Genomic DNA, 112369 nt, shown 5'->3' with positions numbered 1-112369 from the left:
TCCGATGCTGGCAGGCCGACTATAACGACGCTCGACCGCACTCCCAGCTCGGATGGAAGACGCCATCCGAGTTCGCCACCACCTGCAATCCGCATCGGGATCTAGCGCTGCGCTATGCCGAGAGCTCCGCGCCAGCTCCCGCCGCTACCACCGCCCGGATGGGCACATCCAACCGCCCGAACGAACTCAGACCTGGATAAAACTTGGGGGCAAGGTCAGGTGGAAACAGCGCGCAAATCCTTGGACCACAGACCCAGTTGATCGCGAATCAATGCGACGAGCTCCGCAAGCGAGTTGAGGCGGAAACCTGCAGTGCGCATTAGCTGACGCCGGGCTGCGGCAGCGCATGAGGGCGATCGCCTATGAGCGCCGCCGCTTTGGCTATCGTCGCATGCACGTCCTGCTCAAGCGGGAGGGCTACCTGGTCAATCACAAGAAGCTGTTCCGGCTGTACCGGGAGGAACAGCTCACGGTGCGCCGCAGAGGTGGCCGCAAGCGGGCCCTCGGCACACGAGCGCCGATGATGATCGCTGGTCGCTCGACTTCGTGTCGGATCAGATGACCGAAGGCCGGCGCTTCCACATCTTGACCGTGGTCGACGACTGCACCCACCGTTTGAAGAACCGTTTTAGTCTTCGGGTCTCAAACGGTGACTTTCGCAAAGTTGTTGATTTGAATGACGCGCCCGGAACGATTCGAACGTCCAACCTTCAGATCCATAGACAGTCGACCTCAGCGACAGAAATTGACGGGTCGCGCATTCTGCACGGTCGGCAAACAATTTGCCTTTCTTGCTCTTCGCTAGCCAAATGTTCGATCTCGCCCCCAATAATCTGCATTGTTCGGAATTCTTCGATCAGTATGCAGAGGTCAGCTCCAAACCAAACGTGACGACGCGCATTCTGGTCATGAGTACCGCATTTCTTCTGATGGCGCAGTACGGTGGAAAAGCTATCGTTCCGATCGAAGACGTCTGCCGGGATTACTTTTCGCATCTGAGCTCCACAAAGCTTGTCCAAAAGATTGGCGCAGGAGAAATTCCGATTCCTCTGGTACGGATGGAAGCCAGCCAGAAATGCGCGAAAGGCGTGCATCTCGTGGATCTCGCCCAATACTTGGATGCCCGGGTTGAGGCTGCCCGTAAGGAATTGAACGCCATCATACGCTGAAGCGCCGATCGGGTCCGCTGGCATAGGACCTGCGTTGCGCCGTCAGCGCCTCCCCCCGCCTCACGCACCCGCACTCTCTGAGTGTCGGCTGCCAATTCAAAGCGACGCGGCGCACCTCTATGCGCTTCTCGTGCCAATCGAAATCGTCCCCTTGGAGCGCCCGGAGGCTGTGTGCGAGGCCAGTACAACAAACGGTACGACATGGCTGGAAAGACCCACATTAAACCTTTGACTTTCGAGGTTTTTCCTTAGTAGCGGGTCCAATCCATCATCGGGGCGACGGAGAAGCGCCAAGACGTTGATTTCACTGTTTTATTTGAGACATCAGCCATTTAGAAGCGTACCAAAGCCGCCCGATCACTGCGCATTTACACCGGTTTCCACCGATTTCGACCCGTTTTTCGTGCGCAGCACAACAATGTCGGATCGGAGAGGATCGATGGTTTACCGAATTCGACCGCAACGTTCCGCAAATCGCGGCTGCGTCTGATCATCGCTCCCTGACGAGCCTCATGCGATACAACCGTCTGCGCCGTACGGCTGCTCCCGCAGCTTCTGTCAAACCACCGTCACGTAACGCGAACACAAGGAAACGATCCCGACCTTGGCGGCCGGGCAGCCGAGCTTGATCCAGTGCTCGGAGCTGCGCCCGCACGGCGCGCTGCATCCGAAGACCGATCGCGGGAATTGCGGGTACCGAATCTTGACCGAAGCAGGCCATGCAGGCCCGTGCGACAATGATCTGATCGCGGAGAAGCAAGGCGTCGGGTCTCTCGGCGTCGGTCCCGTCGCCTGCCGGAGCACGGCTCGGCTGAGGGCGCTGAAGCTGCTGATTGCAACATCCGGGCTCGCCGGGCTGGGCTATGAGATCGTCTGGACGCGCCAGCTCGCCCTCGCCCTGGGCACGGAGATGATGGCCGTGCTCGGCGCCATCGCAGGATTTTTCGCCGGACTGGCGGTGGGCGCCTTCGTCCTCGATGGCCGGATCCGCCGCGCCGCCAATCCGCACCGGGTGTATGCCGTCCTCGAAGCGGTCATCGGCCTGTGGGGGCTGTGTGCGATCTGGCTGCTTCCCGCGTGCGCGCGCGCCCTCGCGCCGCTGCTCGGCACGGCGCCCTCCCCCGTCTTGTTATGGAGCGCGAGCTTCCTGCTGCCGACGCTGGTGCTGTTGCCGGCGACGGTTGCGATGGGCGGGACGCTGACCGCGCTGGAACGGATGATGTCCGCGGCGCGTGGCCCGCGGCCCGTCAGCGCCGGCGTCTACGGCGCGAACACGGCCGGCGCCGTCGCCGGCACGCTGCTGTCCACCTTCGTGCTGATCCCCGCGCTTGGATTGTCGACGACGCTGCTTTGCCTGGCAGCCGTCAATGCGGCCTGCGCGCTGGCGTCGCTTCGCCTCGGCCGAGCCGTGCAGGTCGACCCTCGGGCGCGCGATGATCGCGAGCCCGCTGTCGCCGACCTCCGCCTGACAGGAACGCTGTTCGTCACCGGCCTGCTCGGCATCGCGTTCGAAGTGCTGGTCGTGCGCCTAGCCGCGCAAATGATGCAGGACACGGTCTATAGCTTCGCCTGTCTGCTGGCCGCCTATCTGCTGGGCACCGCGATGGGCGGCATGATCTGGCAGCGCGTCGGGCCGAGGGTTGCGCTCGGCAGAACCGCCTTGATCGGCAGCACCGCGCTCGTCTGCCTCGGCACGGCGCTCGTGACGCCCTTGCTTGGCGACGTCGCTGACAGCGCGGCGAGCCTCGGTGTCGCCGGCGAGCTCGGACTCGCGCTGGCGCTGTTCCTGTTGCCCGCGATGGCGATGGGCGCCTTGTTCGGCCAGCTCATGCAGGATGTCCGCAACGTCAGGGGATCGGTCGGCTGGGCCGTCGGCATCAACAGCGTCGGCGCAGCCATTGCGCCGCTGGTCGCGGCACAGCTGCTGATTCCCGCTTTCGGCACTTGGAGAGCATTGGTCCTCGTTGCCGTCGGATATCTTCTGCTGCTGCAGCCCCAACGCGCTGCGCTGCGCTGGGCGGCGGCGCCCGCTCTACTTGCACTCGCGCTGTTGTGGCTTCCCGCCCCCCTGCTCATCAAGGTCCCGCCGGGCGGCAAGCTTCTGGTCGTGCGCGAGGGACCGATGGCGACCGCGAGCGTCGTCGACGACGCCTCGGGAGCCCGCTATCTTGAGGTGAACGGCCACTTCCGCATGGGCGGCACCAGTTCGGTGCGATCCGATTTCCGCCAGGCCATGCTGCCGCTGCTCTTGCATCCAGCGCCGCGCAGCGCCCTCTTCCTCGGTGTAGGCACCGGCGCGACCGTGCTCGGCGCGGCGCAGATGCCGGGCCTCGACGTGCGCGCAGTCGAGCTGTCCTCCGAGGTCGTCGCGCTGCTGCCCTGGTTCGACAACCCCGCGGCCGAGAAGGAAAGGCCGCCGATCTCCGTTGCCGATGCCCGGCGCTTCATCATCGCCGATGACGGACGCTACGACGTGATCGTGGCCGACCTGTTCCACCCGGCGCTCGATGGCAGCGGCGCGCTGTACACGGTCGAACATTTCGCGGCCGTCAAGCGGCGACTGGCGACCGAGGGCGTGTTCTGCCAGTGGCTGCCGCTCTATCAGCTCGATGCGCCGTCGCTGCGCGCGATCGTCAGAAGCTTTCTCGCAGTCTTCCCACAAGGGTCCGCCTGGCTGAACCATTACAGCGTGCGCACGCCGATGCTGGCTCTGATCGGATCAGGCGCCCCAAGCCCAATCGACCCCGGGTTCGTCGCCGCACGGTTCTCCGACCGGAAGTTTCACCCGATCATTCAACCGCTCGGCTTCGATCAGCCGATCGATCTTCTGGGCCAGTATGTCGCCGGCGCCAAAGCGCTCGCGAGCTTCGCCGGTCCGGGATCGCGCAACACCGATGATTTCCCGTTCGTCACGTTCGACGCGCGCGGCAATGTCCACGCTCTCTCGGCGGCCCCATGGCAATTGCTGCTGACGGTCCTCAGCCAGACAAAGACCGACACGGTCGAGTTGCTGGAAGATTCGAAACGCGGAATGTGGGAGGAACGGCTCGGTGCCTATTGGCGGGCCCGTAACCGATTCATCCAGGCCGGCGCCGCGCTGACCGGAGAGCCGCGCGGGCCGGCGCTCATTGCAGCCGCCGCACCCGGCCTCCTCGATTCCATTCGCGCCAGCGCCGAGTTCGAGCCGGCCTATGCGCCGCTGATGAGCATGGCAGAAGCGCTGCTTGCATCCGATCGCGCGGCTGCTGAACGCCTGCTTCGGGCGATCGACGCCGCCGCGCCGTCGCGACGCGACGCGCGCGACCTGCTGTCGCGCGAGTTCGAACGGTAGCGCGTCAGGACGAGAAGCTGACGCGGTAGCCCCAGCAGTCCAGATGATCAGGAATCGCGTTGAAGGCGATCGTGATGCGCTGATCGCCCTGATTGCGCGGCACCTCGTGATAGAGATAGCTGGGGAACAGCACGAGATCGCCCGGCTCCGCCTCGGGCAGCACGTATTTGCCGGCATTGAACGGGCCAACCGCGGCGCTGCGCGTGTGATGGCGGAACGAGAAATCGCTGCCACCGGGCGGCCGCACGAACACGGTGCGGCTGCCGGGATGCGACGGCGTCAGATAGAAGATGCCCGAGATGAAGCTGTTGGCGTGGGCGTGCAGGGTCTGGTTGCCGCCATTCTCCAGCATGTTCGTCCACATCTCCTTGACCGTCCAGCGCAGCTTCTCGCCGAACATCAGCTCGCCGAAATCGACCAGCTTGGGCACAGCGAGCTCGGCGATGGTCTGAAACAGATTGTTGGCGCGGGGATCGGCGACCTCGGTGTGGAACAGCTGTCCGGACCGCAGATTGTTCTCGATCTTCGAATTGCGGATGGCTGCCACCGCCGCGTCCTTGAGCTCGGCGCTCAAGAGCCCGGGCGAACGCAACAACGGTATCGGGAAAAGAGCTTCGATCTGGTCCATGTCTCAAGGCCTTGCACGCGCCGCAACAGGACCGACAAATTGCCGACTTGCATGACAGCCGGATGACGAGAGTGGAGACGCGGCGCGCGCCCGTCAGCGCGATGGCATTTCGTCGGCCCGAAGAATGTTGAGCCGCTCGCCGGGCTTCAGGCTGTGGGGCCGGTCGCGCACTTCCAGCACGGCCCGCTCGGCCTTCTCGACACAATCATCGAACTCGCCATTGCCGGCCTCGACCAGCGCCTGCTGAATGTCCCGCTCGGCGAAATAGCGCGAGACGTCGTCCGCCGGCAAGGTCGCCGCCTGCGCACGTGCCTCGGCCACCGCGGCGTCGCAGACCTCCTGCGTCGGCTCCTCGTCATGCGCCGATGCGACGACGGTCGTGAGGGCAAGAACGGCGAGAATCACGGCGGACAAGCGAGGCATCACGTCGGCGAACCCCAGGGCACAGGTTTCAAAGACGAAGCACCGGTTCGCAAACCGGCGCTCGGAGCGAGCAGGATCCGACGGGGCGGTATCGTCCCGCCGGATCGATGCCGATCAATCAGTCGCGGTTGAAGGCCCAGCGACCCCAGTGGCCCCAATGGCCCCAATGATCCCAGTCGTGCCAATGGTGATGGTCGTGAGCCAGCTTTCGCGCCAGCTCCTTGTTCTTCTCCACCAGCAGCTTGGGCGCATCGTACGGACGGACGAAGATCGGGTTCGCATAGAACCAGACGTTCGACCAGGCCTGCACGTCGTTGGTCACCTTCTTCACGCCGCCGACCGTGCCGAGGTGCGACGGACATGCCGGATCCGTGCAACTGACGGTGGCGTTGCTGGCATCGAGCAGCGGATTGCCGGCGCTGTCGGACACGTTCGGCGTGGCCGGCGGAATGTTGGTGCCGCGGGCGCGGATGTAGAAGGGAGTCTTGCCCGCGATGAAGGTGGTCCTGAAGCTGAGCCGGACCGAACCGTTGCGCAGCTTGCGGCTCTGCATCTTGGTCGCCTGGATCTGCTTCGCGATCTTGGCCGAGGGGTTGTAGACGATGGCCGCGCCCGCGACACCGCTAGCATTGGCCACAGCATAGCCCGGGGCGCCCGGCGCGATCGGGCCGGTGATGTCACCGGTGATCAGATCGACGTGGTCGAGCGACGGCTTGTTCAACGGCTGCTTGATGCCGACCGGCAGCAGCAGCGGATTGTTGAAGCTGTACGGACTGTTGTTCGACGCCGGAACGGTCATCTCCATCTCGAGCGTGACCTTCTCGCCGGGACGCACGACCAGCGTCTCGCCCATCGTCTTCCAGTCGTCGTCCCACTCCCCCTTCGCACGGAACTCCATGTCGGAGTCGATGATGTCGGCGTTGACCGAATAGGAGTTGCCCGAACGCATGCCGTCGATGATGGACTGCTGGGAGAAGCGCCGCTCGTTCGGCACGTACAGCCTGGTGTACTCGCCGGGGATGAAGTCCGCCGTCGTGCTGGGATCGCGCGCGCCATAGACGCCGCGGCTGTGCCAGTCCGAGCTTTGGAACAGGAAGAAGTTGCGGCCTTCGCCGAGCAGACCGTCCCACAGCCCGCCAACCTTGGCGGTGTAGACGCCCTGCATGCCGTAGGTGCCGCCGCCGACCGCGCCCGAACCATAGGAGCCTGAGCCGCCGTTCACGCCGCCCTCGGCCATGTGACCCGGGGCTTCGATGCCGAACGCGACCGTCGGGCCGGCATTGTTGAAGTCACGGAAGTGCTCGATGTTGTAGCCGGCCGAGCCGTTCGCGTTGAACGGTCCTTGCCGCTCGGTATGGGTCGGCACCGCGTATGATTGCAGCGGATGGTTCGCCTGCAGCCAGGCGATGCCGGCAACGGCCTTCTGGTGACCGGCCGTGCCGGAATTGTTGACATTGTCCTTCCCGGCCCAGACCGGGTTGTTGCTGGCATCGACCGGACCGATCGCGTCAGTGTCCCCGCGGTCGAAGCGATATTCGAACTCGGCCATCTTGTCCGCATTGCCGTAGCCCCGCGGGTTCTGGCCGGCGATCACCGCGACGTCGCCATGCTCGTGGCCGGGCAGGATCCACTCCAGGCCCTCGACCAGCACCTTGTTGTAGGTCGCGGTGCGATTTACGATGGTCGGATACTCGATCTCCTTGATCGACTGCCAGCGCCACATCTTGGCGCTGGTGCCGGTGCCGTTGGGCGTGCCCTTCAGACTGGTGATCGTAATGCCGTCGATGGTCTTGCCGAGCGTCTGGCTCCAATACGTCGTCGTATTGTCGCCCGGGATGTTGGCGCTCGCATCGCTGAAGCGGCAATCGCGGTTGCCCGAACCGCCGTGGTTGCCGAGCGTGAACCAGTCGAGATCGAAATTGTTGCCGCCAGCAGCCGCGGTGCCCTTGCCGACCGAGCGGTCGATCGCATAGCCGGCTGCAACCGAACCGTCGGTGCAGGTGTTGTGGTTGTGCATGTCGCCGGCGACATACGGATTGTTCTTGCTCGTTTCCCCCCAACGCTCCCCAGCGTCGGCGCTCTGTGACAGGGCCAGCGAGACCGAGGCCGCTGTCAGCAGGATTGTCTTGGTAGATGGAACCATTATCGTCGCCCCTAAAGAATTCGATCGATCTCCAAACCGAGATGACAACGCGACCGATGCGCCGTCGTCATTCGCGGCGCGACCAAACCAAAACTCGGAGACAGTTTGTTGAAGGATTTATTTTTGCCGGTGCCTTCCCCACGAACATCGCGGTCTGCAGTCGTTGCGAAATTTTTGTGACACTGACGTTTGCCCGGTGACAACGGCAAGTGTGCCGTTGCATATACGCGCCGCGCAGCGAGCGCGGTCCGAGTTGTAAAGAACGTATGTCAGCCCCTGCCATGTCGAATGCGGCGCAGACCTTCGAGAGCGCCTCTGCACGCTCCAATCAGCAAGATGGCAACAGCTCTTCCCCTGCGCGATCATCATCCGTGACCGCCCTGCGCGGGCTCAGCAGGGAGCCACTCCTGCACTTCCTTGTTCTCGGTGGCCTGATCTTTGCGGCCGATGCCATCATCCACCCGCCGGCGAAGGACGAGAAGGTCATCACCGTGACCAAGGCACTGCGCCAGTCCTTCGTCGACACGTTCGACGAGGACAAGCAGCGGACCCCGAGCGAGGCCGAGCTGCAGAAGATGGTCGAGGCCTGGGTCGCCAGCGAAATCCTCTATCGCGAAGGCAAGATGCTCGGCGTCGACCGCGGCGACGAGATGATCCGCGACCGAGTCGCGTTCAAGCTGCAATATCTGATCTTCGATCAGGTGCGCGTGCCGCAGCCGAGCGAGGAGCAGTTGCGCGCCTGGTTCGCCGACAATCATGCGCGGTTCGACGAGCCCGAGCGTGTCAGCTTCTTCATGACGCCACCCAGCGACGAAGCGACGACGCGGCGCTACCTGGACGACATTCGCGAGCAGCGCGAATCCGAGGAGCTGCGCGATCAGACGCGCGCGGTTCTCGACCGACCGGTGCCGAGCCTGGCCGCCGGCTTCGGCGACGGCTTCAGCGACGGCCTGCTCAAGGCGCCCCTCCAGGAATGGACCTTGCTGCAGTCGAAGGACGGGTGGCACGTGGTTCGTCTCGACGCCCGGACGCCGGGCGCTCCGGCGAAACTCGAGGACGTCAGCGCCGAGGCGGCCAAGATCTGGCACACCGAAGAGACGCGGAAACGGGCATGGGAGGCGGTGAGCCGGCTCAAGGCCAACTACACGATCAGGTACGAGCCGTGACCAGCGCGCGCGCCCTGCTCGCCATCGTGCTCGCGCTCGCGGCGCTGCTGCCTGGGCGGCCGGCGGCTGCGCATCAGGCGACGATCGCCGTGCTCGAGTTTCGCGAGATGCGCTCCGGCGTCTATATCGGGCGATGGACGACCTTGCCGAAGGATGGCGTCAACCGCATCGATCTCAAGATGCCCCCGCATTGCTACCTGCGCCTGCCGGAGCTGAATTGCGGCGACAAGGGCCTCGTCGGACAGATGACGATCGCCAATCTCGGCGAGGACATGTCGGCAGCCATCATCCGTGTGACGTCCCTGGCTGCAGAGACGCGCAGCTACACGATCTCGGCGGCCAATCCGGTCGTAACGGTGCTCGGCACCGACGCGCCGACGCTCGAGACCTGGCTCGAGCTTGCGAAGACCTATGTCAATCTCGGCATCGACCACATCCTGCTCGGCGCCGATCACCTGCTGTTCGTGCTCGGGCTGATCTGGATCGTCCAGGGCGGCTGGCGCCTGCTCAAGACGATCACGGCCTTCACGATCGGCCACAGCGCCTCGCTCGCCGCAACGGCGTTCGGATGGATCGGCGTTGCCGAGGGGCCGCTCAATGCGTGCATCGCGCTCAGCATCGTGTTCGTCGGCGTCGAGATCGTCAAACAGCAGCGCGGCGAGACCGGGCTGACCGCCCGCTATCCATGGGCCGTCGCCTTCAGCTTCGGTCTCGTGCACGGCATCGGCTTCGCCAGCGCGCTGGCCGGGCTCGGGCTCGAGCGGCGGATCCTGCCTGCGGCGCTGCTCTTCTTCAATGTCGGCGTCGAGATCGGACAGATCCTGTTCGTGCTGCTGGTGCTGGCGCTGATCTGGGCGCATCGCCGCCTCGGCGCGGCGCTGCCGCGATGGGGCGCCGAGCTGCCGGCCTATGCGATCGGCTCAGTGTCGATGTTCTGGTTCCTGGGCCGTCTGGTGCGGGTTCTGGCGGCCGCATGATGACGAATGGGACGTACATGATCGCGCGCAAACTCCTGCGCACCGTGTTGGGTGCGGCGCTGCTCTCGCTGCTGACAGCGAATCCGAGCCTTGCCCACGAGCAGACGGGCGTCGGCGGCGGGCTGGCCAGCGGCCTGCTGCATCCGTTGACCGGGCTGGATCATCTGGTCGCGATGGTTGCAGTCGGCATCTGGGGCGCGCAGCTCGACGGCGCTGCGATCTGGATCCTGCCGGTCGTCTTCCCGTTGGTGATGGCGTTCGGTGCCGTCCTGGGAATCCTCAAGATCGGGCTGCCCGTCCCGGAGCTCATCATCGCGCTCTCGGCGCTGGTCCTCGGGCTTGCGGTCGCGCTGCGCATCCGTGTCCCGTTCGCGGTTGCGGCCGTCATCGTTGCGATCTTCGCCATCTTTCATGGCCACGCGCATGGCGTCGAGCTTCCGACGGCGGCGAATCCGCTGGCCTATGGCTGCGGCTTCGTGGTCGCGACCGGGCTTCTCCACGCCTGCGGCATCACCATCGGCGCGCTCGCGCGCTGGCCGTGCGGAGAGCGGATCATCCAGGGCGTCGGGGCAGCCATCGCCGCGCTCGGCGGCTACTTCCTGGTCGCCAGCCTGGGAGTCGCGGCATGAGCACGTTCCGCAGGACGGCACTGCTCGCATCGGTGCTGCTGCTGACGCAGGCGCAGATCGCCGATGCCCACATCGTATCGGCCCGGCTCGGCGACTTCTACGCCGGCGCCCTGCATCCGCTGCTCACCCTGCAGGACGTCGTGGTCTGGGTCGCGCTCGGATTGCTGGCCGGCTCGCTCGGTACGGCGAGCGGACGCTGGTTGGTCGTGGTGTTTCCGCTCGGTCTGTGCACGGGGCTTGCGCTCGCCGCCGGATCGGGTGTCGCCCCGGCGTCGCCGCTCGTCGACGCCGCGACCATTCTCGTTCTCGGGCTGCTGCTGGCGGCGGCCCTGCGCATTCCCGTGACATTGCTGAGCGCGATCGCATTCGTGCTCGGCGTGATGCGCGGCGCCGCGAACGCCGGCGAGCTCGTGCCGCAGACCGACCGACTCCTCTACGCCGCCGGTCTCGCCAGTGCAGGCTACGTCGCCATCACCCTGGTGATGGCGCTGGCGGTCACCTTCAGGCGTCCTGAGACCGAGCCGGTGTCGAGCTGGCGCGGGATCGCGGTGCGCGCGGTTGGTGGCTGGGTCGCCGCGATCGGCCTGATGATGGCGGGACTATCGCTCGCAGCCTGAGCAGGCTTATGCTCGGGCGATCCGACAACGCTAGTCCCCACATCGCGTGACGAACGCCATCAACATTCTCTCCATCCTCGTGCTGCTCCTGACCTGCGCCGGCCTGATCTGGACGGATCTGCGCAGCGGCCTGCTGCCGGACTGGATGAATGCGCTGGTCGCCGCCAGCGGCCTTCTAAGAACCGCGGCGCTCGTCGATCTGCCCGAGGCGCTCTGGAATGTCGCCGGAGCCGTTGCCGTCGGTGTGGCGCTGCTGCTGCTGCGCCACCTCTACGCGGTGGCCCGTGGCCGCCAGGGACTGGGCCTCGGCGACGTCAAGTTTCTCATGGCAGCAACGTTCTGGGCCGGCCTGCCGAGTCTGCCGATCCTGCTGCTCATTGCCACGACGACAGCACTCGCCGCGGCGCTCGCGCTCTCCGTCACGGGCCGCCGGCTGACAGCTCAGACGGCGCTACCGTTCGGCCCGTTCCTCGTCCTCGGCCTGCTCGCCGTGCTCGCCCTGCAGGCCACCGGGAGCGAATTGCTCGTGACCTTTTGATTGCGGTGAGCCGGGGAACTCAGCGCGCCCGCCTCGCCATCCGCTCGCGTCCGCCCGGCGGCGCGGGCGGGGTCGTCGGTCCCGCCTGCACATCGCCGCTGCCGGCTGTGCCGAGCTGCGGCATCTGCAAGGTGACTGTCTCCGGTGCCTTCAGCAGCGAGGCCTCGCGCGGTCGCAGCGACTGCAGCACCCACCCCTCATGCGAGGCGCCGACCCGCAAGCGCAGCGATGCCTGCGACGAGGCATCGACGAAGATGCCGAAGCTCTCCTCATCCCCGATGACCGTGCCCACGAGTTGCAGGTTTGGTCGTTCCGGCTCTCTCGACGGCGGAGGCGGCGGCGCTTGCATCACCATGACGGGTGCGGCAACCGGCGGCGGCCGGCGCGAGGCCGAGAAGATCGGACGGTCGCGCGTCGCCGAGAGAGCGCTGATGGGAATGTCCCACAGCGGATTGGCGCTCGTGCCAGCCGGGACTTGCACGCTGGCAGCAGCGGCCGGCCGGTTGGAATCGAATGGCGCGGCCTGGACAGGCGAAGCAGGCTCGAGACCATCCGCCGTCTCGCCCCACGCCCGGCCGAGCGAAGCTATAAGAATGCACACGGTAGCAACGGTGACGAGACCTGAGCCGACGAACGATTGCATCACATTTTTCCTTGCCATTGGCCCGACACGGTGACCAGCACCGTCAGCCGCCCCACGCCGCCGGCGGCAGCCGCCAGCGGCTGCTGCACGTGCAGTTGATCGACGAAGAGAAACGGCAATCCGGCTTCGAGGTCATAGAGCAGCTGCTGCAGCGCCGGCTGTTCGAGCTCGCAGCTGGCGACGACGCTGATCAGGTTGGCGTTGGTGGTGGCGCGTGCCGCCGGCAGCTCGACCTGGGTCGACAGCACGCTGCCGCCGACCTTGCTGATCGCCTCCGTGAGGCGCTGCACCAGCGCCGCGCCCGCGATGGTGACCGTTCGTCCCTCGACGAACACCGATCCGCCCGGAGCCGTCGCGCTGCCCGCGGCCGAACTTCCGCCCGGCCGTTTGCGTCCGGAAAACTGCGCCAGCTGCGCGTTGGTGTCGTTGAGCTGGTCGCGCTTGGCGACGAGATCGACGACCGCTGCAGCACCAAGCCAGAGCAGCGCGACGATGGTCACCGCATAGAGGATCGCAGAAGCGGCCGGCGAGTTAACAAAGATTCGGCGCAGCGATGTCGACCAGTTCATGCCCGGTCTCCGAAATAGGCATTGATGCGCGCCTCGATATGGAAGCGCTCGCCCGCTTCCCCGGCGATGCGCGTCGTCGGCGCGTAGAAGGTGGCGCGGCTGAACTGCGGCGATTGCTCGATCAGCCCAATCAGCGCGGGCGCATCCTGGGTCAGGCCGGAGATCTGCAGCCGATCGTTCTCAATATGCATCTCGACGACATACGTCCCGTCGGGCAGGATCTTCGACAGCGTGTCGAGCACGATGACGCTGGCGGGGCTGGTCTGCTTGCGCTTGGCGAGCAGCCCGTCGGCAGCGGTGGCGCCCATCGCGGGCCGCAAGGCGGCACGCAGCCGCGCGACCTGCGCCTGCGCATCTTCGAGCTCGCCATCCACATATCCGCCGATCAATGTCGTCGTGATCAGCAGCATCGCGGTGGTCGCAGCCATCGACAGCCAGCCGAGCTTGAGCACACGCCCGAGATCGCGGCCGCCGGCGAGCGACGAGCGCAGCGACGTCTTGAAGATCTGGATGGGGGCGGCATCGGGTGAGCCTGAGCCGACGTCGGTCGTGATGACGAGCTTGGCGGCGCCAACCTGATCGGCCAAGGCGAGCAAGGGCTGGACCAGAGCCCGCGGCGTCGCCGCGAGCGTCAGTGCGATCCGGTCATTGGCAGTGCGCGGGGCGCTGTAACCGTAGAGGACCTGTTCGAGATTCCACGGCGTCAGCCTGCCGATCTGGGTCCGGATCATGCCGTCGAGAAACGGCTCGGCCTGCTTTGGATAGTCGAGGGGGCGGATCAGGACGCTCTCGGCGGCAAGATGAATCTCCAGCGCGGCGCCGCGCAGCGTTCGCAGCCACTCCGGCGAGAGCCCGACATGCGCTGCGCCCGCGGCCGGATTCACCCTTGCTGGCGCCAGCGTCGGTTTCGCCTTCGGCGGCGCCTGCACCGTCATGACGACGGTTTCTGGCTGATCGTAGCGGATCAGGATCCGCGGACGTCTGAGCTGCCGATCGGCCACGGCTTCGATCGCTGTCGCGACGCTCGCCGTCCACACCGTCAGTCCGCGCTCGATCGCTTCGGTCAGCTTCATGGCATTCTCCGCGCCTGAAGCGCTCCCCTCGGTTGCGGCCCGTCGTCCTGGCGCGCCAGCAGCCGATAAGGCTCCTCGCCTTCGCCGGGAACGATCACCGCCGTCGCCGCATGACGAAGCCCGCGCGCCGGACCGACGACGATGCGCAGCCGATAGGCCTTGCTCTTGCTCTTGCCCTTGGCCGCATCCTTCGCGGCGGGGCCCAGCGTCTTGGCGAGCGTATCGGCATCCTGTGACAGCGACGCCCGCACGTTGAGGAAATCCTTCAAAATCAGCGGTGTCATTCCCGGCAATGCGGCAACGACTTCCGGCGCCGCGATCGTCGGATCGATGCCGGGAGAGCCGTTGAAAACGGTCACCAACGGAAGCACCCGATCGACCAGCGATGCGGGAATGCCGAGGACTAGCGACAGCTCGCCGACATGCGCGAACGGCGCCAGGCGCGGGACACGCTTGAGACCGGCCGCCGCATAGCGCGCCTCCTCCGCCTGCACCTTGGCTGCATCGGATGGCTTGGAGCGCCAAGCAACCACCCGCTCGGCATGATCCTTGGCAGCGTCCCGGTCGACGCCCAACGTGACGAAGAGATTTTCGAGCATGTCCTCCGACGCGGTGTTGAGATCGATCCGCGCCGCTTCGTTGACGAACGAGACCGCAATGTCGTTGCCTGCAAGCGCCAGCCGAAAACCGCCCTGTCTCAGCCGCTCCTCGTCCTTGGACAGCAGCAGACGATAGGCCGAGAGTTCGATGGCCGCCGAGATCAGCGCATCGGCCTCGACCGCCTCGTCTTCGAGCCGCAGCAATCGCGCCGAGCTTCCCAATTGCTGCGAGACGACCACGACGAAGGCCGCCAGAGCCGCAAGCATCCACAGCGCCGCGATGAGGATGAAGCCATCCTGCACGCCGCGCCCGTCGGCAGAACCTCTGGTGACGGAAGGGGCCGGCATCAATCGATCGGCTCGCTCTTGTTTGGTTGCGGCGGCTCGGCCGCGGCCGGCTGGTTCGCGGTGCCGCCCGCTCCCGTATCGGCAAAGCCGCCGCCCGGCGCATCGACCTGAATACGGACAGCGCTGACGAGAACCGCGGCGCCGCCGCGGCTGTCGTCGTACACCGTCATGCGAACGGCGGACGGCAGCCTGGTCGCATCGCGCCACTCCGTCGTCCACGCCATCGTTCTATCAGCATAGGCGAACGACATGCGGAACGGCGCAGACAACAGCACCACGGGATCGCCGAACCGGAAATGCTCGGTCACTGGCTGGCCGACCGACACCAGATCGAACGCGGCACGCGATCGCCGCAGAGCGCGCTCGCCCCTTCTCCCTTCCTCACCGATGCGCACGACATCGAGACCATGTCCTGCATTGGGGCCGAGCTCGGCGCGTACGAACGTCGCCGAGACCTCGTCACCCACGAACAACGGCCCCTTCTGCGCGCGATTGGCCGAAACAAACTGCGCGGCGGCGAAATCATCGCCGACCCGCCGCAGCGCAGCGGCCACCATCTCCGCGCGCTGCACGCGATCCAGGCCACGCTTCCACGCCGGCAGCCATTGCGACGTCACTGCGGCCAGCGCCGACAAGACGATGCCGGCAATCGCGAGCGCGCCGAGCGCCTCGATCAGCGCGAAGCCCTGCTGTTGCGGCCGATCGGATCGGAGGATCATCAGCGCGCTCCTCGCGCGAGGCGGACCGTCTGCACATCGGCCATGGCGCCCGAGCCGGTCTTGACGCGCAAGGTCACCGCCTCCGGAATCCACCCGGTTTGTCCGGCCGGTTCATTCCAATCACCGCCGAGCGGCCTGACCTGCAGCACCACCGCGCCGGACCCGGAGCGCTGATCGGTGCTGCCCGGCTGCAGCCGGCCGCGATCGGCCAGCAATGTGGCCAGCGCCAGCCTCATGTCGGTGACGAGGGTGACATGCTGCTCGAGCTTGCGAACACTGGCCGCGTTGCGCGACACCACGGCACCGATGGCGATGATCGACACGCTGACGATGGCGAGGGCGACGAGCACCTCGATCAGCGTGAAGCCGGCTTCGCTGCGATCAGCGGTCTCAACCATTGGCGAGCGCGCGCGAGACAATGTCGATTCTCCCCGTCAGCCAATTGACCCTGATCTCCAGGCTCAATTCGGCGCGCGACAATGTGATCGCTCCTCCGCAGGACAGTCCGTCAGGAAAGAAGCTGATCGTCGCCAGCACCGGCCGATGCTGGCAGCTGCGCGGCAACGTTGCCAGAAACGCGACATCGTCGGGCAGCTTCAGCGCAGCCGCGCCGCTGCCGGAGCGGATCAGGCGGCGCGACGTGTCGATCTCGGTGTCGACGCGCGTGCCGATGCGCATCGACGAGGCACGATCCGACTTCAGGAGTGTCGCGGCCTGCAGCGCATAGGCCTGCAGCCGCGGCCGCGATGTCTGCCGCGGCAGGTAAGGCAGCGCGACGGACGCCAGCAGCGCGACGATCGCGAGCACACAGACCATCTCGAGCAGCGTAAAGCCGCGCTGGCCGTTGTCACTCACTGCGCGCGCTCGTCTGGGTCTGCGTTCCCAGGACGATGTCCGCCGCCGTCCCGCTGCCGCCCTCCTGGCCATCGGCACCGTAGGACAGGATGTCATACGGGCCGTGATCGCCCGGTGCGCGGTAGACGTAGGCCGTGTTCCACGGATCTTTCGGCACGGCCCCGCCCCTGAGATAAGGACCGTTCCAGGTACTCAGTCCGGCCGGCCGTTGCGCCAACGCACCGAGGCCTTCCGAGGTCGAGGGGTAGCGGCCGGCATCGAGATAGAACAGGTCGAGCGCCGCCGAAAAGCTCTGCAACTGGATCCGCGCTGCCTTGGTCTTGGATTCGCTGAGATAGTTCAGAACGCGCGGACCGATCAGCCCCATGATCAGCCCGATGATCGTGATCACGACCAGCATCTCGACCAGCGTGAAGCCGCGCTCGTGTTCGCGCCCGGCCCTCGTGGACGGCTCGATCTGCGTATCCGATCTCATGTCGTTCTCCTTGATGTCGGTCAGCCGACCAGTTGCGTCACCGAAAGCAGGGCCGTCATGATCGAGACGATCAGGCCACCGACGACCACGCTGATGAGCAGAATGGCGGCGGGACCGACGATGCCGACGACACGGTCGAGTCCCCGTTGCAGCTTGGCTTCGTAGAACTCGGCGATCCGGGTCGACAGCGTCGGCAACTGGCCGGTTTCCTCGCCGAGCCGCAGCATGCGCAGCGCCATCGGCGGCAGCGTGTTGTCGGCCGACAGCGCCTGGGACAGCTTGCCACCGTGACGGACGCGATCGGCCGCCGCCGACCATGGCGCGCGCGACGACGTCACCGCCATCACGTCAACGAGGATGCGCAGTGCAGCGCTCAGATTGACGCCGCAGCCGAGCAGCAGGCCGAGATTGCGACAGAACAGGCTGGTCCGATAGAACAGCAAGAGGCTGCCGATGCCGGGCGTCACCGCCAGCACACTGGTCAGGCCGGCGCGAACCGCGGGCTGACGCAACAGCCACCAGCCTGCCGCAAGCAGCGCCGCACAGCCGAGCGTGATCGCAGCTGCATTGGCGCGCAGCAGATCCGACATCGTCATGAAGAAGCCGAGCGCGGTATCGGCACGGCCACCGAAGTCGCGCAGCACGGCGGAGAAGTTCGGCAGCACGGCCACGAGAAAGAACAGCATTACGCCGATCGCCGCGAGGAACACGAAGGCGGGATACTGCATCGCGTCGGTCAATTTGCGGCGCGTCGCCTCCGAACGCTCGCGTTCGCCGGCCAGCGCGGTCAGCACATGATCGAGCGTTCCCGACGCCTCCCCGACGCGCATCAGCGCGACATACATCGGCGAGAACAGCTGCGGCTGGGCAGCCGCCGCGTCGGCGAAGCTTTCACCGGCCATGATCGCCGCGCGCAGCCGCGCCACCACGGGACGCAGGCGGCCGATGTCGGAATCGCCGGACAACAGATCGAGCGCGTCGTCGAGTCGCGCGCCGGCCTTCAGCAGCAGGGCCAGATCGCGCGTGAACGTGGTCACCTCGGCCGCGGACGGAGCGCCGAAGGAAAGTCCGGACGCACCGCCCGTCCGCTCCTTCGTCTCCTCGACGGTTTCGATCGGCAGCAGCTGCAGATAGGAGATGCGCCGCTCGACCTCGCCGCGCGACGGCGCGTCGAGAGATCCGACGACGATTTCACCGGACTGCGTCAGGGCGCGATAGCGGTAGCTCGGCACGATCCACCTCACCGCGCCACGAGGACACGAAGCAGCTCGGAGGCCGAGGTGACGCCGGCGCGGCACTTGGCGACGCCGTCGTCAAGCATCGTCGTCATGCCTTCCCGGATCGCCAGCCGATCGATCGCGAGACCGTCGGCACTATCAGCGATCAGCTCGCGCAGGCTGCTGGTCAGCTCGAGCAGCTCGAATACGCCGACCCGGCCGCGATAGCCGCTCTGACCGCATCGCTCGCATCCCGTCGGATGCCAGGTGATGTCGCCGGGCACGAGGCCGAGATGACCGAGGCGCGGGTCATCGCGACACGCCTCGCCATCGAGAGGCTTCGGCGTCTTGCAATGGTCGCAGAGCTGGCGCACCAGCCGCTGTGCGATGACCGCGCGCAGCGTCGATCGCAGCAGAAAGCCTTCCACGCCGAGGTCGAGCAGGCGCGGCACCGCAGCCGCCGCGGTTTCCGTGTGCAGCGTCGTCAGCACCAGATGGCCGGTCAGCGCGGCATGGATGGCGACATGTGCCGTCTCGCTGTCTCTGACCTCGCCGACCATGATGACGTCGGGATCCTGTCGCACGAAGGAGCGCAGCGCGCTCGCAAATGTCAGCCCGATCGCCGGCTTGATCTGCGACTGATTGATGCCGGGGATCTCATATTCCACCGGATCCTCGACAGTGAGGATCTTGCGCTCCGGCGTGTTGAGCATGGACAGGATCGTCGCCAGGGTCGTGGTCTTGCCGCTGCCGGTCGGCCCCGTGATCACGATCATGCCGTGCGGCAGCGTGATCAGGCGCCGGAGCGCGGTGTCGTCGCACGTGGAGAGGCCGAGACGGCTCGCCACCAGCTGCGAGCGATCCTTCGGCAGGATGCGCAGCACCGCCGATTCCCCGTGCTGGGTTGGCATGATCGCAACACGGACGTCGATCTCGGCTCGGCCGGCGCGAATGCGCGCGGCCCCGTCCTGCGGCAGACGCCGCTCGGCAATGTTGAGACCGGCGACGATCTTGATGCGCGAGATCACCGCCTGCGGCAGCACGCCCGCAGGCGCCGCGATCGGACGCAACAGGCCGTCGACCCGCAGCCTGACCACGAGACCGGTCGAGAACGGCTCGATGTGGATGTCGCTGGCGCGCATCTCGACGGCCTTCTCGATCAGGTCGTTGACCGCGCGGACGACCGGCGCGCCGCTCGCGAGATCGCGCAGACTTTCGATGTCGTCGTCGCGGAGCTCCTGCGCCGGCGAGATCTCGGCCTCGTCGGAATCACCAAGTCGTTGGTCGAGGACGACGGCGATATCCTCATGCGAGGCGACCTTGAAAAGAGTCTGCGGGCCGAGCACCAGCTCGGCGGCTCGGCGCACCGCCTGATCGGTCGGGTCGGCCATCGCGAACACGGCGGCGCCGTCAGAGTCTTTGTATGGATAGCCGAGCACTTCGCGCAGGAAGCGATCGGAGAACTCACTCACCGCGGGCAGTGCCGCCATCAGCTCGCGCAGCGCGACGCGCTCCAGTCCGGTGAAGCCGGCAACCTCCTCCGCGAAAACGTCGGCGGTCAGGCCGAACCTGTCCCAGAGCGCGATCTGCGTTTCGCCCGCAGCTCCGCCTTCGCCCGCCGCCAGGGGATGGCGCTCGCGAAGATAGGCATGGAATTGGGTCGACAGTGTACCGCTCATGGCGTGATCCGGGTGGCGCCCGTGCCGGCTCTACGTCTCGGCACGGCGCAACTGGCGACCGACGTTATCGATCGCGAACATGACGGCTGTACGAATGTGGACGGCGCGGACATTTCCGACACACATGTCGCGCAAAGGCGGGCGGCATCAGGCAAAGATACATAAGTGTCACATTGGACCGCTATGCAGGCTGCGCGGTCGAACGAGGCGCGATCCTGGTTCGGCCGATCAACACGAGTAGATCGGTAAGTCCATGTTTCGTATCGGCAATCGAAGCCAGTCCGCTGCGGTTGTCAGACATGCCTGGTTGCTGACCATCGCGGTGCTGCTCGCGTCCTGCAACATGGCAACGCTCAATTCCCAGGCCAGCGCGCCGGCCGATGTCGACGTCATCGACAAGGTGCGCTCGCTCGATATCCTGCCGCGCGACAATGGACCGGTCGCATCGATCCAGGGACGCCCCGAGGTCGAGCGCGCGAGCGCGCGGACCTATCAGGGGACCACGGTTCAGGAGGTCGCCGAGGTCAGGCCGCTTCCGGCGGCCGATGGCAAGGGCTATGACCTCGATTTCGAGAACACGCCGATCGCAGTGGTCGCGAAGGTCGTGATCGGCGACATCCTCGGCGCGGGCTACGCGATCGATCCCCGCGTGCAGGGCAGCGTCAGCCTGGTGTCGGCGCGGCCGGTGCCGAAATCCGACATCCTGTTCGTGCTGGAGAGCGCGCTGCGCCTGTCGGGCGTCGTGCTGGTCCGCGAAGGCGGCGGCTACAAGCTGACTCCGCTCGGCGACGCCATCGGCGCCGGACGCGTCGACGGCGAGGCCGGCCGCGCCGAGCCCGGCTACGGCGTCTCCGTCGTGCCGCTGCAATATGTCGGCGCGCAGACGATCCTCAAGCTGATGGACAGCTTCGCGACCCGGGCCGGCAGCGTGCGCGCCGACACCACCCGAAACCTGCTGCTGATCCAGGGCACAGGAGCCGAGCGACGCTCCGCGATCGAAACAGTGATGAGCTTCGACGTCGACTGGATGCGCGGCCAGTCGGTCGGCATCTTCCCGGTCAGCAATTCGGCGCCGGAGCCGTTGATGGCGGAGCTGGAGAAGATCATGGATTCCGGCGAGAACGGGCTGAGCCAGAGCCTGGTCAAGCTACAGGTCGTCAATCGCCTGAACGCGATCATGGTCGTAACGCGCAAGCCGGCGCTGCTGCAGAGCGCGGCAACATGGATCCGCCGGCTCGATCAGGCCGACTCCGGGCGCACCAGCGTCCACGTCTACCGGGTCCGCTACGGCGACGCGCGCCAGCTCGCCAAGGTGCTCACCGACATGTTCGGCGGCGCCGGCTCGTCCTCCACCGACGGCGCCGACGGCCAGACCGCGCCGGGGTCCGACGGCACGACGACGTCGGTCGCCGATCGGCTCTCCTTCAATACCAATGCAGCCGGCTCATCGAGTTCGAGCGCCAATCCGGCGAGCCGGTCCCAAGGCGGTGGTCTCTCGAACATGTCATCTTCGAGCACGTCGTCCTCCAGCAGTACGCCGTCCTCGACCGGGCTGGAGCCACGCAGCAGTGGTGCTGGCGGAGGCCAGGCCATCATGCCGAATGTCCGGATCACCCCGGACACGGTGAACAACTCGCTGCTCATCTATGCCGACCGCGAGAACTACCGCATCATCTCCAGCACGCTGCAGCAGCTCGACCAGCCGGTGCTGCAGGTCGGGATCGACGCCACGATTGCCGAAGTGACGCTCACCAACGAGCTGTCCTACGGCGTGCAGGCCTATCTTTCGAGCAAGGTGCTCGGCCTCGGGACCGACAAAGGATCGATCACCAATACGCAAGCCACGTCGGTGGCCACGGCCACGACATCCGCGGCGACGACGGCCTTGATCAACCGCGCTCTGCCCGGCTTCAACTTCCTGATCGGGCACGAAGCCTCGCCCAACATGATCCTCGACGCACTCCATACTGTCACCAGCGTCAAGGTGCTCTCCAATCCCTCGCTGGTCGTGATCAACAACCAGACCGCCACCCTGCAGGTCGGCGACGTCGTGCCGGTATCGACCGGCAGCGCGACCGTACTGTCGTCGAGCAACACGGTGGTCAACACCATCGACTATCGCAACACCGGCATCATCCTGCGCGTCGTGCCGCGGATCGCCGCCAACGGCAATGTGCGGCTCGAGGTCGAGCAGGAGATCAGCAACGTCGCGGCCCAGACGGCGGCGAGTCTCACGCCGACGGTGTCGCAGCGCAAGGTCAAGAGCGCCATCTCCGTCGCCAACGGCCAGACCGTGCTGCTGGCGGGCCTGATCAGCGAGCAGCAGACCGGCAATCGCAACGGCATTCCGGGCTTCGACGAGATTCCGGTTCTTGGCGACGCGTTCTCGCATCAGGGCAAGAAGGGCACGCGCACCGAGCTCATCATCTTCATCCGGCCGCAGATCATTCGCGACGGCAGCGATGCGCATCAGGTGGCAGAAGAACTCCGTTCCAAGCTCCGCGGATCAGTCGGAGCGAGCATCACGGATGATTTGCGTGTCCGCACCACCCGTTGACCCCAGCCAAGTGATCCGGCCGACGATGGGGCGCCTCGCCATCGCCTGCACCGCAGCCATCCTGCTGCTGGGAGCACTGGCCTCGCCCGTTCGCGCCGATTCGGTCAGCACCGCACGCATCGCCTATGCGCGCGGCGACTTCGTCCGCGCCGTGCGCGTGCTGACCCCGCCTGCCCTGCGCGGCGATCCACGCGCTCAGGCGATGCTCGGCTTCATGTATGAAAACGGCTTTGGAACCCCGCAGGCCTACGAGGTCGCCAGCGATCTCTATTGCCAGGCCGCCGCAGCCGGCAATCCGTTCGGCCAAGCGATGCTCGGCCTGATGTACGACAAGGGTCATGGCGTTCCACAGAACGTCGTGCTCGCCTACAAATGGCTGAACCTTGCTACCGGACATGCCAAGTCGATCCAGCGCAGCTACTTCCTGCGGCTTCGCAACGCCGTGGCCTCGAAGATGTCGGCCAGCCAGATCGCCCAAGGCCAGGCCCTCGCGCTGGACTGGGTCCCGGGCCAGCTCTGACCGGCATCGCCGATCGGCGATCTTCTTCAGAGTTCAGAGCGAGCCGGCTTCCTGCGGCGATGGGTGAAGGCCCGCCGGCATGTGATGCCGGGCCTGCACGATGCTGCGCCGTGCGTCTCCTGCATCTACGCAAACGCGCGTCTCGCGCGCATTTCACAAAACCGAAGCAAGACCGACACCACGTTGCAATTTGTTGCCGCGATAAATTGCCGCAGGCGAGCAGCCATTCGTAAGCGCGCGCCACCACCCCACTCCGTCCGGAGATGTCATGACCAGAACAGTCACGCGGTCCAAGGCGCTCGCCCTTGCGACCACCGCCGTCTTCACCGCGACCAGCATCGCACCAGCCTTCGCCGGCGCGGCGACCAGCACCCCGATCGAGCACGTCATCATCATCGTCGGTGAGAACCACACCTTCGACAACCTGTTCGGCACCTACAAGCCGAAGGCTGGTCAGGCCATCGACAATCTGCTCAGCAAGGGCATCGTCAACGAGGACGGCACGCCGGGCCGGCATTTCAAGAAGGCGGAACAGCGGATCGGTCGCGACGAGGCTCGCTACAGTGCCGAGACGGCGTCCACCGGCGCCTACGCAACGCTGCCGCAGCCATACACCACATATGGAATCGGCCTGCCGCAGAACGTCCTCGACACCCGCTTCCCGGCCAATCTTCCCAATGGTCCGTATCAGATTTCGAAATACGTCTCCTACGCCGCCTATACCGGCGATCCGGTGCACCGCTTCTTCCAGATGTGGCAGGACATCGACGGCGGCAAGCACGACAAGTTCGTGTGGGTCGAGCAGACCATCGGCACCGGCTCGAACGGACAGCCCTATCCGGCCGGCGGGTTCAACCCGATGGAAGGCGCCATCTCGATGGGCTTCTACAACATGAACCCGTTCACCGATGCCTCCGGCAAGGCCCAGCCCGGTGACGCGCCGTTCTTCAAGCAGCTCGCCGACGAATATGCGATCAGCGACAATTATCATCAGGCCATCATGGGCGGCACCGGCGCCAACTTCCAGGCCCTCGTGACCGGCCACGCCGCGTTCTTCACCAATCCCGAGACGCTGAACGGCGCCCCGGCTGTGCCCTATGCCAACCAGATCGAAAATCCGGATCCGGTTGCCGGCACCAACAACTACTACAAGCAGGACGGCTACAGCGGCGGCTCCTACGTCAACTGCGCCGACCCAAGCGCCCCGGGCGTGGCCGCCGTCAACGAGCAGCTTTTCAAGAACGGCGTTACCAGCAACAGCTGCGCGCCGAACCACTACTACCTCGTCAACAACTACAGCATGTACTGGAACCAGAGCAGCGCCAAGCCCAATGCGCTCGGCTCCGACAAATTCGTTCTGCCGCCGCAGAGTGCGCCGACCATCGCTGACGTGATGACCGCGAAGGGCGTGTCCTGGAAGTACTACAGCGCCGATCGCGGCGACGACGCCACCACCTTCGCCAAGAGCGTCGACGGCGTGCCGCTGCTGTTCCACTCCTATTGCGGCATCTGCGACCCGCTCACCGGCTTCAACAAGATCATGACGACTCCGACGGAGGAAGCCAAGCTGCAGAACTACGGCGCATTCGTTAAGGACGTGCAGAACAACACGCTGCCCGCAGTGTCGTTCGTGCGTCCGTTCGAGGCGCTCGCCGGGCATCCCGCCGATTCGACCACCGACCTCTACGAAAAATTCCTCGAGGCACTGATCAATCGCGTCAAGGCCAACCCCCAGCTCTGGGCCAAGACTGCGATCTTCATCACGACGGACGAGGGCGGTGGCTACTACGACTCCGGCTATGTCCAGCCGGTGGACTTCCTCGGCGACGGCACCCGCATTCCCTTTATCCTGGTCTCGCCGCTGGCCAAGAAGGGCCATGTCGATCACACTTACTACGACCACGTCTCCCTGCTGAAATTCATCGAGCGCAACTGGCGGCTGCCCACGGTCTCCGCCGTCAGCCGCGACCGTCTGCCCAACCCGATTCATGATCGGGACGACAACCGCTACGTGCCGAAGAACCGTCCGGCGATCGGCGACCTGATGAACCTGTTCGCCTTCGGCGATAACGATGGCGATCACGATCACGACGGCGGCTGGCATCATCACGACCACGGTGAGCACGGATACGGCGACGACCGCTGATCGACGGGAGTCTGCCGCTGTCAAGAACAGCCCGCCGCACACGTTGCGGCGGGCCTTCTGTGCATTGTCCGCGGCGGACGACATTGATGGTGCACCGAATTGCAACATCGTGACGCCGTCAGCGGATTGTCAGCCGATCGTCACGCCCCCGTTATCGACCCTCCGCATCGTCCCGCCGCCGCTTGAATGAAGCGGCGCGGTGCAACCGAGGTCTTGGGGGATCTTGCAGAATGTCACTTCGACCATCTTTCAAATCTGCCTTTCACGAACTGCTCACATTGTCTGTCACGATGTTGTTGCTCGCGTTCGCCGCTGCCGCGCCAAGCCTCGCGCACGATCACGGCTTCGACGACGATGACGACAGCTACGCCATCGGTCTGTGGGGCGACCTACCTTATTCCACGCTGCAGGCCACCGTCGGCGTCCCGAACCTGATCGCGGACATGAACGCCCACCGGCTGAAATTCACCGCGCATGACGGCGACCTGAAGCAGGGCTCCAATTCCGCCTGCGACGCCGGCCTCTACGCCCAGGCGCTCGCCTTCTTCGACAGCCTCGAGGCGCCGGCCATGTTCACGCCCGGCGACAACGACTGGGTCGATTGCGATCGCCCCTCGAATGGCGGCTTCAACTCGCGCGACCGGCTCGACTACGAGCGCAAGGTGTTCTTCTCGACGCCGTTCTCGCTCGGCCAACGCAAGCTGCGCCAGGAGGTGCAGACCGATCCACTGTGTCTCAGCGCCAACGGCACCAAGGTCGGCTGCGTCGAGAATCGCCGCTGGACCGTCGGCCGCGTGACCTATGCGACGCTGAACATCCAGGGCTCCTGCAACAATCTCTGCGACACCAATCCCGATCCGGACGAATACAACGCGCGCAACGCAGCCGTGATTCTCTGGATGCAGCAGACCTTCGCAGAGGCCAAGAAGCGCCATTCCGCTGCGGTGATGTTCATCACCCAGGGCAACCCGGGCTGGGACCAGGCCGATCCCACGCGCGCGCCGCTGCGCGATCCCAAGACGCTCGCCGAGACGGACGGGCAGCCGGACGGCTTCATCAGCTTCCTGACCGCGTTGCGCACTGAGGTCGAGACGTTCCGCAGGCCGGTCGCCTACGTCCATGGCGATTCGCACTACTTCCGGATCGACCAGCCGTTCCTCAACAGTGCCGGCCAGCGGCTGGAGAACTTCGTTCGTGTCGAAACGTTCGGCGACAATCAGGGCAACGGCAACAACGACGTGCGCTGGGTCAAGGTGACCGTCGATCCGCGCAGCCGCGACGTGTTTTCCTTCCAGCCCGTCACGGTGCCGGCGAACCGCACCGCCGTGCCGGCGCCGACCCGCAACTGAGCCTCATGATGATCGGGTCGTCCAGCTTGGCTGGGCGACCCTTGTCTTTCGCCGAGTTCTGAAGTCGGACTCAACCGAGCGACCGCAGCCAGGCCAGCCGGGCGATCGCCTGCGACGCCAGCCGCTGCATCAGATCGAGCCGGTCCGGTTCGGTCGCTCGCTCCGCATGCTCCAGATACGCGTCCGCGAGCGCCTCCGCCAGCACGGCTGCATCGGCTTGCGCGAGCCCAGCCGGCAGGCGCAACAGGTCCGCAACCTCCGATGCCATTTCCGAGGCTTCCTGTGCAAGCTCGCGCACGCGATCCGCCGGGCGGCCAGCGGCGCGCGCAGCCATCGCGTCGAGCAACTCGGCGAGTCGACGCTCCAGCCGGCCGGCGTCGATCGTGCCGGCGTCCGACGCCACCGACGCCGCGCGCCTGGCGTCGGTCTCAAGATGATAGGCACGGCGCCGCTCCTTGCGCAGCGTCGCGACATGACCGAGTTCCTCTCGCGCCATGGCCTCGGACGCCCTCTTGACCTCGCGATCGTCGGCAAATGCCGCGAGATAGGACCAGAACGCGAAAGCCCGCTCCTCGTTGCGTACCGCCATCGACAGCGCGCGGTACGGCGTCATTAACCGCGAGGCCTGGATTTCGCGCGTCGCGTCGGGCTCAAAGGTCTCCGGCGGCTGCCAGCGCACCAGCGACGCATCGGGGGCACGCCCCGTTCGTGCTTGCGACCATTGCGCGACACTGTCGACATGCTCGCGCTCGGCCGCGGCCAGCCTCGCGAAGACGGCGGCCAGATCGAGCCGGCCTTGACGCTGCATCTCTCCGGACAGCTCGTCGTAGCGATCGGCCGCCTCCTGCTCCATCGCATTGGCGAGCGCGAACAGCTCGTCGATCGAATGCAGGTTCCCGGCCGGTTCCGACTTGAGCGAGAGCGTGCGTGTCAACAACATATAATGGTCCGCCTGATTGTCCTGGCTTGTTTGATCCAGCGCAACGTCCGTCGGATTGCGACCCACTAGACAACCGGCACGATAAGGAGTCAATTTAGCCTGGCTCTATTTGCTCAGGGATTGTCAATGGCGACGATCCTTCCTTCCCCGAAACAGTCCTGACTGGAATACGGCCCCTTCGCGGGCCGGCCGTTCCGCTTGAGGTGATCATGGTTGCGAGTGATGTCGCCACCAATCGGTGGCGCATGCCTGCTATCCTGGTAGCAATCCTCATCGGGCTCTGCGCGATCGCGGCCCCGCGCGCAGCACATGCGGCCGGCGATCTCGCAACCTACCTCTCGAAGATCACGCCGGGTGAGCTGTTCCCGGATGCGGATCGTTTCGGCGTGCCGCAAGGCGAGCCGCCGATCATGCCGGTGTATCGCGGCGATCAGCTCAAGGGTTACGTCTATCTCAACTCCGATTTCGCCAATTCCGTCGGCTATTCGGGCAAGCCGATCCACATCCTCGTCGGCATCGATCCCAAGGGCGTCATCACCGGGCTGAAGCTGGTCGATCACAAGGAGCCGATCGTGCTGATCGGCATTCCCCAGCCACGCATCGTTGCCGCACTCAACGGCCTGCTCGGCAAGGACATGATGCCGATTGCGCAAGGCGCGGAACATGCGCCGCAGGCCGACATCGTCTCAGGTGCCACGGTCACCGTCCTGGTGATGCACGACAGCATCGTGCGCGCCGCCACGCGCCTGATCCGCAGCGGCCGCATCGGCGCCGGCTCGGCGGCGAGCGCCGCCACAGCGCAGCCGGGCGTGACCAAGACGGTCGATCCCGACCAGAGCGAGATCCGCGACTGGAGCAGCCTGCTCGGCGACGGCTCGGTGCGGCGCCTGCATCTCAGCATCGGCGACGTCAACGACGCGTTCGCCAAGTCGGGCAATGCGGCGGCCGCGCAAAATCCGGAGCCCGGCGATGCCGGCGACACCTTCATCGATCTGTATGTGGCCATGGCCAGCGTGCCCACCATCGGCCGCAGCCTGCTCGGCGACGAGGGCTATCAGCGACTCAGGCAGCGATTGCAGCCCGGACAGCAGGCGATCGTCGTCGCCGGCGACGGCGTCTACTCGTTCAAGGGCTCCGCTTATGTCCGAGGCGGCATCTTCGACCGTATCGAGGTGCTGCAGGAGGGCGGAAGCACACGGTTCCGCGACAAGAACCACATGCGACTCGGTGCACTGGCCGCCGCCGGCGCGCCCGCCCTGCGCGAGATCGGACTGTTCGTCACGCCGCCCGAATTCACGCTCGACCCGACCGAGCCATGGCAGCTCCAGCTCCTGGTGCAACGAAGCACAGGAAGCCACGACAAGGCGTTCCTGACATTCGATGTCGACTACACGGTGCCCGACGCCTACTTGAAGCAGCAGACGCGCCCCGCTGTGTCGGCAGCGAAGGGGACGACGGCACGTCCCGCCCCGACCACGGCGCAACCGGTCGCCGACGACACCGAGGAGCCGTTATGGATGCGCATCTGGCGCTCGCAGACGATCTCCATCGGCATCACCGCGCTGGCGCTGGCCGCGCTCACAGGGATCTTCTTCTTCCAGAACGTTCTGGTGCGCCGTCCCCGGCTCTACACCTGGGTCCGCCGCGCCTATCTGCTGTTCGTGCTGGTCTGGCTCGGCTGGTACGCCAACGCCCAGCTCTCGGTCGTCAACGTCGTCACCTTCGTCAACGCGCTGCTGACCGGCTTCCATTGGGAGTTCTTCCTCGCGGCGCCCTTGATCTTCATCCTGTGGGCGGCAACGGCGGCTGGACTGCTGTTCTGGGGCCGCGGGCCATTCTGCGGCTGGCTCTGTCCGTTCGGCGCGCTGCAGGAGCTGACCAACACAGTGGCAAAATGGCTCAAGGTGCCGCAGATCACGGTACCCTGGGGGCTGCATGAGCGGCTGTGGCCGATCAAATACATCATCTTCCTCGGCCTGTTCGGCCTGTCGCTCTATTCGGTCGCGCTCGCCGAGCAGGTCGCGGAGGTCGAGCCGTTCAAGACCGCGATCATCCTGAAATTCTCGCGCAGCTGGCCGTTCGTGCTGTATGCCGCGGCGCTGCTCGGCATCGGCCTGTTCATCGAACGCTTCTTCTGCCGCTATCTCTGCCCGCTGGGCGCCGCGCTCGCGATTCCCGGTCGCATCCGCACCTTCGAATGGCTGCGCCGCTGGAAGGAGTGCGGCTCGCCCTGCCAGCGCTGCGCCAAGGAATGTCCGGTGCAGTCGATCCATCCCGAGGGACACATCAACGTCAATGAGTGCATCTACTGCATGCATTGCCAGGAGCTTTACTACGACGACCAGCGCTGTCCGCACATGATCCAGGTCCGGCTCAAGCGCGAGAAGTTCGAGGCGATGTCATCGCCGTCGATGCGCGCCGCCAAATCCGGTCCGAAGACCGTGATCACCCATGCCGGCCGGCCGACGACGGCGCCGGCCCAATCCAACGATCTCACCCATCCATCATAAGGAGACGACGATGGCGCACGACGACGACCAGACGAAACTCAGCCGCCGGCAGATCGTCGGCACCGCCGCACTGGGCGCGGCCGGCGTGGCTGGCAGCATCGGCCTCGGCAAGAGCATCGAGACGACACCGGCCGCGGCGCAGGCGCGAGCTGGACAGAGCGGGGGCAAGGCCGAGGTCGCGCCGGGTCAGCTCGACGAATACTACGTCTTCTTCTCCAGCGGCCAGACCGGCGAGCTTCGCATCGTCGGCATGCCGTCGATGCGCGAGCTGATGCGTATCCCCGTCTTCAACCGGTGCAGCGCCACCGGCTGGGGCCAGACCAACGAGAGCCGCAAGATCATGACCGAGGGGCTGCTGCCCGAGACGCGCGAGCGGCTCAAGGACAGGCTTGGCATCTGGATGAACGGCGACTGCCACCACCCACACATGTCGTTCACCAACGGCACCTACGACGGACGCTACGTCTTCATCAACGACAAGGCCAACACCCGCCTGGCCCGCATTCGCACCGACGTCATGAAGTGCGACAAGATCATCGAGCTGCCGAACCAGTACACGATCCACGGCATGCGTCCGCAGAAATTCCCGCGCACCGGCTACCTGTTCTGCAACGGCGAATATGAGGTGCCACTGCCGAACGACGGCAAGGTGCTCGACGACAAGTCGAAATACTGGTCGATGTTCTCGGCCGTCGACGGCGACACCATGACGGTTGCCTGGCAGGTGATCGTCGACGGCAATCTCGACAACACCGATTGCGACTACCAGGGCAAATATGCCTTCGCGACCTGCTACAATTCCGAGAAGGGCGTGACACTCGCCGAGATGACCGCGAGCGAGCAGGACTGGGTGACGATCTTCAACATCAAGCGCATCGAGGAGGCCGTCAAGAAGGGCGACTTCAAGGAGATGAACGGCGTTCCCGTCATCGACGGTCGCAAGGGATCGCCCTACACCCGCTACGTTCCGGTCTCGAACAGCCCGCACGGCCTCAACACGGCGCCCGACGGCATCCATGTCGTCGCCAATGGCAAGCTGGCGCCGACGGTCACCGTGATCGACGTCCGCCTGATCGACAACCTGTTCGACGACAAGATCAAGCCGCGCGACGTCGTCGTGGCCGAGCCGGAGCTCGGCCTCGGGCCGCTGCACACCGCCTTCGACGGCCGGGGCAATGCCTACACCACGCTGTTCCTTGACAGCCAGGTCTGCAAATGGAGCCTCGATCTCGCCAAGCGCGCCTTCAAGGGCGAGAAGGTCAACCCGATCATCCAGAAGCTCGACGTCCACTATCAGCCGGGCCACAACCACGCCTCGATGGGCGAGACCAAGGAAGCCGACGGCAAATGGCTGCTGTCGCTGAACAAGTTCTCCAAGGATCGCTTCCTGAATGTCGGCCCGCTCAAGCCGGAGAACGACCAGCTGATCGACATCTCCGGCGACAAGATGGAGCTGGTGCATGACGGCCCGAGCTTCGCTGAGCCGCATGACGCCGTGATCGTGCACCGCTCCAAGCTCGAAGGCCGCGTGACCTCGATCTGGAAGCGCGACGACCCGTTCTTCGCCGACGCCCGCAAGCAGGCCGCAGCCGACGGCGTCACACTGGAGAGCGACGCCAAGGTGATCCGCGACGGCAACAAGGTGCGCGTCTATATGTGGTCCAGCGCGCCCGCCTACGCGCTCGAGAAGTTCGAGGTCAAGCAGGGCGACGAGGTGACCGTCTATGTCACCAACATCGACGACGTCGAGGACCTGGTGCACGGCTTCTGCATCGTCAACTACGGCGTCAACATGGAGATCGATCCGCAGCAGACCTCGTCGGTGACGTTCATCGCCGACAAGCCCGGCGTGTACTGGTATTTCTGCACATGGTTCTGCCACGCCATGCACATGGAAATGCGCGGACGCATGCTGGTCTCGCCGCGGAACGCGTGAGCGATGCGGCGCATGCGCCATATCAAGACTCTGGGGCTGGCGGCGCTCGTCGTCGCCGGCCTGCCCTTCTACGCCCGGGCGGCGTCTCTGCAGGTCGGAGCTGACAACACCGACCTGCAGGCCCTGCTCGACCGCGCCGCCGACGGCGACGAGATCGCGCTCGCCACCGGCACCTATCGCGGACCGCTACGGATCAGCCACCGCTTGACGCTGGCTGGTGCTCCGGGCGCCGTGATCAGCGGTGGCGGCGAGGGCAGCGTCATCACCGTGGCGGCGCCGGGCACCGTCATTCGCGGCCTCGCCATCGACGGATCCGGCCGCGCGCTGGAGCAGATGGATTCCGGCATCTTCGTCGAGCAGGCCGCGCACGACGCAGTGATCGAGAACAACCGCATCGAAGGCAATCTGTTCGGCGTCTATCTGCATGGATCAGCCAACGCCATGGTCCGTCACAACAGCATCATCGGCCTGCGCGCGACGCGCGGCGGCGTCACCGGCAACGGCGTCTCCGTCTGGAACGCGCCGGGCGCCAAGGTGATCGACAACCAATTCCGGTACGGCCGCGATGGCGTGTTCGCCATCACTAGCCGCAACAACGTCTTCAGCGGCAATCGCTTCAGCGACCTGCGCTTCGCGGTCCACTTCATGTACACCAACGACAGCGAGATCTCCGGCAACGTCTCGACCCGCAACATCATCGGCTATGCGATGATGTTCTCCAAGGCGCTCGTCGTGAGGGATAACATCTCGGATCACGACCGCGACCGCGGCTTGCTGTTCAACGCGGCCAATGGCTCGCAGATCTCCGGCAACAGCGTGATCGGTGGGCTGCAGCCGGCAGAGCGCTGGGCCACCGCCGAGAACCGCGGCACCGACGAAGGCGTGCCGCAGGCCGATGCGAGCACGGCCACGCCGACCGCCGGCGCCCGTCCCGGTCCCGAGAAATGCGTGTTCATCTACAACACCAACAACAACCATATCACCGACAACTGGTTCGAAGGATGCGAGATCGGCGTTCACTTCACCGCCGGCTCCGAGGGCAACGACATCAGGGGCAATGCCTTCGTCAACAATGCCAGCCAGATCAAGTATGTCGGCACCCGCCATCTCGACTGGTCGAAAAACGGCCGCGGCAATTATTGGAGCGACAACCCGGGCTTCGACCTCAACGGCGACGGCATTGCCGACACCGCCTATCGGCCGAATGATCTGATCGACCGCGTATTGTGGACCGCGCCGGCCGCCAAGGTCCTGATCAACAGCCCGGCCGTGCAGGTGATCCGCTGGGCGCAGGCGCAGTTTCCCGCGATCCTGCCCGGCGGAGTCGTCGACAGCCATCCCCTGATATCGCCGCCGGCGCGCCGCGCCGCTGCAGAAAGCAGGCCCCGATGACCGCGACAATCCATGTCGCCGACGTGATCAAGCACTACGGCAAGGTCGAAGCCGTGAGGGGCGTCTCGTTCGATCTCGCCGCCGGCGAGATGGTGGCGCTGATCGGCCACAACGGCGCCGGCAAGACGACGCTGATGAAGATGATGCTCGGGCTGATCCGCCCCACCCGCGGCACCATTGCCGTACTCGGTGAAAATCCAGCCGCCGGCGAGTTCTCCTCGCGGCGTCGGCTCGGCTATCTGCCGGAGAACGTCGCCTTCGATGCCGCCCTTACCGGCCGCGAGACCCAGACCTTCTACGCGCGGCTCAAGCGCGAGCCGGTCGGACAGGCCCTCGAGCAGCTCGACGTCGTCGGACTAGGCGATGCCGCAAAGCGCCGCGTCAACACCTACTCCAAGGGCATGCGCCAGCGCCTTGGGCTGGCACAGGCGCTGATCGGCCGCCCGCGCGTGCTGCTGCTCGACGAACCGACCAGCGGTCTCGATCCGGAGCTCCGCCAGACCTTCTACGAGGTGATCGAGCGGCTCGCCGCCGAGGGCACGACGGTGCTGCTGTCATCGCATGCGCTGACCGAGCTGGAGGAGCGGGCCGGCCGTGTCATCATCATGAACAAGGGACTCAAGGTCGCCGACGGCACGCTCGACGAACTGCGCCGCCTCGCGCGACTGCCGACCCGGATCCGGGTCAAGGTCGCTGACCTGCCGCCATCCGGCCGGCCCTCGTGGCTGCCGGAGGCGACTTCCTATCGCCGGGTGAACGGCCACATCGTCGAGATCGACGCAGCGCCGGACGAGAAGATCGAGCTGCTGCGTCTGGCGACGGCCGACGCCACCGCCGTCCAGGATCTCGAGCTCATTCCACCCAGTCTCGACGAGCTCTACGCGCATTTCCTGCGCCACGCGGAGCACCCGCATTGACCAGCGTGATCACCATCGCCGCGAAGGAAATCCAGCAGGCGATCCGCAATCGCTGGGTGCTGGCCTCGACCCTGCTGCTGGCCGGACTCGCGCTGTCGCTGACCTTCCTCGGCAGCGCGCCGACCGGTACCGTCGGCGCGCGAGCGCTCGATGTCGTCATCGTCAGCCTGTCGAGCCTGACCATCTTCCTGATCCCGCTGATCGCGCTTCTGATCTCGCACGATGCCATCGTCGGCGACATGGAGCGCGGCACCATGCTGCTGCTGCTCAGCTATCCCGTAGCGCGCTGGCAGGTGCTGCTCGGCAAGTTCCTCGGTCATCTCGCGGTGCTCGCCTTCGCTACCTGCCTCGGCTATGGCGCCGCCGCGGTGGCGCTGCTGATCGCCGGCAGCCACTTCGACAGCGACGGGCTCGCGGCCTTCGCGGCGATGATCGGCTCCTCCGTTCTGCTTGGCGCGGTGTTCGTCGCAATCGGCTATCTCGTCAGCGCCGTCGTGCGCGACCGCGGCACCGCAGCGGGTGTCAGCATCGGCCTGTGGCTCGTGCTCGTCCTGATCTACGACATGGCGTTGCTCGGCCTTCTGGTGATCGATCAGGGCCGCAACGTCTCCGGCGGCGTGCTCAGCGCGCTGCTGCTGCTCAATCCGACAGATGCCTACCGGCTTTTCAACCTGACCGGCTTCGCCAATGTCAGCCTGTTCTCCGGCATGGCCGGGCTCGCCGGCAGCAGCACGCTGTCGGTGCAGGCGCTGCTCGCGGCGCTGGTGCTGTGGACGTTGGTACCGCTCGCCGGCGCCGCGCTGGCCTTCTCACGGAGGGAGCTATGAAACGCCTCGCTTTCGCCTGCGCGCTCATCGCCGCCTTTGCTCTCGGCGCCTGCAACGACAAGCAGGCCGCCGCGCCGCCGCCGCCGATCAAGCTGACGGCGGAGGCGATCGGGCATTATTGCGGCATGAACCTGCTCGAGCATTCCGGTCCCAAGGGACAGATCTTCGCCGCCAGCCTGATCGAGCCGGTGTGGTTCTCCTCGGCCCGCGACGCCATCGCCTTCACGATGCTGCCCGACGAGCCCAAGGACATCCAGGCGATCTACGTCTCCGACATGGGCAAGGCCGCGAGCTGGGACAATCCAGGTGCCGACAATTGGGTCGAAGCCCGCAAGGCGGTGTTCGTGATCGGCAGCCGACTCAGAAGCGGCATGGGCAGCGACGAGGCGGTGCCGTTCTCGGATCGGAGCGCCGCCGAGCGCTTCGCGGCCGAGCACGGCGGACGCATCGTCGGCTTCACCGATGTGCCGCGCGACTATGTGCTGAGCTCCCCCGACGACAACGCCGGCACGAACGAGCCGGGCCACAAGGACACGACTGAGGTGCGACGATGACAAATCAGCTCTCGCGTCGGCGCTTCATCCGCATCAGCGCCGCACTGGCGGGCCTTGCGATCGCACCCTGCGGCAGGCAGGCGGCCGGCAGCACCGCTGGCCTCGTCGAATGGCGCGGCACGTTGCTCGGCGCCGTTGCCACGATCAAGCTTCATCACCATGACCGGCGCGAGGCCGAGCGGGTGATCACGGTCTCGATCAGCGAAGCACGGCGACTCGAGCGCCTGTTCAGCCTTTATCTTGAGGACTCGGCGCTGGTCACATTGAACCGCACCGGCGTGTCGGTCGCACCGGCGCCGGAGCTGGTCGACATCCTCACGCTCTCGCAGCGCTACGCCGCGTTGACCGACGGCCGCTTCGACCCGACCGTGCAGCCGCTGTGGACGCTCTATGCTGATCATTTTTCGCGCCCGCATGCCAATCCCGACGGGCCGCCGCAAGCGGCCGTGCAAGAGGCGCTGGCGCGGGTCGGCCATCAGCGGCTGAGCGTCAGCCGCGATCGCATCGTCATGCCGCGCGGCATGGCGCTCACCCTCAATGGCATCGCGCAGGGCTATGTCACGGACCGGATCGTCGAGCTCCTGCGCAGCGAGGGCGTGCAGCACAGCCTGGTCGACATGGGCGAAGCCCGCGCCATCGGCGCGCGGCCGGACGCTCAGCCCTGGGAGATCGCAATCGCCGATCCGGACATTCCCGACCGGACCGCTGCACTGCTTCCGATCATCGATCGCGCCGTATCGACATCGGGCGCCTATGGCTTCCGCTTCGATCCGCGAGGCTGCTTCAATCATCTGTTCGATCCGCACGACGGCGGCTGTGCGCAGCGCTATCGCAGCGTGACCACGGTCGCCGGCAATGCAACGGCGGCAGACGCGCTCTCGACCGCCTTCAGCCTGATGTCGGAGCCTGAGATTCGTGCCCTGCTGCCCCGCACCGAGGTCGAACGCGTCCACCTGATCGACGCGACCGGAGCGACAGTCGAGCTTGTCGCTTGAATTAGCGGCCGAATCAGTCGAGAGCGCGGCTAGAGGATAACGGTCGCCGGTCGAAGGCTGCACCGCTTGCTACTAGGACCTGATGCGCGCCGTGCGGCTGCCTCGTCAAAACCGTGCGGCCATCTCCACGAGCCGCCTGTGCGCCCGCTCACGCGCCACGCCGGTGTGCGCGGCCGGCCCGCTGGTCGGCCCGATCGCCACGAAGTGCAGATCGCGAAGCCCCATGAAGCGCAGCGCCTCGCGCAAATAGGGCGTCGCGAGGTCGGTGCGCCCCCGGCTGATGCCGCTGGTGAAGTCGCCGCCGCTGGCGAGGATCACCAGCGTCGGACGATCCTTCAGAAGTGGCAGGTAGCCGCGCGACGGATCGAAGCGAAAGGTGAGGCCCGGCTGATTGATGATGTCCAGCCAGTGCTTGAGCTTGTAGGGAATGCCGAAATTCCACATCGGCGTCGAGATCACGACGCGCTCGGCCAGATCGAGCCGCACCGCCATGCGCTCGGCCACCGCGAACGCCTCCCGCTGGCCATCGGTGAAGGCGCGTCCGCCCATGCGGGCATACTTCGCCTGCAAAATCTCGCCCTCGAACTCCGGCAGCTTCTCGCGCCACAGATTCATCTCGTCGACGTCCCAGCCCGGCCGCGCCTGCCTGAAGCGGTCGAGGAAGGCGTGCGCGCCGGCGCTGGATTCGGAGTCTGCTCGCGGCGAGGCGACGAGATGCAGCAGCTTGGGCATGTCTCACCCCAGCGCCCTGATCACTGCGTCGGCCCTGGTCACGACAGCAACGTTCTGCATGGCGAAGTTGATCGACGCATTGTGCCAGTCCGCGTTCATCGTCGAGCAGCAATCCTCCGGCACCACCATGAAGTAGCCTTTGTCGGCCCCTGTGCGCGTGGTGTGCTCGACCGACATGTTGGTCCAGGCCCCCGTATTGATGATGACGTCACGCCCGGTGGCCTTGAGAATGGTCTCGAGCCGCGTGCCCTCCCAGGCGCTCATCCGCATCTTCTCGACGACGAAGTCCCCGCTCCGCGGCTCCAGCCCAGCGACCGGCGCAGCCCCCCAGCTGCCACGCACCATCGCCTTGCTGTCGACCAGCCCCTCGAACAGCGGCGCATTCAAGGTCACGCCGGGCGCGCCGGGCTCGACGACGAACCAGACGTGGACGACGACGACACCGCGTGCGCGCGCGACCTCGGCAAGCCGGCGGACGTTGTCCACGACGCGCTGCTGCCTGGCGTGACCGGGAGCCCCGGAATCGGCAAACGCGCCGCCGTCCATGATGACGTCGTTCTGCAGATCCTGGATGATCATCGCGCAGCGGCGCGGATCGAGCTGCATGTCGCCCGACGCCAGCAGCGGCGCCGATGGCGCGCCTGCGGACGTCGCGCTGGATGGGGACGAGCCCGCCGCAGCCTCCCGCGTCTGGGCCCTCATATAGGGCTCGTGGCGCGGGCCGACCTTGGTCGCGATCGCATAGACCGAATGCGTCGCGGTGAGATAGAGCGTACGAAAATCGGCGCCGCCCCAGGCGAGATTGGCGACCAGTTCCGGGACGCGCACCTTGCCGAGCAACTCGCCGGTGCGCGCATAGACCCAGACGCCGCCCGGCGCGGTCACCCAGACATTGCCGCGCTGATCGCATTTCATGCCGTCGGGCACGCCGGGCTCCAGCTCGGAGCGGATGCCGCTGGCAAACCCGCGCCCGTTCGACAGCGCCCCGTCGCTACCGACGTCGAACACGCGGATCAACGCCTGCACGGTGTCGTTGACATAGAGCAGCGCCTCGTCCGGCGAGAAGCACAGCCCGTTCGGCTGATCGAACAGATGGCGGTCGACCAGCAGCCGCGGCGGACCGCCGCCCGGCGGCACCCGGTACACGCCCTGAAAGCCGAGCTGGCGCGGCCGCTCGACGCCGTAGACCGGCATGCGGCCATACCAGGGATCGGAGAAGTAGACCGCGCCGCTGGAGTGGACGCAGACGTCGTTCGGACTGTTGAGCTCTTGGTTGTCGACATGCGAGGCCAGGATCTCGCGGCGGCCATCGGGCCGCTCGCGCACCAGCGACGACGTCGCGTGCTCGCAGACGATCAAATTGAGGTCGGCATCATAGGTCATGCCGTTGCACTTGTTCGACGGCCGGCGCATCTCGACCACGCCGCGCTTCGCGTCCCAGCGGCGGCGGACGTCGGCCGGCATATCGGAGAACAGCAGGAAATGCTCGATCGGGTGCCAGATCGGCCCTTCCGTGAACTCGAAGCCGGTCGCGACCTGGGACACCGGTGCGTAGGGGTCGATCAGGCTCTCGAATTCAGGGTGCAAGGTCACATGGGTCATGGCCGATCCTCGCGCCGACTACGCCGGAAACCATTGCCGCTGCGGCAGCGACTGCACGATGGGACCCGGCACCTGGTCGTGCAACCGCCCTGTCACAACGCCGCCCTCGATCTTGGCCGGGCGATCATGCACCGGCAGCAGATAGCGGGAGCTCGACAGCAGCTTCTTGATCGCCGCCTTCTCGGCGCGCTTCGAGGTGCCGTGATTGCCGGTCGTGCGCGGCTCCGCGTCCTGGATCTCGTTGAACGGGGTCACGATCTGGTCGTTGAAGTCGTAGATCACGTCGCCGCAGATGGTGGCGATGCCGTCGGCGGTGTGGACGTGGATGTTCATCGAGCCTTCGGTGTGGGCATTGGCGGCGTCGCAATAGACCCCCGGCATCAGCTCGACAGGTCCGGTCAGCTCGAGATCGAGGAAGCGCAGCGCGCTCTTGGTGTGCAGCCGGTCGATCAGGTGCTTGATGTCCGGCGCCGGATATTGCGGGTGCATCAGCCCGGACACCGAATATTCGAGCTCGCGGCGGTTGAGCACGACCGTCGTGTTCATCGGGAACAGATCGTCCTTTCCCGCATGATCGATGTGCAGATGGGTGTGGCAGACATAACGGACGTCGCCCATGCGCACGCCATGCCGCGCCAGCTGGTTCTCGATCATGTTCTCATGGTACTGCAGCCCGCGCATGCCCAGCGTCTCCATGATCTGGTTGGAGCGGTAGCCGGTGTCGACCACGACCGGATACGGTCCGCCCAGGATCAGGAAGCCGAGCGTCAGCACCCGGCGGGTGCGGCCGCAGTCGCGGCCCAGCACGAGGAAGCTCGATTCGAGCTCGATATCACCATAGTCGAGAATCTTGATTTCCAGCGCCATGAGCGTTCCCGGTTGCTTTTGTTGTCGTTGCAGGCGGTATCATCCCAGCCGATAGACGCGGCGCGCCGTCTCTCCCATGACCTGCGCACGTGTACGCTTGTCGAGGCCGTGGATGGCAGCCTCATAGGCTGCCACCAGTGTGCGATAGTCGGTCCAGAGCTTCTCGATCGGAAAGTTCGAGCCGAACAGGCAGCGCTCGGGGCCGAAGATAGCGAAGGTCTCGCGTACGACATCGGCGACATCAGCGGGATCGTTGCGGCGGATGAAGGTGCCAAGGCCCGAGAGCTTGCTGACGACATTGCGGCAGGCCGCAAGCTTATGCATGCCGGCGCGCCATTGCTCGCGTCCCGCCGGCGACCGGTCCTCCAGCATGCCGGCGTGCTGGAGGACGAAGGTGACGGCCGGACAGCTCTCGGCCAGCGCCGCGGCGCCGGCCATTTGCCCGGCAAACACCTGCAGGTCGAACGACCAGCCGTAGTCGGCCAGCCGCGCCATGTTGGCGCGGACATTCCGTTGACTGCAGAGATCGGGCGATTCCGCGAACCGGTACAACGGATTCTCATGCCAGTGCAGCTGCATGCGAACGCCGCGCACCAGCGGATAACGCGCGAGCCGATCGAATTGCGGCCGCGCGTCATCAACGGCGAGATCGGCATAGGCGACGATGGCATGCGGATAGCCGTGCTGATCGGCGGTGCGCTGCACCCACGCGGCCTCCTCCTCGAAGCCGTCCTTGGTCCAGTTCGTCTGGACGTAGACCGATTGCGTCACGCCGCTGCCGGCGATGTCCCCGAGATATTCCTCGATCGGGTAGTCGCGCCGGATCGGCTCATAGGGCCCGAAGATCCGCGGCTGCATCGGGCCGACCAGCCAGGGCAGGTCGGCCTGGCGCCAGATGTGATGATGCGCATCGACATAGCCGGTCATGCCGCCCTCCTCTGCGCCAGCGACAACACATGCGCGACGATGGCCTCGTCCGAGCCGCCCGGCACCATGTCATCGACAAGTGGCGCAATGGCCTGCAGCGCTTCCGTCCGCGGCCTGAAGCCCGGCCCAGTCGCCAACGGCGTCAGCCAGCTCAGGCGCCAGGCGCGCAGCGACAGTTTCCACACGGCTTCGCGGAGCACTTGATGGTCACCCCGCTCCAGCCCGTCCGAGATCACCAGAACCGCCGCGCCCCGCGCATAGATCGAGAATCGCGGCACGGCGAGGAAGGCCTGCAGCGCCTCGCCGATGCGCGTGCCGCCGTCCCAGTCGCTGACGAGATGCGAAGCCGCCAGCAGCGCCTGCTCGCGCCGCTTCAGCCGCAACGGCCGCGTGACCCGCGTCAGCCGCGTGCCCAAGGTGAACACCTCGGCCTGCGGCACCGCCTGGACCAACACATGAGCGAGCCGCATGTTGTCCTCGGTCCGAGCCTTCATCGAGCCGGAGACGTCGATCAACAGCAGCAGCCGGCGCAGCCGCGGCCGGCGCCTCAAGCGCCGCAGCGACAGCACCTCGCCATCGCGCCGCACGCTTTCACGCAAGGTTCGGCGCAGGTCGACGAAACTGCCGCGCCGCGCGCGCATGCGCCGATGGCCTCGCCGCTTCGGTAGCTTCGCACGCGCCTGACGCGCCAGAAGCTGCAGCGGACCGCCTCCCGTGGTCGCACTCAACCGACGCGCAACCAACGCCTCCGCGCGCGTTGCCGCCAGACCGGACTCGTTCTGGTCCTGCGCAATGTCGGGATCGACGGCGCTGTCGCCCTCCTCCTGCAGCCGCACGACATCGTCCTGCCTGTCGCTCTCGCTGAAGGCCGTCGCCTCGGCGACACCAAAATGGACGTCGAACAGCAGCTTGTAGGTCGCGAGCCGCTCGGGAGGCGGCGCGAGGGTCGCCGTCCCGGCACGGCGGATATCCTCGATGCTGACAGGCCCCAGCAGTTCGATCGCAGCGAGGAAGGCGGTGGTCTGCTCCGGCGCAATTGCGAAGCCGTTTCGCCGCAACAGCGCAGCGAATGTCACGAAGATCTCAGTCGCCTGCGGCAGGCGCGCCTCGCTCATGTCATCGCCTCCGCGAGCAGGGCATCGAGCCGAGGCGCGATGAAGGACAGATCCTCCTCGTCCTTCAGCGCTACGCCGATCGAGCGCCGGAAGGCGTCGGGCCAGCGCGCGCCGGTCTGGTTCAGAAGCGTCGCGGCCTCGGCCCAGTCGACCGCCTCGGCAATGCCGGGCGCCTTGCTCAACGGCTCACGCCTGAGCTTCGCCACCGCCGCCACGACGGCGCGCGCGGTCGCCTCGGCCACGCTGGACGCGCGCATCATCACGATCCGTGCCTCGCGCTCTGCATCGGGATAGTCGATCCAATGATAGACACAGCGGCGGCGCAGCGCTTCATGCAGCTCACGGGTCCGGTTCGAGGTCAGCACCACGATCGGCCGCTCGGCGGCGCGGACCGTGCCGCGCTCGGGGATCGAGATCTGGAAGTCGGACAGGAATTCGAGCAGGAAGGCCTCGAACTCCTGGTCGGCGCGATCGATCTCGTCGATCAGCAGCACGGTGGCGTCGGGCGCGCGCAGGCAGGCCAGCATCGGCCGCTCGATCAGGAAACTCTCGCCATAGATGTCGATGCTGTCCTCGCCAGCCTGGCGGATCGCGAGCATCTGGCGCGGATAGTTCCATTCGTAGAGGGCAGCGGCCGCGTCGATGCCCTCATAGCATTGCAGCCGGATCAGCTTGCGGCCGAGCACCGCGGCAATCGCCTTCGCCGCCTCGGTCTTGCCGACGCCGGGCGCGCCCTCCAGGAGCAGCGGCTTGCCGAGCGCGAGCGCCAGATAGGCCGCGGTCGAAAGCCCGTCATCGGCGAGGTAATAGGCCGCACGCAGCGCCTTCTCAAGCGCCTGCGGCGAGTCGATGCCGACGATGTTGCTGCGAACCACCATGCGCCGTCACCGTCGCGTCTGCGGCCGCGCGCCGCCCTGGGCCTTGATCGCGCGCAGCACCTTTTCCGGCGTGATCGGCAGCTCGTCGATGCGCACGCCGACCGCATCGAAAATCGCGTTCGCGATCGCCGGCAGCACCGGATTGGCGCACATCTCGCCGGGGCCCTTGCCGCCGAACGGGCCATCCGGCGCCGGCCGCTCCAGCACGGCGATGTCATGCGGACAGATGTCGCCCGGGCCCGGCATCAGATATTCGACGAAGTCGCGCGGACCTTGTTTGGGATCGGGATAATACGGCTCGGTCGTCTCATAGAGCGCGTGGCTCATGCCCATCCAGGCGCCGCCGACCAGTTGCTGCTCGACCAGGCGCGGATTGAGCGCGCGCCCGAGCTCAAAGGCGCTGTCCATCCTGACGACGCCGACCTCGCCGGTCTCGTCGTCGACCTCGACCTCCGCAACCAGACAGGCATGCGCGTAGCAGGTCGCCGGCGACATCTCGCCGGTCTCGGGATCGACGTCGGACAGCGGCACCAGGAAGATGCCGCGCCCGGAGATCGTCTTGCCCTGGCGGAATTGGGCGGCGATGGCGACGTCCCTGACCGAGATCGAACGATGCGGCGCGCCCTTGACGTGGATGTTGCCGCGGCCGTCGGTTTCGAGATCGCTGGCGTTGACCTCGAGCTCCTCGGCCGCGGCCTCCATCATGACGCCGCGCGCCTCCTTGGCCGCCGCCATGACGGCATTGCCGACGCGATGGGTGCCGCGCGAGGCGAACGAGCCCATGCAGTGCGGCCCGGTGTCGGAATCGGCGGTGTCGACATACACGTCCTCGACCGGCACGCCGAGCGTCTCGGCGCAGATCTGCCGCGTGACCGACTTCATGCCCTGCCCGAGATCGATCGACGACAGCGCCACCGTGAACTTGCCACTGGGATTGGAATGCACCAGCGCCTGGCTCGGATCGCCGCCGAGATTCATGCCGATGGGATAGTTGATCGCCGCCATGCCGCGGCCGCGGTGCCTCGTCATGTCAGCGCCTCCTCGTGCCGAATACCGACGAGAACCGCGTCGCGCCGTGTGCGGGAGCCGGTGCCGGGCTCTGTGGGGGTGGTGACGGCGGCTCAGGAGGTGGAGAAACTGGAAGCCCTCGGTCGTAGCTCGTGCGCTGCTGCGCCGGCGCAGGCCGCGCGCTCACCGGCTCACGTGGCGTGGAGGGAACAGCCGCCCGCGCCCCGCCGCCATCCTTGCGCGATGACATGCGGCGGAACTCCTCGCGGATCGGCCATTTGGCCTTCTCGGCCGCGACCTGCACGCATTCGATCAGCGCCGTGTTCTTGGCCTCGCGGCGATGCGCCTTCATGTCGCCGTCGCGATAGGCGTTGAGGATGCGAAATTCCATCGGGTCCATGCCGATCAGATGCGCGAGCTTGTCCATCTGGCATTCGAGCGCGAAGTCCATGCCCGTGATGCCAAAGCCGCGCATCGCGGTGGCCGGCGTGCGGTTGGTGTAGACGCAGTAGATGTCGCCATGGACGTTCGGGATCGTGTAGGGACCGGGCAGGTGCGCGGCGCATTTGACCACCGCGTAGCTCGACAGCCGCGTGTAGGCGCCCGAGTCGAAATACGCGCGGATCTGGCGCGCGACGATGCGGCCGTCGCGCATCACGCCGTCCTTGACGTAGATGCGTTCGGCGCCGCGGGGCGGCCCGAACTGCATCTCCTCCTCTCGCCCGAGCACGTAGCGCACCGGGCGCCCCGTCAGCATCGCAGCGAGAATGGCGAGCGGCTCGGTCGGCGTGTCGACCTTGCCGCCGAAGCCGCCGCCGACGGTGCCGCCGATGAAGTGGAAGGTGTTGGACGGCAGGTCGAGAATCTTGGCGCAGGTGTCGAGCGAGAAGAACAGCGCCTGGGTCGAAGTGTAGACGACATAGCGGCCGTTGGTGTCGGGTGCTGCGATCGCGCCGTTGGTCTCGACCGGCGCATGCTCGATCGGCGACATCTGGTAGCGCTGTTCCAAGACATGATCGGCGCCGGCAAAGCCACGCTCGACGTCGCCAAAGCGCAGCTTCTGGTGGTCGTAGCGGTCGTGATAAGTGAACGTGTTCTTCGGATAGGTCTCGTTGACAACAGGCGCGCCTGGCTTCAGCGCCTCCTCGACGTCGAACACCGCTGGCAACGTCTCGTAGTCCACGCGCACCTTGGCGGCCGCCTCGTACGCCGCGCGCGGCGTATCCGCGACCACGGCAACGATCGGCTCCCCCTTGTAGCGTACCTTATCGACGGCCAGCGTCGGCTCATCGTCCTTGCCGAAATTGATCAGGCTGAGCAACGTGTTGAGGTTGCGCGGCACGTCGCTGCCGCGGATGACCCGCCGCACGCCCTCGCTCCGCTCAGCCTCGCTGATGTCGATGCGACGCAGCCGGGCATGCGGCTGCGCCGACCTCACGACCCTCAGATGCAGCATGCCCTGCAGCTTGTGATCGTCGAAATAGGTCGAGGTCCCCGTGACATGGCCCAGCATGTCCTGGCGCTGCGTGCCCTTGCCGACCTCGTTGAGATTGTCGTCGCGCTCGTCGGCGAAGATGTCCTTGCGCAGTTCCAGCATGGCGATCTCCCCTCAGGCGCTCGCGCGCAGCGACGCGGCTGCCGCCAGCACCGCATTGATGATCGGCTCGTAGCCGGTGCAGCGGCAGATGTTGCCGGAGATCGCCTCCACCACCTGCTCGCGGCTCGGCTGCGGGATCTTGTCCAGCAGCGCCTTGGCCGCCATCAGCATGCCCGGCGTGCAATAGCCGCATTGCGCGGCAAAACCCTCGGCGAAAGCGCGCTGCAGCGGATGCAGGGTCGGACCGCTCTTGATACCGTCGAGCGTCTCGACCGCGCGGCCCTCGACGGCTTCGGCGAGCGTCAGACACGACAGATGCGCGTCGCCGTCGATCAGCACGGTGCAGGCGCCGCAGCCGCCCTGACCGCAGCCGAATTTCGGCGTGACGTCGCCGATCATCTCGCGCAGCACGACCAGGAGATTGGTGCCGCCGTCGACGAACAGCGCGACGTCGCTACCATTGTGCCGGAACTGAAGTGGGGTCTTGGCCATGGTCTAGCTCTCCTGTCCCGACAGCAGCCGCCGCAGATGCACGCCGACCACTTCGCGGCGATACCACGCGCTCGCCAGCGAATTGTCCGTGGGTGCCGTTCCCTCGGCTGCCGCCGCAGCGGCGGCGCTGATCGCGCCGGCATCGAGCGGCCGGCCTTCGAGCGCGCGCTCAGCGGCCTTGGCGCGAACAGCGGTCGGCGCCATCGATCCCAGCGCGATCCGCGCGCCGGTCACGCGACCGCCGCTCTGTGGAAGATGCGCCGCGAGCGTGATCACCGATCCGCCCTTCGGCTTGATGCGCGCGATCTTGCGATAGCGGAACGCATCTGATGACGCCGGCCTGATGCAGGACACGGCGACCACCAGCGCAGCACCCTGGCGGTCGCGCGATTGCAGGAAATCCTCGATCGGCATATCCCGGACGCCAAAGCCGCCCTGCAGCGAGACCATGCCGTCGAGCGCCAGCAGCGCCACCGTGAAGTCGCCGAACGGCGCCGGCGCGAACAGATTGCCGCCGACGGTGCCCATGTTGCGAACCGCCGGGCCGCCGATCGAGCGCGCCGCCGGATGCAGGAAGGACAGCTCGCGCTCGGCCAGAACGCGGGCGAAGGTGACGCCGGCGCCGATCCGGATGCGCCCGCCCGTGGCGTCGATGCTCTGCAGCGCGCGATCGGTGGCGCGGATCACGGTGGCGATCGAGACGTCGCCTTCGTTGAGATCGCGCATGACCAGCGTGCCGCCGCCCAGATAGCGCGCGGCGCGGTCCGACGACAGCGCAGACGCAGCTTCGCTCGCGGCCTGAAACGTCTTCACCGTAACCGGCATCGATTCACCTCGTCCTCATGCCGCCTGCTTCAGATGCGATCGGATCGCTTCGAAGCCGGCTTGGTAGATGTCTTCCGCCACCATGCGAGTCAGCGCCTCGGCCTGTTCGGGCCGCGTCGTGAAACGGCTTTCCCAGTGCCAGAATGTGCGGTCGCCGTCGGTGACCGGCAGCAGCCGGACATGGGCGACGTAGTTGAACAGCTGTAGCGGCGTATCGAGCAGGCAATAGCTGAAGCTCTGTTCGAGATCGGACAGCGCCAGCAGCTGCTCACGCAGCTCTGAGCCATCCTTGAGACGGAAGCGCCTGACACAGCCGATCTTGTCAGACGTCTGCGAACGCTCGATCGCCGACGTCGCGACCGCCGGGTGCCAGCGGTCATGGCCGTTGAAGTCGCGCAGCACCTCCCACACGGCCTCCGTCGGCGCATCGATGATGGTGCTCTTGACGACGTGCGGCACGGCGTTAGCCTCCGAACGCGCGCTTGAGCGCATCGAAGCCGCCCTGAAACACGCCGCCGCCGATCGAGGCGACGAGATCGGCCTCGCGCTCCGGCGCGCAGTCGAACTCGGCGGTCCATTCCAGGAAGGTCTTATCGCCATCCGTGACGGGGGTCAGCCGCAAGGTGGCGACGTAGTTCGTCACCCCCATCGGCGATTCCAGAATCGAATAGGTGCAGAACATGTCGTAGTCGGACAGGCCGAGCAGCTTCTCGCGGATGCGGTCGCCGTTGCGTAAGCGGAAGTCCCTGACACAGCCGATCTTGTCGGCGGGCTCACCGCCCTCGATCCGGCTCTCCGCAATCGCCGGATGCCAGTTCGGCAAGCCGTTGAAGTCGCGGACGCGCGCCCACACCCGATCGTTGCGGGCGCTCACGACGGTGGAGACGTAGACCCTCGCCATGGTGCCTCACCCCTTTTTGCGCGGACCGCGATCCGACGGCGGCTCGGATGGGCCGCCGCCCTCACCCGCGCCACCTCCGGCATCCTTGCGCGCCGCGGTGTCCTTGCGGATCCCCTGCATGTCCCTGGCTTCGCGGATCAGGCCGGGCATCTTGGCGAGGCTGCCGCCCTCGACGCCGATGTCGGCGAGGATGGAGTCGATCAGCGGCGCCTGCACGCGATAGCGCAGCGCGGAGTCGATCACCTCGTCGGTCGCGCTGCGCCCGACATTGCCGCCTCCGCCATTGCCGTTCAGGCCGTCGACCTGGAGAATCCGGATGCCCTCGATCTTCTCCATCGGCTTGACGCTCTCGCGCACGATACCCTCGATCCGGTCGAGCAGCTTGCGCCTGAACAGCGAGTAGCGCGCCTGGTCGGTCAGCACATTCTCGGCCTCGTTGAGCAGCTTCTGCGCTTCCGCCTCGACAGCCGCGCGGACCCGCTCGGCCTCGGCGGCGATCCGGGTCTCCTCCGCCTGCTTTTCGGCAATCAGCACCTCCACGGTCTTGCGCCGGCGGGCGATCTCGCTCTCGCGCGCAGTGATCACCTTTTCCGTTGCCTCGGTGGCACGCGTGCGCGCCTCCTCGGCGGCGACCTTGGCCGCGGATTCCTCCAGCGACTTCTGATACAGCGCGATCGCCTTCTCCATCAGCGCCGTCTCGACGTCCTTCTCGCGGTTCACTTCGAGCTTGCGCAGCTCGCGCTCGCGGCCGATGCGGGCCTCGTCGAGACCGCGATCGGAGGCGATGCGGGCGCGTTCCACCTCCTCGCGGGCGGCGATCTCGGCCTCCTGCAGCGACTGCACACGCGCGACCTCGAGCTGCTCGATGGCGCGGCGGCGCTCCAGCCGGACAGCCTCCAGCGCCTGTTCGCGCGACACGTCCGCAGTCTCGACCTGCTTGCGCGCGACGATCTCGGCTTCCTTGACCTGCCGATCGGCATCGATGCGCTCAGCGCGCTTGGCGGCGAGCTCAATCACCCTGATCTCATCGGCGAGCTCGATCGCCTTCTTCTGATCGATGTTCAGCACCTCGCGCGTCCGCGACGAGGCGATGCGCTCAGCCTCCAGCGCCAGCTCGACCTCGATGCGGCGCCGCTCCACGGCCTCGCGCCGCTTCAAATCCGCGGCTTCGACGGCCTCGGTGCGCTGGATCTCCAGGCTCCGCGTCTCCTTCTCGGAGCGGATGCGCTTCTCGGCGACAGCCTGTTCCTGCGCGATACGGGCCGCCTCGATCGCTTCGCGCGAGGCGATGTCGGCCTCCTCGATGGTCCGGATGCGCGCGATCTCCAGCGCTCGGACGCGTTCCTCCTGCGCGATGCGGCTGGCCTCCGTCGCCTCGCGGGCGGCAATGCCGGCGATCTCGATCCCCTGGTTGCGCTCGATCTCCAGCTTGCGCGTGGCATGCTCCGCGGCGATGCGCTCTGCGGACAGCACCTGCTCACGCGCAATGCGCGCGGCTTCGACCGCCTTCTGCGCCTCGATCTCGGCCTCCTGGATGTTGCGCACCTGGGCGATCTCGGTGGCGCGCGTCCGCTCGTCGGAGCTGATGCGCTCCAGGTTCACGATCATGGTCTGCGCGATCCGCGCCTTCTCGGTCGCCTCGCGCGCCGCGATCTCCGCCTCCTCGATCGCGCGGGTGCGCTCGATCTCGCGGCGGCGTGTCTCCTCGTCGTTGGCGATGCGCGCATCCGAGACCACGCGATCCTGCTGGATCCGCGCCTTCTCCACGGCCTCGCGCGCCGCAATCTCGGCCTCCTCGATGGTACGCGTCCGCTCGATGTCGCGCTGGCGCACCTCCCGCTCGGATTCGATGCGCGCGGCATCGATCGCACGCTGGTTGGCGATCCGCGCCTTCTCGATGTCCTCGCGCGCCAGCAGCTCGCGCTCCTCGACCGCCCGCGTACGTTCGATCTCCCGCTGCCTTGTGTCGCGCTCGGCCGCGATTCGCGCCTCCGCAATCGTCAGCTCGTTGGCGATGCGGGACTTCTCGATCGCCTCCCGCGCCATGATCTGTGCCTGCTCGGCCTCGGTCTCGCGCAGCGCGCGCTCGCGCGCGACCTCCGTCCGCTGCAAGGCACGGCGCATCTCGATGTCGCGCTCCTGCTCCAGCCGTGCCGTCTCGCTCTCCCGCTCGATCTCCAGCGCCTCGCGCTCGGCTTCGAGATTGCGGGTGCGGATCTTGATCATCGAGTCCTGCTCGATGTCGTTGCGCAGCTTGCGCTTGCTCTCGATGTCCTCCATCAGCCGTGTCAAGCCCTCGGCGTCGAACCGGTTCGAGGGGTTGAAGAATTCGAGATCGGTCTGGTCGAGATCGGTGATCGCGACCGATTCCAGCTCGAGGCCGTTCTGGGCCAGCGCCTCGGCCGCCGCCGCTTTGACGCGCGAGACGTAGTCGCCGCGCTGCTCGTGCATCTGCTCCATGGTCATCTCCGCGGCGACCGCGCGCACGGCAGAGATGAACTTTCCGGACAGCAACGCGTGCAATTTTTCCGGCTCGAGGGTGCGGCGGCCAAGCGTCGCCGCCGCGATCGACACGGCCTCGCGGGTCGGCTGAACGCGAACGTAGAAATCGGCCTCGACGTCGACCCGCATCCGGTCGCGCGTGATGACGGCGTCCTGCCGCGCACGCGTGATGCCCATCGGCAGAACGTTCATGTTGACCGGCGTATAGTCGTGGATGAACGGCAGCACGAAGGCGCCCCCATTGATCACGACGCGCTCCCCCATGAAGCCGGTGCGGACGAAGGAGACCTCCTTCGAGGAGCGATGATACAGCCAGTTGACGATGTAGACGGCGACCACGATGACGACGATCGCGACGATCAGCCAAAGGATCAGCTCACCGATCAGAACCCCGGACATCTCATTCCTCCCTCGGTCTCCCGTCCGGCGAGCGCGGCGCCGTGCACCGTTGCTGCCGGATCTCGTGTTGTCGCCTCAGACGCGGCGTGGCCGCGAGCTGATCGCCTTGAAATGTCGCACCTGCTCCGTCAGCGCCCGCTCCACCGGCAGCCGCTCCATCGAGGAGGCGCCGTAGAAGCCGTGGCAGTTCTTGGTGTGCTTCATGATGAAGTCGGCGTCGGACGGCTCCGCGATCGGGCCGCCATGCGCCAGCACCAGGATCTCCGGGTTGACGCTGAGCGCAGCCGAGGCCCAGCTATCGATCAGGCCGGGGCAGTCATCGAGCTTGGGCGCGGTCTGCGCGCCGATCGAGCCGCCCGTGGTGAGACCGAGATGGCAGACGATGATGTCGGCGCCGGCGATCGCCATGCCCGCGGCCTGGGCCTCGTTGAACACGTAGGGCGTCGTCAGCAGGTCCTTGTCATGGGCGCGCCCGATCATGTCGATCTCCAGCGCGTAGGAAATGCCGGTTTCCTCCAGATTGGCGCGGAAGGTGCCGTCGATCAGGCCGACGGTCGGAAAGTTCTGCACGCCGGAGAAGCCGAGCGTCTTCAGCTCATCGAGGAAGACATCCATGTCACGGAACGGGTCGGTGCCGTTGACGCCCGCCAGCACTGGGGTGGACTTCACCACCGGCAGCACCTCGCTCGCCATCTCCACGACGATCGCATTGGCGTCGCCATAGGCCATCAGCCCGGCGAGCGAGCCGCGGCCGGCCATGCGATAGCGACCGGAATTGTAGATCACGATCAGGTCGATGCCGCCGGCCTCCTCGCATTTGGCCGACAGGCCGGTGCCGGCGCCGCCGCCGATGATCGGCACACCACGGCGCACCATGTCGCGAAACTTCTTCAGCAGCGGTGCGCGCTCATATCTCGCCATCCCCTCACCTCGCCTGTCTGCGCCGCGCCGGCGGCCGCCCGAGCATCGGCCTGATGGCGCCGACGATCGCCGCGACGAACTCGTTGTCGTTGATGTGATGCGGCACGCGGATCAGGCGCCGGCTCGAGGTCTGCCGCACGGTCTGTTCGAGGCTGCGGAACAGCGCCTCGTCCGCCTCGCGATCGGAGAACGGCTGGCCCGGCGCATCGAGCGCCGAGACGCCCTTCTCGGGCAGGAAGAACCGGACCGGCCCGTCCATGCGATTGAGCCGCTCGCCGATCCAGCGCCCCATCTGCGCGTTCTCCGCCGCCGTCGTCCGCATCAGCGTGACCTGCGGGTTGTGAACGTGAAACTTGCGGCCGCGATAGCGCTCGGGAATGGTCTCGGGCGCGCCGAAATTCACCATGTCGAGCGCGCCGACCGAGCCGACATAGGGCACGCGGCTGCGGATGATGGCGCCGAAGCGATCCTCGGTGGCCGGAAACACACCGCCCATCAGCAGGTCGCAGACCTCGGTCGTGGTGAGATCGATCACGCCGGCGAGCATGCCGGACTCGACCAGCTTCTCCATCGAGCGGCCGCCGACGCCGGTGGCGTGGAAGACCAGGCACTCGTAGTCGTCGCGCAGCTCGGCCGTGAGCTTCTGCACCGCCGGCGTGGTCACGCCGAACATGGTGATGCCGATGGCGGGACGTTGCGGTCGGGTGTGATCAGCGACAGCGGACTGCCGCTCGCGCGCCGTCACCATGCCGGCAAGCGCATGCGCACCATTGCTCAGCACCGCGCGCGAAATCGAATTGAGTCCTTGGACGTCGGTGACCGAGTACATCATCGCGATGTCGGCCGGCCCGACATAGGCGCCGACGTCACCGGATGCGACAGAGGAGATGATCAATTTCGGTACACCGACCGGCAGGTCGCGCATTCCCGGCGTGACCAGCGATGTGCCCCCAGACCCTCCGGCCGAGATGATGCCGGCTACATTGTCCTGCCGTCGCAGCCAACGTGCGAAAGCTTCTGCCATCGCGGTGACCGATGCGCCGCGATCGGGGCCGAACACGGCGGAGCCGCCGCGGGGATGATTGAGTGCGACCTCCTGGGCCGAGACGTCGCAGCTCGCGTGCCGTCCGCTGGTGGAGACATCGACAAGTCGGGTGCGCAGGCCGTGGCCCGCGACGATGTCGCGGATGAAGCGCAGCTCGTCACCCTTGGTGTCGAGCGTGCCGACCACGATCACCGCCGGCGGGCCCGCCGCGATCGACACGGCGCCCTCGCGACTCTGGCGAGTTGCCTCGTCGAGCCGGGTCACACTGGTGGACAGCGTGCGCGCCTTGGCCTCGATCTGCGCGATCGGCACCGGCTGCGACCAGCGCGTCGGCAGCACGGGATTAGAGACGTAAACCTTGACGGGCGCAGCTTTCGGCGTCGTTGGCACCGCCGCACCTGCGACGGGCACATCCTGAACCTCGCCCGTCCCGAGATCGGTCTCGTCGCCGGCATGCTGGCCGACGCCGAGCAGACGCTGCTGCAGCTCGCGATCGGCGGCGAGCCGGGCCGAGTCGATGATGCGGTTGATGCGGCCGTTGACCATGATGGCCACGCGCGGCGAGATCGCCGTGGCGACGCCGATGTTCTGTTCGATCACGAGGACCGCCATGCCGCCGTCCTGGCCGAGCCGGATCAGCATCTCCTCGACCTGGGCGACAATGACCGGCGCCAAGCCCTCTGTCGGCTCGTCCATGATCAGGAGCTGCGGATTGGTCAGCAGCGCGCGCGAGATCGCCAGCATCTGCTGCTCGCCGCCCGACAACTGGCCGCCGCCATTGTTGCGCCGCTCGGCCAGGCGCGGAAATGTCTCGTAGACGCGCTCGACGGTCCAGGCGCCGCGGCGCTGGCCGGCTGCGAGGCGCAGATGCTCGTCGACGCTGAGCGAGCGCCACAGACGCCGCCCCTGCGGCACATAGCCGACGCCGAGCCTTGCGATGCGCGCCGGATTGAGCCCGGTGATATCCTCACCACGCAGCCGCACCGATCCGCCGGACGGCCGCAGCAGGCCCATGATGGCCTTGCACAGCGTCGTCTTGCCCATGCCGTTGCGGCCGACCAGCGAGAACACGCCGCTGTCGAGCCGGAGGTCGACGCCCTGCAGCGCATGGGAGTGGCCGTAGTACACGTCGAGGCCGCGGACCTCGAGCGCAGGCGCGGAGCGGCGGATGTCATTCATGACCGCCTCCGAGATAGAGCTCCTGCACCTCCGGATCGGATTCGATCTCCTGCGGCGCGCCCTCCTTGAAGATGCGGCCGTTGTGCATCATCGTCACGCTCTCGACGACGCGCAGCGCCACGTCCATGTCGTGCTCGATGATGATGTAGCCGATATGCGGTGGCAGTGACGTCAGGATCTCGACCAGCTCGCGCCGCTCGGTCGGCGACAGGCCCGCCGCCGGCTCGTCGAACAGGATGAATCGCGGCGCTCCGGCCAGCGCCAGCGCGATCTCGAGCTGGCGCTGCTGCCCATGGGCCAGCTCCGACACCAATTGATCGCGCACTGACGTCAGATGCACCGCCTCGATCAGGCGTTCGGTCGCCTGCATCAGTGCATCGTTGACGCTGGGCCGCAGCATCGAAAGCCGCGCGCGCGAGACGCCGCGGCAGGCCAGGTAGACATTGTCGCGCACCGAGAGGCCGAGGAACAGCGCCGAGATCTGGTAGGTGCGGCGCAGCCCGCGGCGGATCCGCTCGTAGGGCGGAAAGGCGGTGATGTCCTCGCCGAAGAAGCGGATCGTGCCTGAGGTCGGCAGGAAGTCGCCGGTCACGCAATTGAACAGGGTGGTCTTGCCGGCGCCGTTCGAGCCCAGCACCGCGCGCCGCTCCCCAGGCCGCACCGTGATCGTGATGTCGGTCAGCGCGGCGAGCGCACCGAACATCCGCGTGACACCGCGCAATTCGAGGGCTGCAGTCGAGCCGAGCGCCGAGAGCCGGTCCGCGACCCTATCCATGGCCGTGACCTCCGGAACGCGACCGCGTCTGCGACGACTCGCTGCGACGGCGCCACCGATCATAGAGACCGATCACGCCATCGGACGACCAGAAGACGATGGCGAGGAAGCCGAGCCCGATCAGCAGCCGGAACCGGTTGCCGTCGAGCCCGACCTTGACCAGGAAGTCGAGCGCAAAGGTGCGCAGGATGACGAAGATGAAGGCGCCGACATACGGCCCGACCGGCCGGGTGATGCCGCCGACGACGGCGACGATGAGAATGTCGATGCAGCGCTCGACCGCGACCGATCCGGGCGAGATCTGCCGATAGTTCCAGACCTGCAGCACGCCACCCATGCCGGCGATCAGGGCCGCGAACGCATGGGCGGCGATGCGATGCGCATTGACGTTGAAGCCGAGCGTCGCCATGCGCCTGGGATTGTCGCGTACGCCCTGCAGCGCCAGGCCGAATGGCGCGCGCGACAGATAGAGCACGACGAAATAACACAGCGCGGCCACCGCCAGCGTCAGGTAATAGAACGCGATGTCCATGCGCCAATCGACGCCGAGGAAATGCGGCGTCGCAATCGTATTGATGCCGGTGTGGCCGTTGAAGATCGCCCAGTTCTGGTTGGTGAAGTAGTAGAACGCGGCGCCAATCGCGAGCGTGATCATGATGGTGTAGATGCCCTCGGTACGCACCGCGAGCGCGCCGCCAAGCGTGCCGAACAGCACCGCGAGCACCAGCGCCATGGGCGTCGCCAGCCACCACGGCCAGCCCAGGCTGATATTGGCGTTGCCGCTGACGCCGAACACGGCAACCATGTAGCCGGCAAAGCCCGCAATGGTCAGTTGCATCAGGCTGACCATGCCGCCATAGCCGGCGAGGAACATCAGGCTCAGCGCGATGGTGCCGAGGATCAGGGTGGTGCCGAAGATCTCGATCAGGAAGAAGCCGTTGGCGATCAGCGGCATGATCAGCAGCAGGGCCGCGACCGCCCAGGCCCAGGGCTGCTCGGTGGCCGACCACGCGGCCGGCTGCCGTGCGGCGCCGCCTACCAGCATGCTCTCCCGCGCGCGAGCCTCCTGGAAAAGCGACATCTCACCGCCTCGCCAGGAGGCCCTGGGGCCGCAGCGCCAGCACCAGCACCATGATCAGGAAGGTCACGACGATCGCATAGGTCGGGATGTAGACCGAGCCAAGCTGCTCGGCGAGCCCGATGATCAGCGCACCGAGCGCAGCTCCCGGGATCGATCCCATGCCGCCGACGATGACGACGACCAGCGAGGCCAGCAGAAAGCGCGTATCCTCGCCGGGCGAGATCGACTGGAAGGTTCCGCCAACCACGCCGGCAATGCCGGCCAGCCCCGCGCCCAGCGCGAACACCAGCACGAAGACGAGCTGAATCTGGACGCCGGTCGCCGCCAGGATCTCGCGATCATCGACGCCGGCGCGCACGATCATGCCAACACGGGTGCGGTTGAGCGCGAGCCACATCGCGACGCCGATCACTACCGAGCCGCAGAAGATCACCAGCCGCACGAGGGGATACTGCAGGAACACCGCCTCACCCGACGATTTCATCGCCGTCATCAGCGGGAGCTGCACCGGTCCGATCAGCCAGGCCGGCGTCTGGACCTGATAGAAGTCGCCGCCGAACGCCCACAGCATCAGATCGGCGAACACGATCGAGAGGCCGATCGTCACCATGGTCTGGCGCAGGTCCTGCCCCTCCATGCGGCGAAAGACGAGCAGTTGCAAGAGAACGCCGATGGCCGCGACGACGATGAAGGCGGCGGCGAAGGCGAGGATCCATGACCCGGTCGCGGCGGACACTCCGTAGCCCACATAGCCGCCGAGCAGATAGAGCGAGCCGTGCGCAAGATTGACGTTTCGCATCAGGCCGAAGATCAACGTGAACCCGCTCGCGACCAGGAAATACAGTCCGCCCAGCGTGATGCCGTTGAACACCGCACTCAGGAACACCTTCTTCCGACCGATCGCCTCCTCAAGCCCCGGCGGCCAGACGGCGAAGATCAGCCACGCCAGCAGCGCCAAGGCGAGGAGAATGATGAGGGACCAGATCGGGTGACGCTCGATGAAGAGGCTCATCGTCCCTCCCTCATGGTCAGAGGGACGGATCCGTCATCACAGCGGAAAGGCGCATTCAGCCGAAGATCGCCGGGTGTGCCGGCCATCGCTCGTCCTCCCTCGTCGGATCCTTTTCCGGATCACGTTCCGAAGAGTGTAGCGGCAGACAAGCATGCGCACTTGATCGACAGTCTCTTTTCGCGCGACGCGCAGCAGCACGTCAGGCGCGCAGCACTTTTGCAGCGCGGCGATAGTCGGTCGGCGCCATGCCGACATTTCCGGCGAAGAAGCGCGTGAAGCCGCTCTGGGAGGTGAATCCGAGATCGAAGCCGATGTCGGCGATCGGCGACTCCGTCGCCACCACCGCATCGAGCGCCCGCTCCATCAGCAGCGTATTCAAATAGAGGTTGGGCGTTACTCCGGTCTGGCTACGGAACAGCCGATAGAAATGAGGCCGCGACAGTCCGGATTCGCGGGCGATGTGATCGAGCTCGATCTCGGCGCACGGACTGTCCGACATCAGCTTGATGCACTTGCGAACTCGAAAATCCGTCACTTCCGCGCACGGCCGCTCGGGCATCTGATCCGAGACGCGCCAGCTCTCCTCGTAGCAACTGTCGATCAGCTGCCGCAACTCGCCGTCGAGGCAACCGAGCGATGGCACGCCACATACCAACGCTGCGGCGCGGCGAATGCAGCGGTCGAGGGCGGCGGTTCGCCGAAAGCAGGTACGACCAAACCGCAGGCCCTGCTCGCGCGCGGCCGACGGCGTGAACCACTCCGCATTGACGTAGAGCACGAAGAAGATGGCGCCGTTGCCGACATCGTTCGGCAGGAAGTTGTGCGGCTCCCACGGATTGACCGCGACGATCCAGTCCTCGCCGATCTGATAATGCTGATCGCAGACGTCGATATCGGCCGGCGTCCCGCCAACATGAAAGATCAGATGTCCCTCGCGGTGGGCATGCACATTGAATGGCCGATTGAGCTGATAAACCGTCGCGCGGCCGAAGCGAGCATGAAAGACGGCGAGCGCCCTACTCATCACTTCCTCACCGAAATGGTTCTTATTGTTCGTCAGCGTCGATCATTGTTTTGCAGAAAGCAAGAGACGCGACGACGCGGCCCGAGCCCGCTCGAGCCGCGTCGCTCTCTGCAGAAAGGTCAGTACTTCTTACATTCGGGCACGGTGCGGCTCGGCAGGCCGATCTTGGCGAAGGTGGCGGCGTCGTATCCCAGCGTCTGGTTGACGTCGGGAATCACCTTCACGACCTTGCTGAACAGCGCGCCCTTGCCATCGTCGACGACCTCGGTGACGAAGTTGGTGCCGATCGCCTGGCGGTTGGCGTCGAGCTTGATCTTGCCGTTGGGAGCATCGATCTCGATCTTCGCCAGCGCCGCCTTTAGCTTGGCCTGGTTGTTCGACAGATCGCCATTGACCTCGCGCAGCGCCAGGATCAACGCCATGGTCGAGCCATAGTAGTTGGTGGCAAGCAGCGACGGGCTCGGGAAGCGCTTCTCAGGCGGGAACGAGTCCTGATAGGCCTTCACGAACTTCTGCCAGCGCGGATCTTCCCAGGTATCGGCCTGCCCCGATGCCGCAATCGTACCGATCAGGGCGTTCTTGGCATTGCCCTTCGACGACAGGATGGTCTGGTCGATCATGATCGAGCCGCCCATCAGGTGCGCCTTGCCGCCGGCCTGTTGATACTGGTTGAGGAAGTTGACGGCATCGGCGCCGCCGAGACCGAGATAGATCGCATCGACATCATCGGGCAGCGCCGCGATCACCGACGCGAAATCCTTGGTGCCGAGCGGCACCCATTGCCGGCTGGAGATCTTGCCGCCCAGGCCGCAGAACTCCAGCGCCAGGCCGAACACCTGGGTATAGATGAAGGAATAGTCCTCGCCGACGGTCGCGATCTTGCGATAGCCCTTGGTCTCATAGGCATATTTGCCGAGGCCGACCTGCCACTGAGCACCATCCATGTTGAAACGGAAGAAGTTCGGCGCAGGATCGACATAGGTCGTCTCCTGCGCACCGGACGCGGCGTTGACGAAGGTCAGCTCGGGGTGCGTCTTGGCGAAGTTCTTGACGGCGATGCCCTCGTCGCCCGACAGCGGCGACAGCAGGATCTGCACCTTGTCCTGCTCGATCAGCTTGCGCACGGCACGGATGGCCGAGTCCGGCGTGGCATCGGTCGACGCGACGACGAACTCCAGCTCCTTGTCGCCGACCTTCTTGCCGAGCACGTTCAGCGCGGTGACATGTCCGCGCATCCCGTCCTCACCGAGCACGGTATAGGTGCCCTCCAGCGTCGCCGTGACGCCGACCTTGATCTTTTCCTGCGCGAATGCCGTGCCGGACAGCAAAAGCGCCGTGAACACGGCGATACCTACACTTCGCATGTGCATCGAACTCCTCCCTTGTCGTCCATTGCTGGGGCACACGAGCGTGTGCCGGCCACTGTTTTGTTGGCCATGTTGGCAGCGGACCTCCCCGACGCCTCGCGTGATCTCTGACGAGCGACGGTGAGCTCCCATCGACCGCGGAGGCTAGCGGATGAGCCGAGGCCGGGCGCAACCCGCCCGGCCTCGGCCTTGACGAAGAGTCTCATTTTCCATGATGCGACGCGATAAGCCTGTGATGCACTCCGCGTGCATCGCGGTCCCGTCAGGGCTTCGGCGGCGTGGCAGCGGCCTGGCCGCGCTGGCAGAGCACGGGCAACTCAACTGCCTCGGCCCGGCTCCCTTGGGATCGTCTTGGAGTTCAACCGACGCGATCGTACCGCCACCCGAGACCGCCGGATGCGCCGCTTCCGAAATTCCAATCCGCACATGGCAATATCGATGCTTTCGTTCGGATGCCGTAGACGGCGTCCGTGGAACGCGAGCCATTTCTCGACCTGGCGCACGACCACGCGGCCGAGTCCCAGTCGCCGCACCAACTCGTCGCGCGTATGCAGCGAGGCGATGTCGACGATGTAATCGAGCCGTTCCGACATGGTCCGGCCGACGAGCCGCGCGTATTCACTCGACACTAGCAAGGTTACGACCCGCTCAGGCAGATGCGGCTCACCCATTTCCAATCCTGCACTCCACCGTGCCCGCCGGCCGACACGAGATGTCGGTCATCCAGCAGTTGCAGGCACGGCGCCCCCCGATGACAACTCGACCGTGACACGCCAGGGACGGCCAGGTCGTCGCAAAGATGCCCTTTCGGCCTCATTCCACGACGTCGCGCGCGGCGCGCTCGTCGTGGCTCCGCATTCGGCTTTCCATCACGAGTACACGCGCTCGGCCCGGTCCTGCGAGGGCGCGGCGTCCTGTTCTCTCGCCGTTGTCGACACGAGCGACTTCGTGATCTCCTGAGCCCGCATCGGCAGCACCGAGAGCAGCGTATCGGAGAGGCCGTGCGAGGTTTCGGCGCAGCCCTGCACATAGACGTGTGGACGAAACGCGGGACTTGTCTGCAGACGATAGTCGCGATCAAGCGACGCCGACTCGATGTAGCGGCTGATCGGATCGAGACACCCCGGGATCGGAGATCGCTCGTAGCCGGTGGCGAGCACGACGGCATCGTATGCCGCTCGGCGGCGGACCTCCTCGTCCTTGTTATTGAACTCGAGCACCACCCCCTCGGGGGAGGTGTGAGCTGCGACGATCTCGCTGCGCGGATGAAGCGCCAGCTTCCGAGCTCCGGCAACGCGCTGCTGGTACGTCATCCGGTAGAGCTGATCGAGCAGGTCGGGGTCGACCACCGCATAATTGGTATTGCGGAAGCTGCGGACGATTGTCTCGCGCTGCCCGTCGGACCGCGAATGGAAATAATCGGTGTAGTCCGGGTTGAAGATCTCGTTTACGAACGGGCTGCTGTCGGCCGGCTTGAGGGCATGCCCGCGGAAGACCAGATCGATCTGGGCGCCCGGAATCCGCTCGCTGAGATCGAGGGTGACCTCAGCCGCACTTTGCCCGCCGCCGATGACCGCCACCCGCGGCGAGCGACCGTCCGATCCTGCCGCAAGCGACGAGCCGAGATAGCCGCTGGTGTGCACGACCCGCGGATCCATCGCGACCGCTCGAAATACGGACGGGATGTGCGGCACGCCGCCGACGGCGGCCACGAGGTGCCGCGTGACGCGTGACCGTTCTTTCCCGTCAACCATGCGTGTGAGCACCCGAAGCGCGGTGACGGACTGACCGGCGTGCACGGGCTCGACAGCCTCGACGGTCTCTCCATATGCGACCATGGCGCTGAACTGGCCAGCGACCCATCGGAGGTAGTCGTTGAACTCGATCCGGCTCGGATAGAACGTCTTGCAGTTGGTGAAGTCGAGCAGCCGGCCGGATTTGTGAAGGTAGTTGACGAAGGTGAACGGACTGGTCGGATCGCGAAGCGATACCAGGTCCTTGAGGAAGGAGATCTGCATGCTGCTGCCGGGCAGCAGCATCCCGCCATGCCACTTGAAGTCCTGCTGCCTTTCCACGAACAGGGACCGGCATTTCAAGCTTTGCTGCCTGGCGCAATCGTCGAGCGCAATCGCCAGTGCGAGGTTCGACGGGCCGAAGCCAACGCCGACGACATCATATTCAGGGGCAGGATGATACGACATGGGTGATGCTCCGTCCGCGCTAGGCTTCTATGGGTGCTTCCTTGGGCGCCGGCTGCCACAGCCGGTCGCCGAAGAAGCGCTCGCGCAGCAACATGACCAGGGTTGCCCGCTTGTGTGGGAAGTCGAAGTTCTTGATCCGCGCAAAGCCCGCCAGATCCAGGTTACGCAGCTGCTGGGAATGCGCCGCCGCTGGCTCGCCGACGATGCGCTCGGTGCGGCAATCGTCGAGGAACATGTAGTGCATGAGCGAGGGAAGCCAGGCCGTGATGAAGCGGCGGCCCCGGAAGCCGTCCTCGCCGACGATCACGTGCCAGCCGCGATCATAGTCCGCCGCCTCGTAGAACGGCGCGATGCGATTTTCCTTTGCCCAATAGAGCTCGAAATAGCCGAAAGGCTGATCACCGAAGGAGCCGATCAGCGGCACCATGTGCGGGTCCGACATGATCCGCGACAGATACTGCCGGTGCTTGTCGACGTCCCCCGCCTCGTTCCAGAACGTGTCCACCCGCGGGTCGTTGAGCCAGCGGTGCACCAGCGGGAGATCGTGAGCGATGTCGACGACGCGAAAACTGATGACGTCGGACAGCCAGGGAATGAAACGGGCGTAGACGGTGCCGACCGGCTTGGGAGGGCGCCGAGGATGACGCCTGCCATCGGTCATCGTGTAGGATAGTGGAAACGCCGGACATGCGGCGTCCGTCAGCCAGTTCTCGCGTCGCTGCATCACCATGTCCGGACGCAGCGTCAACCTGCCGTCAGTGACCACCGCAAGGCCGTCTCTCGCCAAGGCCGATGCTGCTGCCGAGTTATCGTCGAGCGCAAGGACGAGCCTCTCCAGCGACGGCGTCCAGCCGAAGACCGCTTCGGCCATTGCCGCTACTCCGCGCGAGACCCGGCGCCAATCATCGATCCCGTCGTGCACGATCAGACGCGTCGGTTCGCCATCCGGCCGAACCGACAGCAATGGCGCGCCGTCCGCGATCACCCGTAGCCCGTCATCGTCGCGAACGACCGACATTGTCGCGTCAGTTGCGACAGGGAATGTCCGGACACTGCCCGTAACGCTCGCAGTCGCGCTCATGCGAACTCCTTCCCTCTCATTGATCTGCACGGGCGCCATCTCTGTCCACTCCCGCTCAGGATGTAGATCGGTCGGCACGACGAAGACAACAAAGTCTGTAGCTCTGTTTTTAGATTAACTACAAAGATGCGGTTCACGGATTCGATGCTCCAAGCAACGGAGCGGGTTCCTGCAGAACGGTCGTGAGCGTGCGTTGGCTTTGTGCCGGCTCGCGGCGTTCAGCGGCGTCGCTGGCGTCAATCCGACCGTCGCGGAGGCGCACGATCCGATCGGCGCAGTGGAAGTAGCGATCGTCGTGTGAGATCACGATGATCGTCTTGCCGAGACGTTTGAGGTCGGCGAGCAGTTCGGTGTAGAAGATTTGACGGAACGCCGGATCCTGATCGGCCGCCCATTCGTCGAATACCAGCACGGGCCGTCCCTCGATCCAGGCATTGATCAAGGCGAGCCGCTTGCGCTGGCCTGTCGACAGGTCGGTGGTGGAGAATGCGCCGCCTTCGATGGAGACTTTGTGCGCGAGCTCGAGGCGGTCGAGATAGCGCTGTGCGATCTCAGATCGCTGATTGCTCTGCTGTGCAAGGGTGTCGAACAGGAAATAGTCCGAGAATACGGTGGTGAAGAGCTGCCGGTAGTCGTCGCGGGTCTCGCTGACGACAGGACTGCCGTCGCGCAGCAGCACGCCGCGGTCAGGCACATAGAGTCCGAGCAGCAGCTTGATCAGCGTCGTCTTACCGCTGCCGTTCTCGCCGACGATAAAGACGATCTCGCCGCGGCGTATGTGAAGGTCGATCGGTCCGATGGCAAAGGGCCGTTCGGATGAGGACGCCGGGAATGCGTAGGAGACTCCGCGCAACTCGATCGATTCGATCTGGTCGGCGGTTCGATCCTGCGGATCATCAAGCAGTTCCGCCTCTTCGGTGGTGAAACGGTCCGACAATTCGGCGATCCGACGCATCGCGACCTGGGCGCGGCCGAGCGACGGCAGCATGCCGATCAACTGGTCGATCGGTCCGCGCATGAACAGCAGCACCAGCACGAAGCCGCTGGATACCGAGGCAGGGCTGTCGGGCCACAGCAGCGGACGCAGCACGAGCGTGGTCCCGATCACCAGGAACAGGAGAACCGTCCCGAGCGCACGCGCCGTCACGAGCAGATTGATCGCCTTGATCTGCACGTCGCCGATCCGGTCGACGGTCTGCCCGATCAGATCGACATGGACGTGGCGCCGGCGCGGGCGATTCAGGCGCAACTCCTTGGCGCCTTCGGAGATCGCGCGGTAGTGCTTCTGCAGGTCGTCTTCGTATTGGCGCGCGAGATTGAAGCCCGTCATTCCACGCTTGCGAGCGAGATAGTGGACGAACGACCCGAGCGCGATCAAGGCTGCCGTGACCAGGAACAGCGGCCACGAGAGCACCGCCAGGTAGATCAGGCAGCCGGCGACGATGACGCCGGACACCAGGAAGGCCGGAAAGAAGAACGCGAAATCGCTGATGGCGTCGACATCCTTGGTCAGGACCGGGATGAGGCGGTGCGACCGATAGGATTCGAGCTGGTCGATCGGCGCCATCAGGATCTTGGCGGCCAGCGACTTGCGCAGCGAGGCGACGATCCGCTGTCCGACGACGTTGGCGCTGATGTCCGAGCCGACGGAGCCGACCACGATCAGGACACAGAGACCCGCGAACGAGGCGACCAGGCCGCCGACGTCGCCGGGCCCTGCGTAGAGGCCGCGGTTCACCACGGCGAGCAGACCCGCAACGCTGGCGCCGCCGAGGAGACCGAGCAGGATGGCTGCGACGAGCAGCAACCAATAAGGCCGCAGCAGGCTTCCGACGTTGGCAAGCCCTGGATTGGATGACGTCATCATCGGTCGCCAGCTCCCATTCCCATGCCGAAGACGGTAGCGAGCTTGTCGCCGATGTCGGCGCGGGCCCGCAGAGCGTCCGGCACGACGTTGCCCATGCGCAGGAACTCGTGGATCATGCCGGGATAGACCTTCAGATCCACGGCGACCCCGGCCGCGTGCAAGCGTTCAGCATAGGCCCGCCCCTCGTCGGCAAGCGGATCGAACTCGGCGAGCACGATCAGCGCAGGCGCGACGCGCGTGAGATCGGATGCCGCCAGCGGCGCAAATCGCCAGTCGTGGCGATCGGCGTCCTGGGGGAGATAGTGGTCGAAGAACCAGTCCACGGTCTCGCGCTCGAGCAGATAGCCCGAGCCGTATTTTTCGTAGGAATCCGAGATCTGCTGCGGGCTGAGGCCGGGATAAGCGAGGACCTGAAGGACAGGCTGCGGCAAGGCCCGATCGTCGCGCGCGGCGATCGCCAGGGCTGCAGCGAGCGTGCCGCCCGCACTGTCGCCACCGACCGCGACCCGCCGCGGATCGAGGCCAAGCGCAGGCCCCTCGCGCCCGATCCAGGCGAGCGCATCCACGCAGTCCTCGAACGCGGTCGGAAACCGATGCTCCGGCGCCAGCCGGTAGCCGATCGACAGCACCGCCGCGCCGCTATCATCGGCAAGACCCCGGCACAGCGGCTGGTGCGAGTCGAGGCTACCGACGACGAAGCCGCCGCCATGCATGTAGAGCAGCACCGCCACTGGATCGGCGATATCCGGCGGCCGCGGCGCGTAGAGCCGCGCGACGATCTCCGTCCCGTCGCGCATGGGCAGCGCAAGCTGTCTCTCGAATGCGAGCGGCGGCGGATCGATATCCAGCAACGGCGAGGAGGCGTCGAAATCGGCACGCGCCTGCGCCGGCGTGAGTTGCGGAAACGGAATGCGCGCGCCGGATTCCGTTCCCAGCTGAATCATCTCGAGCAGTGCCGCGATATCAGGATGAAGGCTCATGATCACCTCATTCAGCCGGTTCGGGCTGCAGATCCGGCGATGTCTGCGCCGCCCGGACGGGCTCCAGCCACGCGCCGAGCGCCGCCAGGAAGGATTCGTTGCTAAGGATCGAGAAGTGGTCGTCGCCGGCCACGCCACAATCCGCCGCGTGCGGCAGCCGCGCCGCGAGCCGATCGCGCTGTCGAAGCCGGCCGGACGTCCACCAGCAGCCGGGCGCTGCAACGAGATCGGCCGGCCATTCGGCCGCCCGAGCCAGTTGCGCGAGGTGGCGCCCGACCCTGAAGGCCGCGACGATGTCGTCGACGCCGAGAAGACCGTCGCGCGGCTGCAGCGGCGCCATGCCGATTGCATCGGCGATCAGGCGCCGGATCACCTCGTCCGTCACCGGCGCGTCGGCGGAGCGGATCGCCGACACCTGCGACGTGATCGCTGAAGACTGTACGTCCGGCGCCGTGACCGACAGCAGCGCCAGCACATCGTCGGTCCAATGCCGTCCGACCGACGGGTGCTCGCCACCATGCGGATGCGGAACGAAGCTGTCGATCAGCGCCAGGCGCTCGACCCGCTCACCGCGCCGTTCCAGTTCGGCGGCAACCAGGCATGCGACCAGCCCGCCGAGCGACCAGCCGATCAGATGATAGGGTCCTTGGCTTTGCGTGCGCACGATCTCATCGACATAGTCTACGGCCATCGCCGCCAGCGACCGGTCGATGAAGGATGGTTCGATCAGCGTCCGGCACTGCAGTCCGATCAGTTGCCTCTGTCCCTCCAGACGGCGCGCCAGCGGCGCATAGTCGAACACCGTGCCGAATCCGCCGTGAAGGCAGAACACCGGCGGCGTGCCATCGACCGGCGAACTCAGGGGCAGCAGCGCCGACGGCCGCATGGATGATGCTGCGGGCGTGCCGAGCAAGCCGCGAATGGTCGGCTTCTGCAGGAGATCCCGCAGCTTGATCTCGCCATCGAGGACCGGGGCACGGCGAAGGCGCGCGATCACCTTGAGGCTGAGAATCGAATTGCCGCCGAGTTCGAAGAAGTTGTCCGTGACGCCCACTTGCGCGACGCCGAGAACCTCCGCCCACAGCTTCGCCATCGCGACTTCGGCAGCGCTTTCCGGCGCGATGAACGCGGCCACGGCAGCGGTGTCCGGCGCGGGCAACGCCTTGCGATCGACCTTGCCGCTCGACAGCGTGGGCAGGCGCTCGAGCACGATGATGCGGGATGGAATCATGTAGGCCGGCAAAGTCCGGCGCAGCGCGGCAGTCAGCGTTGCAGACAGCCGCTCGGCCGCAGCAGCGGCGGCGTCGCCTGGCGCCCGTGGCGCCACATAGGCCACGAGCTGATTTCCTCCCGCACCCACCACGGCGAGCACGGCAGCCTGCGCGACTGCTGGGTCGCTCAGCAGAGCCGATTGGATTTCGCCAAGCTCGATCCGGAAGCCGCTGACCTTGACCTGATCGTCGCTGCGTCCGAGATATTCGATCGTGCCGCTCGCATCCCATCGCGCCAAGTCGCCGGTGCGGTAGAGACGTGCGCCATCCTCCGCTGAAAATGGATCTGGCACGAAGCGCTCCGCCGTCATGCCTGGCTTTGCGAGGTACCCGCGCGCGAGCCCGTACCCGCCGATGTAGAGCTCGCCGGCTACGCCCGCCGGAACGAGATTCAGGAAGGCATCGAGGATGTAGGCCGTGCGGCGGCCGACGGGACTGCCGATCGGTGCATAGGCCTTGTCGCACTCCGTGTTGCCGTCGACCTTCCAGACAAGCGGTGTCACGACGGTCTCGGTCGGACCATATCCGTTGATCAGGATCTGCGGCTTCAGCGTCCGTCTGACCTTGTCGAAGCCGGCCTTCGGCATGGCCTCGCCGCCGAACGAATACAGCCTCACCGGCGGCGGATCGCCGGTCTGCTCCACCCATTCGGCGACCTGCTGGAGATAGGCCGGCGGCAGGCCGATGTGCGTGATGCGCTGGGCATGAAGCGTCGCAACGGTCTGCTCGGGCGTCCATAGATCCGCATCGCGCATGACCAGCCTTGCGCCCTGCGACAGCACCGTGAGCCAGCGCTCATGTGCGCCGTCGAACGCCAGCGACAGGAAATGCAGCTCGCTTGCGTGCTCATCGAGCTCGTAGAGCGAAGCGGTCGCCCTGCAATGCATCGCGAGCGGGCCATGCGCAACCGCAACGCCCTTCGGCCGCCCGGTGGAGCCTGACGTGTAGATCACATAAGCGAGGTTCTCCGGATGCAGATGAGGATCCGGCGCATGATGCGGACCGGCTTCGAAATCAAACGAGGCGAGATCGATGGCCCGAACGCCGGCGATGGCGGCGACGTGACGCGAGCCGGACAGCAGGACCGTGATGCCGGCGTCACCCATCACAAAGTCAATGCGCTCCGGCGGCAGCTCGGGATCGAGCGGCACATAGGCTCCGCCGGCCTTCAGCACGGCGAGCAGCGCGGCCATCGTGGCGTCGTTGCGCTCGACGACGACGCCGACTCGCTGGTCCGGCCTGAGCCCGGCCTCGATGAGATGGTGCGCGAGCCGATTGGCGCGACGATCGAGCTCGCCGTAGGAGACGTTGCTGCCGCCGATCGTGAGAGCGACACGCTCAGGATTGCGCTGTGCATGACGGCTGATCATTTCGTGCACGAGCGGACGCGTCGCGGCAGACGCCGCCCGACCATTGCAGACACGTGCTCGCTGCACGTCCTGAGCAGCCGCCGCATCGATCGCGCCGAGCGGGGCATCCGGACTTCGCATCATGACCGCAAGCAGATGTTCGAACTGCGCCCTCACCTGCTCCGCCTGATCCGGCGTGAAGTGGCTCGGCATATAGGTGAATTCGACCTGCAGCGCATCCTCGACCAAGACGGACAGATCCATCGGATAGTTGGTGACGTCGACATTGCGCAGCTCGCCGAATTGAAGCGAGCCGTCACCCTGCAGCAGGCCACGCTCGACCGGATAGTTCTCGAACACGATGATGCTGTCGAACATGGTCTCGCCGGCACGCCCGGCCCAGCTCTGGATGTCGTAGAGCGGCGTCTGCTCGAAGTTGCGGATCGCGGCGTTACGGTCCTGCATGGCGCGCAGCCAGTCACCGATCAGGACATCTGGCGGGGGCGCCTCGATCATCGGCAACGTATTGATGAACAGGCCGATCATCTGCTCGGCGCCGTCGAGACCGGGCGGACGGCCAGCGACGGTGACGCCGAACGTGATGGTCTGCTGGCCGGTGTAGCGCTGCAGCAGCAGCGCCCAGACGCCCTGGATGAGCGTGTTCAGCGTGATGCGCTCGTGCCGTGCGAACGCCTTCAATGCCGCGGTCGCATCCTTGTCGAGCCGCGTGTAACAGCGGCGATGTCCGTGCGCATCGTGGCGCCGCGCGCCGAAGGCATCGGCCAGTTGCGTCGGCTGGTCGAAGGCCGTGAGTTGTCCTCGCCAGAAGCGCTCGGCCGCCTGCGCGTCCTGGGCCAGAAGCCAGGCAACATAGTCGCGATAGTGCGCCGAACGAGCCGTGAGCGCCCGCCCGGCATATCGCTGCAGGATTTCGGCGATGAAGCGGGCCGAGCTCCAGCCATCCATCAGGATGTGGTGGTAAGTCCAGATCAGGCGATGGCGATCGTGGTCGAGCTGCAACAGGCGGACACGCTGCAGCGGCGGTACCGCGAGATCGAACTCGGCGTCACGCTCTGCGGCCAGGGCCGCTGACAGCCGCGCCTCATCGACGGCCTGTCCGCGCCAGTCTTCCGTCGTGAACGGCACGCTCGCCTCGCGATGGACCGCCTGCAGCGGTGCGCCGGACAGCTCGCGCCAGAGGAAACCGGTGCGCAACATCGGATGACAAGCAGAGACCTCCTGCCACGCGCTGCGCAGCCGCTCGACGTCCAGCCCTCGGATCTCGACGCTGACCTGGTTGACATAGACACCGCTGCCGGCATCGCGCAGGCCGTGAAACAGCATGCCCTGCTGCATCGGCGAGAGCGGATAGACGTCCTCGATGCGGTCCCAGTCGACACCAAGCCGCGCGAGCTCCTCGCTCGACAGCCCCGACAATGCGCCGCGCGCGACGGTAACCTTGGGCTGGTCGTTCCGCGCCACCAGGCAGGCCGGCGCGAGCAGCTCGATCGTCTGCAGCCGGAACACATCTTTCGGCTCCAGCTCGAGACCGGCGCGGCGTGCGCGACTGACCATCTGCAGCGAGATGATCGAGTCGCCGCCGAGCTCGAAGAAGTTGTCGGTGACGCCGACATCCACCTGGTGCAGCAGCTCGGCCCAGATCGCAGCGAGTGCGGCCTCGGTCGGATTGCGTGGCGCGATGCGCTGCGCCTTAGCGGACCGCGTGTCAGGCAGCGGCAGCGCCTTGCGATCGATCTTGCCATTGGGAGTCAGCGGCAGTTGTGGCAGCACCATCACACGCGACGGCACCATGTAGTCCGGAAGCAAGGAGATGAGTTGCGCGCGCAGCTCAGCACCATCGAGCGCATCGTGGCTGCTGACGTAGCCGACCAGTTGCCGACTACTACCGAGTTCCTGCGCCACCACGACGCTGTCGCGCACGCCGGGTTGTGATCGCAACCGCGCCTCGATCTCGCCGAGCTCGATACGGTGGCCGCGGATCTTCACCTGGTGATCGGCGCGGCCGACATAATCGAGCAATCCATCGGCCCGCCACCGCGCCAGATCGCCGGTCCGGTACAGCCGCGCACCGGGATCGCCGAATGGGTCGGGAATGAAGCGCTCGGCGCTGAGCGCCGGACGGCTCCAATAGCCACGGGCCAGGCCCTCGCCACCGATGAAGAGTTCGCCTGTCACGCCGACGGGCGCGCGGTTGAGACCGCCGTCAAGCACATGGAGCGTTGTGCTGCCGATCGGGCCGCCCAGGACGGGTGCGGGATCGCGCGGATCGAGCCGATGGAGCGCCGACCACACCGTGGTTTCCGTCGGTCCAAACAGGTTCCAGACCTCGTCTCCGAGCGCGAGCAGCCGGAGCGCCAGGTCGGGAGCCAGCGCCTCGCCGCCGCTCAGCAACCGGCAGCCCCGAGGCAGCCATCCGTGCAAACCGTCGTCGTGATCGAGCAGCATGCGCCAGCTCGACGGCGTCGCCTGGATCATGGTCACGCCCTGCCGGGCCACGATCGCCTTCAAGACCGCCGGATCATGGGCCGAGGCGCGATCCGCCAGCACGATCCGAGCGCCACGCGTCAGCGGCAGCCAGAGCTCGAGCACCGCGATGTCGAACGACAGCGAGGTCAAACCGAGCACGCGGTCATCGCGCGCAATGCCGGGCTGCTCAGCCATCGTCGCCAGGAAATTCGTCACGGCGCCATGGCGCACCATCACGCCCTTGGGCAGGCCGGTCGAACCGGAGGTGTAGATGACGTAAGCGAGGCTTTCAGGATGGATGGCGACGTCGAGATTGCCTGCGTCGACCGTTTCTTCTCCAGCCACCTCGTCCAGCAGCCAAGCCTGGGCGTGGCCGCCTGCCAGCACCGGCGCGAGCCCGTCGTGGAGCGTCGCTTGCGTCAGCAACAGCTTCGCGCCGCTGTCGCTCAGCATGTGCGCGAGACGCTCGGCCGGATAGTCCGGATCGAGCGGCAAATAGGCTCCGCCTGTCTTGAGCACCGCGAGCAGCGCCACCATCATCGTGACACCGCGCTCGAGCGCCAGCCCCACCACCACGTCGGGACCTACGCCATGCTCCCTGAGCCTGTGGCCGAGCCGGTTCGCGCGCGCGTTCAGCGCGCCATAGCTGATCGTCTCCTCATTGTGCACGAGCGCGATCGCATCGGGCGCGCGCTCTGCTTGCGCCTCGAACTGAGCGATGACGCTCGGTGTCGTCACGGCCCCCGCCGAATCGTTGACCCGCGCCAGCAGCGCGAGGTCTGCGGAATCATCGGCCGCAATGCAGCCGACCGCCTGCTCGGCATCGCGAGTGATGGCCGCGAGCAGTTGTACGAACGCCATCTGCAGCCGACGGATCTCGACTTCGTCGAAATGTTGCTGCTGGAAATTGAACACCAACCGCAGCTCTCTTTCGAGACCGACGCTCACGAACAGCGGATAGTTGCTCGTTTCGAGGATCCTCGTCCGGCTGACGCTCAGGCGGCCATCCTTGGTCTTCAAGGCCTCGTCGACCGGATAGTTCTCGAACACGAGAATGCTGCCGAACAGCGGACGCCCTGCCCGGCCCGCGATCCGCTGGATGTCGGCCAGCGGCATCCAGCCGTGATCCCGCAAGGCGAGATTGCGATCCTGCAGGTCGCGCAACCACGCGCCGATCCGCTGCTGCGGATTCTCGGCGTCGACCACCGGCAAGGTGTTGATGAAGAGACCGACCATCTCCTCGGCGCCGGCGAGCCCGGCGGGTCGGTCCGACACCGTCACACCGAAGCAGACCGTGTCCTGGCCGGTGAATCGACGAAGCAATTGCGCCCATGCCGCCTGCATCACCGTGTTCAGCGTGACCCGCTCGCGGGTCGCGAAACGTTGCAGTCGCTCGCTGAGATCGACGTCCACCGCCATGGCGAGTGAGCCATGGCCCACGCGCGCGTCGACCGCAGGCTGCGCCAGCAGGCTCGGCTCGTCGAGCCCGGCCAACGCCGCTCGCCAGAACTCGGCCGCAGCACCATGGTCCTGCGCCTGCAGCCAGGCGATGTAGTCGCGGTAGCGCGGCGGCTGTCCCTGCAGCGCCGCCTGCTCCTCGTGCTGCATCACCTCGGCGATGAAGCGGGCCGAACTCCAGCCGTCCATCAGGATATGATGATGAGTCCAGATCAGCGAGTGCGCATCGTCGGCGATCCGGATCAGCCTCACGCGCTGCAGCGGCGGCCGCGAGAGATCAAAGCCGTCGACGCGCTCGCGGTCCGCAACCGTCGTGAGCGCAGCATCCAAGGCGGCCGGAGCAAGCCCAGCCGCGCGCTCCCGCCAGTCCTCCTCGACGAAGGAAACGTCGGCGTCACGATGCACGACCTGCTGCGGCGTTCCTGACAATTCACGCCACAAGAAGCCGGTGCGAAGCACGGCATGACGATGGCTGACAGCCTGCCATGCGGCCCGCAGCTTGCCGGCGTCGAGACCGCGGATCTCGGCCGCGACCTGATTGACGTAGACCCCGGTGCCGTCGTCGTGCAGCGCGTGGAACAACATGCCCTGTTGCATCGGCGACAATGGATAGATGTCCTCGACCTCGCGCCAATCCAGCGTCAGCGCGTCGAGCTCGGCCTGGCTCAGCTTCGACAGCGGCACATCGGATGGCGTCACGCCGTGGACGCCGCTCGTGCAGTGATCGACCAGCTCACGAAGCGCCGCCTCGAAACAGCCTGCGACGCGGGTCACGGTCTCGCGTCGATAGCGCTTCCTGCTGAAGACGAACGATAGCTCCAGACGACCGTCGAGCACCCTCGCATTGATGGCGATATGGTGGCGCAACGGGCTCGATGCCGCACGCGACGGGCCGGCGCTCTCGGGCGCGATCGAGAACAGCGCAGTCTCGTTCGTGCTGCGATCGACCTGACCGAGATAGTTGAACCCGATGCGCGGCTGCGCTCCCGTCGTCAGCGTCGCACGCTGGGCATCAGAACCCAGATAACGCAGGACGCCGTAGCCAAGTCCCCGGCTGGGGACTGACCGCAGCATCTCCTTGGTCGTCTTGATCAGCACGGCGGGTGGCTGCGATCCAGCCATCAGTTGTACCGGAAACGCAGTCGTGAACCAGCCGATGGTTCGCGACAGATCGAGCCCGCCGCCCAGATCCTCGCGGCCGTGGCCTTCGAGCTCGACCGTCATGATTTCGCGGCCCGACCACCGCCACACCGCGCGCGCGAGCGCCGACAGCAGCAGATCACTGACCTGGGTTCTGTACGCGCCGTGCGCCGTACCCAGCAGACGCGCGGTCAGCTCGGCGTCGATCACAAGCGGCACGTCGTCGGCGTCGGCGATCGTATCCCGATCCGCATGATCAGAATCGCATGGCACGTCGTCCGCCCGCCGGAGCCCTGACCAGTAGTCCAGCTCGGCAACCAGCGCATCCGAGGCCGCGTGTGCGCGTAGCGCTGCGCCCCATTGGGCGTAGGCGTGCGTCTTGGCCGGCAGTGTCGCCTCTTGCCCGCGCATGAGCTGCTCATAGACAGCCGCGAGATCCTCCAGCAGCACGCGCCACGACACGCCGTCGGTCACGAGGTGATGGATCACGATCAGGAGGCGCTGCTCGCCCTCCGGCAGATCCATGCCGACCATCCGCACCAGACGACCATGCGCGAGCGAGAGGCTCGCCTGGACCTCTGCGGCGAGCGCGGTGACCGCCTCGCCGTCGGCCAACTCGCACGACCGCAACAGGTCCGAGACAGCCGGCCCCGGCCCGTGCTCGGCGCGCCAGACACCGTCGATGCGTTCGAAGCGCAGTCGCAGTGCGTCGTGATGCGCGACGACGGCCACCGCTGCGCGTCGCAACACGTCCCAGTCGAGCCGCCGCCGCGGCCGCAGCAGCAAAGCCTGATTCCAGTGATCAGGGGCGTCCAGTTCCTGCTCGAAGAAGCGGAGCTGAATCGGCAGCAACGGAAGTGGCCCGGCGATGCGCCCCTGCTCTGCCGTCGTCTCCAGCCGGACGATCACCCGCGCGTCGCGCGCCAGGGCTTCCAGCGTCTGGTGCTTGAAGACGTCTCGCGGCTCGATCAGAAGGCCGGCCCGCCGCGCACGACTGACCATCTGCAGCGAGATGATGGAATCGCCACCGAGCTCGAAGAAATTGTCGGTCATCCCGACATCCGGCTGATGCAGCAGCTCGGCCCAGATGGTGGCCAACGCAGCCTCGGCCGGCGTCCGCGGCGCAATCCGCATCGCTGCAACGGGCGCCTCCGGCGCCGGCAGCGCGTTGCGATCGACCTTGCCATTCACCATCAGAGGCAGGCGGTCGAGGACCATGATCCGCGCCGGCACCATGTGGTCCGGCAGCGTTGCGGACAGGGCATTACGCAGCGTCGCAGCATCGAGCATGCCGTCGCCGCAGACATAGCCGACCAGCTGCCGACCCACGCCGAAATCCCTGGCGATCACGACGGCCGCGCTGACCGAGGGCTGCTGCAGGAGCCGCGCTTCGATCTCGCCGAGCTCGATGCGGAAGCCGCGAACCTTCACCTGGTGATCGGCCCGGCCGACATAGTCGATGGCGCCGTCGCTGCGCCAGCGCGCCAGATCGCCGCTTCGATAGAGCCGCGCGCCGGGAGGTCCGAAAGGATCGGGAATGAAGCGCTCGGCCGTCAGCGCCGCGCGCCCGAGATAGCCGCGCGCCAGCCCGTCGCCGCCGATATGGAGCTCGCCCGTCGTTCCCTCGGCGACGGGATTGAGATCGGCATCGACAATGCGCAGGATCGTGCCCGGGATCGGGAATCCGATCGGCACGCCCGACCCGCTCGGCCCGCGACAGTTCCAGAAGCTGGCATTGATGAGCGCTTCGGTCGGCCCATACCGATTGTCGAACCGGATCGCGGGGAACACCGAATAGACCTGGTCCTTCAGCTGGACCGGCAGGGCCTCGCCACCGGAGAACAGGCGCTTCAAGGTCACGCATCGCTGAACCTCTGGCTCAGCCACGAATTGCGCGAGCATCTGCGGCACGAAATGCAGCGTGGTCACGTCATGCGCAGTGACCGCATCGATCAGCCGCTTCGGCTCGCGATGTGCGCCCGGCGCTGCAATCGCAAGCCGCGCGCCGACGATCAGCGGCCACAGGATTTCCCACACCGCGACGTCGAAGCTGAACGGCGTCTTCTGCAACAGCGTTTCGCTGGGATCGAGCCCGTACTCCTTCTGCATCCATCCTAGCCGCGCCGCCAGGGCGCCGCGCGTGCAGGCCACGCCCTTGGGCACGCCGGTCGAGCCGGACGTGTAGATCACATAGGCGAGGCTCTCGGCATGAACCGGAATCCGAACATCGGAGCCATCAGTGGCGCGCAAACCGCCACCCTCACGGGCGCCGTCGACCACGATCAGCTCGGCGCCCGCCCCTGCCGTGATCTCGATCAGCCGATCGCGCAGTTGCGCCTGCGTCAGCACCAGCCGGGCACCACTGTCGCACAGCATCGCGGCGAGCCGCTTGGCGGGATAGTCCGGATCGAGCGGCAGGTAGCCGGCGCCGGCTTTCATAACGGCCAGCACAGCCACGACCAGGTCGGCGCTGCGCTCGAATGCCAAGCCGACGGGAGCATCCAGAGCAACGGTGGATTGCCTGATCTGTCGCGCCAGGCAGTTCGCCCGCGCGTTCAGTTCGGCGTAGCTGATCCCCTCCTGATCGGAGATCACGGCAATGGCCGCAGGCGACCGTGCGACCTGCTGCTCGATCTGCGTCACGACGTCGACGAAGTCGTCATTCACCGCCCGCGCGACAGGTCCCGAGCCCCAGCCGAGCACTCGATGCAAAGCGGCGGCGTCCAATCCATGCAGCTCTGCGACCGGTCGGCTGCTGTCGTCGGCAATGCGCGCGAGCAGACAGGCGAAAGCTGCCTGTATCCGCTCGATCTGCGCCTGGTCGAACTGGCTGCGATCGTAACGGAACCCAAGCCGGATGCCCCTGTCCGTCACGAACACCGCGACCGTGAGCGCATAGTTCGTGATCGAGATCTGCTCGGCGCGGCTGGCACGCGGCCCCTCGCCGGCCTGATCGCGCAGCGCCGCGTCGACCGGATAGTTCTCGAACACGAAGATGGAGTCGAACAGCGGCCGGCCGGCGCGGCCCGCAAGCCGCTGAATCTCGTGGAGCGGCATCCAGCCATGCTCGCGCAGGTCGACGTTGCGATCCTGCAAGCCGCGCAACCAATCACCGACCGACGTTTGAGGCGTTGCATCCTCGAACACGGGCACGGTGTTGATGAACAGGCCGACGGTCTCCTCCACGCCCGCGATCTCAGGCGGCCGGCCGGAGATCGTGGCGCCGAAGCAGACATCCTGGCCGGTCAAGCGCCGCAGCAGCTGTCCCCAGGCCGCTTGCAGGACCGTGTTCAGGGTCACCCGCTCGCGCCGCGCCACGACCTGCAGCCGCTCCGTCGTCGCCGCATCGATGACGAGATCGATCGAGCCATGGCCGTCGGCAGGCGCGGCCGGCCCGCCCAGCGCATCGGCAAGCAGGCTCGGCTCGCCGACCGTCGAGAGCGAGCGTGCCCAGAACGCACTCGACGCATCGCGATCCTGCTGCTGCAACCAGGCAATGTAGTCGCGATAGCGGCCGCGCGGGGCGGACAGCGATGCGCCACCGACATGCTGCATGATCTCGCCGATGAGCCTTGCCGCGCTCCAGCCGTCGAGCAGGATGTGATGATGTGTCCAGATCAGGCGGTGCACACCGCCGCCGAGATCGATGAGACGGACCCGCTGCAATGGCGGACGCGACAGGTCGAAGCCGGCCCGCCATTCGGCTGCGGCCACATCGGCCAGCGCCTCGTCACGCGCAGCCTGATCCATCGAGTCCACACGGTCGCGCCAGTCCTCCTCGACGAAGGGGACAGGAACCTGCCGATGGACGACCTGCTGCGGCGCGCCCGACAACTCTCTCCACACGAACGCCGTCCGCAACACCGCGTGTCTCGCCGTCACCGCCTGCCACGCCGCGCGCAAGCGCGCCGCGTCCGCACCGCTGATGTCGACGGCGATCTGGCTGACATAGTTGCCGCTGTCACCATCGCGCAGTGCGTGGAACAGCATGCCCTGCTGCATCGGCGACAGCGGATAGATATCCTCGATATCGCGCCAATCGCGCGACGCTCCGAACAGGTCGAGCTCCGGCTGGCTGAGGCCTGAGAGCGGAACGTCCGACGGCGTGAGGCCGTATACGCCGCTCGTGCAATGCGCGACGAGTTCGCGCAGGGCCGCGGAATAGCACGCGGCCAGCCGCTCGATCGTCGCGCGGCGATAGCGTCGGCGGCCGAAGCTGAATGTCAGCCTCAGCCGGCCATCAAGCACCTGGCCGTTGATGCTGAGCCAGCGCCCGAGCGGCGCGCTGGCGCTGCGTGACGGCCCTGCGCTTTCCGGCGCGAGCGCGAAGGCAAGGTCAGAGCCGGCGCCGAACTGGCCGAGATAGTTGAAGACGATCCGCGGCTCGGCTCCGCCCGTCAGGGCGGCGCGCTGCTCGGGACTGCCGCAATAGCGCAGCACGCCGTAGCCGAGCCCGCGCGCCGGGATGGCCCGTAATTCCTCCTTGATCGACTTGATGAGCGTGGCATCGTCGCCCGCGCCACCGGAGAGGCGAAGCGGAAACGCGGTCGTGAACCAGCCGACCGTTCGCGATAGGTCGAAGCCCTCGAAAATGTCTTCCCGGCCGTGACCTTCGAGCTCGACCAGACATTCATCGAGCCCGCTCCAGCGGCTGACCGCGCGGGCCAGCGCCGCCAGCAGCAGGTCATTGACCTGGGTCCTGTAGGCAGCGGGCGCCTGCTTGAGCAGTTGCCCGGTCATGTCGGCATCGAAGGACACGACGACATCCTCGCCATCGGCGACGCGATCGGTCTCGCCGCGATCATCGTCGCATGGCAGGTCGCCGGCGGCGGTCCGCTGTCTCCAATAGTCGAGCTGACCAGCCAGCTCCTCGCTGGCGGCGTAGTCTTCGAGCCTGTTGCCCCATGACGCCATGGACCGGCTCTTGGAAGGCAGAGCAATCGCGGCCGCGCCCTGCGCCGCCTGTCGATACGCCGAGGCGACGTCCTCGAGCAGCACGCGCCAGGACACGCCATCGACGACGAGATGATGCACGACGATGAGAAGCCTCTGGCTGCCGTCGGCAACGTCCATGCCGACGAGCCGCAGCAACGGCCCCTGCAGAGACAGGCTTGCCTGCGCGGTCGCGGCAGCCGAGGTGATCTCAGCCGCATCGGCGACGGTGCGGATCCAGAGCAGATCGGCGCTCGCCGGCATCGCGCCATATATCGCCTGCCACTCTCCGTCGCTTTGCCGGAATTGCAGCCGCAGGGCATCGTGATGCGCCACCACGGCCTCGACCGCCTGCGCCATCACCCGCCAGTCGAGCCGCGCCGACGGCACGAGCATCAACGCCTGATTCCAGTGATGCCGTTCGCCGGCGTCCTCGGCAAAGAAGCGGCGCTGGATCGGCAACAGCGGCACCGGATCGCCATCACGCGCAAGCGGCTCAGCGGATGCAACGACGGCCCGATCGCGACGCGCGACCCGCGCCAGCTCCTGCAGCGTCTGATGCCGGAACAGATCGCGAGGCTCGATCGACAGGCCACGCTGGCGCGCGCGTCCGACCACCTGCAGCGAGATGATGGAATCGCCGCCGAGCTCGAAGAAATTGTCGGTCAGGCCCACCCGCGAATGGCCAAGCAATTCGGCCCAGATCGCCGCCAGCTCCAATTCCGCGGGGGACTGCGGCACGACGTAGTCGGTCTCGGCAGACAATTGCTCGGGCGTCGGCAAGGCGTCGCGATCGACCTTGCCATGAGCGGTGAGCGGCATCTGCGGCATCAGCACGATCCGCGCCGGAACCATGTAGTCCGGCAGCTCCTCCGAGAGCGCCGCCCGCAGCCCGGTCTCGTCGAGGCCGTCCCCGCGGCAGACATAGCCGACGAGCTGCTGGCGTCCGCCGATCTCGCGTGCCACCACCACCGCCGACTGAACACCCGCCTGCCGCGTCAGCCGTGCCTCGACCTCGCCCGGCTCGATGCGGAAGCCGCGGATCTTGAGCTGGTGGTCGGACCGGCCGACATAGTCGATGACGCCATCGGCGCGCCAGCGCGCCAGATCGCCGGTGCGATACAGCCGCGCGCCAGGTGCGCCGAACGGATCGGGGATGAAGCGTTCCGCCGTCAGCGCCGGCCGATTCCAATAGCCGGCCGCGAGCCCCTCGCCGCCGATATGAAGCTCGCCGGTGACGCCGACCGGAACGATGTTGAGATCGCCGTCGAGAACATAGGCCGAGCGCCGGCCGACTGGACGGCCGATCGGTGCATAGGCGCAGTCGATCTCGGCATCGACGTCGACCTTCCAGACCAGCGGCGTGACCACTGTCTCCGTCGGACCGTAGCCGTTGATCAGCTTGCGCGGCCGCAGCGCCTGCCTGACCTTGTCGAAGCCGGATTTGGGCATCGCCTCGCCGCCGAACGAATACAGCGACACGGGCGGCGGATCGCCGCGCCACGCCGCGAAGTCGGCGAGCTGCTGCAGATAGGCCGGCGGAAAGCCGGCATTGGTCACCCGCTGCGCGCCCATCACGTCGAGCGTCTTCTCCGCCGACCAGAGATCGGCATCACGCATCACCAAGGTCGCGCCGCAGCCCAGCGCGGTCCACAACCGCTCATGCGCGCCGTCGAACGTGAAGGAGAGGAAGTGCAGCTCGCGCGACTGCCGGCCCATCTCGTAGAGCTCGGCGGTGGCCTCGCAATGCATTGCGAACGATCCGTGAGCGACCGCAACGCCCTTCGGCACGCCGGTGGAGCCGGACGTATAGATCACGTAGGCGAGGCTCGAGGGATGGACATCGACCGCCGGGTCGCTCTCCGTCGTCTCAGCCGCCATCGCGCCGAGATCGACGACCGCGATCCCCGGCATCGGCGGCCATTGCGACAGTCCCGCCGCATCGACCAGCACGACGCGCGCGCCGGCATCTCGAACGGTGGCGGCCAGCCGCGCTGGCGGATGATCAGGATCGAGCGGCAGATAGGCCGCGCCGGCCTTCAGGACGGCAACAAAACCGGCGACGAGATCGGGCGAGCGCCGCATCGAGAAGCCGACGAGCTCGCCGGGGCGAACGCCGAACGTTGCAAGATGCCGTGCGATGGCGTTGGCGCGGCGATCGAGCGCCTGATAGGTGATCGTCTCGGCCCCGAACACCAGGGCCGCTGCACTCGGCGTCTCCTTTGCGTGCCGGGCGAACATCCGATGCACCGGCTGGAACGGCACGAGCGCGGGAGGGCAAGCGTTCCACTGTCTGACGTCGTCGCGTTGCCGGGCCGACAACAGCTCCAATGCCGCGATCCGACGTGTGGGATCCGCGACCATCGCTTGCAGGATCGTGAGCCAATGCCCGGCGAGCCGTGCGATGGTCGACCGGTCGAACAGCGCGGTGGCAAAGGAGAACAGCGCCGAGACGTCTCCCGACGGCGCCTCCTCGCTGTCGAGAGCGAGGTCGAATTTCACCGTGTCGATCTCTGCCGCGATCGTCTCGATCTGCAATTCGGACGCAGCCGGCGCATGCGCCGGCTCGCGCCGATGCTGATGGTTGTAGAGCACCTGGAACAGCGGCGTCTGGCTCAGGCTGCGCTGCGGCTGCAGCACGTCGAGCAGCCGCTCGAACGGAAGATCCTGGTGATCCTGGGCCTCGAGCGAGGCCTCGCGCAGGGCGTGAATGACGTCGGCGATCGTGCTCCGGCTGTCGATCCGTGTGCGCAGCACCTGGGTGTTGACCAGCAGGCCGATCAGACGCCGCGTCTCCGACCGGTCGCGATTGGCGAGCGGAACGCCGATGCTGATGTCGGGCTGGCCGCTGTAGCGATAGAGCACCAGCTTCAGCGCCGCCAGCAGAACGACGAACAACGTCGTGTGCTGTCCCCGCGCCAGCTCGCGCAGGCGATCGGCAAGCTCCGCCCCGAGCGACAGCCGTATGGCATCGCCGGATTGATCGGCCTGGGCTGACCTGGGCCGATCGAACGGCAGCGGCAGCATGGCCGTGTCATGGAGACGGCCGGTCCAGTAGCGAAGCTGCCGCTCCCCCTCCACGGCACCGAGCCACAACCGCTGCCAGGCTGCGAAATCGGCGTAGTCGATCTCGAGCGCCGGCAGCGAGGCCGCCTCGCCGCGGGCGGCGGCGTGATAGAGCTGCCAGAACTCGTCGGTGAGAACCTGCATCGACCAGCCGTCGGCGACGATGTGGTGCAGCGTGACGGAGAGGATATGGTCGTGCTCGCCAAGTCCCAGCAGCGCCGCGCGCAGCAGCGGTCCGGATTCCAGATCGAACGGCAACGCCGCTTCCTCACGCAGCAGCCGGCGCGCCTGCTGCTCGCGATCGTCGCCCGCGATCTCGATACGGCGAAGCGCGACCGGCGCCGGCTGGCCTACGATCTGCTCCGGCTCGCCGCCGTCCTGCCGGAACGTGGTGCGGAGCGCGACATGGCGCATGACGAGTCCGTCGAGCGCCTTCTGAAGCGCGGCGGCGTCGAGCCGACCCCGCAGGCGGATCGCGACCGGCATGTTGTAGGCGGAGCCGCCCGGATCCATCCGCCACAGGAACCAGAGACGGGCCTGCGCGAACGATAACGGCGCGCGCTGCAGATGCTGCCGGGCGATCGGCAAGATCGACAGATCGATGCCCTTGGCCGCCAACTGCGTCAGGAACGCGCGCTGCTTCGAGGCATCGAGACGCACCAATCGACGCGCGATTTCGCCGAGCTGCTGGGCCTGGAGTCCGGACTGATCATTCATTGGCGAACTCAACTTCCTCAAGCAGATCGAACATGGCGGCGATGTCGTCGCTGCGCCTGCTCGTCGGCGGGTCCGCGGCGAGCGCGGACGCCATGGCCTCGACCGTGGTCAGCTCGAACAACCGCTTCAGCGGCAGCTCCCACGCAAGATCGCGCTTGATGCGGCCGACGAGCTGGACGGCCATCAGCGAGTCGCCGCCGAGCTCGAAGAAATTGTCGGTGACGCCGACGTCCGGCCTGTGCAGCAGCTCTGCCCAGATCGCCGCGAGTGCGGCCTCGGTCGGATTGCGCGGGGCGATGCGATGCGCTTCGGGAGCCCCGACATCGGGCCGCGGCAGCGCGTTGCGGTCGATCTTGCCGTTCGGCGTCAGCGGCAGCTCCGGCAGCACGATCACGCGCGACGGAACCATGTAGTCCGGCAGCGCTGCTGCGAGCGCAGCGCGGAGGCCGCCGCCGTCGAGCGTATCCTCGCCGCTGACATAGCCGACCAATTGACGGCCGCCGCCGAGCTCCTGCGCCACGACGACGCTGTCGCGCACGCCCGGCTGCTCCCGCAGCCGCACCTCGATCTCGCCGAGCTCGATCCGATGTCCGCGGATCTTCACCTGATGATCGGCGCGGCCGACATAGTCGAGCACGCCGTCGGCCCGCCAGCGCGCGAGGTCCCCGGTCCGGTACAGCCGCGCGCCGTCGCTACCGAACGGATCCGGGATGAAGCGCTCGGCACTCAGCGCGGCGCGTTTCCAATAGCCGCGCGCGAGCCCGTCACCGCCGATGAAGAGCTCGCCAGCGACGCCGACCGGCGCCAGATTGAGTTCGGTGTCGAGCACGTACAACCGGGTGTTGCCGATCGGGCTGCCGAGCAGCGGCAACGGATCGGTCGCATCGAGGCGGTGACGCGCCGACCACACCGTGGTCTCGGTCGGCCCATACACGTTCCAGACCTCGCTGCCCAGCGCGCCCAGCCGCCGCGCCAGGTCCGAGGCCAGCGCCTCCCCGCCGCTCAGCAGGCGACAGCCCTTCGGCAGCCATGGAGCCGTCTCGTGCGGATCGGCCGCGTCGTGATCGAGCAGCATGCGCCAGCTCGACGGCGTCGCCTGGACCATGGTCACGCCGTGCCGTGCCACCATCGCCTTGAGCGCCACCGGATCATGGGCCGTGAAACGGTCGGCGAGCACGATCCGTGCGCCATGGGTCAGCGGCAGCCACAGCTCCAGCACGGCGATGTCGAAGGACAACGAGGTCAACGCCAGCACACGGTCGTCGGCCGCGATGCCCGGCTGCTCGGCCATCGTCGTCAGGAAGTTCGTCACCGCGGCGTGACGCACCATCACGCCCTTGGGCCGACCGGTGGAGCCGGAGGTGTAGATGACGTAAGCGAGGCTCTCCGGATGCACGTCGACAGCAAGATTATCGGTCTGGCCGAGGCCCTCGCCAGCCGCCACCTCGAGCAGCCATGCCTCGGCCTCGCTCCGGGCCAGCACCGGCGCGAAACGGTCGTGGAGCGTGGCTTGCGTCAGCAGCAGCTTGGCGCCGCTGTCGTTCAGCATGTGCGCGAGCCGCTCGGCCGGATAGTCCGGATCGAGCGGCAGATAGGCCCCGCCCGCTTTGAGCACCGCGAGCAGCGCAACCATCATCGTGACGCCGCGCTCCAGCGCCAGCCCGACCACAACATCCGGCCCGATGCCGCGATCCCTGAGCCGCCGCGCCAGGCGGTTCGCCCGCGCATTCAGCGCGCCGTAGCTGATCGTCTCCTGCCCGTATACGAGTGCAACCGCATCGGGAGATCGCGCCGCATGCACCTCGAACTGCCGGTGCACGCAGAGCGTATCCGCAAAGCTGACAGCCGTCGCATTCCAAGCGCGCAGCAGTCGCGCGCGATCATCCACTGGAACGACATCGAGCTGGCGCACCGGCGTGTGCGGCGCCGCTTCGAGCGCCAGCGCCAGCCGATCGAGCGACTGCTGCATCATCGCGCCGACCCGCTCGGGCGCAACCGGCGCCACGGCCTGGACCGTCAGGTGAAGTCCATGACCGCCGTCATCCACCGCCAGCATCAGCGGATAGTTGGTACGCTCCTCGCCACCGAGCCATTCGACGCCACGCAGAGCCTGGATCGGCTGCGCGTCTGCCCGCGCGTCCTGCCGCTGGCCGTGCCGATAGTTCAGGATCGCGGAGAACAGCGGCGTCGGCGGCGCGACGCCGCTGCAACGCTGGGCCATCGCCAGCGAGGCATGCTCATGCGCCGTCAGCTCCGCCAGCCGCGCATGCGCTGCGCGAACGCTGTCCTCAACGGACGTGCCGTCGAGATCGAGCCGCAACGGCAGCGTGTTGATGAACAGGCCAAGGCTGCGGCCGGTATCATGGCCAGCCTGCATGCGGCCGAGCAGCACGGTGCCGAACACGACCTGCTCGCGCCCACTGCTGCGCGCCAGCACCTGCCCCCAGGCGACATGACAGAGGCTGGCGAGGCTCGCCCCCAGGCGGCGCGCCTGCGCGCGCAGCCGCGCATCGAGCGCAGCCGGCAGGGGCAGCTTTGCCTCGCGCACGCCGGCGCCGTCGCTGCGCACCTCGATCAATCCGAACGGCGCCGTCGGCGCATCGATGTCGGCAAGCATGCTGCGGAAGAAGCGCTGCTGAGCATCCTGTCCGCCCGGCTTGCGAGTCTCGGCGACGAGATTGCGGAACGGAATCGGCGGAGGCAGAGCGGTACGGCGTCCCGACAGGATCAGTTGCACCTCCTCATGCAACGCCTGCAGGGTGGAATGGTCGCCGACCATGTGATGCAGCACGACCAGCAGCAGCAGGCGATCACTTCCTGGGTCGCGGGCGACAACGAGACGCAGCAATGGCGCCTGGGTCAGATCGAGCCTGCAGGACTTCGGATCGAAGCGGCGCGCCAGCTCGACCTGGGCCGGCGCGTTGCCTTCGAGCTCAACTTCGGTGACGCTTAGCGGTGCCTGGCGCCAGACCACCTGCGCCGGCACCGACAGGCCATCCCAGAGGAACGACGTCCGCAGGACGTCATGCCGGTCGATCACGTCCTGAACGGCCGCAAGATAGCGATCCAGCAGATCACGGCCCGCAAATGCCATCTGGGCGACCAGCACGTAGGGGTCGCCCTCGGTCGCGAGCAGATGATGGAACAGGATTCCCTCCTGCAACGGCGACAGCGTGTAGATGTCCTGGACGTTGGCGACGCCGCCCGGCACACGGCCCACCACGCGGTCGATCTCGTCCTGGCTCAGCGCGATCAGCGGCAGCATGTCCGACGTGATGACCGGGCTCTGCGCCGTGATCGGGTTGTCAGGAATTGCGGTCTCCTCGCTTTGCCGCAGGCTGGCCGCGAGATCGCGCAGCACCGGCTTGGCGAACACCATCTGCGCGTCGATCGTCAGCGCATGGTGCTTCAGCCGATCCAGCATGCGGACGACGAGCAGCGAATGACCGCCGAGCTCGAAGAAATGATCGTTGCGGCCGACGCGCTCGACGCCAAGCAACTCGCACCAGATGGCAGCGAGCGTCTGCTCGGCTTCGCCCTGGGGAGGATCATAGGTGGCGTGCGAGAACGCCTCGTCGTCCGGCGCCGGCAGCGCCTGCCGGTCGACCTTGCCGTTGGGTGTCAGCGGAAATGCAGGGAGGCGAACGATCGCCGACGGGACCATGTAGTCGGGCAGGCTTCCCTGCAGATGTAAACGGAGTTTCGCGGCCCACGCGCCGGTGCCGTCGGCGTCCTCCGCCGGCACCACATAGGCGATGAGCCTGAGATCGCCCTGCGCATCGCGCCGCGCCAGGACTGCCGAGTCCCGCACGCCAGCCTGCGCATTCAGCCGATGCTCGATCTCGCCGAGCTCGATGCGGAAGCCGCGGATCTTCACCTGATGGTCGTTGCGGCCCAGGAATTCGATGTTGCCGTCGGCGAGATGGCGGCCGAGATCGCCGGTTCGATACATCCGCGCATCGGCCGAACGATCGAAGGGATCCGCAGCAAAGCGCTGCGCCGACAGATCGGGACGGTTGAGATAGCCGCGGGCAACCCCTGCCCCGCCGATCCAGATCTCGCCCACGGCGCCGCGCGGCACCGGCATGCCCTGGGCGTCGAGCAGATAGATCCGCGCGTTGGCGATCGGGCGACCGATTGGGACGACACCGCCCGCGAAGCCGGGCGGACGGCGCCATGCGGTGGCGCAGACGGTCGCTTCCGTCGGCCCGTAGGCATTGAAGACCGCAATCTCGGGCGGCAGCGCTTCGAACAGCTCCGGCCTTGGCAACTCGCCGGCGAGAACCAGCACCTCGAGCCCGGAGAGCCGGGCGAGGTCCGAGCGGCCCTGCAGCATCGCGGGCGGCAAGGTGGCGTGGGTGATGCGATGTTCGACGAGATAATTCAACAGCTCCGGCGCGTCGCGATGCTCGCGGCTTCCGAGCAGATGCAGCTCGGCACCGGCACAAAGCGCCATGACTATGTCCCACACGCTTGCGTCGAAGCTGAAGGAGGCGAATTGCACGATTCGGCTGTGCGGACCGGTGTCGAACAGCCCGATCTGGGCCTGCGCGAGATTGACGAGGCCCTGGTGCTCGACCATCACGCCCTTCGGTTGTCCGGTCGAGCCCGACGTGTAGATGACATAGGCGAGATTGCGCGGCGTCAGGCCACGGGCAGCAACATCCGGTGCGCTCTCCGGCAGCCCGCTCCAGGCCGGCGCATCGCTTTCCACATCGATCACAGGGTGCGCCACGCTGCCGAGCGTGCTGGCGCTCTCACCGTCACAGAGCAGCAGCGTCGGCTGGGCATCGGCCACGGTCTCGCGCAGCCGCTGCGGCGGATAGGCAGGGTCAAGCGGCAGATAGGCCGCTCCCGCTTTGAGAACCGCGAGCACGCTGACGATCGCATCAATGCCGCGCTGCTGGCAGATCGCGACCAGCCGGTCCGGACCGGCGCCCAGCGCAACGAGATGATGCGCGAGGCGATTGGCGCGCTCCTCGAGCTCGCGATAGCTCAAGCTGACCGCACCATGCACCAGCGCCACGGCGGAGGGGCGGCGGCGCGCCTGCTCTGCGACGAGCTCCTGGACGCAGCAGTCGGCTGGCGTGAACGACTGCGTCCGGTTCCAGACATCCAGCAGCAGCGTACGTTCCTCGGCCGGCAGCAGCTCGATCCGATCGACCGGCTGGCTGGTGTCGGCGACCATGGCGCGCAACGCAGCCAGCAGATAGAAGCGATAGCGCTGTACGGTATCGGCGTCGAACAGCGCCGTCGCGTAGTTGAGCTTGCCAGAGATGCGGCCGCCGCTCTCGCTGAGATCGAGCTCCAGATCGAACTTGATCTTGTGCTGCTCGATCGCAAGGCGTTCGACCGCCAGGCCGGGCAGTGCGAACGAGCCGACATCGTTACTCTGCCACGCGAACACCACCTGGAACACCGGCGTGTATTCCGGATGCCGCGGCGGCTGGAGCGCCTCGACCAGGTGCTCGAACGGAAGATCCTGATGATCCTGCGCCGCGAGGACCGCCGTCTTGACGCGGTCGATCAGCTCGGCGACAGCGGGACCCTGCGAGAGGTCGAGCCGCAGCGCCAGCATGTTGACGAAGAAGCCGGCCAGGCCTTCGAGCTCCGAACGCATCCGATTGGCGCTCGGCGTGCCGATCACGAGATCCTGCTGGCCCGCCAACCGCGACAGCACGATGGCCCAGGCCGCCAGCACGATGACGAACGGGGTGGCGCCGAGCGCGTGGCCCAGCCGCCTGATGTCGGCCGATAGACCGTCGTCGATCTCCACCGGCACCGCGGCGCCGGCGTTGGATCGCGGCGCAGATCGCGTCCGGTCCGTCGGCAGTGCCAGCAAGGATGGCGCGTCGCGCAGCACGGCGGTCCAATGATCGAGCTGCCGCTGCAACCGATCTGCCGTCAGCGAATGGCGCTGCCATGCTGCATAGTCCGGATACTGAATCGCCAGCGGCGGCAACGGATCGTCGCCGCCTGCGGCGAAGGCGCCATACAGTGCCGAGAGCTCGCGGACGATGACGCCCATCGACCATCCGTCGGAGATGATGTGGTGCTGGCTGAGCAGAACGACGTGATCATCATCGCCCAGACGGATCAAATGGCTGCGGATCAGCGGCCCCCGAGCGAGATCGAACGGCGCGCGCGTACATTCATCCAGCACGTCGCTCAGCCGCTTCTCGCGGTCCGGCCGGCCGCGAAGATCATGCATCTCCAGCGGCAGGCTGGCGTCGGACGGCAACAGCGCAATTCGCGGCTCGCCGTCCTCGGCGACAAAGACCGTCCGCAGCGCCTCGTGCCGGGAGAACAAGCGGTCGAGGCTGCGGCGCCATGCGCCGATGTCGAGCCGGCCGCGCAACCGCAGCGCCACGTCGATGTGATAATTCGAGCTTCCTCCATCGAGCTGCGTCAGCAGCCACAGCTGCTGCTGCGCGAAGGAGAGCGGCAGCCGGCCCCCGCGATCGACGATCGGGATCGCGTTTGTATCGCGTCTGGCGGCGTTGCGGCCGCGCTGTCGCGCGCGCGATGCCAACTGGCGCAGCGCCTCCGGATCGAGGTCACGCAGAAGAGGCTGTCCTGATTGTCCGCTCATGATAGCTCCGCCGTCATCAGTTCCTGGAGCTCACCTTCGGCGAACTCCTGCTCGATCAGACCGATCGAGAGGACGCGCGCGAATTCCGCCAATTCCGGATGAGCGAACAGCTCGGACAATTGCACCGACGTGCCGAACTCCTGCGCGACACGGCTGAGCAGCCGTACCGCCAGCAGAGAGTGGCCGCCGAGCCTGAAGAAGTGATCGCCCCGCCCGATGCGATCAAGGCCGAGCAGCTCCGCCCAGATGCCGGCCAGGATGATCTCGATCTCACCGACCGGAGCCTGATAGTCGTCTCCCGCCTCGCCTTGTGACGCCAGCGGCAGCGCCTTGCGGTCGACCTTGCCGTTCGGCGTCAGCGGCAGCCGCGGCAGCACGATGACGCGCAACGGCACCATGTAGTCCGGCAGCATGGCCGTGAGCATCGCGCGCAAGTCGCCGCCGTCGAGGGTGCTGTCACTGCTGACATAGCCGATCAGGTGTCGCCCGCCGCCGAACTCCTGCGCGACCACGACGCTGTCGCGAACGCCGGGCAGTGCGCGCAGCCGCGCCTCGATCTCGCCGAGCTCGATGCGATGTCCGCGCATCTTGACCTGGTGATCGGCACGGCCGACATAGTCGAGCGTGCCATCGGCACGCCAGCGCGCCAGATCGCCGGTCCGGTACAACCGCGCACCAGGGCCGCCCAACGGATCGGGAACGAAGCGCTCTGCGCTGAGCCCGGCGCGCCTCCAGTAGCCGCGCGCCAGTCCCTCGCCGCCAATGAACAGTTCGCCGGTCACGCCGGGCGGCGCAAGATTGAGATTGGCGTCGAGCACGTAGAGCGTGGTGTTGCCGATCGGACCACCCAGCACCGGCATAGGATCATTGGAATCGAGCCGCTGGCGCGCAGACCACACCGTGGTCTCGGTCGGCCCATACATGTTCCAGACCTCGCCGCTCAGCGCGATGAGCCGCCGCGCCAGATCGGGAGCCAGCGCCTCGCCGCCGCAAAGCACGCGACAGCGACGAGGCAGCGCGGTCCCGTCATGATCGAGCAGCATGCGCCAGCTCGACGGCGTCGCCTGGATCATGGTCACGCCGTGCCTGGCCACGATCGCCTTCAGCGCCGTCGGATCCTGCGCCGAGGCGCGATCGGCCAGCACGATCCGGGCGCCCCGTGTCAGCGGCAGCCACAGTTCCAGCACCGCGATGTCGAACGACAGCGAGGTCAATGCCAGCACCCGGTCGTCGGATGCGATCCCCGGCTGCTCGGCCATCGTCGCCAGGAAGTTCGTCACTGCGCCGTGACGCACCATCACGCCCTTGGGCAGGCCGGTCGAGCCCGAGGTATAGATGACGTAGGCGAGGCTCTCCGGATGAATGGTGCTGCCGAGATTGTCGGCGTCGCCCGCATCATCGTCGCGATCGAGCAGCCAGGCCTCGGCTCCGCTATCGGCCAGCGCAAGCGCGAACCGATCCTGCAGCCCAGCTTGCGTCAGCAGAAGCCTCGCGCCGCTGTCGCTCAGCATGTGAGCAAGACGCTCGGCCGGATAATCCGGGTCGAGCGGCAGGTAGGCGGCGCCGGCCTTCAGCACGGCGAGCAGCGCCACGATCATCTCGGCGTCGCGCTCCAGCGCCAGTCCGACCACGACATCGGCGCCAATCCCGCGTGCCTGCAGCCGCCGCGCCAGCCGGTTTGCCCGCGCGTTCAGTTCGCCGTAGCTGATCCGGCGGTCGCCGCAGACGATAGCAACCGCGTCCGGGACAGCCTTCGCCCGCGCCTCGATCTGCGCCACCACGCCGGGCGCTGCGTCGATCAACGGACGTGGGGATGACGTCTCGCCAATCGCAGCTCCACTCCAGCGCAAGAGCCACGCCAGCGCCTCCCCATCGACCATTCGAAGGCTGCCGGTCGGACGGGCGGCATCCGCCGAAATCTGCATCAGCCAGTCCCGCAACGACGCGCTCACCCGTCGAATCGCGTGCTCGTCCAATTGCGCACGATCGTAGTTGAAGTCGAGGCGCAGGCCCCCGGGTCCGTCGAACACGATGACCGCGATCGGATAACTGGTCGGCGTCACATGTTCGACCCGCCCGATCTGCGGCCCGGCACCGTTGCGCGCGGTGAGCGCCTGATCGATCGGATAGTTCTCGAACACCATCAGGCTGTCGAACAGGGGCTGCCCGGCCCTGTCGGCGAGGCGCTGGATCTCGTGCAGCGGCAGCCACTCATAGTCGCGCGCCGCGACGCTCTGCGCCTGAAGGGTTCGCAGCCAGTCGCCGGTCGCGGTCTGCGGGTGCGCGCGGTCGATCAGCGGCAGCGTGTTGATGAAGAGGCCGACCATGTGCTCGGCGCCGGCAAGCTCGGCCGGACGGCCCGAGACCGTCACGCCAAAGCAGACCGAGCTTTGCCCGGTATACTGCCGCAGCAATTGGGCCCAGGCCCCCTGCAGCAGCGTATTCATCGTGATGCGCTGCTGCGTCGCGAACCGCCGCAGGCGGGCAGCGAGATCGACGTCCACGCGCAGCGTCAGCCGGCCGTGGCCGCTCGCAGCGTCGATCGCGCGGCTCGCACGCAAGGCGTCGGCGAGCGGCGTTGGCTCATCGAAGCCGCGCAGCGTCTCGCGCCAGAAATCCACAGCCGCCGCGTGGTCGCGCGTCTGCAGCCAGGCGATGTAGTCGCGATAACTGGCTTGCGCCGCCGACGGCGCAGCGCCGCCGATCTGCTGCAGCACGTCTGCGAGCAGCCGCGCCGAGCTCCAGCCATCGATCACGATGTGATGATGCGTCCAGATCAGCCACAGCCTGTCATCGCCGAGCCGGATCAGCCGCAGCCGCTGCAGCGGCGGCCGGGTGATGTCGAAGCCGAGCTCACGCTCGCGCCCCGCCGCCTCCGCAAGCGCCGCCTCGATATCCGCCGCCGCGGCCCCATCAGCAATACGGCTGCGCCAATCCTCCTCGACGACGGGCACCTCGAGCTGACGGTAGACGATCTGCTGGGCCACTCCGGACAATTGCTGCCAGACGAATCCAGTCCGCAGCACCGCATGCCGCGCACTCGCCGTCTGCCATGCCGCACGCAACCGCGCCGGCGTCACACCTCGAAGCTCGATCGAGAGCTGGTTGACATAGACATCATCAGCGCCATCGCGCAGGGCATGGAACAGCAAGCCCTGCTGCATCGGCGACAGCGGATAGATGTCCTCGACGGAGCGACAGTCGATGGTCGCGCAGAGCCGGTCGAGCGCCGCCTGATCGAGCCCCGCGAGCGGAACGTCGGACGGCGTGAGACCGCCGGCGCCGCCGAGGCAATGATCGACGAGACCGTGCAGCGCCGCCCGATAGAGCTCCGCGAGCCGTTCGACGGTCGCGCGCCGATAGCGCCGGCTGCCATAGCGGAAACCGAGACGCAGCCGCCCGTCACGCACCTCGCCGTTGATGATGAGCCAGGCCCGCAACGGCGTGTCGGCGGCTCGCATCGGTCCCGGGTTTTCCGGCGCAATCCGGTACGGCGCCGACGCGCCGAGCTGGCCATCGAAGCGGCCGAGATAGTTGAAGACGATGCGCGGGTTCGGCACCGCGGCCAGCGCCTCGCGATGCTCCTTCGCACCGAGATGGCGCAGGACTCCATAGCCGAGCCCGCGATCGGGCACGGCGCGCAGCGTCTCCTTGACGCGGGTGATGAGCGCGCCGTCGGTCTCGCTGCCGCCGTCGAGACGGACCGGGAATGCGGTCGTGAACCAGCCCACCGTCCGCGTGAGGTCACAGTCCGCAAGGACATCCTCGCGGCCGTGGCCTTCGAGCTCGATCACGACGCCATCGATCCCACGCCAGTTCCAGACCGCACGCGCCAGCGCAGCCAGCAGCAGGTCGTTGACCTGCGTGCGATAGGCCGCAGGCGCGGCATCGAGCAGCCGTTCGGTCAGCTCCGCTTCGAGCTTCAGCACGACCTCCTCGGCGTCGGCTTCGACGTCGGTGCCACCATGGTCGTCGTCGCGGGGCAGCTCGCTGCCGTGGGAGGACGCCAGCCAGAACGGCATCTCGCCGACCAGCCGATCGGAGGCCGCATGCGCGCGCAGTCGCTGCGCCCAGGAGGACGGCGTGGAGCTCTGGGGCGGCAGGTTGACGGCGCCCGCCTGCCCCGTCAGCTGCTCGCAAGCCGACGCGATGTCCTCGAGCAGAATCCGCCATGACACGCCATCGACGGCGAGATGGTGAATGGCGATCAGCAGCCGCTGGCTGCCGTCGCGCATGTCGAATCCGACGGCACGCAGCAGAGATCCCGATGCCAATGACAGGCTCGCCTGCGCCGCCGACGCGTTCGTGCTGATGTCGGCCGGCTCGACTGCCGTGCGGAGCCAAAGCAGGTCAGGCGCGGCAGGCAGGTCGGACGGCACCGCCTGCCATTCACCCGCGACCTGCCGATACGTCATGCGAAGCGCATCGTGATGCCCCACGACGGCAGCGAGCGCCCGCTGCAGCACGCTCCAGTCGATCCGGTCCCGCGGGATCAGCAGCACCGCCTGGTTGAAGTGATCGCGGTTGGAGATATCCTCCGCGAAGAAGCGCAATTGGATCGGCAGCAGCTCCGCAGCGCAGGCGTTCATTGCGTTGCGTGCTGCTGCCGGCGGCGTGATGGCCGGCGCGGAGGTGGTCGCAACCACGCCGGCCAGCGCCGCTATCGTCTGCTGCGCGAACATCTGCTTCGGCGTCAGCATGACGCCGCGCTTGCGCAGCCGCGCGATGATCTGCAGGCTGAGGATGGAGTCGCCGCCGAGCTCGAAGAAATTGTCATTGCGGCCGATCCGCTCGCGGCCCAGCACGTCCTGCCAGACCGCGGCGATTGTCTCCTCCACCGCGCCGACCGGGGCGGCATAGGATAGCACGGCGTCCTCGTCCGGCTGCGGCAGCGCCGCGCGATCGAGCTTGCCGTTGGCGGTCAGCGGCAGCCGGTCGAGCACGACGATGCGCGAAGGCACCATGTAGTCCGGCAGCATCGCCGAGAGTTGCTGCCGCAGCGTCTCCGGCTGCAACACGGCGCCCGCCGCAGCGACACAATAGGCCACGAGCTCCTGACGCTCCTGCTCAGCATCGACGGCGCGGGCCACGACGGCCGCATCGGCGATGCCTTTCAGCAATGTGATCGCGCGGCTGATCTCGGCGGGCTCGACGCGGTAGCCGCGCAGCTTCACCTGATCGTCGCGCCGGCCGAGGAACACGATCCGGCCGGCCTGATCACAACGCACGCGGTCGCCGGTTCGGTAGAGGCGCTCACCTGGCGCCCCGAACGGATCGGGGATGAAGCGCTCTGCCGTCGGCGCGGGCGCACCGCGATAACCGCGCGCCAACCCAGCACCACCGACGTGGAGTTCACCGGCGACTCCGGCCGGAACGGCATTCAGTGCATCGTCGAGAACGTAGGTCCGCAGATTGGCAAGCGGCAATCCGACCGGCACCGGACCTCGGCCTGCGGCTTCCGTCCACTCATGTGTCGTAACGCCGACCGTCGTCTCGGTGGGGCCGTAGTGATTGATGATCCGGCATTGCGGCCGCAGCCGGCCGACCTCTTCGATCAAGCCGTGATCGCACGGCTCGCCGCCAAGGATCAGCATGTCGCGCGGCAGAATGTCGGCCGAGCGCCGTGCCCGCAGCAAGCCGCGCAGATGGCTCGGCACGATCTTGAGGACGCCGACCTCGCCGTCGCGCATCGCTTGCGCAAACGCATCCGCATCGAACGCCGCATCGGCCGGAAGAAGATTCAAGGTTGCGCCGCTCGCGAGCGCGCCGAACAGCACGGTGTGGCCGAGATCGGCGGCAACAGTCGAGACCATCGCCATGCTCGCGTCGGCGCGCGGCCGCAACCGGGACAATAGCGCCTGCACATAGTTGGCAAGTGCACCGTGTGATACGGCGACGCCCTTGGGCGCGCCGGTCGAGCCCGACGTGTAGATGATGTAGGCAGTCTGCGCCGGATGAACGTGCGGGCGAATGAACTCGCCGCGAGACGCATCGCTGCGCGACTCGCCATCCAGCGCGACGCATTGCAACGCGCTCGCCGCAGCGAGGCATTCGCCGGTCGCGACCAGGGTGTCGATGCCACCATCGCGAAGAATACGGTCAATACGCGCCACCGGCCACGCCGGATCGAGCGGCACGGCGGCGCCGCCCGCCTTCAAGACGCCGAGCAGCGCCGCGACGAAGCTCGGCGACCGCTCGATCCACAGCGCCACCGGCGTCTCATGCGTGACGCCCGCCGCAACGAGCATGCGCGCGATCTTGTCCGACCAACCCACGAGCTCGGCGACGCTGACGGTGTCCTGTCCTTGGCGCAGCGCGATCCGATCGTCGCGGCCCGCGAACGCAGCGTCGATCAGATCGAGGATGTCCATCGATGGGAAGCTCTTCACCTCCGCCGCGACGACCTGCCTGACGTCTCGCGCGATTGCGAAGTCGCGCAGCGGCCGGTCGATGCCCGCCGCGATCTGCCGCAGGAAATCGACGAGCTGGCTCCCGATCCGCTCGACCGTGGCCGCATCGAACAAATCAGTTGCGAAATTCAGGCTCGCATTCATGCCCGTTGGGCCGTCGACGATGTCGAGCGCGAGATCGAAATGCGAGCCGGCGAGATCGACGATGCGCGGCTGGGCGTGCAGGCCGTCGCCGAGCGCAAATCCGGCAGGCGCGGCCATGTAGTTGAACTTGACCTGGAACAGTGGATTGTGGCCGCCGGAGCGGGTCGGCTTCAGCGCATCGACGAGACGGTCGAACGGCAGATCCTGATGTGCAAGCCCGGAGATGACCTCCTCTTTCGCCTGCCCCAGCAGCTCGGCGAAGCTCATGCCATCGGCCACGTCGGCCCGCAGCACCAGCGTATTGACGAAGCAGCCGATCAAGCATGCCAGCTCGGCCTGGCGGCGGCCGGCGACGGGCACGCCGACACGCAGGTCGGAGCGGCCGGAGTAGCGGAACAGCAGCAACTGATAGGCGGCGAGCAGCAGCATGAACATGCTGACGCGATGCTCCCTGGCGAGCGCGCGGAGCCTCAGCACCAGATCTGGCGCGATCTCGACGTGAATGGTGTCGCCGCGATAGCTCGGTACAGGCGGGCGCGGCCGGTCGAACGGCAATGCGAGCGGTGTATCCGCGTCGCCGAGCCGCCCGCGCCAGTAGGCGAGCTGCTGCGCAGCCTCGGGGCCGGAGAGCCAATCCCGCTGCCATGCGGCGTAGTCGGCATATTGGACGGCGGATGGTGACGGCAGCGCCCCTGCCCCGCGCTGGAGCCCGTCATAGAGCGCGGCGATCTCCGCCAGCAGCACGTCGAGCGAGAGGCCGTCGGCTACGATGTGATGCGCCGACAGCAGCAGCACGTGGCGGTCGTCCGCGAGCTGCATCAGCACGGCGCGCAGCAGTGGGCCATTGACGAGATCGAACGGCCTTGCCAGCTCCTCGCGTGTCCGCGCCGCGACCCGCGACGTGCGCTCCGCCGCCGGGCTGCGCCGCAGATCCTCGACCGCGACCGGAATGTCCGGCGCCGCATGGATGACCTGCACGACGCGGCCATCCGGGGCGGAGAAGGTGGTGCGCAGCGTCTCGTGGCGGGCGACGATTTCGGTCAGCGCCTGCACCAGCAGTGCCTGATCGAGCGGGCCGTCGAAATGAACCGTGCAGGCGATGGTGTAGGCCGTGCCGGCCGGATCCATGCTCCAGAGAAACCACAGCCGCTCCTGCGCGGGAGACAGCAGCTCGCGTATGCCCGCCGGTGCCGGCTGCAGCGGCGGGAGCACTTTCGCGTCCGCGCTGGCGGCATCGATAAGCTCTGCGAGCGCGGCGAGCGTAGGCGCATCGAAGAAGCCGCGCAGCGCGAGCTCGATTCCGAACTGCTCGCGCACCATCGCCGTGATCTGAGCGGCTGCGACCGAGTTGCCGCCGAGCATGAAAAAGTCGTCGTCGCGATCGACGGTCTCGCGCCGGAGCACATCCCGCCAGATCAGCGCAAGACGGCGTTCGGTCGCCGTCGCAAGCTCCGCGGACGGCGATGGGTCCGCAGCCTCGCGTCGCCGCTCGAACACCATGAAGCTATCGAGCGTGCCCTGCGCCCACCTGGCGCGACAGGCGGACCGCTGCAGCTTGCCGCTGGTGGTCAGCGGCATGCCTTGCGGGTTCAGCAGCACGACCACCGCCGGATATTCCTGCGTCTGCCGCATGACCGCGTCGCCGATCGCCTTGATCAGCACGTCGGCCGGCGTTCGCCGCAGCACTGCCCTGCTGAACTCGGCAGCTACGCCGATGCCTTCGGCGCCATCGATCTCGACGGGGAAGGCCGCGACACGTCCCTTCCGCACCGAGGCCACCTCGGTCTCGACGGCCTGCTCCAGATCGAATGGATAGATGTTCTGGCCGCGAACGATCAGCAGATCCTTGAGCCTTCCCGTGACGACGAGATCGCCGTCGCGGACGAAGCCGAGGTCGCCGGTCCGCAGCCAGCGCGCGCCGTCGCGAAGGACGAACGTCTGCTGCGTCGCCTCGGGATTGTTCCAATAGCCCTGCGCGATGCTCGGACCTGCGACCCAGATCTCGCCGACCTCATTCCTCTCGGCCTCGGCGGACGCATCGACCCTCATGATGCGCACGGCGTGGCCGTCTGCCACGGCGCCGCACGCCATCAGGTCCGTGCCCTCGCCGGCGTCCGCAACGCGCCCGCCGGCGAGCGCTGCGGGATCGAGCGTGTGACAAACCGCCCGGCTCGCGCGGTCGCCTGCCGTCACCAGCAAGGTCGCCTCGGCAAGGCCGTAGCACGGCGTCAGCGCGCGAGGATCGAAGCCCGCCGGCCGGAAGCGCGCGGCAAATCGATCCAGCGTCGCGCGGCGCACGAACTCCGAGCCGGAGAACGCGAACCGCCATCGGCCGAGGTCCAGCCGCGCGATCGCTTCGTCCGAGATCCGGTCCGCACAGAGCGCGAACGCAAAGTCCGGCCCGCCGCTGCAGGTGCCGCCGTGGCGATGGATGGCGTCGAGCCAGCGCCGCGGCTGCTCCAGGAAATTGCGCGGCGACATCAGCACCGCCGTGAAGCCCGTGAACAGCGGATTCAGCAATCCGCCCATCAATCCCATGTCGTGATAGAGCGGCAGCCAGCTGACGAAGACGTCGTCCCTGGTCCCGCCGAGCGCCGCTTCTATTGCGATCTCATTGGCGACCAGGTTCCGGTGAGTGACGCAGACTCCCTTCGGCTGCGACGTCGAACCCGAAGTATATTGGAGGAAGGCGATCGCATCGCCGTGCAAGTCCGTCTCGCGCCAGGATGCGGCGGCATCGACAGGCACCTCGTCGACGGCAACAACATGAGCATCGGTCTCGCCGACCGAACCGACGACGGCGTCGCGAAGCCGCGCCTGGGTGAGAATGAGTCGTGGCGCCGCATCGCGCAGGATGCCGTCGAGCCGGCTCGTGTAACGCTCCTTGCCGGTTTCCGGCGGATAGGCCGGCACGGCAATGACCCCGGCATAGAGGCAGGCGTAGAACGCAACCGCATAATCGGGCCCGTTCGGCAGCAGGATCACGGCACGCTCGCCGGCCCGCGCGAGCTCCTGCAGATGCGCCGCAAGCGCGCGGATGCGCCGGTCCAGCGCAGCGAATGTCAGTTCGTCGACGACATCGTCGCCTTCGATGAAGCGCAGTGCCGGATGGCCGGCGCGCGAGGCGGCGTGTTCACGGAGTCGTTCGACGAGGGTCTGTGTCGGCATCTTGCGAAGGGTCCGATAGCGGCTGCTGGTCGATTGGGCGGATTCAATTGACACGATGGGCTTGCGCCATCGCGACGATCACCCTGCGCGGCCCCTTGAACGGCTCGCGCGCGTGCGCCGTCAGCATGTTGTCAAGCATGACGACGTCGCCGGTCTGCCAGGGGAAGACGATCTTGTGCCGGTCGAGCACGGCTCTGACCGTCGCCAGCGTCTCATCCTCGATCGGCGCGCCATCGCCGTAGAACGCATTGCGCGGCAGCTCGAGCGGATCGCCGACGATGTCGAGAAGACTTTCCCGCACCTCGGGCGCGAGGCTGGAGACGTGGAACAGATGCGCCTGATTGAACCACACCATGTCCCCGGTTACGGGATGCACCGCCGTCCCCTGGCAGACCTGCCGCGTCCGCAGTTCGTCGCCATCCTTCCATTCGCAGGCGATCGCATGGGAGGCGCAATAGGCCTCGACCTCGGCCTTCGACTCCGTGCCGAACACCTGCCGCCAGTCGACGTCGAGTCCGCTGCCGTAGTTGCGGACATACATGACGCCCCGCTCGGCGAAGCGGCTACGGATCGCGGCCGGCATGTCGCGATGGATCGACCGGCTGTCGGCGACCGGCGTCTCGCCGCCCTGCTGTGCCGCCTGCTCGCAATAGAACCAGATCTTCATCGGCCAGTCGCGCGTATAGGCCTGCTCGTTGTGCAGCGGGATGCTCTGGTGCGGCGGATATTCGGTCGAGGTGTAGACGCCGGCGCTGACCTGCGATCGGGGCGTCGAGCCGAATTCATAGGACAGCAGCGGATGGCCAAAGCTCGCGGCGAAGCTCCTGAACGCCTCGGCGCCGTCGAGATGGAAGCCACGGAAGAGAATTCCGCCGCACGCGTAGAGCTGGCGCTCGACCATGTCGCGGACCTCGCTGACGGCCTCCATCAGCGGCTGCCTCGTGCGGCTGGCCCGCAGAAGGAACGGCAATGATTCCTGTTCTATTTTAGATTGTATCGCGAACATGACCTCTCCCCGTCTCCCGTCGATTCAGCATCGAAGTCTCTTCACCAGCCGGCTTCCCGGCTGGGTCCTGCTTTCGGCAGGCCGCTCAAGGCCCCGCGCGAGCAACGGCGAGCTCCGGCCACGCCCGACGTGCTAGCAATGCGGCAACGAGGTTCAGCAGATCCGCCTGCTGGCTGTGGATGAAGAAATGGTCGCCCGGCAGCATGTCGAGGCCGAACGTGCCGGAGGTCTCGGCCCGCCATGCCTCCAGTGCCTCGGCACGCGTTTCGTCGAGCTCTCCGCCGAACACGTGCAGCGGACACGGCAACGGCTGGCGCCGCCGATACACGTAGTTCCCGCACATCAGGAAATCGGCCCGCAGGATCGGCAGCGTGCTGCGCATGATCTCCATGCTCTGCAACGCTTCCGGCGGTGTGCCGTTCAGCCTGAGAAGCTCCTCGCGCAATGCGGCGTCACCGAGCGGCTCGCGCCAGCGGCTGCCGTCGCGCACGGCCGGCGCTTCCGTTCCGGACACGAGCAGCATCTGCGGCCTTGGTGCGCCGAGCGCGAGCAGCCTGTGCGCGAGCTCGAAGGCGAGCAAGCCGCCGAGGCTGTGCCCGAACAGGACGTAAGGCTCCGCCAACGGCGTCCCGATCAGTTCGGACGCGAGCTGATCGGCCAATGCGGTCGCATCCGTTTGCAGCGGCTCGTCCATCCGTGCGCCCCGTCCTGGCAGCTCCAGCGGCAGGACCTCGATCCAGGACGGAAGACCTCTCCTCCAGCGCGCATAGACCATGGCGCTGCCGCCGGCATAGGGCAAACAGATCAGCCGCATGGCAGCCAGCCTCCTTCGCTTCAGGATTCGGCAGAAACCTGCGCGTTCTCCTGCATGAATTTCCGCAGCGAGAGCGGCCGCATGTCGGTCCACACCTGCTCGATGTGATCGAGACATTCCTTCTTGCTGCCGGTCACGCCGACGGCGGTCCACCCGTTCGGAATGTCCTTGAACGTCGGCCAGATCGAATATTGCTCTTCGTGATTCACGACGACGGTGAAGGTGACGTCATCTCTGTCGAAGATCATCATGCCCGGCTACTCCTACTAACAAACGACGTTGATGAACTACGAGTAATGCAGTTGATAATGACAGTCAAAAGGATACCGCCGATCGAAGTTTTTAATCTCTCCAAGGTGACACGCCGGTGACGATTCAACATCAGGATGCATCGGCTCATACCAATGATACCAGCGGCCTTGTTGTCGGCACCGCATAGTTCGATACCGCAGCAATATCATCTCGCGCGCGGCTGTCGCTTCGCGGGCCCGCATGCGCGTCGCAAACCGTCCGATTGCCGTCGCCTTCACATCGAGGTCGACGCTCTCTCGAACTAACCGGGCCGCCGCACATGTTCCGTGCGGCGGCCCCGTCGCCGTCATTTGGCCGACGCTTCAGAAGTTGAAGGTCGTGGAGACAAGGTAGGTGCGCGGCGCTCCCAACGTGATCACTCCGCTATAGGCAGATGCCCAATAAGCCTTGTTGAACACGTTCTCGACGCTGGCACGGACGACGATCGGCTTGCCGTTCCAGGGCGACGTGAACTTGTAGCGCGCGCCGAGGTCCACCCGCGTCCAATCAGGTATGGAGAGTGTATTGGTGGCGTTGACGTACTGCGCTCCCGTGTAGACGACGCGACCCGTTAGCGTCAGATCACGCACGATCGGCGTGTCCCACTCGGCACCGAGGTTTACGGTCAGCTCAGGGACACCGATGGCGCGCTTGCCGTCATTCACGCCGTTTGTCGTCTTTTCCTGGACGCCGTGAATGTAAGCCAAACCTCCCAGCAGCCGGAACTCCGGCGTGACTTCGCCGAAGACATTGAATTCCGCACCGCGGTTGCGCTGACGCCCATCGAGTTGTTGGGTCGCCGTCGCGCCACTTCCAACCGTGACAACACTGCGCTGGGTGATATCGAACAGGCTGGCGGTGGTCGTGATCCGGCCGAAATCGATCTTGATTCCGGTTTCCGCCTGCGTCGTCGGACTGAGCGGAAAAACGGTACCCGCGTTGGCGAACGTGCCCGAGACCACGGCCGGTGTCTGCAACCCCTCGATATAGTTGGCATAGAGCGAGACGCGCTCGGCGGGCTTGACGATGACCGCATAGGACGGCGTCCAGATCGACTCGTCCTTGAACGGGCGGCTGTTTCCAGCCGTGAGATAATCCGTGACCTCGGTCCCCGCGGTCTGGCGCCGTGCGCCCACGACGAACTGCAGGCGATCGTTGAACATCGACATGGTGTCCGAGACGCCGACGCTCCACAGGTTGACGCCCGTCATCTGGCTGAGGCGCAGGTAATTGTAGTTCGGCGCCGCCGAGTTGACCGGTTCCGTGTAGAGATTCCAGCTCGTCGGGATTGCACCGGCCAAGGCCACGGTCGATGCGGTGGGATTCGTCACCGGCCACAGCACACGCTGGTTATAGGTCCGGTCGACGATCGAATAGCCCAGATTGAGCGAATGGTTGACCGGCCCGGTGTCGACGTTGAGTCGAACGCCGGCCTCTCCGGCAAATGTTTCGAACGTCTCCTTGCCCTGCCCCGGAACAGCCGACAGCGCACCCGCGTTGGTATTGATCGTGGGCGACGGATAGGAATAGTTGATGTTGCTGTCGTGGTATCCGAACGAGCCATAGGCCGTGATCCGGTCGCTCAGATCGACTTCGCCCTTGACCGTCGTGAAGAAGTCGGTCGGGGCGTAATAGGCCCAAGGCACCTGGAAGTTCAGCCCTGCCTTCGGCGGATCCGGAATCTTGGTGATCGCGCCGACGCCGAAGAAGCGCAATGGCGGCTTCAGCGTATCCGCCTGGTAACCGAGGTCGACCGCAAGGCGGGCGTTCTCGCCGCGATAGTCGAGGCCGAGCGCCACGTTGCCGAGCTCGTCGGTCTGACGGTTCCAAGGGGTATTGCCGTTCGCGTAGGAGCTATTGAGCCTGACGCCCCATTCCTTGTGCTCGCCATAGCGCCGACTGACGTCGATCTGCTCGCCGAACTGGGACTTCGACACGAATGTTCCGGTGAGTTGCGTGATGTCGACGTCGGGCGCGTGCTTGGTGATCAGGTTCACGCTGCCACCGACGGCGCCACCGCTCGCAGCGCCGGTGCCGCCGACGGTCATGCCGTTGAGCAGCGCGCTCGGCCCCTTCAGGAGCTCCACGCGCTCGATGAAGTTGGCGCCCGTCGAATAATACGGCGCGATGCCGGCGAGGCCGTTCAGCGCGTAGTCGCCGCTGTCGTAGAAGAAGCCGCGGATGAACAGGCCGTCGGCACCGCCGCCCGCAGCCTGCGTCGTGCGCACCGAGGGATCATTGATCAGCACGTCGCGGATCGTGCGCGCCTGCTGGTTCTGGATCAGTTGCGATGTGAAGCTCGTCTGATTGAACGGCGTGTTCATCACCCCGCGGTTGCCCAGCAGCCCAAGGCCGCCGCCGCTCGCGACCTGGCCGCCGGCATAGGGCGACGGCGGCGCGCCGATCGTACCCGTCGACGGCGTCACGTAGGCCACCGGCGCGGTCGGCGGCAGGTTGCGCGGAGCGACGCGGCGCTGCTGAGCGGTTCGCGTCGAGGTCGCCTGGGGCCTCGAAGCGGTCTGCCGGAATTTCGGCTTCGGCGCGTCGACGGTCACATCGGGGAGCTTGGTCTGCGCGAAGGCCGGTTGAACGCCTCCGACATTCAGCGTGAGCGCCAATGAGCTCACAAGTCCCAACGACATCATCAACCCAACGTCTTTATCCCAAACGCGACAAACCATCCTGACACCCCGATCATTCCAAGTTCCAACTCGGCTCGTCGGTGGTCCTAACACACAGGTATTTGAGGATGGCGTTGTGCGACGTAGAACTCGTCTAACGAGCGACAGCTTCGCCGAATCGATCAGCTCAACAGGTTGTCGCTACTACGAGATTCTTTTCCCTTCGCTTCTTTGAAGCCTTCAAAAGAAGCGCATGTCGCGGGGAAGAACGATGCGATCGTTTCGGCTGATACAGCTCACGACACCGATCGTCTCGAGCTGATCGAAAAATTTCGATCAATCGTACGATGATAACTAATCACATTGCCACTTTTGAATCAATCTTTGCTTTCAAATGCGCCACATCTCCGCCGCGCCGCGCGCTGATCGAAGAAATCACCGGGACCATTGTATCTGTTTGTTTCCGGGGCGGAGCGACGCCGCCCGCGTCGGTCCTCGCTGCGCGAGACCGATCACGCGCCGCCGACGCAGCGCGCTGCCATCGCAATGACGCGTCGCGCGAGAGAGAGAAGAGATGCGTGGGATCGTTGGCCGACCGAGCGCATCAGGGCCATCGCGCCTGGCGCATCGTCCAGCAGCGCGGATCGAGGTCAATGATGCGGGGTATCTTCCGCCGACCGACGGCGGACGTCGGCGCTCAGAGCGGCAGATCCTGCGTCCCGGCCCGAGCGCCTTGCGCTCCGGCCTTCGCGCCGCGGCTTAGTTTCGTGCCGTACGCGAGCGACAGCAGAATCGGAATCGACAGCCCGAGCCAGCACAGGCCGTCCCAGAGCCCGTCGCCGAACAGTCCGAAGGCGAGCCCGGCTGCGGCGACCAGGCCGATCAGCAGCGGCGCACGAAACACCTGCCAGGTCGAGAGTTGCGCGACGCGGGCAGATGGCGTCGCCGATGCGGCCGAGGAGCTCATGGCGACACCACCGCAGGCGCTGCCGATGTAACAACGCCGGACACCTTCCCGCGGAAGCCCCAGCGCTTGGCGGCCCACAGATAGAGTCCGCTGCACAGCACGATGATCGTGATGACATCGAGAACGGCCCAGATGATCTTCAGCGGCAACCCGCCGTAGTCACCGAAGTGCAGCGGCCGCGACACCTGCAGCGCGGTGAGATACCAGGCGAGCTCGGGCGCGACCATCTTGCTGCTGTCCTGGGCGTCGACCAGGACCGGCTTGAACATGCGCGCGGTGAATGGCGTGCGGCCCTTGGTCCAGATCATCAGATGCTGCGGGCTGCCGAACCGCGTCGTCGTCGGCAGGGTGATGGACGTCACCAGCCGGTCCGGAAACGCGGTGCGGACGGCGCCAACGGCGGCCTCGATCGATTTTGCTTCCGCCAGCGGCTTGCCCTGATAGGGCGCGAGCAGCGCCGGCATGGTCTTTGCGCGCCAGAGATCGAACAGCGGCACCGCCAGCGTGTTGATGGTGCCGGTCAGACCGACCGCGAGCGCCCAGCTCACCGTGACGATGCCGAGCAGATTGTGCAGGTCGAGCCATTTCAGCCGGGCCGAGCGATCCCGCACGGTGCCGAACTGCAGGCGCCGCATGAACGGCCAGTAGACGACGACGCCCGAGACGATGGAGGCCGCGAACACCAGTCCCATCAGTCCGAGAAAGAGCTCGCCCGGCAGGCCGGTGAACATGTCGCGGTGGATGCGCAGGATCACGTCCATGACGTCCTGATGCGGCGCCTCCTCGCCGAGAACGACGCCGGTGCGCGCATCCACGGTGAGGCGATGAAACTGCCCGGGCACCGGAATGGCGGTCGGCGACATCGCGACCACGATCAGCGGCTCCGCCTGCTTCAGGCTCACGAACAGCGCATGCTGCTCCGGCAATTGCTGCTTGGCCGCCGCGATCAGGCGGTCGAGCGGCAGCAGCGGCGTGTCGGCCGGCATCGCCGGCGCGGCGATCTCGTCCTCGAAGAGATGATCGATCTCGTCATGGAAGATCAGCGGAAGCCCGGTCAGGCACAGCATCAGCAGAAAGATCATGCTGATCAGCGACGTCCACGTATGGACCTGAACCCACAGCCGCATGCGCTCGAACCCACCCTTCTTCATCGACGTTGCACGTGATGATCCGAACGTCAGGCAAGAGAAGGGCCGCAGCAAACTGAATCGATCTAAAGCCGTTGGAATTTCTTTAAAGTGGCGCGCCTGTCTGCCGCAACCAGCGGAGCTGCAACGTGAATTTCGATCACGCCTCGCACCATCGACACATATCGAATCGCTGCCGCGCATGGCCGCGCGGAACGCAACCGGCTCTGGCTGCATCCGACGATGAGCCAGGGCCGGGCCGCAAACGCCGTCTCAGAATGGATAATGCCGCTCGCCGGTCTGCACCGTGATCCAGCGCAGCTCGGTGAACTCGTCGATCGCGGCCTTGCCGCCGAAGCGGCCATAGCCGGAGGCCTTGACGCCGCCGAACGGCATCTGCGGCTCGTCATGCACCGTCGGCGCGTTGACGTGGCAGATGCCGGACTCGATGCGCTTGGCGACGCCGATCGCGCGGGCGATGTCGCGGCCGAACACCGCCGACGACAGACCATATTCGGTGTCGTTGGCGACGCGCACGGCCTCGTCGACGCCGCCGACGCGCACGATCGTCACCACCGGGCCAAAGCTCTCCTCGCCATAGATGCGCATCGCCGGCGTGACGTGATCGACGATGGTCGCGGGCATGATCGTGCCGGTGCCGCGGCCGCCGGCGGCCAACACGGCGCCCTTGGCCACCGCGTCCTCGATCAGGCCGCCGACACGGTCGCAGGCGGCGGCGCTGACCAGCGAGCCCAGCACCACATTGCCCTTGCGCGGATCGCCGTAAGGCAGGCTGTTGGCCTTGGCGGCGAACTTTGCGACGAATTCATCCGCCACCTTGTCGTCGACCACGATGCGCTCGGTCGACATGCAGATCTGGCCCTGGTTCATGAAGGCGCCGAACGCAGCGGCGTTCACCGCGGCGTCGAGATCGGCATCGTCGAGAATGACCAGCGGCGCCTTGCCGCCGAGCTCGAGCAGCGCGCGCTTCAGATGCCTGGCACAGGCGATGGCGATGAGACGGCCGACGCGGGTCGAGCCGGTGAAGTTGACGCGGCGGATCGCGGGATGGGCGATCAGCGCCTCGACCACCGCCTGCGCATCCTCGGGCGCATTAGTGACGACGTTGACGACGCCGTCGCCAAGACCGCCTTCGGCCAGACACGCGCCGATCAGCCGGTGCACGCCCGGGCTCATCTCCGAGGCCTTCAGCACCACGGTGTTGCCGCAGGCGAGCGGCATCGCCACCGAGCGGACGCCGAGGATGACCGGCGCATTCCACGGCGCGATGCCGAGCACGACCCCGACCGGCTGGCGATACGCCAGCGCGATGTTGTCGGGCACGTCGGTCGGGATCACCTCGCCCGCGATCTGCGTCGTCATCGCCGCGGCCTCGCGCAGCATGCCCTCGGCGAGATGCACGTTGAAGCCGGCCCAGCCCGCCGTGGCGCCGGTCTCGGCCATCATCAGCGTAATGAACTCCGGGGCGTTGCGCGCCAGCGCATCCGCAGCCGCATTGAGCCGCTTGCGGCGCTCGCCCGGGCCGAGCCGGGACCACGCCGGAAATGCCGCCGCGGCGGCATCGGCGGCGCGCAGCGCGTCATCGATCGACGCCGCCGCAACGATGGTTGCGATCTCGCCGCTGATCGGATTGAGCCGCTGGAAGGTACGCTGGTTGGTGGCGGACTGGTCCTTGCCGCCAATCAGGAGATTGATCGCGTTCATGGGGCGCTCCTAGGTCGATGGGGTTGATGCGGTTGCGGAAGCCGGCGCGCGCGACTGGCCCAGATACGCGCGCTGGATGTCGGGATTGTTCTTCATCTCGGACGCCGGCCCCCGGCCGGCGTTGCGCCCCTGCTCGATCAGGTAGACGCGGTCGGCGATGTCGAGGCTGGCGCGCGCGTTCTGCTCGACCATCAGGATGCCGACGCCGTCGCCGCGGATCGTCCTCAGCGCCCGGAACACCTCGCGGCTCAAGAGCGGCGACAGGCCGAGCGACGGCTCGTCGAGCAGCAGCAAATCGGGCCGCGACATCAGCGCGCGGCCGATCGCGACCATCTGCTGCTCGCCACCGCTCATGGTGCGCACCGCCTGCCCCATGCGCTCGGTGAGGCGCGGAAACAGCGCGAGCACGTGCGCCAGCCGCGCGGCCTCGCCGTCGCGGGCGCGCGAAGGATAAGCGCCGAGCTGGAGGTTCTCGGCGACGGTGAGATCGCCGAACACGCCGCGGCCTTCCGGGACCAGCGCGATGCCGCGCTCGACGATCAGATGCGGCGCGAGCGACGCGATATCCGTCCCGCCGAGGCGGATCACGGACCCGGCCGATGGCCGGATCAGTCCCGCGATCGCCTTCAGCAGCGTCGACTTGCCGGCGCCGTTGGCGCCGAGGATGGCGACGATCTCGCCGCGCGCGACCTCGAGCGCGACATCGGTGAGCGCCTGGTGCTTGCCATAGGCGTGCGACAGCCGCTTGATCTCAAGCATCGGGCTCTCCGAGATAGGCTGTGATCACGGCGGGATCGGCGAGCACCTCGCCCGGCGTGCCGCGCGCGATGACGGTGCCGGCGCTCATCACGACGCAGCGGTCGCACAGCGCGCGGATCGCATCCATCACATGCTCGACCATCACGATGGTGATGCCGCGGTCGCGCAGCGAGGCGATCAGCTCGATGCCGGTCTCCAGCTCGGTCGGATTGAGCCCAGCCAGCCATTCGTCGAGCAGCACAAGACGCGGATGCAGCGCCAGCGCGCGGGCCAGCTCCAGCCGCTTCTGGTCGATGTAAGTGAGGTCGCCCGCCGGCATCTCCGCCATGCCATCGAGGCCGACCAGGGCGAGCAGCTCATGGATCGATTCTGCGGCCGCACCGGTCTGGCGCGTGCGGAACAACGCCGCCGCCGCGACATTCTCGGCGACCGTCAGGTCCGGCATCACGCGCACCAACTGGAAGGTGCGGGCAAGCCCGAGCCGCGCGATCCGGTGCGCCGCGAGGCCGCTGATGACGGTGCCGCCGAAGCGGATCGTGCCGGCCGAGGGCACGAGCGCGCCCGAGAGCATGTTGAGCAGCGTCGTCTTGCCCGAGCCGTTGGGACCGATCACGCCGAGGATCTCGCCCGCGCGGACGTCAAGGCTCACACTGTCGACGGCGCGCAGGCCGCCGAAGGATTTGCCGACGGCCTCCGCAACGAGCAGCGGCCGACCGTCCTGCTCGGGCTTCGCGGGCACGACCCGGCGCTCCTGCCGCCAGGTGCTGTCGACGAGGCCGATCACACCGCGCGGCAGCGCCATCACGATGCCGATGAAGATGAGGCCGAGCACGATGCTGAAATGATTGGGCAGCGCCGCGGTCAGCACCTCGAACAGCAGCACCAGCGGGATGACGCCGAGCACCGGGCCGATCAGCGATCCCGCGCCGCCGAGCAGCGCCATGATCACGACCTGGAACGAGATCATCGGGTTGAACGCGATCGCCGGATCGATATAGGTCCAGCGCGGCGCCATGATCGCGCCGGTCACCGACATGAACACCGCGCTGACGATGAAGACGCCGAGCTTCACCGCGGTCGCATCGATGCCGGAATGGCGCGCGGCGGTCTCGTCGGCGCCGATCGCGCGCAGCGCGAGGCCATAGCGCGAGCGCGTCAGCAGAAAGCCCGCGAGGAAGACCAGCGCCGTCAGCGCGCAGAGCTGCCAGTACAGCATCTCCTGGGTGATGTCGCTGAACAGATAGCGGCCGACCGATTTGTGGATGTTGACCTCGTACCAGATCACGAGCTGGCGGATCAGCTCGGCCAGGCCGAACGAGAAGATGATGAAGTAGATGCCGGACAGCCGCAGCGTCGACAGGCCGGTGACGGCCGCGACGACAGCGCCGACACCCGCAGCGGTCATCAGTTGCAGCGGCCAGCTCAGCGTCTCGCCCGTCACCGCCGCCGTATAGGCGCCGATGCCGAAGAACGCAGCCGTCGCCAGCGAGACGTAGCGGGTCGGCCCGGAGAACATCGCCCAGGCGGTTGCCAGCACGGTGAAATAGAGAATGCTGATGCCAAGCGCGAGATAGTAGCCGTTGGCATAGAGCGGCAGCGCGACTGCCGCGGCAACGCCGACGAGCCCGATGCACCAGGCGAGAATCTTGCCGGGGCTGATCACGACGCCGCCTTTCCGAACAGTCCGGTCGGCCGGATCAGCAGCACGGCCAGAAACATCGCAAACGTCGCCGCCAAGGTCAGCCCGGGATCGACCAGCCGCGCCACCGCGGTCTCGACGACGCCGAGCAGCAGCCCTGCGGCCAGCGCGCCCATGACGTTGCCGACGCCGCCCATGATCACCACCACCAGCGCCTTCATCGTGAACACGACGCCCATCGAGGCATTGAAGGTGAGGAACATGCTGACCAGCACGCCGCCGGCCGCGACCAGTCCACCGCCGAACGCAAACGCCAGGCCCGCGAGCCAAGCGACATCGATGCCGACCAGCCGCGCGGCATTGGCATCGACCGCGACGGCACGCACGGCTGTGCCGATCCTTGTTCGCGTCAGCGCGAGATAGACGCCGGTGCCGATCAGCGCGGCGAAACCGAGCGCGACCAGCCGGTTCACCGCGAGCGTCGAGCCGAGCACCGTCACGGGAATGGAGAGATAGCTATAGCTGTAATACTGCCCGCCGAAGGCCACCAGCATGACGCCCTGGATCACGAACAGCACGCCGAAGGTGACGAGGATGCTGTCAACCTCTTGCGCGCCGGCGTCCTTGCTCCGGCGGATCAGACGCTGCAGCAGCAGACGATAGAGCAGCCAATTCAGCAGCGCCGCCACGGGAATCGCGAGCAGCAGCGCCAGCAGCGGGCTCAGTTGCAGGCCGGAATAGAGCGACAGCGTGCCAAAGGCGGCCGCGACCAGCGACTCGCCATAGGACAGGTTCATGATGCGCGCGACGCCATATTGCAGCGTGAGTCCGAGCGCGATCAGGGCATACATACCCCCCAGCACCAGGCCGGGCAGCAGGATGTCGAACATCAGCATGGGGCGCGTGCCTCTTGCGCGAAGCCCGCGGACGCACGCCGGATCACGCGCGCCCGCGAGCTCACGACCTCGTTCCGGCTATTTCCATTCCGGCTTCGGCACGACAGCGGCGCGTGCGCCCGGCAGCGAGGCCGGCGCCAGCGCATAGAACTCGCCGTTCTGCCACTGGCCGACGCCCCACACCTCCTGCAGCAGGCCGTCCTTCAGCTTCACCTTGCCGATGATGGTGTCGAAGGTGCCTTCGCGGATCTCCTTGGCGACCGCGGCACGATCGACCTTGCCGACCTTTTCGATCGCCTGCTGCAGCACCTGCAGGCTCGCATAGGTGATCGGGCTCGCCCAGCGATCCGGCTCCTGCCCGGTCGCCGCCTTGTGGCGGGCGAGATAGTCCTTGAGCGCGGGCGCGTCCGCGTTCCAGCCGCCGATGCCCATGACGCCGTCGCTGCCCGCGCCGAACTTGCCCTTGAACAGCGGAAACGCCGTGCCGACGCCGACATAGAAGATCTTCGGATTGTACTTGAGCAGTTGCGCCTGCTCTGTCAGCCCGATCGTATCCGGCGGATAGCTGAAGGCGACGAAGGCATCGGCGTTGCTCGCGATCGCATCCTTGAGCAGCGGCTGCAGATCCTGCGACCCCATCGGATAGGTCTTGTCGTAGGCGACGGTCAGTCCGGCCTTCTTGAAGGCCTCGCGCCCGGCGGCGGCGAGCTCGATGCCGAACTGGTCGGCGACGCTGACCATCGCGACGGTGCCGCCGATCTTGCCCTCGCTCTTGAGCTTGCCGAGCAGCTCGGCGAGCGCATTGGAGATCTGCGCCGAGGTGCCGAGCCAGAAGGTGGCATTGGCCCAGCGCTTGGCGAGCTCCGGCGCCTTGTCGGTCACCGACGTCACCGCGAGATGCGGATAGCCGAGCCGGTTCAAGGTCGGACCGACCGCGAGGTTGAGACCGGTGCCCCAGGGCGGCAGGATGAAGTCGACCTTGTCTTGGTTGGCGAGGCGCTCGATCGCCTTCACCGCCTCTTCCGACGAGCTGCGGTCGTCATATTCGACGATCTCGACCGGCAGGCGCTTGTCGCCGAGCTTGATGCCGCCGGCCGCGTTCACGTCCTTCACCCAGAGCTGATAGTTGGGCAGCGTGGTGATGCCGGCGCCGCCGGCATAGGGGCCGGTCTTCGAGATCGCATAGCCGATGCGGATCTTGTCCTGCGACTGTGCCTGGGCGGCCGATACGGCAAAGCCGGCTGCGATCGCCGCCGCTCCCGCGATCCGCAACACCTGACGACGGTTGGTCGAAGTCATCTGTCTGTCCTCCTCCCATGTTCACGCGCGCGGACCGCGCGGGTGAATCGGTGACGTTCCTCTGCCCCGACGTCGTCCGCGGTTTTTGTTTGCGGTCGTCGGGACTTGACGAGGGAAACACCGCAGGCTTGGGTGGCGCAATGGACAGTTCCGGCAAAAGAGTGCACTTTTCTGGGGCGGCGACTGCGCGTAATGCCGCGCCTCGGACGCTGCCGCCGACGGCCCGTGGCACCCCGGCAGCGCTCGGAGCCGAAGTCATTCCCTCGCATTTCGAGGCACGGCGCTGGGCCCTGCGCTCGGATGCCGCGCGGCCGTTCGTCCACCTGCTCTGCCTGACCGCCGGAACGGCCTCGGTGCGCTTCGCCGATGGCGAAATCCAGACCTGGGCTGGTGCGGCGCTGGTCTGGGTTCCGGCGGGAGGGGTCGAGCATCTCGACGTCGCGGCCGGTTCCGCCGGCCATCTCCTGCGGCTGCGCTCCGGGCTCTGGCACCGCCACCTGCCCTCCTCGGCCGAGCCCGCCTATCTCGACCTCGCAGGCACGGAGGCCGTCCTGGCCTTCTCCGTCACGACCGAGTTCGCCGCGGTCATCGCGCGCTCGATGGCGGCGATCGCAGCCGAGATCGAAAATCCCTCACGGCGCGGCGCGGCCTCGATCATGTCGTCGGAGCTGACCCTGTGCGTGCTGCGTTTCTGGCGGCTGTTTGCCGACGAGAGCGCCGGCGAGGCGCAAGGCTCCAGCGCCGAGATCCTGAGCCGCTTTCGCCGGCTCGTCGAGGAACGCTTTCATCAGCAGTTGCGGGTCGCCGACTACGCTGCGCTGCTCGGCGTGACGCCGGATCGCCTGCACGCGCTGTGCACCCGCGTGCTGCAGCGGTCACCGAGCGCGCTGATTCAGCAACGCGTCATTCAGGAGGCGGCGACCCGGCTCGAAACCACCACCGCGACGATCAAGCAGATCGCCTTCGCGCTCGGCTTCAAGGACAGCGCCTATTTCAACCGCTTCTTCGTCAGGCACACCGGTCAATCACCGGGCGCCTGGCGCAAGGGTGTTTCGTCGCAGCGGACCAAAGGCCAGTCACGGGCCATCCTCAACTTCGCCGACTGGCCGTGACGGAGCGGCGCAGCCAGGCGCATCGGTCACCCTCTTCGTCATTTCAGGACGACGCGTCAGCGTCGGACCAGCAAATCCCGAGTTCGGACGGGCGGCGCAACCGCTGGATGCTCAACGCGCCGAGAAGCTGATTTGCGCTGCGCGATCAAGCTGATTTGGCCTGTCCAGTCCCCGCGCCAAAAATATTCCGCTTTCGTTTTTACGGAAATCATGGTTCTATTCCCACATCCCGTCTCGAGCTGAGGGGCGTATCGCGGTCGTCACGACATGCGAGGCGGGGAGCGGTGGGCGTGGTGGATTGCAGCGCGGGTTGCTCGCGCCGACGAACAATCCGCCACGCACGGTCAAGTCGCTCGGTCCTGATATCCCGATGCTGATATCAACTCACGTTGAGGCTTTGCTTCGCGTGGGGATGGTGGCCAGAAAGCCCGGTGCACCAGGGAGAAAGCGAAGCAGCCGTTCAACCATCGCGCAGGGAGGGCCGGGTGGATTCAATTGGTCGTCGCAACACTCGATGAGGAGGTTGCGATGGGCATTCGAAAGAAACGGTCAACGCGGGG

General features: G+C 66.6%; 73 protein-coding genes and 1 pseudogene. 21 read left to right on the top strand and 53 right to left on the bottom strand.

The genetic code is table 11. The features are described 5' to 3' along the window. From QW881_RS28820 to QW881_RS28805, 4 genes and pseudogenes are all read left to right on the top strand, one after another. The coding region (locus QW881_RS28820; RefSeq protein ID WP_316159156.1) for an integrase core domain-containing protein at nucleotides 1-200 on the top strand (200 nt) is incomplete at its 5' end. A gap of 125 nt (nucleotides 201-325) precedes the next feature. Further along, a pseudogene (locus QW881_RS28815) lies at nucleotides 326-609 on the top strand (IS3 family transposase); the annotation flags it as partial. Between the two features lie 299 nt (nucleotides 610-908). Next, nucleotides 909-1169: a pyocin activator PrtN family protein gene (locus QW881_RS28810; protein WP_315758312.1), complete on the top strand. Its 261-nt coding sequence runs from the start codon at nucleotides 909-911 to the stop codon at nucleotides 1167-1169. A gap of 703 nt (nucleotides 1170-1872) precedes the next feature. Then, a complete protein-coding gene (locus tag QW881_RS28805) occupies nucleotides 1873-4500 on the top strand; it encodes a spermidine synthase (protein ID WP_315758207.1) in 2628 nt (875 codons plus the stop codon). A gap of 4 nt (nucleotides 4501-4504) precedes the next feature. Here the strand turns inward: QW881_RS28805 and QW881_RS28800 are convergent, their stop codons facing one another. From QW881_RS28800 to QW881_RS28790, 3 genes are all read right to left on the bottom strand, one after another. Further along, nucleotides 4505-5092 (bottom strand): 2OG-Fe(II) oxygenase family protein, encoded by a 588-nt coding sequence (locus tag QW881_RS28800; protein ID WP_315758208.1) that lies wholly within the window; start codon nucleotides 5090-5092, stop codon nucleotides 4505-4507. A 129-nt stretch (nucleotides 5093-5221) separates the two neighbouring features. Next, complete coding sequence (locus QW881_RS28795) at nucleotides 5222-5551, bottom strand: hypothetical protein (protein ID WP_315758209.1); 330 nt, start codon at nucleotides 5549-5551, stop codon at nucleotides 5222-5224. A 118-nt stretch (nucleotides 5552-5669) separates the two neighbouring features. Next, nucleotides 5670-7694, bottom strand: a complete 2025-nt coding sequence (locus QW881_RS28790; protein ID WP_315758210.1) for a hypothetical protein — start codon at nucleotides 7692-7694, stop codon at nucleotides 5670-5672. Nucleotides 7695-7975: 281 nt separating this feature from the next. On the opposite strand from QW881_RS28790, the gene QW881_RS28785 reads away from it, so the two are divergent. From QW881_RS28785 to QW881_RS28765, 5 genes are read left to right on the top strand one after another with little or no spacing between them, the layout of a single operon-like run. Beyond that, complete coding sequence (locus QW881_RS28785) at nucleotides 7976-8860, top strand: peptidylprolyl isomerase (protein ID WP_315758313.1); 885 nt, start codon at nucleotides 7976-7978, stop codon at nucleotides 8858-8860. After that, nucleotides 8857-9837, top strand: coding sequence for a HupE/UreJ family protein (locus QW881_RS28780; protein ID WP_315758211.1), 981 nt, complete (start codon nucleotides 8857-8859; stop codon nucleotides 9835-9837). Before QW881_RS28785 ends, QW881_RS28780 begins: the two co-directional genes overlap by 4 nt. Before the next feature lie 17 nt (nucleotides 9838-9854). Beyond that, nucleotides 9855-10466 (top strand): HupE/UreJ family protein, encoded by a 612-nt coding sequence (locus QW881_RS28775; protein ID WP_315758212.1) that lies wholly within the window; start codon nucleotides 9855-9857, stop codon nucleotides 10464-10466. Then, on the top strand, nucleotides 10463-11083 hold the full coding sequence (locus QW881_RS28770; RefSeq protein ID WP_315758213.1) for a HupE/UreJ family protein: 621 nt from the start codon (nucleotides 10463-10465) through the stop codon (nucleotides 11081-11083). Before QW881_RS28775 ends, QW881_RS28770 begins: the two co-directional genes overlap by 4 nt. A gap of 46 nt (nucleotides 11084-11129) precedes the next feature. Next, the gene (locus QW881_RS28765; RefSeq protein WP_315758214.1) at nucleotides 11130-11621 is read left to right on the top strand and encodes an A24 family peptidase; all 492 of its coding nucleotides are present in this window, start codon (nucleotides 11130-11132) and stop codon (nucleotides 11619-11621) included. A gap of 19 nt (nucleotides 11622-11640) precedes the next feature. On the opposite strand, the gene QW881_RS28760 is transcribed toward QW881_RS28765, so the two are convergent. From QW881_RS28760 to QW881_RS28715, 10 genes are read right to left on the bottom strand one after another with little or no spacing between them, the layout of a single operon-like run. Then, nucleotides 11641-12264: a hypothetical protein gene (locus QW881_RS28760; protein ID WP_315758215.1), complete on the bottom strand. Its 624-nt coding sequence runs from the start codon at nucleotides 12262-12264 to the stop codon at nucleotides 11641-11643. Beyond that, nucleotides 12264-12833, bottom strand: a complete 570-nt coding sequence (gene gspM / locus QW881_RS28755) for a type II secretion system protein GspM (protein WP_315758216.1) — start codon at nucleotides 12831-12833, stop codon at nucleotides 12264-12266. Before gspM ends, QW881_RS28760 begins: the two co-directional genes overlap by 1 nt. Further along, nucleotides 12830-13906 carry a PilN domain-containing protein gene (locus QW881_RS28750; RefSeq protein WP_316159155.1) on the bottom strand — a complete coding sequence of 359 codons (1077 nt, stop codon included), beginning with the start codon at nucleotides 13904-13906 and terminating at the stop codon, nucleotides 12830-12832. Before QW881_RS28750 ends, gspM begins: the two co-directional genes overlap by 4 nt. Then, nucleotides 13903-14853: a type II secretion system protein GspK gene (locus tag QW881_RS28745; RefSeq protein ID WP_316159154.1), complete on the bottom strand. Its 951-nt coding sequence runs from the start codon at nucleotides 14851-14853 to the stop codon at nucleotides 13903-13905. Before QW881_RS28745 ends, QW881_RS28750 begins: the two co-directional genes overlap by 4 nt. After that, the gene (locus QW881_RS28740) at nucleotides 14853-15572 is read right to left on the bottom strand and encodes a type II secretion system protein (RefSeq protein ID WP_316159153.1); all 720 of its coding nucleotides are present in this window, start codon (nucleotides 15570-15572) and stop codon (nucleotides 14853-14855) included. Before QW881_RS28740 ends, QW881_RS28745 begins: the two co-directional genes overlap by 1 nt. Then, complete coding sequence (locus QW881_RS28735; protein ID WP_315739564.1) at nucleotides 15572-15970, bottom strand: type II secretion system protein; 399 nt, start codon at nucleotides 15968-15970, stop codon at nucleotides 15572-15574. Before QW881_RS28735 ends, QW881_RS28740 begins: the two co-directional genes overlap by 1 nt. Next, nucleotides 15963-16427, bottom strand: a complete 465-nt coding sequence (locus tag QW881_RS28730; RefSeq protein WP_315758220.1) for a prepilin-type N-terminal cleavage/methylation domain-containing protein — start codon at nucleotides 16425-16427, stop codon at nucleotides 15963-15965. The genes QW881_RS28735 and QW881_RS28730 overlap by 8 nt, the downstream gene beginning before the upstream one ends. Beyond that, entirely contained in the window at nucleotides 16420-16902 is a 483-nt protein-coding gene (gene gspG, locus QW881_RS28725; RefSeq protein WP_316159152.1) for a type II secretion system major pseudopilin GspG, read from the bottom strand. Before gspG ends, QW881_RS28730 begins: the two co-directional genes overlap by 8 nt. A gap of 20 nt (nucleotides 16903-16922) precedes the next feature. Further along, nucleotides 16923-18134 (bottom strand): type II secretion system F family protein, encoded by a 1212-nt coding sequence (locus tag QW881_RS28720; protein WP_315739561.1) that lies wholly within the window; start codon nucleotides 18132-18134, stop codon nucleotides 16923-16925. A gap of 8 nt (nucleotides 18135-18142) precedes the next feature. Then, nucleotides 18143-19798 carry a GspE/PulE family protein gene (locus QW881_RS28715; RefSeq protein WP_315758222.1) on the bottom strand — a complete coding sequence of 552 codons (1656 nt, stop codon included), beginning with the start codon at nucleotides 19796-19798 and terminating at the stop codon, nucleotides 18143-18145. A gap of 253 nt (nucleotides 19799-20051) precedes the next feature. On the opposite strand from QW881_RS28715, the gene gspD reads away from it, so the two are divergent. The 4 genes from gspD to QW881_RS28695 all read left to right on the top strand — a co-directional run bounded on the left by gspD (nucleotide 20052) and on the right by QW881_RS28695 (nucleotide 26370). Beyond that, nucleotides 20052-22355 carry a type II secretion system secretin GspD gene (gene gspD / locus QW881_RS28710; protein ID WP_316159151.1) on the top strand — a complete coding sequence of 768 codons (2304 nt, stop codon included), beginning with the start codon at nucleotides 20052-20054 and terminating at the stop codon, nucleotides 22353-22355. Beyond that, complete coding sequence (locus tag QW881_RS28705; RefSeq protein ID WP_315758224.1) at nucleotides 22327-22875, top strand: tetratricopeptide repeat protein; 549 nt, start codon at nucleotides 22327-22329, stop codon at nucleotides 22873-22875. Before gspD ends, QW881_RS28705 begins: the two co-directional genes overlap by 29 nt. 268 nt (nucleotides 22876-23143) lie before the next feature. Continuing rightward, nucleotides 23144-25021 (top strand): alkaline phosphatase family protein, encoded by a 1878-nt coding sequence (locus QW881_RS28700; protein WP_316159150.1) that lies wholly within the window; start codon nucleotides 23144-23146, stop codon nucleotides 25019-25021. A 230-nt stretch (nucleotides 25022-25251) separates the two neighbouring features. Further along, nucleotides 25252-26370, top strand: a complete 1119-nt coding sequence (locus QW881_RS28695; RefSeq protein WP_316159149.1) for a hypothetical protein — start codon at nucleotides 25252-25254, stop codon at nucleotides 26368-26370. A gap of 70 nt (nucleotides 26371-26440) precedes the next feature. On the opposite strand, the gene QW881_RS28690 is transcribed toward QW881_RS28695, so the two are convergent. Further along, the gene (locus QW881_RS28690; protein WP_315758228.1) at nucleotides 26441-27310 is read right to left on the bottom strand and encodes a ferritin family protein; all 870 of its coding nucleotides are present in this window, start codon (nucleotides 27308-27310) and stop codon (nucleotides 26441-26443) included. A 209-nt stretch (nucleotides 27311-27519) separates the two neighbouring features. On the opposite strand from QW881_RS28690, the gene QW881_RS28685 reads away from it, so the two are divergent. The 7 genes from QW881_RS28685 to QW881_RS28655 are packed head-to-tail and all read left to right on the top strand — an operon-like array spanning nucleotide 27520 to nucleotide 36441. Then, entirely contained in the window at nucleotides 27520-29820 is a 2301-nt protein-coding gene (locus QW881_RS28685) for a 4Fe-4S binding protein (RefSeq protein WP_315758229.1), read from the top strand. A 10-nt stretch (nucleotides 29821-29830) separates the two neighbouring features. Continuing rightward, on the top strand, nucleotides 29831-31756 hold the full coding sequence (nosZ, locus tag QW881_RS28680; protein WP_315739552.1) for a TAT-dependent nitrous-oxide reductase: 1926 nt from the start codon (nucleotides 29831-29833) through the stop codon (nucleotides 31754-31756). Between the two features lie 3 nt (nucleotides 31757-31759). Continuing rightward, nucleotides 31760-33148, top strand: coding sequence for a nitrous oxide reductase family maturation protein NosD (locus QW881_RS28675; protein ID WP_316159148.1), 1389 nt, complete (start codon nucleotides 31760-31762; stop codon nucleotides 33146-33148). Then, nucleotides 33145-34065, top strand: a complete 921-nt coding sequence (locus QW881_RS28670) for an ABC transporter ATP-binding protein (protein WP_316159147.1) — start codon at nucleotides 33145-33147, stop codon at nucleotides 34063-34065. The genes QW881_RS28675 and QW881_RS28670 overlap by 4 nt, the downstream gene beginning before the upstream one ends. Continuing rightward, complete coding sequence (locus tag QW881_RS28665) at nucleotides 34062-34892, top strand: ABC transporter permease (protein ID WP_315739548.1); 831 nt, start codon at nucleotides 34062-34064, stop codon at nucleotides 34890-34892. Before QW881_RS28670 ends, QW881_RS28665 begins: the two co-directional genes overlap by 4 nt. Continuing rightward, nucleotides 34889-35446 (top strand): nitrous oxide reductase accessory protein NosL, encoded by a 558-nt coding sequence (locus tag QW881_RS28660; RefSeq protein WP_316159146.1) that lies wholly within the window; start codon nucleotides 34889-34891, stop codon nucleotides 35444-35446. Before QW881_RS28665 ends, QW881_RS28660 begins: the two co-directional genes overlap by 4 nt. Continuing rightward, nucleotides 35443-36441, top strand: a complete 999-nt coding sequence (locus tag QW881_RS28655) for an FAD:protein FMN transferase (RefSeq protein WP_315758236.1) — start codon at nucleotides 35443-35445, stop codon at nucleotides 36439-36441. Before QW881_RS28660 ends, QW881_RS28655 begins: the two co-directional genes overlap by 4 nt. Nucleotides 36442-36546: 105 nt before the next feature. Here QW881_RS28655 and QW881_RS28650 read toward each other — a convergent pair whose 3' ends face one another. The 39 genes from QW881_RS28650 to QW881_RS28460 form a co-directional block, all read right to left on the bottom strand. Then, the gene (locus QW881_RS28650) at nucleotides 36547-37173 is read right to left on the bottom strand and encodes an NAD(P)H-dependent oxidoreductase (RefSeq protein ID WP_315758237.1); all 627 of its coding nucleotides are present in this window, start codon (nucleotides 37171-37173) and stop codon (nucleotides 36547-36549) included. Nucleotides 37174-37176: 3 nt separating this feature from the next. Then, the gene (locus QW881_RS28645; protein WP_315758238.1) at nucleotides 37177-38775 is read right to left on the bottom strand and encodes an isochorismatase family protein; all 1599 of its coding nucleotides are present in this window, start codon (nucleotides 38773-38775) and stop codon (nucleotides 37177-37179) included. Nucleotides 38776-38793: 18 nt separating this feature from the next. After that, nucleotides 38794-39642, bottom strand: a complete 849-nt coding sequence (locus QW881_RS28640) for an MBL fold metallo-hydrolase (RefSeq protein WP_315758239.1) — start codon at nucleotides 39640-39642, stop codon at nucleotides 38794-38796. Nucleotides 39643-39681: 39 nt separating this feature from the next. Then, nucleotides 39682-40569: an amidohydrolase family protein gene (locus QW881_RS28635; RefSeq protein ID WP_315758240.1), complete on the bottom strand. Its 888-nt coding sequence runs from the start codon at nucleotides 40567-40569 to the stop codon at nucleotides 39682-39684. Next, nucleotides 40566-41684, bottom strand: a complete 1119-nt coding sequence (locus QW881_RS28630; RefSeq protein WP_315758241.1) for a VWA domain-containing protein — start codon at nucleotides 41682-41684, stop codon at nucleotides 40566-40568. The genes QW881_RS28635 and QW881_RS28630 overlap by 4 nt, the downstream gene beginning before the upstream one ends. Beyond that, a complete protein-coding gene (locus QW881_RS28625) occupies nucleotides 41681-42562 on the bottom strand; it encodes a MoxR family ATPase (RefSeq protein WP_315758242.1) in 882 nt (293 codons plus the stop codon). The genes QW881_RS28630 and QW881_RS28625 overlap by 4 nt, the downstream gene beginning before the upstream one ends. Before the next feature lie 6 nt (nucleotides 42563-42568). Next, nucleotides 42569-43591 (bottom strand): xanthine dehydrogenase family protein molybdopterin-binding subunit, encoded by a 1023-nt coding sequence (locus tag QW881_RS28620; protein ID WP_315758243.1) that lies wholly within the window; start codon nucleotides 43589-43591, stop codon nucleotides 42569-42571. Nucleotide 43592: 1 nt separating this feature from the next. Continuing rightward, nucleotides 43593-45167, bottom strand: a complete 1575-nt coding sequence (locus QW881_RS28615) for a xanthine dehydrogenase family protein molybdopterin-binding subunit (protein ID WP_315758244.1) — start codon at nucleotides 45165-45167, stop codon at nucleotides 43593-43595. Nucleotides 45168-45179: 12 nt separating this feature from the next. After that, nucleotides 45180-45659: a (2Fe-2S)-binding protein gene (locus tag QW881_RS28610; RefSeq protein ID WP_315758245.1), complete on the bottom strand. Its 480-nt coding sequence runs from the start codon at nucleotides 45657-45659 to the stop codon at nucleotides 45180-45182. Between the two features lie 3 nt (nucleotides 45660-45662). Next, the gene (locus QW881_RS28605; protein ID WP_315758246.1) at nucleotides 45663-46484 is read right to left on the bottom strand and encodes an FAD binding domain-containing protein; all 822 of its coding nucleotides are present in this window, start codon (nucleotides 46482-46484) and stop codon (nucleotides 45663-45665) included. Nucleotides 46485-46499: 15 nt separating this feature from the next. Continuing rightward, on the bottom strand, nucleotides 46500-46943 hold the full coding sequence (locus QW881_RS28600) for an SRPBCC family protein (RefSeq protein ID WP_315758247.1): 444 nt from the start codon (nucleotides 46941-46943) through the stop codon (nucleotides 46500-46502). Nucleotides 46944-46947: 4 nt separating this feature from the next. Further along, on the bottom strand, nucleotides 46948-47385 hold the full coding sequence (locus QW881_RS28595; RefSeq protein ID WP_315758248.1) for an SRPBCC family protein: 438 nt from the start codon (nucleotides 47383-47385) through the stop codon (nucleotides 46948-46950). Nucleotides 47386-47391: 6 nt separating this feature from the next. Continuing rightward, a complete protein-coding gene (locus QW881_RS28590) occupies nucleotides 47392-50286 on the bottom strand; it encodes a flotillin family protein (protein ID WP_315758249.1) in 2895 nt (964 codons plus the stop codon). Between the two features lie 75 nt (nucleotides 50287-50361). Further along, nucleotides 50362-51207: a phosphoenolpyruvate hydrolase family protein gene (locus QW881_RS28585; RefSeq protein WP_315758250.1), complete on the bottom strand. Its 846-nt coding sequence runs from the start codon at nucleotides 51205-51207 to the stop codon at nucleotides 50362-50364. Nucleotides 51208-51211: 4 nt separating this feature from the next. Next, complete coding sequence (locus QW881_RS28580; RefSeq protein ID WP_315758252.1) at nucleotides 51212-53431, bottom strand: ABC transporter permease; 2220 nt, start codon at nucleotides 53429-53431, stop codon at nucleotides 51212-51214. Continuing rightward, entirely contained in the window at nucleotides 53424-54206 is a 783-nt protein-coding gene (locus tag QW881_RS28575) for an ABC transporter ATP-binding protein (RefSeq protein ID WP_315758253.1), read from the bottom strand. The genes QW881_RS28580 and QW881_RS28575 overlap by 8 nt, the downstream gene beginning before the upstream one ends. After that, entirely contained in the window at nucleotides 54199-55287 is a 1089-nt protein-coding gene (locus tag QW881_RS28570) for a branched-chain amino acid ABC transporter permease (RefSeq protein WP_409999027.1), read from the bottom strand. The genes QW881_RS28575 and QW881_RS28570 overlap by 8 nt, the downstream gene beginning before the upstream one ends. Nucleotide 55288: 1 nt before the next feature. Next, complete coding sequence (locus tag QW881_RS28565) at nucleotides 55289-56299, bottom strand: branched-chain amino acid ABC transporter permease (protein ID WP_315758254.1); 1011 nt, start codon at nucleotides 56297-56299, stop codon at nucleotides 55289-55291. A gap of 199 nt (nucleotides 56300-56498) precedes the next feature. Then, the gene (locus QW881_RS28560; RefSeq protein ID WP_315758255.1) at nucleotides 56499-57323 is read right to left on the bottom strand and encodes an AraC family transcriptional regulator; all 825 of its coding nucleotides are present in this window, start codon (nucleotides 57321-57323) and stop codon (nucleotides 56499-56501) included. 119 nt (nucleotides 57324-57442) lie between these two features. Continuing rightward, nucleotides 57443-58693 (bottom strand): ABC transporter substrate-binding protein, encoded by a 1251-nt coding sequence (locus QW881_RS28555; protein WP_315758256.1) that lies wholly within the window; start codon nucleotides 58691-58693, stop codon nucleotides 57443-57445. A 314-nt stretch (nucleotides 58694-59007) separates the two neighbouring features. After that, a complete protein-coding gene (locus tag QW881_RS28550; RefSeq protein WP_315758258.1) occupies nucleotides 59008-59361 on the bottom strand; it encodes a hypothetical protein in 354 nt (117 codons plus the stop codon). A gap of 198 nt (nucleotides 59362-59559) precedes the next feature. Next, nucleotides 59560-60891 (bottom strand): lysine N(6)-hydroxylase/L-ornithine N(5)-oxygenase family protein, encoded by a 1332-nt coding sequence (locus QW881_RS28545; protein WP_315758259.1) that lies wholly within the window; start codon nucleotides 60889-60891, stop codon nucleotides 59560-59562. A gap of 19 nt (nucleotides 60892-60910) precedes the next feature. Beyond that, the gene (locus QW881_RS28540) at nucleotides 60911-61972 is read right to left on the bottom strand and encodes a GNAT family N-acetyltransferase (protein WP_410052077.1); all 1062 of its coding nucleotides are present in this window, start codon (nucleotides 61970-61972) and stop codon (nucleotides 60911-60913) included. 133 nt (nucleotides 61973-62105) lie between these two features. Continuing rightward, complete coding sequence (locus QW881_RS28535) at nucleotides 62106-63839, bottom strand: cyclic peptide export ABC transporter (protein ID WP_316159144.1); 1734 nt, start codon at nucleotides 63837-63839, stop codon at nucleotides 62106-62108. Then, nucleotides 63836-64819 (bottom strand): alpha/beta hydrolase, encoded by a 984-nt coding sequence (locus QW881_RS28530; protein ID WP_315758262.1) that lies wholly within the window; start codon nucleotides 64817-64819, stop codon nucleotides 63836-63838. The genes QW881_RS28535 and QW881_RS28530 overlap by 4 nt, the downstream gene beginning before the upstream one ends. Nucleotides 64820-64826: 7 nt before the next feature. Further along, entirely contained in the window at nucleotides 64827-81239 is a 16413-nt protein-coding gene (locus QW881_RS28525) for a non-ribosomal peptide synthase/polyketide synthase (RefSeq protein ID WP_316159143.1), read from the bottom strand. Continuing rightward, on the bottom strand, nucleotides 81232-87831 hold the full coding sequence (locus QW881_RS28520) for a non-ribosomal peptide synthetase (protein WP_316159142.1): 6600 nt from the start codon (nucleotides 87829-87831) through the stop codon (nucleotides 81232-81234). The genes QW881_RS28525 and QW881_RS28520 overlap by 8 nt, the downstream gene beginning before the upstream one ends. After that, nucleotides 87828-97553 carry a non-ribosomal peptide synthetase gene (locus QW881_RS28515; RefSeq protein ID WP_316159141.1) on the bottom strand — a complete coding sequence of 3242 codons (9726 nt, stop codon included), beginning with the start codon at nucleotides 97551-97553 and terminating at the stop codon, nucleotides 87828-87830. Before QW881_RS28515 ends, QW881_RS28520 begins: the two co-directional genes overlap by 4 nt. 43 nt (nucleotides 97554-97596) lie before the next feature. Next, nucleotides 97597-98481, bottom strand: a complete 885-nt coding sequence (locus QW881_RS28510; RefSeq protein WP_315758266.1) for a TauD/TfdA family dioxygenase — start codon at nucleotides 98479-98481, stop codon at nucleotides 97597-97599. 163 nt (nucleotides 98482-98644) lie between these two features. Then, on the bottom strand, nucleotides 98645-99373 hold the full coding sequence (locus QW881_RS28505) for a thioesterase II family protein (RefSeq protein WP_315758267.1): 729 nt from the start codon (nucleotides 99371-99373) through the stop codon (nucleotides 98645-98647). A gap of 20 nt (nucleotides 99374-99393) precedes the next feature. After that, nucleotides 99394-99624, bottom strand: a complete 231-nt coding sequence (locus QW881_RS28500; protein WP_315758268.1) for an MbtH family protein — start codon at nucleotides 99622-99624, stop codon at nucleotides 99394-99396. A 363-nt stretch (nucleotides 99625-99987) separates the two neighbouring features. Further along, the gene (locus QW881_RS28495) at nucleotides 99988-102345 is read right to left on the bottom strand and encodes a TonB-dependent siderophore receptor (RefSeq protein ID WP_315758269.1); all 2358 of its coding nucleotides are present in this window, start codon (nucleotides 102343-102345) and stop codon (nucleotides 99988-99990) included. A 637-nt stretch (nucleotides 102346-102982) separates the two neighbouring features. Next, nucleotides 102983-103252 carry a hypothetical protein gene (locus QW881_RS28490; protein ID WP_315758271.1) on the bottom strand — a complete coding sequence of 90 codons (270 nt, stop codon included), beginning with the start codon at nucleotides 103250-103252 and terminating at the stop codon, nucleotides 102983-102985. Continuing rightward, nucleotides 103249-104379 carry a PepSY-associated TM helix domain-containing protein gene (locus QW881_RS28485; protein ID WP_315758315.1) on the bottom strand — a complete coding sequence of 377 codons (1131 nt, stop codon included), beginning with the start codon at nucleotides 104377-104379 and terminating at the stop codon, nucleotides 103249-103251. Before QW881_RS28485 ends, QW881_RS28490 begins: the two co-directional genes overlap by 4 nt. A 273-nt stretch (nucleotides 104380-104652) precedes the next feature. After that, on the bottom strand, nucleotides 104653-106104 hold the full coding sequence (locus tag QW881_RS28480) for an aldehyde dehydrogenase (RefSeq protein WP_315758273.1): 1452 nt from the start codon (nucleotides 106102-106104) through the stop codon (nucleotides 104653-104655). A gap of 9 nt (nucleotides 106105-106113) precedes the next feature. Further along, nucleotides 106114-106863 (bottom strand): ABC transporter ATP-binding protein, encoded by a 750-nt coding sequence (locus tag QW881_RS28475; RefSeq protein WP_315758274.1) that lies wholly within the window; start codon nucleotides 106861-106863, stop codon nucleotides 106114-106116. Next, nucleotides 106856-108526, bottom strand: a complete 1671-nt coding sequence (locus QW881_RS28470; RefSeq protein ID WP_315758275.1) for a branched-chain amino acid ABC transporter ATP-binding protein/permease — start codon at nucleotides 108524-108526, stop codon at nucleotides 106856-106858. The genes QW881_RS28475 and QW881_RS28470 overlap by 8 nt, the downstream gene beginning before the upstream one ends. After that, nucleotides 108523-109398, bottom strand: coding sequence for a branched-chain amino acid ABC transporter permease (locus tag QW881_RS28465; protein WP_315758276.1), 876 nt, complete (start codon nucleotides 109396-109398; stop codon nucleotides 108523-108525). Before QW881_RS28465 ends, QW881_RS28470 begins: the two co-directional genes overlap by 4 nt. Before the next feature lie 78 nt (nucleotides 109399-109476). Then, complete coding sequence (locus QW881_RS28460) at nucleotides 109477-110697, bottom strand: amino acid ABC transporter substrate-binding protein (protein WP_315758277.1); 1221 nt, start codon at nucleotides 110695-110697, stop codon at nucleotides 109477-109479. Between the two features lie 161 nt (nucleotides 110698-110858). On the opposite strand from QW881_RS28460, the gene QW881_RS28455 reads away from it, so the two are divergent. Further along, nucleotides 110859-111809 carry a helix-turn-helix domain-containing protein gene (locus tag QW881_RS28455; protein WP_315758278.1) on the top strand — a complete coding sequence of 317 codons (951 nt, stop codon included), beginning with the start codon at nucleotides 110859-110861 and terminating at the stop codon, nucleotides 111807-111809. Nucleotides 111810-112369 lie beyond the last annotated feature (560 nt).

Source organism: Bradyrhizobium sp. SZCCHNS3016, from assembly GCF_032484535.1.
GTDB lineage: Bacteria > Pseudomonadota > Alphaproteobacteria > Rhizobiales > Xanthobacteraceae > Bradyrhizobium.
Note: the sequence above shows the minus strand (reverse complement) of the source record. Positions and strands in the feature narration are given on the sequence as shown.

Bases quoted from the DNA above. Each gene is read 5' to 3' on its own strand.
- QW881_RS28745 (WP_316159154.1), bottom strand. From the start codon at position 14,853: ATGCCGGCCCCTTCCGTCACCAGAGGTTCTGCCGACGGGCGCGGCGTG.
- QW881_RS28580 (WP_315758252.1), bottom strand. From the start codon at position 53,431: ATGAATGACATCCGCCGCTCCGCGCCTGCGCTCGAGGTCCGCGGCCTC.
- QW881_RS28705 (WP_315758224.1), top strand. From the start codon at position 22,327: ATGATTTGCGTGTCCGCACCACCCGTTGACCCCAGCCAAGTGATCCGG.
- QW881_RS28515 (WP_316159141.1), bottom strand. From the start codon at position 97,553: ATGCCGACACAGACCCTCGTCGAACGACTCCGTGAACACGCCGCCTCG.
- QW881_RS28560 (WP_315758255.1), bottom strand. From the start codon at position 57,323: ATGAGTAGGGCGCTCGCCGTCTTTCATGCTCGCTTCGGCCGCGCGACG.
- gspD (WP_316159151.1), top strand. From the start codon at position 20,052: ATGTTTCGTATCGGCAATCGAAGCCAGTCCGCTGCGGTTGTCAGACAT.
- QW881_RS28635 (WP_315758240.1), bottom strand. From the start codon at position 40,569: ATGACCGGCTATGTCGATGCGCATCATCACATCTGGCGCCAGGCCGAC.
- QW881_RS28510 (WP_315758266.1), bottom strand. From the start codon at position 98,481: ATGGAGGCCGTCAGCGAGGTCCGCGACATGGTCGAGCGCCAGCTCTAC.
- QW881_RS28625 (WP_315758242.1), bottom strand. From the start codon at position 42,562: ATGGTGGTTCGCAGCAACATCGTCGGCATCGACTCGCCGCAGGCGCTT.
- QW881_RS28530 (WP_315758262.1), bottom strand. From the start codon at position 64,819: ATGAGCCTTCATCCTGATATCGCGGCACTGCTCGAGATGATTCAGCTG.
- QW881_RS28650 (WP_315758237.1), bottom strand. From the start codon at position 37,173: ATGCCCAAGCTGCTGCATCTCGTCGCCTCGCCGCGAGCAGACTCCGAA.
- QW881_RS28690 (WP_315758228.1), bottom strand. From the start codon at position 27,310: ATGTTGTTGACACGCACGCTCTCGCTCAAGTCGGAACCGGCCGGGAAC.
- QW881_RS28570 (WP_409999027.1), bottom strand. From the start codon at position 55,287: ATGTCGCTTTTCCAGGAGGCTCGCGCGCGGGAGAGCATGCTGGTAGGC.
- QW881_RS28700 (WP_316159150.1), top strand. From the start codon at position 23,144: ATGACCAGAACAGTCACGCGGTCCAAGGCGCTCGCCCTTGCGACCACC.
- QW881_RS28760 (WP_315758215.1), bottom strand. From the start codon at position 12,264: ATGCAATCGTTCGTCGGCTCAGGTCTCGTCACCGTTGCTACCGTGTGC.
- QW881_RS28770 (WP_315758213.1), top strand. From the start codon at position 10,463: ATGAGCACGTTCCGCAGGACGGCACTGCTCGCATCGGTGCTGCTGCTG.
- QW881_RS28505 (WP_315758267.1), bottom strand. From the start codon at position 99,373: ATGCGGCTGATCTGTTTGCCCTATGCCGGCGGCAGCGCCATGGTCTAT.
- gspM (WP_315758216.1), bottom strand. From the start codon at position 12,833: ATGAACTGGTCGACATCGCTGCGCCGAATCTTTGTTAACTCGCCGGCC.
- QW881_RS28540 (WP_410052077.1), bottom strand. From the start codon at position 61,972: ATGAGCGCGACTGCGAGCGTTACGGGCAGTGTCCGGACATTCCCTGTC.
- QW881_RS28545 (WP_315758259.1), bottom strand. From the start codon at position 60,891: ATGTCGTATCATCCTGCCCCTGAATATGATGTCGTCGGCGTTGGCTTC.
- QW881_RS28660 (WP_316159146.1), top strand. From the start codon at position 34,889: ATGAAACGCCTCGCTTTCGCCTGCGCGCTCATCGCCGCCTTTGCTCTC.
- QW881_RS28460 (WP_315758277.1), bottom strand. From the start codon at position 110,697: ATGACTTCGACCAACCGTCGTCAGGTGTTGCGGATCGCGGGAGCGGCG.
- QW881_RS28520 (WP_316159142.1), bottom strand. From the start codon at position 87,831: ATGAGCGGACAATCAGGACAGCCTCTTCTGCGTGACCTCGATCCGGAG.
- QW881_RS28670 (WP_316159147.1), top strand. From the start codon at position 33,145: ATGACCGCGACAATCCATGTCGCCGACGTGATCAAGCACTACGGCAAG.
- QW881_RS28525 (WP_316159143.1), bottom strand. From the start codon at position 81,239: ATGAATGATCAGTCCGGACTCCAGGCCCAGCAGCTCGGCGAAATCGCG.
- QW881_RS28655 (WP_315758236.1), top strand. From the start codon at position 35,443: ATGACAAATCAGCTCTCGCGTCGGCGCTTCATCCGCATCAGCGCCGCA.
- QW881_RS28555 (WP_315758256.1), bottom strand. From the start codon at position 58,693: ATGCACATGCGAAGTGTAGGTATCGCCGTGTTCACGGCGCTTTTGCTG.
- QW881_RS28615 (WP_315758244.1), bottom strand. From the start codon at position 45,167: ATGCTGGAACTGCGCAAGGACATCTTCGCCGACGAGCGCGACGACAAT.
- QW881_RS28485 (WP_315758315.1), bottom strand. From the start codon at position 104,379: ATGCGGCTGTGGGTTCAGGTCCATACGTGGACGTCGCTGATCAGCATG.
- QW881_RS28585 (WP_315758250.1), bottom strand. From the start codon at position 51,207: ATGGCGAGATATGAGCGCGCACCGCTGCTGAAGAAGTTTCGCGACATG.
- QW881_RS28595 (WP_315758248.1), bottom strand. From the start codon at position 47,385: ATGGCGAGGGTCTACGTCTCCACCGTCGTGAGCGCCCGCAACGATCGG.
- QW881_RS28795 (WP_315758209.1), bottom strand. From the start codon at position 5,551: ATGCCTCGCTTGTCCGCCGTGATTCTCGCCGTTCTTGCCCTCACGACC.
- QW881_RS28620 (WP_315758243.1), bottom strand. From the start codon at position 43,591: ATGACGAGGCACCGCGGCCGCGGCATGGCGGCGATCAACTATCCCATC.
- QW881_RS28500 (WP_315758268.1), bottom strand. From the start codon at position 99,624: ATGATGATCTTCGACAGAGATGACGTCACCTTCACCGTCGTCGTGAAT.
- QW881_RS28630 (WP_315758241.1), bottom strand. From the start codon at position 41,684: ATGAGCGAGGCGCGCCTGCCGCAGGCGACTGAGATCTTCGTGACATTC.
- QW881_RS28535 (WP_316159144.1), bottom strand. From the start codon at position 63,839: ATGATGACGTCATCCAATCCAGGGCTTGCCAACGTCGGAAGCCTGCTG.
- QW881_RS28565 (WP_315758254.1), bottom strand. From the start codon at position 56,299: ATGAGCCTCTTCATCGAGCGTCACCCGATCTGGTCCCTCATCATTCTC.
- QW881_RS28640 (WP_315758239.1), bottom strand. From the start codon at position 39,642: ATGGCGCTGGAAATCAAGATTCTCGACTATGGTGATATCGAGCTCGAA.
- QW881_RS28480 (WP_315758273.1), bottom strand. From the start codon at position 106,104: ATGAACGCGATCAATCTCCTGATTGGCGGCAAGGACCAGTCCGCCACC.
- QW881_RS28550 (WP_315758258.1), bottom strand. From the start codon at position 59,361: ATGGGTGAGCCGCATCTGCCTGAGCGGGTCGTAACCTTGCTAGTGTCG.
- QW881_RS28495 (WP_315758269.1), bottom strand. From the start codon at position 102,345: ATGGTTTGTCGCGTTTGGGATAAAGACGTTGGGTTGATGATGTCGTTG.
- QW881_RS28785 (WP_315758313.1), top strand. From the start codon at position 7,976: ATGTCGAATGCGGCGCAGACCTTCGAGAGCGCCTCTGCACGCTCCAAT.
- QW881_RS28775 (WP_315758212.1), top strand. From the start codon at position 9,855: ATGATCGCGCGCAAACTCCTGCGCACCGTGTTGGGTGCGGCGCTGCTC.
- QW881_RS28715 (WP_315758222.1), bottom strand. From the start codon at position 19,798: ATGAGCGGTACACTGTCGACCCAATTCCATGCCTATCTTCGCGAGCGC.
- QW881_RS28790 (WP_315758210.1), bottom strand. From the start codon at position 7,694: ATGGTTCCATCTACCAAGACAATCCTGCTGACAGCGGCCTCGGTCTCG.
- QW881_RS28810 (WP_315758312.1), top strand. From the start codon at position 909: ATGAGTACCGCATTTCTTCTGATGGCGCAGTACGGTGGAAAAGCTATC.
- QW881_RS28475 (WP_315758274.1), bottom strand. From the start codon at position 106,863: ATGCTTGAGATCAAGCGGCTGTCGCACGCCTATGGCAAGCACCAGGCG.
- gspG (WP_316159152.1), bottom strand. From the start codon at position 16,902: ATGAGATCGGATACGCAGATCGAGCCGTCCACGAGGGCCGGGCGCGAA.
- QW881_RS28740 (WP_316159153.1), bottom strand. From the start codon at position 15,572: ATGATCCTCCGATCCGATCGGCCGCAACAGCAGGGCTTCGCGCTGATC.
- QW881_RS28465 (WP_315758276.1), bottom strand. From the start codon at position 109,398: ATGCTGATGTTCGACATCCTGCTGCCCGGCCTGGTGCTGGGGGGTATG.
- QW881_RS28605 (WP_315758246.1), bottom strand. From the start codon at position 46,484: ATGCCGGTTACGGTGAAGACGTTTCAGGCCGCGAGCGAAGCTGCGTCT.
- QW881_RS28750 (WP_316159155.1), bottom strand. From the start codon at position 13,906: ATGAAGCTGACCGAAGCGATCGAGCGCGGACTGACGGTGTGGACGGCG.
- QW881_RS28735 (WP_315739564.1), bottom strand. From the start codon at position 15,970: ATGGTTGAGACCGCTGATCGCAGCGAAGCCGGCTTCACGCTGATCGAG.
- QW881_RS28695 (WP_316159149.1), top strand. From the start codon at position 25,252: ATGTCACTTCGACCATCTTTCAAATCTGCCTTTCACGAACTGCTCACA.
- nosZ (WP_315739552.1), top strand. From the start codon at position 29,831: ATGGCGCACGACGACGACCAGACGAAACTCAGCCGCCGGCAGATCGTC.
- QW881_RS28490 (WP_315758271.1), bottom strand. From the start codon at position 103,252: ATGAGCTCCTCGGCCGCATCGGCGACGCCATCTGCCCGCGTCGCGCAA.
- QW881_RS28575 (WP_315758253.1), bottom strand. From the start codon at position 54,206: ATGGATAGGGTCGCGGACCGGCTCTCGGCGCTCGGCTCGACTGCAGCC.
- QW881_RS28645 (WP_315758238.1), bottom strand. From the start codon at position 38,775: ATGACCCATGTGACCTTGCACCCTGAATTCGAGAGCCTGATCGACCCC.
- QW881_RS28675 (WP_316159148.1), top strand. From the start codon at position 31,760: ATGCGGCGCATGCGCCATATCAAGACTCTGGGGCTGGCGGCGCTCGTC.
- QW881_RS28590 (WP_315758249.1), bottom strand. From the start codon at position 50,286: ATGTCCGGGGTTCTGATCGGTGAGCTGATCCTTTGGCTGATCGTCGCG.
- QW881_RS28610 (WP_315758245.1), bottom strand. From the start codon at position 45,659: ATGGCCAAGACCCCACTTCAGTTCCGGCACAATGGTAGCGACGTCGCG.
- QW881_RS28685 (WP_315758229.1), top strand. From the start codon at position 27,520: ATGGTTGCGAGTGATGTCGCCACCAATCGGTGGCGCATGCCTGCTATC.